Source organism: Paenisporosarcina macmurdoensis, from assembly GCF_042658845.1.
Taxonomy (GTDB): Bacteria; Bacillota; Bacilli; order Bacillales_A; family Planococcaceae; genus Paenisporosarcina; species Paenisporosarcina macmurdoensis.
On the sequence record NZ_JBHSRI010000038.1, the window covers coordinates 1 to 115343 of the forward strand.

Here is a 115343-nt window from a genome sequence, read left to right on the forward strand (position 1 = left end):
TTGAATGGCTTTCAATGGCCCGTTTATCCAGTTTTGAGTGAACAAACACTCAATAAGTCTAGTGATAATGGCAAAGAGGTCACACCCGTTCCCATACCGAACACGGAAGTTAAGCTCTTTAGCGCCGATGGTAGTTGGGGGTCTCCCCCTGCGAGAGTAGGACGTCGCTAGGCTTTTTTTATTTTATTCCGAAGTAGCTCAGTGGTAGAGCAATCGACTGTTAATCGATTGGTCGTAGGTTCGAGTCCTACCTTCGGAGCCACTTTCTTGCTTCCATAGCTCAGCAGGTAGAGTGCTTCCATGGTAAGGAAGAGGTCACCGGTTCGAGCCCGGTTGGAAGCTTTTTTCCAAGAATACATACTCGTTAAACTTTATTAGGCCCCTTGGTCAAGCGGTTAAGACACCGCCCTTTCACGGCGGTAACACGGGTTCGAATCCCGTAGGGGTCACCAATTTCTTTTTACGTAATTAAAACCAGTACGTAAAAAGAATCAAAAGCAAGTGTTTCTAGAAAACAATCGACTGAATGGTGGAACGTACAAAAGTACGTGACTGACATGAATGAGTGAGTTGACAACGAAATGCGCAGGTTTTCATTCTTACATTTCTTTTTACATAACTATAACCAGTATGTAAAAAGAATCAAAAGCAAGTAGTTCTAGGAAACGATCGAATGAATGAAGGAGCGTACTCAAGTACGTGACTGAAGGAATGAGTGAGTTGACAACGAAATACGAAGCTTTTCATTCTTTTTAACGGAGGATTAGCTCAGCTGGGAGAGCATCTGCCTTACAAGCAGAGGGTCGGCGGTTCGAGCCCGTCATCCTCCACCATAATTTTTTACCCTTGGAGGGGTAGTGAAGTGGCTAAACACGACGGACTGTAAATCCGTTCCTTCGGGTTCGGCGGTTCGAATCCGCCCCCCTCCACCATTTTTTTATTTATGTTCGTTGGGGTATAGCCAAGCGGTAAGGCAACGGATTTTGATTCCGTCACGCCCTGGTTCGAATCCAGGTTCCCCAGCCATACATTTTCATAATTTTACGAGCCATTAGCTCAGTTGGTAGAGCATCTGACTTTTAATCAGAGGGTCGTAGGTTCGAATCCTACATGGCTCACTTTCTTTTCAAAACTTCTTGGGGCCTTAGCTCAGCTGGGAGAGCGCCTGCCTTGCACGCAGGAGGTCAGCGGTTCGATCCCGCTAGGCTCCATCCTATTTAAACAAAAGACACATGGAATGTAACACATTCCATGTGTCTTTTTTGTGATATCAGAAAGTATTAGGTAATTTCGAACTTGGAAATTGGTTTCGTCTGTTCAACTTGGATTGTCATCCACTCGCTTGGAGAAGAACACCATTCCTACGGAGAAAGACACCAGTTCATACAGCCAAGTTTGATTTAAGTGGCATGCTCTTACTGTTTGGAGTCGAGCTAGAATGTGCGTAGCGCTTTTTGTATTCATCCAAAATAATGACTTGATAACAAATGGATGAATTCTTTTTCCAAATCACCTTGTTTCTTTACTAACACATAGGTAGTGACTTTCGGTAATTCAAATAAATCAAAAGGAACGTTCATTAATCTCCCTTCGAGTAATTCTCTTCTAACAATCGAATGTGGCAAAAAGGATATACCCAGCCCATCTTGAATAAAGCGCTTGGTGATATGAGCTTGTGATACTTTCATAGTACGTATACCAGGAAAATGTTTTCTGAGTAGTGCCAGGACGTCATCCCAGAATACTGGGTGATGGTGGGTAAATAATGTGTAAGTCGCTAAGCAATCCATTATATCGATAGGTGGTCCTGTTTCATCATCATAACTGTCTACGGGAACGATAAACAAAAGGGGTTCTTCGAAAATTGGAATCGATTGAAGATTTTTAGAGTGCGCATCTACTGCTGAAATCCCAAGATGAACAACTCCAGAATTGACGAGTGTTTCAATGATATTTGATTCCTCTACACGAATTGTGATTTCAAGGTCAGGATGTTGCCTCATAAAAGTTCGTAAGATATAGGGCAAGATGGTTTCTGCAAGTAATGGAGAGATGGCAATCGTCCAGTTTCTTCTGAATCCTTGCTTATAAGATTGAATGCTTTGAACACTTTCTTCGAATTGGACAAGGAGATTGTCGGCTTTTTCTATGAATAACTTACCTGCATCAGTTAACGTTACACGGTTTTTGTTGCGATCAAATAAAGGAATTCCTAAAAATTCTTCCAATAATTTAATATGAACAGTTACGCTGGGTTGAGACATCAACAGTTGTTCGGAAGTTTTACGGAAATTTAATGTTTTTGCAGCTACGCTAAACGTTTTAAGCCATTGAAGTTCGATATAAATTCTCCTCTTTATTAAATAAATTAATTGATTTAATTATAACTATTTAATTTTTATAATCAATATTAAAACATATACTGCATATATAGGAGGCGATAGTATGTTTAAAAGAGGATTAAAAGATGTGGTGGCGGTTCATACAAAGATTGCGTCTGTGGATGGAGAAAAAGGAGAATTGCGTTACCGTGGAGAACTTGTGGATAAGGTCATTCCAAATACGAGCTTTGAAGAGTTGTCCACATACTTATGGACAGGAAGCAAGGAAGTGATTTCTCCGTTGTTTATAAAAGGGCGAATTCTTCCACAACATGTGCATAACTTGCTTCAAACGTTGCCAAATGATCTACAAGTTATGGATGCCATGAAAGCCGCTATTGCTGTTTTTGGGACAAAATCATTTCTGAGTAAATCAAATGATGAACAATCAATCCTACTAACAGCAGCATTACCGGTTATCATAGCGACGTTTTATAGAAAACAACAAGGACTTCACCCCATAGAGTCTCGAGATGATCTTGGGCACACGGAAAACTTTTTATACTTACTAACAGGGATATCCCCAACCCCTGCACAAGTTGAAGCGCTAGAGACATATTTGTTAGTAACAATGGAGCACGGTTTAAATGCATCAACTTTTGCTGCACGTGTGACCATCTCAACTGAGTCGGATATTCCATCCGCAATTGTGTCCGCACTTGGAACGATGAAAGGTCCGTTACACGGAGGAGCACCTTCAGGAGTTCTCAATTTATTAGATGATATGAAGTCACCTGAACATGTACGGTCTGTCATAGAAGGAAGACTTGCAAAAGGTGAACGTATTATGGGATTTGGTCATCGCATTTATAAAACGGAAGACCCTCGCTCGATTTTACTACGCGAAAAATGTTTAGCTCTACAAGGTGAAGATGCGTGGTTGGATCTAGCGACATATGCAGAAAAAGAAATAATTCAACTGTTAAATGAACATAAGCCTGGGCGCAAGTTATACACAAATGTAGAGTTCTATGCTGCAGCAATTATGCGAGCAATAAATCTTGATCCAGCATTATTCACACCTACATTTAGTGTGGCAAGAATTGTTGGATGGACAGCCCATGCTATGGAACAAGTTGAAGATAATACAATTTTTAGACCACAATCTGTTTATATTGGGAAAAATTAAGTATGATAGAAAGAAAAGCAGCATAAATAGCTAATTTAAGGAGTTGCCAACTATGAGTGTGATTTTAATGCATGATGACGTGACGTTGCGACCTATGAAAGAATCTGATATCACACGTTTGTGGAAAATAACCACACCAGACATATTTACGTATATGGTTAATCAAATTCAAACACCTGAAGAATTTGAAAAATGGATGGAAATAAGTTACGAGCAAATGAAAAATTCGAACACGTCCATGGTTTTTGTAATTGCTGATATAGAAACGGATGAATTTTTTGGCTCCACACGACTTTACAACATTGATCACGCGAATAAATCATGTGAAATAGGTGCAACTTACTACGGAAAAGCATTTCAACGAACTCATGTTAATACAATCTCAAAGTGGTTACTCCTTAGTTATGCTTTTGAAACACTTGGAATGATACGTGTTCAATTTAAAACAGATGAAGAAAATTTATTTTCTCAAAAAGCAATTGAACGAATAGGAGCAACAAAAGAAGGCATATTACGAAATGAACGTATACGCTCGACTGGAAAACCGCGGAATGCAGTGGTGTACTCCATTATTGAAAGTGAATGGGAATTTGTTAAAAAGAGACTGGAAGAGAGAATGAATATTTATACGAAATAATGTCGGGTTGAGCCAACACCCCTTCCCGTTTTACAATAGACTTAAGGAAATGGGGAGGTATAAAATGATGAATAAATTAAATATATCTTTAATAGGTGTACCAATGGATTTGGGTCAAAATCGTCGCGGAGTAGATATGGGGCCAAGCGCAATCCGTTACGCGGGGGTAGTAGAGCGTTTAGAGGAAATTGGACACACGGTAACTGATGAAGGTAATATTCAAATTGCAGCTGCTGAAAAAACGGCATCACCAGATACAAACCTTAAAAACTTAATAGAAGTAACAGATGCAAGCACGGCTTTAGCCAATAAAATTCATGATGTGATGGAAAACGGTCAATTCCCACTAATTTTAGGTGGCGACCATAGTATTGCGATTGGAACTTTAGCTGGTTTAGGCGATCGTTATGACAACTTAGGTGTGATTTGGTATGATGCACATGCAGATTTAAATACAGGAGAAACGTCTCCTTCTGGAAATATTCACGGTATGCCACTTGCGGTGAGCATTGGATTGGGTCACGAGAAATTAGTGAACATCCGAGGATTTGCACCAAAAATCAAACCTGAAAATGTAGTCATTATTGGTGCTCGTTCAATCGATCCGGGAGAACGTGAATTAATTAAAGAAAAAGGGATTAAAGTATTTACGATGCATGACATTGATAAGCTTGGGATGACGGCAGTTATGAACAATGCGATGTCATACTTAAAAGACCGCAATGTCGATGGTCTTCATTTATCTCTAGATTTAGATGGAATTGATCCAATTTACACACCAGGTGTTGGTACGCCTGTACCGGGTGGTATTAGCTACCGAGAAAGTCATTTAGCAATGGAAATGTTGTTTACATCGGATATGGTTACGTCTACTGAATTTGTGGAAGTAAATCCAATCTTGGATGAAAAAAATAAAACCGCTGATGTGGCTGTAGCTCTTATCGGTTCACTATTCGGAGAAAAATTATTATAAGTTTCAACCAAACTGTTCGACCTAGCGTTAACTGCTAAGGTCGAACAGTTTTTTTATGCGGTGAGAATCTTGGCTATTTACCATTTTTTAGCACAGGTTATTTCACGAGAGAAAGGATAATAAGCCTTTGCGGCGGCTGCTTATCGTTCGGGAGACCGGTTACAAGATTTTGCTCAAATTATTTTCTAGTAATGTTGATAACAACCAAATGGGATACTATTCCTCGGACAGGAAAAGCGAAATCGCCAAAAACCCATCAACTCAACAATGTATAGTTCTTGAATACGAGATGGATCGGTGAAAAGAGGAAGAAGTGAGCGTTGATATAGGTTGGTTCGTAGGGGATAACTTCCTAGGCGTAGTGTTATGTCAACCTGTTGTGTATGTTCCATACGCTCATGTTGGGCGATTCTATCGAGGATTTGCAGATAGATTATCCAGTTTTTATATTAAACTAACGAGAGAGGTTAGGTAATACTATTATATTTCGTGATACACTAATAGGAAAAGTATGACAAAATGGGAAGTTGAAATATGTCTGATAATAAGAATGAAATTCTCAAGTGTTACTCGTCCAAGATGGGGATCAAACGGGGATATAATCAACTTAAAGTAACGGTCAGGATGGTTTAATAATGGCCGTTCTTGAAGAGAAATCTATAAAAAATTATTTTATCACTTCAAAAAATTAGCATGGAGGTACTTATGAAATATTTCAGCGAAAAGGAAGATAACGGAAGTATATTTGCAGTTTTTACGCATCAGAAATATGAAATACCATTACAGGAAATAATGCTCTATAAGAAGCATAAAACGGAAGGGGTAACCTATGCCTTATATAATGAAGAAGGGATCGTCTATTTACTAACACTGGTTTCGGTTATGAATAATTGTATATGTGGTTATGGCACCTATGGTAGACCATATTGTAAAATTGAAGAGATTAATAATTACTCTTTGGATACATTAGATAAGTCTGCTTACAACTGGTATATGACAATAGCGAAATAATTGAAATGTGTATTATTGATGTATTAAAGCTAACTGGTGTTTAGTTGAACAATCGACTGCCTTTACAAGGCGGCTTTTCTTATGACCTAGATTTAATCGTGTACCTATACTTAGGGTCGAATGGTTACTGAACTTAGATTGTTGAACGAGTTCTTGAACATTAATGAAAGAGTTAATCCTCATAAAAAATTGTAAACATGGAGTGTTCAGTAACTCCTGGTTTTCTCAACAGAACCTTAACGGATGTTTTTCTGGGAAATATAACTAGTTTACGTTAGTTATTGACTGCCTTTTACATGACAGTCTTCTCATGAACCTAGGAGAATACATCTTTTCGATCAGGAAGTATGTTATCTCTATATGCCTATCCTAAATAAACAATATTTAAGTGCTGCAATTGAGAAGGTAAAAAAATTAAAAATTTTTAAACTCAATAAGCATCACACTTGTATTCGGTATACATAAATGAGTGAAATAATTCACCAATATAAAGTTTTGAAATGGGTAAACTTTCTATAAAATTGTAAGTATTTTGAAATAATTTCTGATATAATAGAACTAATTTAAAAAATGATGAAACCTGTCTAACCTTTAATCCGTATAAGTAAGACAGCCGCATGAGCGGAGGGGAACTCACGATGGATGCGTTGATTAATAAAAGAATAAAAGAAGTGTTAAAAGGCGATCAAAACGCATTCGCGGAGATTGTCGAGTTGTATCAAGATAAATTGTATCGAATATGTTATCGTATGCTTGGCAACAAACACGAGGCGGAGGATATTGCCCAAGAAGCGTTTGTTCGGGCCTTTATTAACATACATACATTTGATACAAATCGAAAATTTTCAACATGGTTGTACCGAATTGGAACCAATTTGTGTATCGATCGTATAAGAAAGAAGAAACCGGATTATTACTTAGATGCAGAAGTTGCGGGCACTGAAGGATTAAATATGTATTCGCAAATCGCTTCGAAAGAAGAATTACCGGAACAAGAAGTGTTGAAAATGGAAATGCAAGATCGTGTTCAATATGAAATTAGTCGACTGCCGGATAAGTATCGGGCAGTAATTGTGCTTAAATATATGGAGGATTTACCACTCCAAGAAATAAGTGATATTTTAGAAATGCCACTTGGTACTGTGAAAACACGTATTCACAGAGGGCGTGAAGCTCTTAGAAAGCAATTGAGTAACATGTAGGAGGGATTAACAATGAATAACTGCCCAGATCATATCGTTCACTATATGCATGAACATTTAGATGGTGACATTAGCCGTGAACATGAGCTGGAGCTTCAGGCACATTTGACGAGTTGTCCATCTTGTCAACAACATATGCACGAGTTAGGTAAAGTCGCTGTGTTTGTTCAGAGCGCTTCACATATAACAGCACCGAGCGGTTTTGTGGAGAACGTCATTGCACGTATGCCAAAAGAGACATCAAAAGTTGGAATGAAGCGTTGGTTCCATAGCCATCCAATGCTTTCAGCAGCAGCCTTGTTTTTGATTTTAATGAGTGCATCGTTGTTTAGCAGCTTTAATGATGATCAACAGTTCTCGTTTACAAAACAGCCGAATATCGTGGTTGAAGGAGAAAAAGTAATTGTTCCAGCTGGCGAAATCGTGAATGGAGACATTGTCGTTAAAAATGGCGATCTTCAAATTGAAGGTGAAGTTGAAGGGGATGTAACGGTTATTAATGGAAAGCTAATGGCGTCAACGGCGAATGTGACTGGTGAAATAGAAGAAATCAATCAATTGTTTGATTGGCTTTGGTACAAAATGAAAGCAGGCGCGAAGGATGTCACTTCGTTATTTGACCGTAAAGAAGAACAGTAAGCCTACCCTTAATGGATAGGCTTATTTTTTATGACTATCCTCTTTTCCTTCTTGGACAAAGCAGAGTACTAGACCTTTATGTTATAATAATTTCATATGAATATGTGTAGAAAAGTGGGGGATGCCACATGCCGTTTATTGACCAATTCACAGATTTGACGCCGGTAAACGCGCTCGTTAATATGCTTGATGTGTTACTCGTGTGGTTTGTCATTTATAAAATTTTCACTTTAATAAAAGGAACCAAAGCGGTTCAGTTATTAAAAGGAATCTTTGTAATTGTAATTGTTAGGGTGCTAACGCAAACATTTGGCTTGGATACACTTGGTTGGATGATGCAAAAAATTATTGACTGGGGTTTTCTGGCGGTTATTATTATTTTCCAGCCCGAGTTAAGACGCGCCCTCGAACAAATTGGACGCGGCAAGTTATTTGCCCGCACGAGCCTTCAAGAAGCGGAAGAGCAAAATCGTTTAATAGAAGCCGTATCGAAATCAGTAAGTTATATGGCGAAACGCCGTATTGGTGCGTTGATTTCCATTGAACGCGAAACAGGTTTGAGTGATTATATTGAAACTGGTATTCAAATGAATTCTGAAATTACTTCGGAATTATTGATTAATATTTTCATACCGAACACTCCACTTCATGATGGAGCGGTTATTATGCAAAAAAATAAGATAGCGGCGGCTGCGTGTTATTTGCCGTTATCTGAAAGTCCATTTATTTCAAAAGAGCTAGGAACTCGTCATCGTGCAGCACTTGGTATAAGTGAAGTAACCGATGCGATTACGATTATCGTTTCTGAAGAAACCGGTGCAGTGAGTTTAACGTCAAACGGAGACCTTCACCGAAATCTTTCCATTGAAGAATTTGAAAGACGCTTACGTAAAGTGTGGTTCGGTCCAGAACCTGAGCTTGTAAGCACTTCTAAATGGACGTGGAGGGGGAAAAAGAATGGATAAAATGATGGATAGCCCTTGGTTTTTGAGAATCACTGCGCTTCTACTTGCCATGCTTTTGTTCTTGACGATTAAATCCGGTGAGGAAAACTTAGACGTAGCCGCCAATGGCAATTCGACGGATGTAGTTCGTGATGTACCGGTTGAAGTTTACTATGATGACGAAAATTTGGTCGTGACGGGTGTTCCCGAAACTGTTGATATGACAATTAAGGGGCCAACATCACTAGTGCAATCGGCGAAACAATTGCAAGATTTTACAGTCTTTGTGGATTTGCGTAATTTGAATATGGGAGAACATGATGTCATGCTTCAAGTTGAAAATGTATCAGACAAGCTGCAAGTTACTTTGGACCCTGCATACATTGAAGTCAATATTGAAGAAAAAATAACCCGTGAATTACGTGTCGATCCTGAATTTAATGATCGTTTACTAGAAGAAAATTTTGTTGTAACAAATATGAAGTCGGATCCACAACGTATTCTAATAACGGGTGCGAAAAGTGTTATTGAAAGTATTAGCTTTGTAAAAGCAACAGTAGCAGGAGAGCAAGGAATCAATAAGACGTTTACACAAGAAGCAAGTGTAAAAGTATTGGATAAGGATCTTTCAAAATTAAATGTCACCATCGAACCAGAACAAGTAAATGTGACAGTTGAAATTGAAGAATATAGCAAGGAAATACCAATCACTCTTCGGCAAATTGGGATACCAAAAGAAGGCGTAACGATTAATGACTTAACGCCTTCGTTTGGCAATGTGCGTGCATTTGGGAATCGAACAGCCATTGATGCTTTAGAAGATATAGTCGTAGATGTTGATATCAGCAAATTAGACGATTCTGAAGAGCTTAAGGTGAAAATACCGGTACCTAAAGGTGTTTCTCGAATTTCTGAGACTCAAATAGACGTAGAAGTGGATGTTACTCCAGCACCTATTGAAGATCCTTTGATAGATGATTCCGCTCAAACTGAACCGGAAGTTGAAATTCAACCTGATGTAGAAGATACACAAGAAGATAAAACCAGAGAGTTTGCAGATTTAAATGTGGAAGTAAGAGGTTTAGATGAAGCGGATGAATTTTCGTTCATTCAACCTGAAGATGGACAACTTATTTTAACAGTTCAAGGTGAAAACCCGTTGCTAGACACATTGAATGTAGAGGATTTTCAAATTTATGTAGATGCAAGTGAAGCTGAGAACGGTAAAAATCAATTTGATATTACTGTAGAAGGTCCTGAAAATGTGACATGGAAGGTATCGATACCTTCCGTCACAGTGGATATAGTTAGAGCTTAAGTTGGACTTGAAGGAGAGAGTATATATATGGGTAAATATTTTGGAACTGACGGTGTAAGAGGCGTTGCGAATAGCGAACTAACACCAGAATTAGCATTTAAACTAGGTCGTATCGGCGGATACGTATTAACAAAAGGCGCAACAAATCGTCCGAAAGTATTAATCGGTCGAGATACACGAATTTCAGGACATATGTTAGAAGGTGCACTTGTAGCAGGTCTTTTATCTGTGGGTACTGAAGTTATGCGTTTAGGTGTCATTAGTACACCTGGTGTGTCTTACTTAACACGTGTGATGAGTGCAGAAGCGGGCGTTATGATTTCAGCTTCTCACAATCCAGTCGCTGATAACGGAATTAAATTCTTTGGTTCAGATGGCTTCAAACTTTCAGATGAACAAGAAGCTGAAATTGAAGCGCTTCTTGATGCGGAAAAAGATGAACTGCCAAGACCAGTTGGAGGCAATTTGGGCTCTGTAACTGATTATTTTGAAGGCGGTCAAAAATATATTAGTTATTTAAAACAAACATTAGATGAAGATTTTGTTGGCATTCATGTTGCATTAGACTGTGCACATGGAGCGACCTCTTCATTAGCAACTCACGTATTTGCTGATTTGGATGCAGACCTTTCAACAATGGGAGCATCACCAAACGGTTTAAATATTAATGAAGGTGTCGGATCTACTCATCCTGAAGTTTTAGCTAAATTTGTAGTGGATAAAGGAGCTCATGTGGGGCTTGCGTTTGATGGCGATGGAGATCGCTTGATTGCGGTAGACGAAAAAGGTCAAATTGTAGATGGCGATCAGATTATGTATATTTGCGCGAAGCATTGGCACAGCGAGGGTCGTTTGAAAAAAGATACAGTGGTTTCAACGGTTATGAGTAACATGGGCTTCTATAAAGCACTTGAATCTCATGGAATGACGAGCGTAAAAACAGCTGTTGGCGATCGTTATGTGGTCGAAGAAATGAAGAAAAACGGCTACAACTTAGGTGGAGAGCAGTCTGGCCACATCGTGTTCTTAGATTACAATACAACTGGTGACGGTTTATTATCGGGTCTGCAACTCGTTAACATTATGAAAGTTACAGGCAAAAAGTTATCTGAGCTTGCAGCTGAAATGACGATTTTTCCGCAGAGACTTGTAAATGTTCGTGTGACAGATAAACATGGTGTAACGGACAATGCAAAAGTTGCAGTTGTCATTGAAGAAGTAGAAAAAGAAATGGCTGGAAATGGTCGTATTCTTGTACGTCCATCGGGTACAGAACCATTAGTGCGTGTAATGGTCGAAGCATCAAATAAAGAAGATTGCGATCGTTATGTAGAGCGCATCGCTGCAGTTGTGCGTACTGAAATGGGATTAGCTGAATAATTTTAATGGAACCAGCTTCTTTTAGAGGCTGGTTCTTTTTTTAAAGATAAGAAAGTATATAATCTTAATTCCATAAACCCATTGTTTTAAGTGCTTTGGACAAAAAGATGATTCATTAATAGTGTTGATTTCCGTTTCAGGCGGACGCTTTCCACGGGGCGGACGGTGAGCCTCCTCGGTCGCTTCGCGATCTGCGGGGTCTCACCTGTCCCGCTAATCCCGCTGGAGTCGCCGCCTTCCACTACAATCCATGAAGTGATTAGTAACCAACAAGAAAATCTTTCAACTGCTTATTGCGAAGACACGAATATGTGATTTTAAGTTATCTAGAGATAGAACCAACCTATAATCTTAGTTGCCATCTATATTAGTTGATTGAAGCGCAGGTGGCGACTTCTGCGGGAATAGCAAATGTTTTCTGCACCGAAAGCGAAGCGGCAGGTGCATGAGCTGAAGACCCCGCAGGAAAGATACTGGTCAAAGCCAGTATCTTTGCGACGAGTAACCGCAGGAGCATATGTTTTTGCAGTGACGAGGAGACTGAAGCCGTGCCCGCGAAAAGCGTCCACCGTAGCGAAAATCAACAGGTTACTATGATTACCCTTCTTAAAAGGACCGGGCGCACTTTGCTCGGTTTTTCTTAATTTTTCAAGAGTTTCAAGCAACACCCCTGAACTTGGAGGAGCCATGTCTAACTCTAAGCACCAGCTCGCGTGTCATTTTATGGGAAAAGAAAGACAATTAGCCTTTCATCCTTCCAGCACTCGATTCAGTTGCTCCAGCGCAAGAGTCGGATTAGATTGGCCTGATCTACTTTTCATTGTGTCGAGCTAGAAGACGCTTTACGCTTTTCTTAAATTGCCTTGAAAATGATGTCGTTGTGTTTTAATATCAAGTTAATTGAATACAAGTTGTAAGAATATTGTATATTTAACTTCCTTTTTGAAAAATGTTTTCGTATAATACCTATATAATGGTAGAAAGTGGGTGTCGTATGCGTGTAGATGATACAGACAAACGTATTTTAGAGTTATTAATAGCCAATGGACGTTTATCGTATGTCGATATAGGAAAAGAACTTAATTTATCAAGAGTAGCTGTTCGAGAACGAGTGCATCAATTGCAAGAAGCAGGAGTAATCGAACGTTTTACAGTGGTCATCAATTCTGAAAAAGTGGGGAAGAGTGTCTCGGGATTTTTTGAAGTAGACTGTGAACCCTCATCACTAGTGGAAGTAGCTGAAAAACTTGCAGATAATCCGAGTGTGGCGAGTTGTTATCAAATGACGGGTCCATCTACCTTACATATGCATGTACTGGTCGATGATTTCTCCAATTTAGAGAAATTTATTAACGAAGAATTGTATGCTTTAGGTGGCATCACGCGTGTTGAGAGTCACATATTATTAAGGCGATTCAAAAGTAGAAGTGGCTTAAAATTATAATTACATGAAGACCCTTACATTTCTCCTGAAATGTAAGGGTCTTTTTATGTGGGAATTTCTGTATCCTAAATGGTTGGAAACGTTTTCATGCATATACATACAATTTACACCATAGTGTTTAGTATTCTTATCGTTACATTACGATGTGTATAGGTATATGGAATTAATAAAAACGAAATGACTTAAAAAAACAATAAATTATAAGTTTTTTGAATATTCCTATAGATTTATATTATTTTATAGTCTATAATCACAATTAACAAATAACAACCATTTGTTAATGAAAACAATAAAATTGGTTAACAAATGTAAGAAGGTGGGGAGTAAATGATAGCTTTGATTGTTCGAAGGGGAGTACAACTTGTATTTTTATTACTAGGTATTTCATTTCTTGTATTTTCATCCATGTATATCGCACCTGGAGATCCAGCCACTATGGTAGGTGGACCAACCGCTACAGATTCAGATTTAGAAGCGATTCGCGATAATCTTGGTTTGAATGATCCATTTGTCGTTCAGTATGGCAGGTATGTGAAAAATGCAGTTCAAGGTGATTTTGGTTATTCCTATCAAACAAAACAAGCAGTTTCCGAGGCTATATCCATACGCTTTCCCAATACATTTAAACTCGCAATTGCCAGTATGATTGTTGCGGTAGTTATTGGTATCTTTGCCGGTTTAATATCCGCATTAAAACATAACTCTTGGCTAGATGTAACGTCAACAACGTTTGCTCTTGCAGGGATTTCTATTCCAAACTTTTGGTTAGGGGCACTATTAATTTTAGTGTTTGCAGTGAATTTAGGCTGGCTTCCAGTTGGTGGGTTATCCGCACCATTCTATACGGTTGAAGGAATTAAACAATTGATACTGCCAGCAATAACACTTGGCACCGGTTCAGCAGCCATGATTGCTCGGATGGCTAGGTCTTCAATGCTCGAAGTGATCAAAGCTGATTATGTAAGAACAGCAAGGGCAAAAGGCGTGAAAGAACGAAATGTTATTTGGATTCACACATTGAAAAATGCCATGATTCCTGTTATTACCGTTATTGGTCTAAACTTTGGTTTCCTCCTTGGTGGAACAATCATTACTGAAAAAGTTTTCGCTATAAATGGTGTGGGGAGATTAATGATTGACGCCATTGCAATGAGAGACTTCCCGATGGTTCAAGGTTCGGTGTTGTTAGTTGCCACCTTATTTGTAGTCGTGAATTTAATAGTAGATATCGTTTATACCTTTATTGATCCACGTATCAGCTACGACTGATGAAAGGAGACACTATATGACAAACGCGGTACTGACAACAGATGAACGAGCACCGGTTGTTAAAAAGAAAGAAAAAGTATATGTTACAACGCTAAAACGACTGCTGAAAAATAAATTAGCGGCTATAGGGATAATTATTATTCTTTTACAAATCGGAATGGCTATTTTTGCACCGATTATTGCTACACATGATCCTATTAAACAAGATTTAATTAGCAGCGAGCTTCCTATGTTTTCTGAAGGTCACTGGCTAGGTACTGATAATTATGGACGAGATGTCTGGTCACGTATTGTCCATGGAGCACGAATTTCATTGTTAGTGGGTATTACAGCCGTTTCTCTTGGCTTGATTGGAGGGGTTACGTTAGGTCTGCTTGGTGGGTACTACAAAAAATTAGATGGAATCATCATGCGGGTTGTAGATTTGCTATTCTCGTTCCCAGGTATTTTGTTAGCCATGTTAATTATTGCGGTATTAGGGACGAGCTTAGTCAATGTGGCCATCGCCATTAGTATTTGGTCCATTCCGACATGCGCTCGAATCGTGCGGGGTTCCGTACTCTCCATTAAACAAAAGGAATATATCATGGCGATGAAGTCTCTAGGAGCCTCAGATCTACGTATAATGATTCGTCATATTTTACCGAATGCATTTGCACCGATTATTGTTTTTGCAACAATGCGAATGGGCACAGCCATATTATCGACAGCATCACTCAGTTATTTAGGGTTAGGTGCTCAACCGCCAACACCTGAATGGGGTGCCATGATCGCACAAGGTCAAGACTATATGTGGACATCACCACATTTAACGATCGTGCCAGGTATTGCCATCATGTTAACGGTTTTTGCTTTTAATGTAGTAGGGGACGGATTACGAGATGCACTAGATCCAAACATGGATATTCAATGAAAAGCGAAAAGCGCCACTCTAGCTCGACGCTGGCGCTTGCAGCCAGACACAATGAAAAGCACAACGAGATCTTGGAGTTAACGGGAGACACTATTAAAAATGGAGCAGGGGGAAGATTAATGAAGAAAATTGTATGGTTATCACTAGTGGTAATGATGTTACTTGTTTTAGCAGCTTGTGGTGGTGGAGAATCAGCATCAGCTCCTAAAGAATCTGACGGGTCAGCAAGCGGAGATAAGGCGAGTACTGAGACATTTACGTACGCATCTACTTCGGATGTTGTAGGGATGTCGCCAATTTTAACGAATGATTCAGTATCAGCTAATATTACGGAACATGTTTATGAAAAATTATTTGAACGTAATATCGAAACGATGGAATTTGATCCTCAATTAGCAGAGTCATATGAAATGAAAGATGACAACACATGGGTAATTAAACTTAAAGAAGGCATTAAATTCCACGATGGAACGCCTTTTAATGCAGAAGCAGTAAAATACACATTTGATAAATTACGTGATCCGGCAACAGCTGCACCACGTGCATCATTATTAGAGCCAGTTGATACGATTACAGTAATTGATGAAAATACAGTGGAAATTAAAACAAAATATCCATACGGTGCATTTTTAGCTGCATTATCACATTCTAATGCAGCAATTGTGAGCCCAACAGCTGACCAAGCACAAGATTTAATGAAAGAGCCAGTTGGAACAGGTCCATTCAAATTTGTTAGCTGGACATCTGGTGATCAAGTGGAGTTAGAAGCAAATGAAGAGTATTGGGATGGTGCACCTGATCTCAAGAAGGTTGTATTAAAAGTTGTACCTGAAATTTCAACCGCTATCTCTATGCTACAAGCAGGAGAGATTCAATTTATTGACAACTTACCAACAGAACAAATCAAACGTCTTGAAGCAATGGAAAATATTAATATCGAGAAAAAAGAAGGAACACCTGTTTACTATTTAACATTTAACCATTCACGAGAAATGAATCAAGATCCTGAATTCCGTGAAGCGGTGGCAGCAGCTATTGATCGCGATGCATTCGTTACAAAATTAAATGGTTTAGGCGTTCGTAGTGATAGTGTCGTTGGACCGCAAGTATTCGGTTACGATGAATCTGCTGACGAAGCGGGAACTGCTTATGATGTAGAAGCAGCAAAAGCATTAGTAGAGAAAAATGGATACGGTGACAAGCCAATTAAATTATTGACAGCTAACCGTGACAACTTTATTTTAATGGCTGAAATTGTACAAGCTCAATTAACAGAAGCTGGATTCAAAGTTGAAATCGAGTCCATGGAGTGGGCTACATTCTTAGATACAGCACGTGGTGGAGAGTATGACATCACATTCCTAAGTTGGTCAAACGTAACGGGTGATGGTTCAGAATTGTTATATCCAAACTTCCATAGTGATAATGTTGGATCTTCAAACCGTGCTCAATACAGCAACCCAGAATTTGATGAGTTAGTTGTACAATCAAGAACAACGATTGATCAAGAGGAACGTAAAGCGATTCTAGATAAAGCAAATAAAGTGATGATTGAAGATAATGCAGTAGTTGTTATGTATCACGGAATCGTGACGGCGGCAATGGACAAAGCATACTCTGGCCTTGAATTAGATCCAAACGGTAAATGGACTTTGAAAAACGTTACTGGAGAGTAGGGTGAACCATGCAGGAGACATTATTAGAAGTGAACAATTTAGTAACTGAATTCCGTACAGCTGACGGCAACGTCCAAGCTGTGCGGGATGTCTCCTTTTCCATCGCAAAAGGGGAGACATTATGCATCGTAGGGGAATCGGGCTGTGGGAAAAGCATTACGTCTCTATCTGTGATTGGTTTGCTCCCAAGCAACGGTAGAATTGCAAATGGAGAAGTGAAGTATGAAGGAAAGCCCATTCATAACTTACCTTATGAACAGATGAGACAAATGCGCGGCACAAAAATTTCGATGATTTTCCAAGAACCCATGACAGCTTTAAATCCAGTACTAACCGTGGGTTACCAGTTGCGCGAACCGCTAATTCTTCATCATAAAATCAAGAAAAGTGAAGCAACGAAACAAGGAATAGAATTATTAAAACAAGTTGGAATCCCGTATCCTGAAAAAAGAATGAATCAATATCCACATGAACTAAGTGGAGGGATGAGACAACGTGTCATGATTGCGATGGCACTTGCTTGTCATCCTGGATTGCTCATTGCGGATGAACCGACAACTGCTTTAGATGTAACGATCCAAGCACAGATTTTGGATTTAATTAATGAATTGAAGGAAAAATTAAATATGGGTGTCATGATGGTTACGCATGATATGGGCGTTGTAGCTGAAGTCGCTGACCGAGTTATGGTCATGTATGCTGGCAAAAAAGTAGAAGAAGGTCCTGTAGCAGCTATATTTGATAACCCAAAACATCCTTATACAATCGGGTTATTAAATTCAGTACCAAATATTGATGATCCGGATTTCGAACTAGAACCTATACCCGGTTCGCTGCCGAGTTTACACGAACAGATTCAAGGATGTCGTTTCCACCCGCGGTGTAAATTCGCGACTGACAAATGTCGTGAAATTGCTCCTCCAGAATTTACAACAAAAGAACAAGGACATGTCGTGAGTTGTTGGTTACATGAAGAAGTAGAGGAGGAGGTTAAACATGGTCACCTTGTCGCCCAAATCTGAACCAAAGATACTCCTCGAATTAAAAGGTGTGAAAAAATATTTTCCTATCAAAGGCGGCATCTTAAAACGTGTTCAAGGACATGTCAAAGCTGTCGAAGATGTGTCACTGCAATTATATGAAGGAGAAAGTTTAGGGGTAGTAGGGGAATCTGGTTGTGGGAAATCCACATTAGGTCGTGCTATTTTAGGTCTTGAAGAATTAACGGAAGGCAAAATTCGCTTTCGTGATGAAGAAATTCAAGATTTAAAACGTAAAGAGAAATTGAAATTTGTTAAAGAGATGCAAATGATTTTCCAAGACCCTTATGCTTCTTTAAACCCTCGACAACGCATTGGACATGCACTCGAAGAAGTCTTTACGATGCATACCAATATGTCAGCAAAAGAAAAACGTACAAGTGTCATAGATTTGCTAAATGAAGTTGGGTTAAAAGAAGAACATTTTGATCGCTATCCACATGAATTCAGCGGTGGCCAAAGACAACGTATAGGTATTGCCCGTGCAATTGCCTTAAATCCTTCGTTTGTTATTTGTGACGAAGCGGTATCAGCTTTGGATGTATCGGTGCAAGCACAAGTGTTAAAATTATTAAAGACCTTGCAAGAAAAGTATCAGTTATCCTATTTATTTATATCGCATGATTTAGGGGTGGTTCGTTATTTCTGTGATCGCGTGCTTGTGATGTATCTTGGAACCACGGTGGAGTTAGGAACAGTAAAGGGATTATTTGCAAATCCATTGCATCCTTATACCCAAGCGCTTTTATCGGCTATTCCGCGACCATCCGTTCACGTAAATACAAAACGAATTCGATTACAAGGAGATTTACCTAATCCAGCAAATCCGCCTAGTGGATGTCCATTCCACACACGTTGTCCAATTGCACAAGATGTGTGTAAGGTTGATAAACCCGCTTGGCAAGAATATGAAATAGGTCATTTTGCTGCTTGTCATTTTGCAGGTACTAAAATTTAGAAACGAACAAATTTGAGGGGGATCATCATGGATTACTTACACCACCCATTTGCAGCGAAGCGTCATACCGTATTCGCGAAGAAAGGCATGGTCGCAACATCACAACCACTTGCAGCACAAGCAGGTCTTGAAATTTTGCAGAAAGGTGGTAATGCGATTGACGCTGCGATCGCGACAGCGGCAGCATTGACAGTTGTTGAACCAACTTCGAACGGAATTGGCGGCGATGCATTCGCACTTGTATGGACAAAAGATAAGCTACATGGTCTCAACGCCTCTGGTCCTGCACCACAATCGATTTCTGCTGAAGCTATACGACAAAAAGGACATGAAAAAATGCCTGTGTTTGGCGTGATTCCTGTCACTGTACCTGGTGTACCGGCAGCTTGGGCAGAGCTTTCACAGAAATTCGGCAAACTTCCGTTAAAAGACGTACTTATTCCAGCTATTCGTTATGCAGAAGAAGGCTACCCATTAACACCGATTCTCGGTAAGTACTGGAAAGCTGCCTATAAAAAATTCAAGGAAACCTTTACAACAGAAGAATTTGCCTCTTGGTTTGAAACATTTGCACCAAACGGACGAGCGCCTGAAGTAGGAGAAGTTTGGTCATCTCCTGGGCACGCAAAAACGTTACGTGCAATCGGTGAAACAAATGCTAGAGATTTCTATGAAGGCGAAATTGCTGATAAAATCGATGCCTACTTTAAGAAACACGATGGCTACTTAACAAAAGAAGATTTAGCTACATACAAACCACAATGGGTTGAGCCAGTTTCTGCGAATTATCGCGGATACGACGTATGGGAAATCCCGCCGAATGGACAAGGTATGGTTGCGCTCATGGCGTTAAACGTCTTTAAGCAATTAGACAAACCAGCTTGGCAAGATGCAGACACATTCCATCAACAGATCGAAGCCATGAAATTGGCATTCACAGACGGCCAAGCGTTTATTACAGAACCTGAAGCGATGCCAGTGAGCGTTGAACATTTACTATCAGAAGAATACGCAGAAAAGCGTGCGGGTGTTATCGAAGATACTGCAAGCAACCCACAACCATATGAACTTCCAAAGGGTGGCACGGTCTATTTAGCTGTTGCGGATGATGAAGGAAATATGGTTTCTTATATCCAAAGTAATTATATGGGCTTTGGCTCAGGTATCGTGGTGCCAGGCACTGGAATTGGGATGCAAAACCGTGGTCATGATTTTTCACTTGATGAAACAAATCCGAACGTCTTGAAACCAGGGAAGAGAACGTATCATACTATCATTCCAGGATTCCTAACGAAAGATGGGCAAGCAGTTGGACCATTTGGTGTAATGGGGGGATATATGCAACCTCAAGGACACTTCCAAGTTGTAACCAATACAGTAGATTTCTTATTGAATCCACAAGCTACCTTGGATATGCCTCGTTGGCAATGGATTAAAGGGAAGACGGTCCATGTCGAACCCGAGTTTCCAAATTACTTAGTGCAGAACTTGGTTAGAAAAGGACATGACATACATGTAACATCGGACGGTGGTAGTTTTGGACGTGGACAAATCATTTGGAGAAATCCCGAAACGGGCGTACTGCAAGGCGGTACAGAATCCCGAACTGACGGAACCATCGCTGCTTGGTAGAACGTCCGATATCGAAGAACACCTCCGCGCGTCCAGGACGTGTTCTTCACCGTAACCTTGGACTAGCTTTTTTTAGAATTGGTATGCTTGGATTTGGTGGAGGACCTTCCTCGATTCCATTAGTTCATCAAGAAGTTGTGAAAAAATATGAATGGATGACTGACGATGAATTTGGAGACACCCTAGCACTTGCGAATACATTACCAGGGCCTATCGCTACAAAAATGGCTGGATACGTAGGTTATCGAGTAGCGGGGGTATGGGGGCTTCTGAATGCACTCTTGGCGTCTGTCATTCCAACTGTTGTGTTGATGATTGCCTTTCTTGGCTTGCTTCAAACGTATAAAGACATTCCATGGGTACAACATATGTCCGCTTCTGTCGTGCCCGTAGTTGCTGTGATGCTTGCTGTGTTAACATGGGATTTTATTAAGAAATCCGGTGAAACGCTCGGTTGGATGCGTGCCATTATGCTATTGGCGCTATCCGCAATTCTAATAGAAGCTTTGCATATCCATCCGGCTATTGTTATTTTAGGTTGTATTGTAGCCGTCTTTTCCCCTCTCTTGAAAAGGAGGAAGAAAGCATGATTTATTGGCATCTATTTTTAGCTTTCTTTATTCCCGGTATCCTAGGATACGGCGGAGGCCCAGCTTCCATTCCGCTAGTTGAACATGAAGTGGTAGGGACTTATGAATGGTTGTCTACTCAAGAATTTAGTGAAGTAGTAGCCATTGGCAATTCATTACCTGGTCCAATAGCAACGAAGATGGCTGGATACATCGGCTATGCGGAAGGCGGTATACTAGGATCCATAGTTGCGATGCTTGCGACGGTTGCTCCGTCTTTAATCCTAATGATTTTCATGATGGCCATCTTGATGAAATATAAAGATGAGCCAGAAGTAAAAAACTTAACGAAAGTCATTAGACCGGTGATTGCGATTCTACTCGGCTTTATGACGATACAATTTGCACAACAATCCGTTGATGGCCTCGGTATTGGCTATACATTAATCATAATGGCTACGAGTTTTGTGTTATTGGAAAAAGTGAAATTACATCCAGCATTTGTCATTGCGTTGGCATTAGTCTTTGGCGCTATTACAGGTTTATGAAGAGTCGCAGCGATGCGGCTCTTTGTTTTGGTTTAGGGATATTAGAAATTTGAACACCGATTATATTTCCTTTTTATGGGTGAAGCGGAATAAAACTAGTGTGAAGCCGAATAAAAGGCGTATGTAGCCGATAAAACCCACGACGAAGCCGAATAAAATCACTTTCATAGGTGAAATGGACCGAATCATCCTCATACTAAAGGGGCAATGAGTAGATTTCCTAACCGATTAGGTTTCCACTGAATACAATGGGGTAAAGTACTTTTATTGACGTTTGTACGCGAAATCAGTATGATAGGAATGTTGGCGTAAACTGTAAGTCATTGACAACTGACTACGTCACCGTGCTAAAGGAGAGAATGTTTGCACGATAAATGAGGAAAAAAATGATAGCGCCAGAGCTGAAGAAATTGGACGAAACAGATCTTCAGCAGACGAGGTGGAGGAGTATCGAAGATTCGGCGGATACCTCCCGGCCGCGATGCCCGGTCGTAATTCTTGTTCTTAACCCGTGAAAGTGATTTTGCGAACAAAGGAAGAAGAGGGCACACGACAGCGTCTGTACGTATTGCAGAACGCTTATTTTGATTTTACTAAATGGAGGATTTAAATTATGTGTGGAATTGTAGGATACATCGGAGAGTTAGATTCAAAAGAGATTTTATTAAAAGGGTTAGAGAAATTAGAATACCGTGGGTACGATTCAGCAGGTATTGCTGTTCGTAATGCTGACGGCGTAACGATTTTTAAAGAAAAAGGTCGCATTGCAGACTTACGTAAAGCAGTGGAAGATGATGTACATTCAAAAACAGGGATTGGACATACTCGTTGGGCAACTCACGGCGTGCCAAACCAATTAAATGCACATCCACATCAAAGTGAATCAGGTCGTTATACACTGGTTCATAACGGTGTTATTGAAAACTATCATTTACTACAAAAAGAATATTTACCAGGCGTTGAAATGAAATCTGATACAGACACAGAAGTTATCGTGCAATTGCTTGAGAAATTCTCACAAGATGGCAAGACAACGAGTGAAGCTTTCCGTCACACTTTGTCTTTGTTACACGGTTCATATGCAATCGCGTTACTAGACTCAGAGGAAGCACAAACGATCTATGTAGCTAAAAATAAAAGCCCATTATTAGTAGGTCTTGGAGACGACTTTAATGTAGTGGCATCTGACGCGATGGCAATGATTCAAGTTACTAACGAATATGTAGAACTTCACGATCAAGAAATGGTGATTGTGAAAAAAGAGTCTGTTGAAATTCAAAAACTAGACGGAACTGTTGTAGAACGTGAATCATATACAGCAGAACTTGATATGAGCGATATTGAAAAAGGGATGTACCCTCATTACATGTTAAAAGAAATCGACGAGCAACCTGCTGTTATGCGTAAAATTATCCAAGCCTATCAGAATGAACAAGGGAAGCTTGAAATTGAAGAAGGCATTTTAACAGCATTGAACAATGCAGATCGCCTTTATATTATTGCAGCAGGTACGAGTTACCACGCAGGATTAGTTGGTAAAGAATACTTCGAGAAAATCGCAGGAATTCCAGTTGAAGTTCACATCTCAAGTGAATTTGGCTACAACATGCCGTTATTATCTGAAAAACCATTATTCATGTTCATCACTCAATCAGGGGAAACGGCAGATAGCCGCCAAGTATTAGTGAAAATTAAAAAATTAGGTCATCCTACGTTGACTGTAACGAATGTAAAAGGTTCTACGCTTTCACGTGAAGCGGATTACACATTGTTACTACATGCAGGACCTGAAATTGCGGTTGCTTCTACAAAAGCGTATACAGCACAAATTGCAGTTCTTGCACTTACAGCTGCGGTTGCTGCTGAAAAAGCAGGACACCCAATAGATTTTGATATCGTTCAAGAACTTGGAATCGTGGCAAATGCAGTGCAAGCGATGGTTGATTCAAAAGAAGAAATGGAGAAAATCGCTCGTGACTTCCTTTCAACAACACGCAATGCATTCTTCATTGGCCGTAACCTAGACTTCTGTGTCAGCATGGAAGGCGCATTAAAACTGAAAGAAATTTCGTACATTCAAGCAGAAGGCTTTGCCGGTGGCGAATTGAAACATGGAACGATCGCATTAATTGAAGACGGTACGCCAATCTTCGCATTAGCGACACAAAAAGCAGTAAGCTTGAACATCCGTGGAAACGTTAAAGAAGTAGTGGCACGTGGCGCAAACCCATGTATCATTGCAATGGAAGGCATGGAAGAAGAAGGCGATACACTCGTCTTACCAAAAGTGCATCCATTATTAACACCACTTGTTTCAGTTATTCCATTACAATTAATCAGCTATTACGCAGCATTGCACCGCGATTGCGACGTGGATAAACCACGTAACTTGGCAAAATCGGTTACAGTTGAGTAAGAAAATATAGGAAAGCCGAACAGAAGATGTGGCTTTGAAATTAAGTATTTGATAATCTATAACGAAGTGTGATCATTTCTAAAATAGATTGATCATTTATAATAAAGTTTGATTAAAATTATCTCACCTCTATCTTCCCTTAGAGTTGAGATAATTTTTTTATTGGATATTTGAGTCAATTTCATAATTCATAAAACCGGATGTAAACACGAACATTATAAAAACAGAGATTCTTTCGATTTCCGTTACGGGCGGACGCTTTCCGCGGGTGGTCCGTGTGCCTCCTCGTTCGCTACGCTCTCTGTGGGGTCACACCTGGACACACTTTTCCCGCCGGAGTCGCCGCCCTTCACTCCAATCAAATTAGAGAAATTCTTAACAAATTCAAAGGGATACACTTCAAATGTTCGTGTATCATTCATCAAAAGATATTTATGAAATTGACTCATTTATGTGCTTTAAAGATTGTGAAATATTTAATTCAACACGGCAGGTTAGTTCAATAAGGGTATTATTTTATTTAAGGTAATAAATAAAGTAGGAGGTGCGGACATTGCAAAGGAATTATTACAATGGTCATGGATTTTGGCAGGTAGAACCAAAATATAAACGTGTTGAATATCTTATAAACGATAAAATAATAAAAAAAGCTGAAAACGAATTAAACATTAAATTTCCTCAATCGTTTATAGATTTAATGAAAATCAATAATGGAGGAGAACTTAATTATCCTTATTTCGTTTTACCTGCAGGCGATACTGAATGCATTCCTGATGAAGAACGAGTAAAACTTCCATCAATAGAACCAATTCATTTTGAGAATGATGATATAAGCATTTTGTCCTCTGAAAAACTTTTAAATGAAGTTAACCTCCCTAAAGGGTTTATTGTGTTGTGGACGGATTTCCATTATTGGGTTGTACTAGATTATCGAAGTAACAAAGATAATCCATCTGTAATGTATATAGCAGAAAACTTTTCAGCTTCAACTTTTGACACTACAGAATGGGAATATATCAAAATTACTGATACCTTTGATGAATTTTCTAAACAATTATTCTGTTGAAACAAAGTCACGACGTTTAAAAAACATTACTCTGCTTCACCCCATTGGATATTCATGTCCAATGGGGTGTTTTTTGATGGTGAAAGAGAAAGTTTGACTCATTTATTCATGCAATACTAGTGTCATATAAGTGTTAAGAATATAGATCAGTTTGGCTAGTAACACCCGCTATAAAGAAATGTCCTTTAAGAATAAAACCTTCTAAACGGAGCACATTAGACTTTAGGAGGTGAATATCCATGAGTAAAAACAATAATAAGACAATGAATGAAAGAAATCATAACAGCTTTGGAATTTACAAAAGTCCCAACGATCCAAACGAAGAATTTGCTAAAGACTTTAATCCTGAATCTAAACCAGAAGAATATGAAACCAACAAAGACAAGAATCAACAAACTAAAAGAAATAAATAACTTCTAGAACAGTTTGATGACAATAACCTCTGAGGATAATAAATTCTTGAGAGGTTATTTTTCATTATGTAGTAAGCAGAAAAAATCAAAATCATGCATGCAGAATACAAGCCTGAACGCTTTAATGTGGTGATAGTGAATTTGCTATCCGAAGGGACAAAGCTACAAAATCACATCTTGAGATTGAGTTATCTTAAGATGTGATTTTTATATTAAATTTATGTATTGAATAGTATTCCAATAAAATGCGTAGGAAATACTATTCCTTAAAGGGAATAATTTACATCTAATCACTTTTCTTTTACAATGAAATCAGATACTTACAAACTTTTACTGTAAAGAGTAGACTAAGAAAATTTGAAATCATTTGAAAGAGGAGAAATTTCATGAATTACACGGATCGGAAAAGTAAGTTTTGGGTTTTTGCCCTACTTTTATTTATCATAGCCCCATTTGTTATTATGCTAACACCCATGATTGTGGCGGTGACAATTTCGGATACTCCTGATAAAATCGTCTTTATTCCAAAAGGCACGAGTATGATGATGTATGGCTTAGCTTTTTTGGTTGTGATTGTGGTGTTTTGTGCCATGTATTTTTCAAAGTCTAAACTGTTTACTATTTTAACAGGGATCATGGCAGTAGTTGGATTCCTCCTTTTTTTCAGCATAGGTGTTCAAAACTACGTGTATCTCCATGAGGACTTTATCAAAAATAATCCAATATGGGGTTCAAAAGTCGAATACCAATGGACTGATCTGGCGAAAGTGACACACGAGTTATACAACGAAGAAACAGCCCGTGATGAAAAGTATATTTTCGAATTTGACGATGGCTATACATTTGAATTTATAGGGTCGGGAATAGTCGATGCAAAAGCGAAAAGTAAGATTTACCAAAAGGCAATTAATCTTGATGTGCCTTATGATGAGTATTAATTGAGAGACATTTAAATTAAAGTTTCGTTCGTGTGAAACAGATGAAAGATCAATATTCATTCTCAATTGAAGTGGTTAATTCTCAATAGGATTGTTTTAATTAAACAACTATGTTATCATTAAATAATAATAATTACTGATAACTAATTAATTAATTGGAGGAATTTATCATGTTGCCAACAAAAATGACTGAAGCTTTAAATAAACAATTTAATAATGAACTGCAAGCAGCGCATGCTTATAAAGCGATGGCGACCTATTTCTCAGATAAAGGATATCAAGGTTTTGCTAATTTTTATTTAATCCAATCTAAAGAAGAAGATTCTCATGCCATGAAGTTTTATCATTTTTTAGTGACAATGGGTGAAAAGCCAGTACTTCATAAATTGGAAGAGCCAAAGAATCACTTTGAGAATGCATTAGATGTAGTCCAACAATCTCTAGAACAAGAAAGAGAAGTGACACGAGATATCTATTCCTTAGTTTCTCTTGCGGCAGAATTAAAGCAACATTCCACTAGCTCGTTTTTAGACTGGTTTATTAAAGAACAAATGGAGGAAGAAGAGTCTTTCCGAATTATCCTTGTGAAATTGAAAGGAATCCAAGAGGGGGGCGAGTTCTTCCTTAAGATGGATGAAGAATTTGCTCAACGTAAATTGGAATAAAAATCAAAAACCCGCACATGGACGACATGTGCGGGTTTTTTTATTGGAAAAATATAGTCTTTCATAAATTCACCCCAACACCCATATAAACATAGAGACAAACATCATAAGGGTGATAAAAGTGTCTTCTATATGGGTCGTTGGCTATTTATGTACTGCATTAGGCTTTGGTATTGGAGGTGTGATTGCTTGGATCTTAAAGGGATTTCAGAAGCGAATGGACACCGTTTACAGTATTTGTGCTGGTTTAATTCTTGGTTTAATAAGTTTTGAGATTGCCCCTGAAGCAATAGAGCTAGGTAATTGGAGTGCTTTTATTGCGGGATTTCTAATAGGAATTATGTTATTCAAGTTTATACATAAATCGTTTAAGAACCAAATGGCCCTTAGAAAAAGTAAAGAAAAGTTGGATCCCTTATACACTGGCGTGATGTTAATGATTAGCATCTCACTTCATAACCTGCCAATAGGCATTACTTTAGGTTCGAATCAAGACGCCACTTTAAACTTTTCCATACTTCAAACCATACTCCTTCACAACATTCCAGAAGGAATCATCGTTTTTAGCCCTTTGTTTATGGCTGGTCTTGGAGGCTGGACGTTGATATCATTTTCTCTTATGGTTGCATTACCAGTAGGTGTTGGTGCTTATTTTGCAAGCATAATAGGAATTGAAAATCCGGTTTTTTGGTCATTCTTCATTAGTTTATCTATTGGGATGATTTATATGGTGACGATTAAAGAAATCATAACTGATTCAATAAAAGAGTCTTCTTCAACTCGCGTTTTCATCCTTGCTCTCATTGGTTTTAGTGTAATAGGAGCATTTTTCTATTTTATATAAATATCATCAGAATAGCCCGCTGAAGTATGAATACAGTGGGCTATTCTAAAGTGAAGCTTTATATGCCGGTTTAACCTAATGCTATTTTAGAAGTGGTAAGACGGCTCACTGTCACACTGAGAAAGATTGCAACAATCAACATTACAACAGAACCACTAATCACAACTTCTTGCACCGAAAAAACTTGTGCGGCTAGCCCCATAAACAAAACCACCATCAGTTGAATCGTATTAGCCACCATCCCATACAAACTCGAGATTCTCCCCATCATGTCGATTGGAATATTCTCTTGAATAAATGTCATGAAACCTGTGTTTGCCAGTGGAAGAAAAAAGGCGAGGATGAAAAATCCGATACTCGCCATCATATAAGTTGTTGAGAAACTATAAAAAACATAGCCACATGCGACCAATGTAGTTCCACTGACCATCATTTGTTTAGCTGAAGCATTTCTAACGACACCATTTGTGAAAATAGCCCCCACCAAGAATCCGATTCCTGCAATACTAACGAGAGAGCCATATGCAGCATCTGAAAGATGAAGAACCTCCTTCGAAAAGGCTACTTCCATTGAATCAAGTGCAGCTGTCAACAACATTGCGCCTTGAAAAATCATATAGACAATTACAAAAGGGAAAGCAATTTTGCTGAAACTCCAAACTAAATGCCAATCTGATCGAATGTCATTAAAAGTTATTTTGATTGTTACTGTAGCTGAGGAAGGGACTAAATTTGGTAGTAAATAGGTCAAACCCGCTGATAATAAGAAGGTTCCAACATTCACAAACAACGCCATTTCGAGAGTACCCACCATAAATAAGATCCCCGCTAGTGCCGGTCCCATGATAAAAGCTCCAGAATGCACAAAACTGAGCAGTGCATTGAATCGTTTACGATTATGTTCAGGCAACAGTAACGTCATGTACGTAAAAGATGCAGGCTCAAACACGGCACCAGCCATTTGAATGAACAACACAAGTGTATAGATTACCCATATGGAATCTAAAAAAGGAATGCTTACAATTAATAGCGCTCTAATCACATCTAAAAAAATCATCAAATACTTTGTGGAAGAACGATCGATTACACTGCCAGCCCATAACCCAACAAACATTCGAGCGAACGGTTTAATCATATACAGACCTGCAACAGCAAATGCAGAACCTGTCATTTCAAAAACCATTAAGTTAATGGCCAACAAATAAATCCATTGACCCATATTAGCAATTCCTACGGCGCTTAAATAATAAACTGGAAACTTCCATTTTGATAAGATCATACGAATCCCTCCGACATGTTTTTTGGCAAAATAAAAAACCTCACCCCCAAGACGATTTGTCTTGGGGACGAGATTAACATGTCGTGGTACCACCCCAGTTTGTTCTGATGTCACCATCAAAACCTTTTCAAGTACGGCATGAATCATGCTTATACTTTAGCTTGGTAACGGGAGCATCCGTCACACCATCACCGATAAAAGGGTCCGATGTGAAGCTCAGAGTCTTGTTTCAATCCGTGAATGCTTACCCTTTTTCAGCAACCAGGGCTCTCTGTTTTAAGAATTCAAGTGATTTACTGTTCTCTTCATTGCTTATTATTTTGGATATCATAACATAAAATGTATCTTATTGGGTGAGATAATTTATTCATACTAACCAAAGAAATCTATTGTAAAGAAATGTAAGTGTATGTAACAATCTACATATGGATATTTTTAGCGGAGGGATAGTATGGAATTATTACTCATAAGACATGGAGAATCAGAAGCGGATGTATTAGGCGTACATGAAGGTAGGGCGGACTTTCCTTTAACAGAGCTAGGGGAGAAGCAAGCGAGAAGCATGTCAACATACATAGAACAACATTACCCACCAACTATTATCCTATCAAGTCCTTTAATCAGAGCCAAAAGGACAGCCAACATATTACAAGAATCTATTGGCTGCGAATTAATAGTAGGTAAAGAGTTAATGGAATTTAACAATGGGGTTCTTGCTGGATTATCAAGAAAAGAAGCAGCCATAAAACATCCTTTTCCTAAAGGTGGAAGACCAGCTCACATACCTATTCAAGATGGTGAATCAGATTTGGAGTTTCGTTTTAGAGTAGATAGCATTTTTCACAAAGTGTTAGTAGACTATCAAGACTATGAGCGTGTAGCCATTGTATCTCACGGAGGGACTATTTCGAATTTGCTTAAAGCATTTCTCAAACAACCGATGAACAATGAATTTATTTTTACGACAGGTGATACAGGCATTCATTTACTTGAAATAAAAGACAACTATCGAATTATCAAGTTCCTGAATAAACAAGAACATCTTCACATGATAGAAGAAGGCTGAGCATTCGGTTTCTGAAAAAGCAACTAGTCTTCAGTTTTTCTAAAGTCATACGTATCCTTGCGAACATCAAGTTCCATACCATTGATAGATACGACATGATCATTGATCCACTCGATTTCGCCTTTTTCCATCCTGTAAGCCCAGTAGAAATTCCGTTTTTTATCATGTTTATCATGGTAAATTACTTCGCCTCTAACAGCAGGAGCAACCGTGGAATGTGTATTAATTACATAAGTCACAACCGTATAATCCCCTCTTAGGGAGGTTTTTTCAGCTAATGCTTCTCCTTCAGGCAGACGATCTATATTGAAAAACAAATAATTGATCAACATGAAAAGACCGAATAGAAGGATGCCGATAAGCAAAACAAAATATCCAAACCCTTTCAAAAAAGTCTTCGACCGCATGAACCTCACTCCTCTACCCTTACTAAACGATGGAAAAAGGAAATGGTTGCAGTAGTATGTGGGGGAATTTCTAATGATATGGTCACAAACAACTTGTTTGATAGCATATGGCAAAGATTTTCTATCCAGTTGCGTTAAACAGACAGGAGTGAATTAAAATGACAAAAGGTGTGTACTGTGAAAAATGCGATAGAGAAATCAAGTTCACTGGTGATTTAGTCACAACGATTTTTATGTTTCAAGTCGTACCGTATCACGAGAATTGTTATGCAAAAGATTTAAAAGGCATGCGCAGTTTCTTTGTATCTAATACTCCGATTAACGGAATTTCTGGCAACATTTCAGCAGTACTTTCAATCTTCATCGGGATATTCGCTGTACTCTTTTTAGATGGATTCACCAAGTTCTTAGGCTTGTTAGCATTGGTCTCCGTAGGTTACCGACTCTATTCATATATGCGATTTGAAAAAAGGCTGCCTGATTGAAAGATTGATGGTTTATAACCTGTTACATAGAAGTAAGAAGAATTACGTCCGTCATTCTTCAAAATTCAACAAAAAGTATCTTCAATCTAGTTGACAAGTTTTTAACATATTACTGGGCATATTGACTGTATTTACTAAATAGGCCAATTAAGACAGCATTATCTGACAATTTAATGCTAAACTAGTAATATCTTATTAAAAACTTGGAGGTACACGTGAAAATTCAACGTAAACTATTAATTGGTCTAGCTACTATTGTCATGTTTAGTGGAACAACCTTAACTACGATCTCTGAAACGTCAACCGTCCAAGCCGCCTCTCCTTACACTAGCTTACAAAATTCGATAAATAACGTCATGACTGACAGCAGAATGACTAGTGCATCTACTAGTGTAACCATACGAAAAGCCTCTACTGGTGAAATTATCTATCAAAAAAATGGAGATAAAGGTATTACACCTGCTTCTTCTTTGAAAATTCTGACTGCCTCTGCAGCATTAGAAACTTTAGGGGAAAATCATCGTTTTTCTACTGATTTGTTAACTAACGGAACTGTAGCGAAGGGAACATTGTACGGCAATCTCTATCTTCGCGGAAAAGGTGATCCTACTTTAATGAAAAAAGATTTCGATCATTTCGCTTCAATGTTAGCTAATAGAGGAGTGAAACGACTTTCTGGACACATTATTGGGGACGATACTTGGTTTGACGCGGATCGTTTATCACCGGGAATTGCAAAAGCAGATGAATCCTATTATTATGCAGCCCGTATTTCTGCATTAAGTCTTTCACCGAACACGGATTACGATGCAGGATCTGTAATTGTAGATGCTAAACCTTCAGTAAACGGGCGAGTTGCAAAAATCACGTTAACGCCAGCAACAGGTGTAGTTCGCATCGTCAATCAATCAAGAACTGTACCAAAAGGATATTCAAATACGTTAAAGATTAAACGTGAATACGGAACGAATAAAGTGATCATCTCAGGTAATGTACCACTTGGTTCTGCTGGAAAGAAAGAGTGGATTACCGTATCTAACCCTACTGCTTATGCATTAGATGTCTTTAAAAGATCATTAGCTTCAAAAGGAATTACCTTTGTCTCTACATCTAAAGTAGTTTCAGGAACAACACCAAAAAATGCACGTGTGTTACTGTCTAAAAAATCAATGCCTTTAAAAGATTTAATGATTCCATTTTTGAAACTCAGCAACAATACGCATGCTGAAGTTTTAGCGAAAGAAATGGGTAAAGTAAAATATGGAGTAGGTAGTTGGGATGCGGGGCTTAAAGTAATGAGAGAGTACGCAGATTCCGTAGGTTTGGATGTCAACCAATGGGTGTTCGAGGATGCCTCTGGTATGTCGCATGCTAATAAAATTCCTTCTAGTCAATTGACTCAATTACTCCATCATGTAAGATCTGAACCTTGGTATGGTGTGTTCTTAAAAGGACTTCCAATTTCGGGTGGATATGAACGCTTCGTGGGTGGCACATTACGCCTAAGAATGAAAACTGCTCCAGCAAAAGGGAATGTAATGGCAAAAACGGGTAGTTTAGACAATGTTAGTGCGCTAGCCGGATATGCAAAAACAAGAGATGGAGAGTTGTTAATTTTCACTGTCCAAACACAAAATACCAAGTCTAGTACAGTTCCGGTCATTGATCGACTAGCAACATCCATTGCGAATTCGAAAAAAACGCCTTAATGATCATAGACGTGAGATGGCAACAGATGACTAAAAAGAAAATATAGAAAAACCGGTACGGGAGAAAACCCCGTACCGGTTTTGTTTTTAAGAAAAGGTAACTTGAACTAGAATAATCCGACCGCGTTGCCATCTTGATCAACATCCATATTTAAAGCGGCTGGTTGTTTTGGTAATCCTGGCATGGTCATGATATCACCGGTTAGGCAGACCAAGAAGCCTGCACCGAGTTTCGGGATAATGTCACGAATGGTAATGGTAAATCCTTCAGGACGTCCATGAAGGGAAGGTTGATCAGAAAGAGAGTATTGTGTTTTAGCCATACAAATAGGCAATGCATCCCAGCCGTATTTTTTTAAATCTACTAGCTTTTTCTTAGCACTATCTGTTAATTGAATGTCAGCTCCACCATACACTTGTTGAACAATAATTCGTAGCTTTTCTTCGACAGAATCAGTTTCCTCATATAGCATGGTAAAGTTTTTCGGTTTAGCCAATTCTTCTTTTACAAGCTTAGCTAGCTCAAGTCCACCTTTACCACCTTGCTCCCATACGTTGGTTAATGCAATTTGAACACCTTGTGCTTTAGCCCAATCCATGACTTCTTGTAACTCATCCTGTGCATCTGCGGTAAAACGGTTTAATGCAACGACCGGTTCAATGCCAAATTGACGAATCGTATCTACATGTTTCGCCAAATTCGCCATCCCGCGTTTCACGGCATCAGTATTTGGTTGTGTAAGTTGATTTTTCTCAACTCCACCATGCATCTTGAGAGCACGAACTGTTGCTACAATGACCACGGCATCTGGATGGAAGTTACCTTTTCTTGATTTGATGTGCATGAATTTCTCAGCGCCTAAATCTGCTCCAAAGCCGGCCTCGGTTACGACGATATCTGCAAGTCTTCTTGCTGTATTTGTTGCCATTAAAGAATTACACCCATGAGCAATATTGGCAAAAGGACCACCGTGAATGATTGCAGGCGTTCCTTCAATGGTTTGTACCAAATTCGGTTTGAATGCATCTTTTAATAACAATGTAAGAGCACCTTCAACACCCAATTGTCTTACAGTTACAGGCTCTTTATCGTATGTGTAAGCAATGACCATTTGAGCAAGTCGTTCTTTCAAATCTTCCAGACTTGTTGCGAGGCATAACACGGCCATGATTTCAGAGGCGACGGTGATATCAAATCCATCTTGTCTAGGAACTCCTTGTAGTGGACCGCCTAATCCTATAGTCACTTGTCGTAATGCACGGTCATTTATATCAAGAACTCGTTTCCATGCAACTCTTCGTGGATCTAGATTTAGTAAATTACCTTGATGTAAATGATTATCGATAAGTGCAGATAAGGCATTATTTGCAGAGGTGATGGCATGTATATCTCCTGTAAAATGAAGATTGATGTCTTCCATCGGCAATACTTGGGCGAAACCACCGCCTGTTGCTCCACCTTTCATGCCCATAACAGGACCAAGTGAAGGCTCGCGTAATGCGACGATGACCGACTCATTAAGTTGATTGAATGCATCTGCTAATCCTACAGTAACCGTCGATTTCCCTTCACCTGCAGGGGTTGGACTGATGGCTGTGACTAATACGATTTGACCTTGGGTGGTAATAGGCGGCAGGGAATTGACGTCAATCTTAGCTTTATAGTTGCCATATAATTCAAGTGCCTTTTGTGGAATTCCTGCTTTAGTAGCAATTTCCTGAATCGGTAACATGGTTGCATTTGTTGCAATGGATAAGTCTGTAAACGACATGAATTCCCCAACTTTCCCGAATTGTTTTATGTAGAAAAATCTCTAATTGGTTTGCTTTGTTGTTGTCATACAAATAAGAAATATCATATCATATTGACGCTGGATTAACCGCTGCTTACTCTTTTTATTAAAAGGAGACGTGTTGTGAATGGGATTTTCGGGTATAGCTAAACCAAACAAAATTCTATAAATGATGCGAAGGAGGAACATCCATGCCAGACCATAAAAACAAAGACAAACAAGACGATAAAACCATGACACGTAAGGATAATGACAAGAAGAATGTGAAGCTTTCATCAAATGATGTGTCAGAAGAAAATAGCGAAAATACAGAGGCTGTAGTGACACAACCACGTATTAATACAGACGGTCTCTAATTATCAAAAGACTAGCTCAATGGAGTTAGTCTTTTTTATACATATTTCATATAGCAAGGGTTAATGAAAGAGATACCTATTTTCGTATTTCACTCGAAAATTATCAAGCTCTTGGTGTATAATGCAACAGTGAGCAAGCGTATGATATACAGTATGAAAATATCAATATTTAGAGAGACACACTGGAAAGAGAGTGAATCGAAATGGGACGTAAGTGGAATAATATTAAAGAAAAGAAGGCTTCAAAAGATTCAAATACGAGTCGGATTTATGCCAAGTTTGGACGCGAAATATATGTAGCGGCAAAACAAGGTGAACCAGATCCGGAATCAAACCGAGCATTAAAAGTTGTGCTAGAACGCGCAAAAACATATAGTGTGCCAAAAGCGATTGTTGATCGTGCCATTGAAAAAGCAAAGGGCGGATCAGAAGAAAGTTTTGATGAATTGCGTTATGAGGGCTTCGGACCAAACGGCTCAATGGTCATCGTGGATGCGCTGACAAATAACGTGAATCGTACAGCTTCAGATGTACGTGCTGCATTTGGTAAAAACGGTGGCAACATGGGTGTTAGTGGATCTGTGGCTTATATGTTTGATGCAACAGCTGTTATTGGGATTGAAGGAAAAACAGCAGATGAAGTATTTGAACTTTTAGTTGAAGAGGAAATTGATGTACGTGACGTATTAGAAGAAGATGAGTCAGTCATCGTCTATGCTGAACCAGATCAATTCCATGCGGTACAGGAAGCATTTAAAAATGTGGGAATTACAGACTATACAGTTGCTGAATTAACTATGCTTGCACAAAATGATATTCCACTCGATGCAGATGCTCAAATTCAATTTGAAAAAATGATTGATGCTTTAGAAGATTTAGAAGATGTTCAACAAGTTTATCATAATGTTGATTTAGGCGAATAAAGAGAAAAATCCAACACCGTAACTGGTAGTTGGATTTTTTTGTTCATTGAAAAAGGGACATGCCCGATTGGACATGCCCCTTTGATAGACAAGATAATATTAAAGCTTTGAATGATATTTTTCATCCCGATTACTCGGGGAATAATTTCCTAAGAAAGTGTTCCGTTCTTTCCGTGCCGCGGTCATTTGTCCACTGGTTGTCTTACTTAAGCAACGTAAACCCTACCTTCTTTTACGTCCTTGCGACCCTTTAGTCGCGCCAGTGTGAATAAGTTTAATCAAATACATCGAGTAGATGCCAGAATTTCAAATCTTAATTATTATATTTCTTGTTAACTAGATTATTATCGCATGAATAATGGGCTATGTCAATATTAAATTTGATTTTGATTCATGAATAAAATAAGTCACCTGATAAACATACGCAAATAACCACTTACGAAGTATCTTTACTTCCGTTCCGTTTCGCACATTAAAAACTCCGCTAAATCCCTAGGTCCCATTTAATTATTGACATAAGCTAATAATAATCATTGAAGGAAAGGGGGACTTAATCATGGATAACTATGGCGCTTACGGTGGCCACGCTTATGGGGGTTATTCACCGTGTGGTCAGTACGAGGATACCTCTCGTAGAGGCAGCACATTTGCATTAATTGTGGTTCTATTTATCTTATTAATCATTATCGGAGCAACATTTCACCAAAAAAAATGTTAAGTAGTTGCTAAATTTTTAGCAGGTACAGATGATGAATATTCTTAAACTTCCCCTAAACATTCTCCAATTGCGAAAAGAGTGCTTGAAAAGCACTCTTTTTTTCGTACAAAGCATTTCCCCATTTTATGTAGGAATTAGAGTTATTAAAAGTTAAGTTCAGAAAAATTATTTTAGAAACGTAAAACTACCTCCTTCATTTTTAATAATGAAGGAGGTAGTTTTATTATTAATAATTTGAAGTTGTTTTTACATACATAAGAGTACGCATGGTGAATGTCGCGGCCAGCGCAAATGTACAATAAAAAACAGTATAAATGCGTAATGGAGTGTTAAAATCTACAATCATATAAATAAAATAAAGTGTTTTCCTTGAAGAAGCATTTGACTTTGACGTAACGTAAAGGTGTACGATTAACTTGTCAGGAGGTGAAGGAATGGAATATACGGTGCAAAAGCTCGGGGAGATGGCAGGGGTTAGTACACGGACATTGCGTTATTATGATGAAATTGGCATCCTCAAGCCGGCGAGAATCAATTCATCAGGCTATCGGATCTATGGGCAACAAGAAGTTGATCGACTGCAACAAATCTTGTTTTATAAAGAACTGGGAATCAAATTAGAAACAATTAATAAAATTGTGACTTCCCCAACATTCGACGGAGCAAAGGCCTTAACAGAACACCGTTCACAACTCCTCGACAAGCGAACACAGTTAGATATATTAATTGCCAATGTGGAAAAAACAATTTCTTCAAAGGAAGGGAATATGACGATGACAAACAATGAAAAGTTTGAAGGATTTAAACAAAAATTGATTGATCAAAATGAAAAAAATTTCGGGGAAGAAATTCGCGAGAAGTATGGTGATGATACCGTAAATAAATCAAATGTAAAAGTGAAAAATATGACACAAGGACAACATGAAGAAGTGAAACGTCTTTCTGAAGAAGTGAAGACGACATTAGCTGAAGCTTTCCAAACAGGAGACCCGTCAAGTGATCTTGCACAAAAAGCAGCTAATCTGCATAAACAGTGGCTCATGTGTTATTGGAGTGAATATAGCAAAGAAGCGCATGAGAGTCTTGCCCAAATGTACGTGGATGACGAACGATTTACCATGTATTACGATAAAGAAGTTCCAGGAACAGCTGAATTTCTTAGAGATGCCATCTACGTTTTCACTGGTAAATAAATAAAAAATGAGTATCGATGCATAGGACATCGATACTCATTTTTAAATTTGACGTCTGAAAAATCGCTGTTGACGTCTGACTTTTTGGACTTGACGTCTGAAAAAAAGCACTTCACGTCTGAAAAACATAAAATCATAGATCCGTCTCTAATATGATTTATTCGTTTGAATATCTCGCCTCTAGGAAACAATAAGCATGAGCGCCTTACAGAGAGGATCGATTTTATGTTAAAAAGACCGTGGTTAATGACGCAACAATGGCATGACGTATTATTTCTTCATTGGCCAGTTTCTCCAGAATTGGTGAGACAGCATATACCTGCTGAAATGGAACTCGATTTATATAACAACATGGCATGGATCGGTTTTGTCTATTTCAAAGTGAAGGGGAATCGGCCTAGGTTTATTCCGCCTATACCTGGTGTGCAAGCGTATTTAGAATTAAACGTTCGAACTTATGTTACATATAAGGGGAGACAAGGAATTCACGCCTTTAGCTTAGACGTCAATAATTCATTAATTGTAAAATTGACGACATTCGGTGATTTTTTGCCTTATCGTCATGCGAAATTAGCTTTAAAACGACAAAAGAAAAAGTTCACATATAGCAGACTTGGAGAAGGGAATTCAGCCCCTGAAACATTTTCTACAACATTTGAAGTGGTTTCCAAAACGATTGAGAGCAATCAATTTGAACAGTGGTTGACGGAACGTTATCACTTATGGACCCAAACGAAAGATCATTTATTTAGATTAGATACTTGTCATTCACCTTGGATGTTGCAACAAGTGACCGGAACCATTCATGAAAATACGATGGCGCCTTTTTTGCAGAGTAATTTTCAAACAGAGAGTCCAGTCGCTCACTATTCCAAAATGAAAAAAGCCCGATTTTACACGCCTGTGAAGGAATATTAAAGACGGCTCCATTTAATGTCCTCAAACTACCCATAATGATTTTTCTAGTTTCCAGATTCATAAAATGCCATGCTTACCAAAACGTTTGTAGGATAATAGCCTTCGTTCGTTATCGATAAAACATAGTTTGTATCGTATTGCAGGATGCGTTCAAATAAGGCAGACTCAACGGGAGATCCCCCCTGAGTGAATGCAAATCTTGGTATCATGCTTTCTTCCATCACAGTCCCACCGTGAACACTAGAAGCGTCCGAATAAAAAGAAGTAGCTGCTTGAATTTTTGACCGATCATCTAGATTGATTACTTCAATACGTTTGTTCCCGGGAACAAAATGAGGATTTTTAATCAACTTGATTCCAAGCTGTTCACCTTGACTTACAATGGTCCGGTTAGGGACATGTGTAATGGTTTCTTTGCCCGTTGATATTTGAATGTTAAGGCTTTCCCCAGGGGGAATAACCTCCCTGTAAGAAAGAGTAAATGCCTGACCGGCAAAAACAAAACCGAGCCAGTAGGGCTGATTTCTGAATTGATAACTGGTAAGTGCCATATTATACCACCTCGAAGACTCTAATTGTTACAGGATACTCTCTGGTTCTTGCGTAAATGGTCAAATTCTCATCAGGATTAAGATCATAGACTATGACTTCCGCTGGAACATTGAAAATGTAATTTCCACTCTCAAATGTAAAGTTTGGATCGGTAGAATGATAAATATAAGTAGCTGCATCATTAACTACCCAAAGCTGTCTTCTTCTGGCAAGATTTTGTGCACCAACCCTTAATGGAGTTGGCTCAGTAGTCACTCTTACTTTTCCAACCAAAGTGTCTTTCGTCCAAAAAAGTCCGGGTATTTCACGACAATCATCGCTCAACTTCCTCACTCCTATTTGACCAAGTCATTTCTTTTAGCCTTTACGTGTAATAAGTACATCTTATGTTCACTCACAAAGATTATGTAGATATTAACCAGTCGACTTTCTATATTGAATCAATGACAAAAGCCGCTCTAGATTTCTAGAGCGGCTTTACTAGTTGGCACTTTTTCATGAAACGCGAATAGGCGATGTGTAACCGCGCAATGATACAGGAAACCCCCAGGAAATTCTATTCAAGAGGAGAAAGTGCTTTCGTTTGATCGATGTAAATAAACGCATCGTAGCGGTTACCTATTTTTGAAGGAACGTAGTTGCCGTAAGATTCATATTCCGGATTGTAGACGACTCCAATTGCTCTGTGACCAATCCACTCAACAAACAAATGGCGGTTTTGTTTATTGAAGAGTAACAGTTTATTGAACGCACCACTGGTGTGCATCACGTCTTCCCAAGAATCTTTAATTGCTGGAGGTACTTCAATTTGTTGAAAGGGAACTCCCCATTCTTCAGCTGCAATGACAGTTCCTCTATGAGTGCCAAATCCCACGGTGTAAACATTTTCCGGACTATTCTGCTGACGAAGAATCTGACCAACATTAATCATGTCGGATGCTGCCATGTCTGTAGCAGAGGCATCTCCAATATGACTATTGTGCTCCCAAATGATGATTTTTGCTTCTTTTCCGTGGTAATCCATGATCTCGTTAATTGCTTCAACCATATGCTCGTCTCGTAAATTCCAAGACAATTCATGACTGCGAACCATTGCACGGTAGTATTCTTCCGCATTTTTGGCAACCAAGGCATTCACTTTCAAATTCAAATCAGCTTCTTGATCATTTTTATAGTTGTTTTCATTCGCTCGAATGGAAGTTAATAGTGCTGAAACTTCATCGACACATGCTTGCGAAAGGTTAACGGAGGACATTGCATAATTTTCAGGGTGTCGGTTAAATGTTTCAAAGCAAGACAACGCATTTCTCGCTAGTTCCAACTCCATGCTATCTGGTTGTGTTTTACTTAAGAATGAAATCACTTCATCTAAAGATTCCCATAAGCTGTAGACGTCAATGCCATAGAAACCTACTTTATTCGACTTTTCTTTTAGTGTATTATGTACCCTCAACCATGAGACGAACTCCGCAATTTCTTCATTTGCCCACATCCAGGCTGGCCATCTGTTAAATGACTTTAAAACGTCTGATATATGTGGTTCGGTCTCGCCATAGCCTTTTATATACTTGTTAATGTGCTGAGTCGACGGCCAATCTCCTTCAACCGCAATAAGCGTAAAGCCTTTTTCTTCGACAAGCCTTTTTGACAGTTCAGCTCGTACTGTATAAAACTCAGAAGTGCCATGACTCGATTCTCCTAAGAGAACGATTTTTGCATCACCGATAGCATCTATGAGCGGAGATAAATCTTCAGTCTTTTCAAAAGGAATAGCATGTCTCTTTATGGATTCTTCAAGTGGATTCAATGAAAACACTCCTTTACATGTCTTTTCTCCATGCGCCAACTCGGACTTGGAGCTTTCGTACAAGTCTGAGTTAAGCCGTGCTTTTTCATTCATCTCAAGTTTACACTGTTTCGAATGAATGAAAGAAGGGTCTGTTTATTAAGCTCCAAATATAAAATAAGTGGAGAAAAATGGGTCTGCTTTCTGCACCTATATTTGAACAATGTAAACAATTTATTATTGTCTGTTTTGCACATGATGAACTTATGGTTGATTGGAGTGGAAGACGGCGACTCCGGCGGGAATAGCATGAGCTGAAGACCCCGCAGGCGAGCTTGCTCGTCGAGGAGGCTGAGGCCATGCCCGCGGAAAGCGTCCGTCTGAAGTGGAAATCAACCTCTACTAAATAAAGAAAGGAACTGTCCTTAGCCATATTTTATGACGTTTAGGACAGTTCCTTCTTTTTTCAATCAATTATTTGAATATGAGAGTCTTCAAACCACACATGCATTTGTGCTAAATGGGCGAGTAACTGTGGACCAGACATTAATTGACCAAACCAAGGAACCTTAAACGCCGTTCCTTTAGATTCAACGAGTTCGTTTAGTCGCTTTGGATCAAATAGTTCATGAAGAATAGAGTTTTTATCTTTCAGAATTTCTTTCAACCATAATTGCACACGGTCTGTGTAATAAGGATTATGCGTTTTTGGATACGGACTCTTTTTTCGGTAAAGAACGTCGTTAGGTAACATGCCTTCTAACGCTTTACGTAAAATGCCTTTTTCTCGATTGCCGGCCATTTTTATTTCCCAAGGAATATTCCATGCGTATTCAACGAGGCGGTGATCAGCAAACGGTACCCGTACTTCTAAGCTAGCCCCCATGCTCATGCGATCTTTTCGATCGAGTAAAGTGGTCATAAACCACACCATATTTAAATAAAACATTTCTCTTCGTTTGGCTTCTATCGCCGTTTCTCCATCAAGTCTTGGAGTTTCAGCAATGGTCTCTTCATATGCTTGTCGCGTATAGTCTTCGAGTTTAAGTTTTTGACGCCAACCATCTTTTAATAGGGAGGCACGTTCGGATGTTGAACGCATCCAAGGAAAACCAGAGCCATTTAAATCATGGGTGTTGTGGAACCAAGGGTAGCCTCCAAATATCTCATCTGCACATTCTCCAGATAACCCGACTGTGAAATCTTGTTTTATTTCACGGCAAAACCATAGCAAGGAAGAGTCGACATCTGCCATTCCAGGTAAATCTCGTACATGAACGGCTTCTGTTAAATAATTGATGAGTTCATCCTGCGTAATGATGGAAGAATGATGAACGGTTTTAAAAGTATCTACTACTTTTCCAATCCAGGGTCCATCAGCATTTGGTTGGAATTCATTTGCTTTAAAAAACTTGTCATTGTCTTCGTAATCAATGGAATACGTATGAAGGGGACCTTTTCCTTCTTGCTTATAACGGTTAGCAGCGATGGCGGTAATGGCGCTTGAGTCGACACCACCGGATAAAAACGTACATAGAGGAACGTCTGAAACGAGTTGACGTTCAACGGCATCGGTTACGAGGAATCGAACTTTCTCAGCCGTTTCATCAACAGAATCCGTATGAACTTCACTTTTAACGTTCCAATAGCGCCAAATTCGTAGACCTTGACGTGAAACAGTCAGTGCATGTGCTGGTCGTAATTCATTGACTCCATGGAAGACCCCTGAACCTGGTTTTCTAGACGGACCAACTGCTAATACTTCAGCCAATCCTTCCCGAGACAATTGTGGTTTTAAATCGGGATGTTCAAGTAATGCTTTTATTTCTGAACCGAAAATCAAGCTACCATTATTTTCACTATAGAATAATGGCTTAACCCCTAAACGGTCGCGCGCAATGAAGACTTTTTGTTCTTTTTCATCCCAAATAGCAAAAGCGAAAATCCCATTGAAATACTCCACACATTGCTCTTTCCATTCGATATAAGAAGTCAGTAATACTTCTGTATCGGAGTGTCCAGAAAAGGTATAGCCTTTTCTCAATAACTCTTTCCGAAGATCTTCCGTATTATATAACTCGCCGTTGTAACAAAGGGTATAGCTATTGTCTTCATGTGTTTTTGTCATGGGCTGTTTTCCACCTATAGGATCAACAACTGTTAATCGACGATGACCAAAAACCGCATGTGTTTCTGTCCACACATTGTCATCATCAGGTCCTCGCTTAGACAGTGTCTTCGTCATTTTTTCAACAACGGGTACTTGTGTTCGTAAATCGCGATTAAAATGAACCCATCCTGTAATACCGCACATTGTTCATCATCCCTTCTACCTTGAAACATCAGCTATTTGCATCTTTCTAGCCTATGCAAAAAAATCAATAATGCTCATTCGATAGGAATTCAACACAAGTCTGTCGAATATGAAACGGAGTGAAGGGGGAGTAAGGGTGAAAACTTTATTTACATATAATTGGACTGTAAGAGAAGAATGGTATAGGTGGTGTGAAGACGTTCCATTGGAGGAACTTTTAAAGGTTCGGACAGGAGGCGTAGGTGGGATTTTACATACGCTGTTTCACATTATTGACGTGGAGTGGAGTTGGATTCGTGTGTTAAAAGGTGAAGCGGATTTTCAAGAGAGTTTTGAAGGTTACCAAAGTTTAGAAAAGGTAAAAGAATTAGATGAACTCTTTAAAAAAGAAGTAAAGGAATTTGTACTAGAGTGGGGAAGTGGATTTGAAAATAAGATTTTGCAAGAGACTAGACAAGACGGAAGCATGGAGACTCTCCTGTGGGGAGAAGTGATGAGACACGTCATTGCTCATGAAATCCATCATATCGGCCAGTTGTCCGTGTGGTCTAGGGAGATTGGAAAACAACCTGTATCCGCAAATCTAATTGGTAAAGGACTCACAACTATAGAAACTTAAAAAAGAGAAATGAAAAAAACAATAAAGGCATGGCTACATGGATGTCCAAGTAACTATGCCTTCGTGTTTATTGATTTATTTAAATTTCATTGAGTGCCTGAGCAAATGACTGATTGGATACAGGACCAAAATGGTGCGGATTTCCTTTAAAGAATTTCTCTAGCATGTCTTCTTTTGCACAGACAACAGAGCATTGCTTCGCTTTCATGACTAAATTCATATAGGCGATAAAATAATCCGTTGATAAATTCCCTCCATTATTTACGACCATAGCCATCCCTCTCTTATTTTTAACAACAGCTACTTTTCCCACCAATGGTAGAACTACAAACGCCTGTTTCAGGTAAATCTAATTCAACCCGTTTGGCAGCTTCTTGATCACCAATTAAATGAGCAACAATTGATCGAACTTGTTCATAGCCTGTTGCCATTAAAAAGGTAGGTGCACGTCCATAACTCTTCATGCACACAACATAAAAATTCTTTTCAGGTTGTCGAAGTTCAGCTTCGCCATGAGGTCGGACAGTGCCACAGCTATGGATGTTCGGATCAATGAGTGGTGCTAAAGCTGAAACACTTTCTGTAGCAGGATCTAGATCCAGACGAATTTCTCGTAAAAAACTGAAATCAGGACGAGATCCAGTGTTCGCAATAATTTGATCGATATGGTGAATCGTTGCTTCTTCATGTTTTGAAGTACCTTGTATGGTTAAGGTGCCATCTTCTTCGATTACTTGATGTATGAGGAAGGGGGTATGGACTTGGATTACCCCACTATCCACTAATTGGTGAATGCGCGATCCTAGTTGACCTCTTGCTGGAAGAGCGTCTAAAGCTTCGCCACCATATACTTCTTCCACTCTCTTTTTGCGAAGAACCCAGACGATTTCGGTTCCTTCCAGGTTGGCTAATTCTAAAATAGTATTAATAGCAGAATGACCACCACCAACCACAGCCACGCGTTTATGTTCAAATGTTGAACGATCTTTGCCTTTAATGTCTGGAATACCATACGTTATACGAGATGATAATGATTTTTCTTGCTGTGTCCAAACATTGTCCGCGTTCACAGGATTCGGTTGTCCCCAAGTTCCCGTTGCATCTATAACTGCTTTAGCTTGAATACGTTCGGTTGAACCATCTGTTTCAACGTAGAGAATAAATGATTGTTCATCGCGGTTGGCATCCTTCATTTTATCTAAGCCTTGTTTACTAACCGCCACAACTTTAGCATTCAACTTGATGAATGGTTTGATTTGAGGCAAATCGGCTAATGGCATTAAGTAATCTTCAACTAGCTCTTTTCCGAAGGGCAATCGTTTCATGACGGGAGCTTTCCAGCCATTGTCTTCTAGAAGTTTTACTGCAACTTTATCGACATTGTAGTTCCAAGTGGAAAATAACCGAACGTGGCCCCATTGCAAAATATTCATGCCAACAGAATGGCCAGATTCGATAATGACGAACTTTTCATTAGTAGCTGATAAATGTGCAGCCGCTGCCAAACCAATGGGTCCTGCTCCAATAATTGCGATTGGTAAGGTAGATGACTCTTGTTTTAAAGATGGTTCACAACAATTCGTTGTTAAAATAGTAAAAGTCATTTTATTAGTGGTCATTTGACATCCTCATTCCTTTTATTTGTAAAATGCAAGTACATATTGATGAAATAAGCAAGATTTCTCTTGCTTATAGATAAGGTGTACAGCATACGCTTGATTTCGCCATAGCATTATTTAATAATTTAATGGAGCGCAATACAGTCTCTTGTTCAAATTCATTCATATGTGAAAATATTTCATCTAAGTATGTGTTCATAGATGTTTCTATTGTGTGCGCTAGTTTTTGTCCTTCTTCAGTTAACGATAGGTTGTAAAAACGCTTATCGTCGAGAGAAGGGGACTTTGACACTAACTGCATCTTAATTAAAGTTTGTATTTGGCGACTAAATGTCGTAACATCAATCGCTAAAGTTTCCGCAATTTGTTGCATCGTAGGGCTGTGTTGTTTGCCAATTTCATATAAAATATGGCTATGCACGGTTGAAATTTCTATACCATCAGCAGTACAACAGTTTTTATTCAATAGACCGAAGCGGCGAGTTAAAGTTTGAAAAAGATCACGTTTGTTTTCCATGTTTCACCTCTTTAATCTATTTATACGCTTGTTGATTGCAAAATGCAACTACTTTGATAAAAAATTATAAAAGAACGGAGCTTGAACATGGAAATAAATATTCGACGCATGACAAAGTCAGATTGGTCTCAAGTGAAAGCCATTTATGAAGAAGGCATTACATCAAAAAATGCTACATTTGAAACACATGCACCAACATATGAGAAATGGATGGATGCAGCTCATCCAAATTGTCATTTGGTTGCAGAAGAAGATAATCAAGTGTTGGCATGGGCGAAAGTGCTCTTTACATCTGCACGCCCTGTCTATGCTGGCGTAGGAGAAGTCAGCATCTATGTGCATCCAAGTGCGAAAGGCAAAGGAGTTGGTAGTAAATTGCTTCAAGAACTCATTGCTGTATCTGAGCACCAAGGATTTTGGACATTAAAAGCAGTTATTTTTCCTGAAAATGTAGCGAGTATTAATTTACATAAGAAATGTGGATTTCGCATCGTTGGTACGCATGAGAAGATGGGGAAAATGGATGGGATCTGGCGAGACAATGTCGTAATGGAAAGACGTAGTGATACTGTCGGTGTTGATGAAAATTCCAGAACGAAGCGGAAGTCGAGGTTCCTGTCCTTATTTTTCGAGTGAATTTTTTGTTTATCATACATTTGCGCTAGCCGAACGTGCCCCAATAGCCTGAAACTATGAAACCCAATAAATTGTTGGCTAATAAGCATGCTAAACGCAAATGTACTCTTTCGTTTGCTCTTCAATATCAACGCATTCTTTAATATAGCTTATTTATTAATCCATTCTAAAAATTCTAGTCGATTACCAAAAGGGTCGTTCACATAAAAACGTTTAGCACCCGGTAATCGATCATCTGGCTGAATGGATACACCTTTTTCAGTTAGTTGGGAGCCGAGTGCGTCGATATCAGAAACTTCAAAAGCAGGATGAGCCTTTTTAGCCGGGGTGAAGGGTTCTTCGATGCCTACATGAATGTGAATATGTCCATTTGAAAACCATACGCCACCATTTTTCTTTAGTTCATGTGGTTTTTCGACTTCTTCCAAAGAAAGGACGTCTTGAAAAAATGCTCGAGCTTTATCTTCGCCACCAATTGGTGCTGCTAGTTGAATATGATCAATTCGTTTAATTACCATCATGGTCAGTTTCCAGCCTCTCTTGTTTAACTAAGGGTAGTAAAAATAGAGCACCGACAAATACTAGGAAACCTGCACCTGAAAGTGCCCACGTATAACTTTCTGTTTCTGCAGTTAAAACTCCTGCAATGGAAGGTCCAATCATTTGTCCAAGTGCATAGATGGTGGTCATAATCGCGATCACTCGTGCACTACCAAGCGGATTTTTATTGCGGGCGAATGCAGTAGCAAGTGTGGTAACGCCCATAAAGGTAGCGCCAAACAACATGGCACTTACATAAAAACTGGTAGAAGAAGTTGAAATGGCAGGCAATGCAATACCGACTGCTTGAATCATTAGTAAAACCATGAGTGACAACATGTACCCATATTTATTCCCAAAGTATGCCCATAGGACACATGAAGGGATGGCTGTTAATCCAACTAATACCCAAACACTTGTGGCATTTCCGCTAAAAGCTGGTGTCTGTTCTGCGATTGCGACAATAAATGTACCGGTAACGATGTAACCTAAACCCTCTAGTCCATAGGATGCGAGTAACCAAGGAAGCCATTTGGGATTTTTCGTTGTTTTTATATGTAGTGGTGATGGCGTGACTATTTGTGAAGAATCATCTTCTTTAACGGTTAAAAACACAATGATACTTAATAAACCTGCTAAACAGGCAAGTCCAATCCAAGCACCTTCATAGTGAAAGTTCTCTATTAATAGAGGAACGAGTAACCCCGATATAAAAATTCCAAGACCAACTCCACCATACATAACACCTACCCACCCGAGTTTCCGTTGCTTTGCCAGTTGATCGAGAATTAAACTCGAAGCTAACACGAAAACGAAAGCACTAGTTATACCCGACAAGAAGCGCCACACCATCCAGGATGTATGGCTATATGTAAGACCCATCAATAACGTTAATACAATACTACTGATTATACTAATGCGTAAGAAAATAGCACGATTCCTTTTTAAAGGAACAATACTTGCGATAATCGCACCAACCAAGTAACCTGCATAATTACTAGAGGCCAAGAACCCGGCAAAGCGTGTTGAAAATCCAGCTTCTTGCTGCATAAAAGGTAAGATAGGCGTGTAAGCAAAACGCCCAATACTCATGGCGATAAAAAGAGCGAAAACGCCACCGATGACGAGTGTATATGGATTTTTAGACAAGGCGATTCCCCCTATAATTCTCTTTCTCTATCATACGCCTTTGACATGAAATTTGAAAAGAAGGTTTGATTTTCGTGATAAAGGAAATAGATAGGAAAGCGAAAAGAACATTGGAGGAACTACAAATGAATGAGAAACAAATTAAACAATTAAAAGATCAACTCACTCAAGACTTAAAAGATGTAAAAGGTCGACTTCATGTCGACACCCATTTAGAAACAACGGAGCTATCTAATTACGATAATCATCCAGCTGATAATGCCACGGACTTAACAGATCAAAACACAGAAATGGCTATCGAACATCATAAAGAAGAAGAAGTTGAACAAATTGAAGACGCCTTACTAGCGATTGAAAATGGAACTTACGGAGTTTGTGCAATTTGCGGTGAAGACATTCCGTTCGAACGCTTGGAAGCTTTACCTTTTGCGCAAACATGTATTGAACATGCTAATCATGATGTAGACTCAGATAGTCGACCTACTGAGGAAGCCATTCTTGGCTCTTCTACTGAACATCCACTTAAAGATGAAGGTGGAGTTCGAGATTTCAATGATAGTTTTGAAGAAGTTGAAGATTTTGGTTCGTCTGACTCTCCTCAAGATGCGGATAGAGGCGACCAAAAAAACTTTTATAAAAAATGAACTTGTAAACGGTGATTCCCATGTGGAGTCTCCGTTTTTTTATTTATTGTTAAACGATACTTTTGTTTATCCTAGATTTGCGCTAGCCGCAAGTTCCACACGAGACTACAAGTATGGAAACCAAATAAATGTGGTTCTCATGCTTCAAAGATCTGCTCCTGCGGTTACTCGTCGCAAAGAATACGACCAAACTACCTTTGGTCGTATTCTTTCTTGCGGCATGATAGGCGCATTAATTTTGACCAATAACCAATAACCAATAACAAGTCTTCAGTTTGTAAGTATAGTTATATACACTTAAATTAAATTTTGCTCAGCGTCTGCCATTTTTATCTTGAAAATTAAAGGAGCAGGAAGAGGCAGAAATAGTATCTTCTGCCGAACATCTACTTAAAGAGACCTTCAATTCTGTAGTAAACCAAACCCGAATTTTTGGATTCCAGGTTGCAAGGGAGCGAAGGACGCAAACCCGCCGCAGGATAATCTAAAAAAAGAGGTGGGCGAGTGACGCAGTCACAAGCCCGTTCTCTTTATTCTTTTGATTATTGTGCAGCAGGAAAAGCGTCCAAAGCGAACTTGAAATATTTCACCCTCAGTTTATGGAATCAAAGTTTTGGGTGTTAAACTATAACAGTTGTATATCGTGACTATGCACTATACATGTATTGGGGCTTACCTAAATGGTGATAACCAGTCCTCACTTTTTAATTAAATGCAGACAAATTTTGTGTTTTAGAAAAGATTAATCATTGGGAGGATTTTAGATGAAACTAGTGAAGCCGTCACTTGAGTGGAAGGAACAACATGAAAATTATATGGAGGAGTGGGGACTTGATCGAATGGTCCCTAGCAGCATGGATTTATCAGGATTTCATACATATGAAGAATTTTTAGTTGCCTTGGAGGATCGGGCGACAGGAAAAGAACCGTGGGTGCCAAGTTCACATTATTTTCTTGTGAATAATGTGAATCAAATAGTGGGCATGATTGATATACGTCATGAATTAAATGAATATTTGCGGACAATTGGGGGGCATATCGGATATGGAATTAGACCTTCTGACCGTCACAAAGGCTATGCGAGCAATTTATTAAAAGAAGCTCTTACCAAATGTAAAGAACTTCAGATTAGTCAAGTGCTAATAACATGTGACGAAGATAATATCGGTTCTACTAAAGTCATCCTAAATAACGGGGGCATAGAAGACGATGTATTTATTACGGAAGAGGGACAAATGAAAAGAAGGTTTTGGATAACTTTACAATAAAGTGATACATATTTTGAACGTGAATAACAAAATACTTTTTGAAGACTTAACCGATAATTTATATTTATCTATTATAGGGAAATTACTTTCCTTGTGATACAATTAGCCTATATGGTAGTTATAGATACCCCGTAAAATGGCTTTTTATTACTATAAATGCAGTTTTTATAAATAACGGCAACATAATAAGCAGAAAAACATCAAAAAAGCTGTTGGAAATGGTAAAAAAATGTTTTCAATCTAGAATTTATCAGTTACACTATTAATTATAAGAAAATTCGGATTAGTTAATTATTTTACCGCGATAATAATCGGTTATATACGATTTTTAAGAGATCCCTCACATACTTGTCCAATTCGATAGAGAGGAGCGGATTCATGAATCAATTAATAGAATCTATTGGGTCGAAAGAAATGCTTAATAAAGAAACAAGTGAAACAATGTATAAGCAAATAATCGAATATTCCGTTGAAACTATTATCATTCATTTAGACCATGAAATCCTCTATATTAACCAAGCGGGTGCGGACTTTTTAAAAGGGCTAAAAGAAGAAATAATTGGCGGCGACATATTATCTGTCTTTCATGAAGATGAAAAAGACTTGATTCTTGAACGAATTATGCAAGGAATGAATGGGAAAACAGCAACTCAATCACTAGAACAAACCATCACACGGTTTGACGGCAGTCATGTAAATGTCGAACTATATTGTCACCCTGTTCAATTTGGAAATAAAAAAGCCATTCAAACTGTTTTACGTGATATTACGATACGAAAAGAAACGGAGAAAATGTTGCAAGATCGCCAAAAGTTAGCGTCTATTGGACAAATTGCTGCAGGCATTGCTCATGAAGTGAAAAATCCACTTACGTCTGTAAAAGGATTTTTACAATTATTAAAGGAAACGAATGCACATCCGTATTTATTTACGATGGAAAGTGAATTAGAGAAAGCAATTGACACATTGCAAAACTTGCTTCAAGTATCTAAACCGAATCTTCACGATGAACCCATTATCGAAATTGATGTATGCAAAGAACTGAACTCTCTCATGTTATTATTCCAGGACAAGTTATACAACATAAAGATAATAATGGATATTCGAGATTGTGATAAACATATTTTTGGTAAAAAGAATTTATATTTGAAAGCGTTTTTCAACTTAATGAAAAATGCGATAGAAGCAATGCCATCCCAAGGAATACTCAGGATTGAACATTACTTTCAAGATGAATATGTGCATGTGAAAATCAGCGATACCGGGGTAGGCATTCCTAAAGAGAAAATGAATTTACTTGGAACACCGTTTTTTTCTAGTAAAACTGATGGAACAGGATTGGGCTTAACTCAAGTTTTCACAACCATTAATGATCATAATGGCCAAATTTCTGTACACAGTGTAGTTAACCAAGGCACAACATTCCACTTGAAATTACCTCAACTTCCTAGTAGATGTAAAGCAACAAGTAGATGCGTCGATTAGCTTGTTTGAGTGAGGTAGCAATAGTGAAGGTATCCACGAGCTAGCTATTTTGCTTTTATCAAAAAGGCCATCAATATTTCCTTTCCTAGGCATGATGTGATTGAAACAATGCCCCTCGGGTTGCTTTAATAGTATTCCAAATGCCGTTCTAGGGTAGAACGGTTTTTTACTACTTCCTTCAATAGAAAGGAGACGAATTATGAATCAAGTGTTAGAGTCTTTGAAATCCAAAGATATGATTCAAAATGAAATGATGTATAGAGAAATAGTAGAGTATTCTGTTGAGACGATTTTTATCCATGTTGATCATGAAATTTTATATATTAATCAAGCGGGTTCAGATTTTCTAAAAGGATCTAAAAAAGACATTATTGGTGCAGATCCGTTGTGTATTATTCAAGATGTTTTTAAACCAATGATTGTAGAACGTTTTAGAAAAGCAATGTTAGCTTCAGGTCCAATTGAGGTGATTGAACAAACGATAGCGCGGTTAGATGGATCCTATGTAGATGTAGAATTTTATTGCCATCCTGTTCAATTCGGAGGGCGGAAAGCTATTCAAACGGGTCTGCGAGATATTACTGAACGTAAAAATACGGAGAGACAATTAAATGAACGAGAAAAATTAGCTTCTATTGGACAAATGGCAGTTGGGATTGCTCATGAAGTCAAAAACCCATTAACTTCTGTGAAGGGATTTTTACAACTAGTTAAAGAGACGAATACGCACCCCTATTTACAAGCAATGGAATCAGAACTTGAAAAAGCTATTGATACATTACAAAATTTATTGCAAGTTTCTAAGCCGAATTTGTACGAAGAGCCAATGATTGAAATCGACCTGTGCAAAGAACTGTCATCCCTTATATTTTTATTTCAAGATAAATTATACAACACTGAAATTGAAATGGATTTACGTAATTCAGATCAAATGATCGTAGGAAAGAAAAATTTGTTTTTAAAAGCGTTTTTTAATTTGATTAAGAATGCTTTAGAAGCTATGCCTGAGAAAGGCAAGATTAGAATCGAACATTATTTTCAGAATGACTGTATTCATGTGAAAATAAGTGATAATGGCATTGGGATTCCAAAAGATAAAATCGATTGTTTAGGTACCCCTTTTTACTCAAGTAAAGGTGAAGGAACGGGTCTTGGTCTTACTCAAGTATTCACGACTGTACGTGAGTATGGTGGAACCGTACAAGTTCAAAGTGAGTTGGGAATCGGCACAACTTTTCTAGTTCAATTACCTCTCCACCCAACTATTGGTTAAATGTGCATCCAGTTGCCAAACTTAATTATTGAAAATGTCCATTCAGAGTTTGTGAAGAGGGCATTTTTTATTGAATAAAAAAGCACCAATCTATAAAAGACTGGTGCGAATAGAGTAGATTATAGAGCTTTTAGCATTCCACCATCGATGATGAGCGATTGTCCGGTCATATACGTATTTGCAGGAGATGCTAGGAATAACACGACTTTGGCAAATTCTTCAGGCTGCCCGTAGCGTCCGATTGGAATCAGACTTTTGCTAGTCTTTACAATGTCTTCAATAGAGACACTTTGTCGGTCAGCTGCTATTTGATCGAGTTCTGCAACACGGTCAGTTGCAATGCGGCCGGCACCAATCGTGTTCACTAAAATATTATGCTGGGCATATTCACGTGCTAAGCTTTTTGTCAAACCCACTATCCCAGCTCTGAACGTATTCGAAAGAATTAACCCATCAATTACTTCTTTTGTTGAAGATGAAGCTATATTAATGATGCGACCAAAATCGTTTGTTTGCATGTGAGACAATACTGCGCGAGTCGTCCGGATATAGCTGAGTAAATTTTTCTCGAAAGCTGCCATCCAGTCTTCATCTTCTAAATCTTTAAAGCCACCCGCAGTCGGTCCTCCAGTATTGTTAATTAAAATGTCAACTCCACTAAATTGTTCGTTTACCCATTTGAAAAGAGCATCTAAATCTTCAACTGAAGACATGTCGCATGTTTTAAAATGGACATTCGGATTATTTGTCAGTTGCTTAATTTCCTCCACCGTTTTAGCCAATGTTTCTTCAGTACGACTAGATAAAAGCACGGTAGCCCCTTCTTTTGCGAATTCAAGAGCTGTTGCTTTTCCTAAACCTTTACTTGATGCAGTAACTAACACTACTTTATCTTTTAATTGTAAATCCATTTAATCCCTCTTCTCTATAAAGTTACTTCACTTCTACATTTGCTTCCAATTCAATTTCCACATTGCCTTTTAATGCCCGACTGATCATACAAGAACTTTCTGCTTTCTTCGCAAGTTTGTGCGCTAACTCCAAATCTTTCTCAGTTTGTAAGATGAGGTGGGGACGGTGAATGATTTTTTTATAGATGATGACGCCCTTACTAATATCAACTATCCCTTCAGACGTCATGGTTAAGCTAATCTTGTCAATTTTGCTACGCTCTAGCATCGCTGCAAGTGTAATAATATAACAGGTAGCTGCTGCCCCAAGTAACATTTCATCAGGATTTGTGCCAATCCCAGGTCCATTCATTTCAGGAGGGATTGAAATATTAGTATGTAAGTTTGCCGTTTCAATAGTTCCCACGTCGTTACGAAGACCAGGCCAATTTGCGGTTAAATGAAATGAATGAAGTGTCATCTAACTCCTCCTTTTAGTTCTATTTCTAGTGTAAATGATTATACAGAATAATATAGTAATGAAGGTATAGAATTTGGGGTTTTTCTGAAATTCATAGTAAGTTAAGAGGTTAATTAGAACGAATCAAAGTTTGTGATTTCAGTGAAGAGGGAATAGAGAAGGATGGTCTTTATTAAAGAAGTCGTTTTGATTGGTAGCTGGTGTGAAGGGATTTCCCAAGAACTTTCATAGAGGCAAACGAGATAAAATGACAACTCGATGTTCATATGTGGGGAAAGCTGGTGTTAATCGCTACAGCTTAAATATATTATTTAATTCCACTAGTTTGATTATTACTTCAGATTTCGAGAAAAGTGGTAAACTTAGAATACATAGTACTGTTTTAAAGGAGTGTAGACACATGGATGAGCGAATGCTCGATTTAAAAAGCAAGAAGTTTCAAAACTTTGAAGAAGCAGCTGAAAGTATCTTACACATGATGAGTAAAATTGTGGAAATGAATACGTTATTCATTGCAAGGAACGATAAGACGACCAATCGGATTGTTAAAGCGGTGAATTCAAAAGATGCACTTGTAAAAGAAGGAGAAGAACTGCCGTTTAAAGAAACCTTTTGCAAATTGAGTGTCGACCATGGGCGAGAAATATTAGTTATTGAAGATATAGCGCAATATGAACAATCTCAATCTCTTCAAGTCACCGCAAATATAGGTGGTGGATCGTTCATAGGCATTCCTATTTATTATGAAAATGGAGAAAACTATGGAACGATTTGCGGGTTAGATACGAGCAATCTTAAGTTTTCTGCTCAACATATAGAAATATTCGAAACGATGTCTTCTATACTTACATATGTACTCGAACTGGATAAAGCAAATCAACAAATTCACACATTAACTGCCCCATTAGTGCCAATAACTAAAGGTGTAGCTATTTTACCGATAATAGGTGATGTTTCAGCAAAGCGCGCTGAAAGTATCATTCAAATTGCTTTAGAGAAGAGTCAACATTATGATTTGGATTATTTAATCGTGGATTTGTCTGGGGTTACTCAAATAAATGCCACAGTTAGTGGTGCCCTTTTAAAACTTGTTAAGATTTTAGAAATTATTGGAGTAAAGCCAATTCTGACAGGCTTTCAACCTCACATGGCAATGAATGCACTTCAAGTTCATGCCGATTTACAGGACATCACCATTGAGTCTAACTTAGAAAGAGCGCTGCATCGAATTGGTTTTGTATTAGAGAGAGAAAAAGAAAAGTAGAAGAAAGACCTTTCGCATGTGAAAGGTCTTTTTTTTGTGTTCGGTATCTACTGACTTAGCGATATATTAATGAATTTAATTAGTAGTGTATATTATTATCTGAATATGGCTATTAATGTATATATTACGTGTGTGACAGAACGTCGACTTCTGTCATGTAATTGATAAGTTCTACACACGTTTTTGCAATAGGTCTGACATGTCAGGGTGTTATGATGATGTTCGTTAGTGAAAAGGAGGAAATTCATTTATGAAAAAGAAAATCGTTGCACTAACTGCAATTGCAGTATTATCAGTAGGGGCGGCAGGTCAAGCATCTGCATCTAACGTTCATACGGTACAATCAGGAGATACATTATGGTCTATATCCCAAGACAATAATGTTAGCGTAGAAGATTTACAAAGTTGGAACGAGCTTAATTCTACTCTTATATATCCATCTCAAGACCTTAAGGTTGAAGACAAGGTAGAAACTTATGTTGTTGTAAAAGGTGATTCACTTTACAAAATCGCAAAGAAACACAACATATCAGTGGAAAACTTAATGACTATGAATGATATTTCAAGTGAATTAATTTTCCCAGGTGACCAGTTAGTATTGCAAGGAACGAAAGTTGCTTCAGCACATAAAACTGCACCACAAGCAGCATCAAATACAGCAACAGCACCAACTTCTGCACCGGTTCAAAAAGCAGCATCTGCTCCAGTAGCAGTTAAAGCTCCTGCTTCTTCAACTCAAGGAAAAGAAATGACTGTGACAGCAACAGCGTACACTGCATATTGTACAGGTTGTTCTGGAACAACAGCAACAGGAATTGACTTACGTGCAAATCCGAATCTAAAAGTAATCGCAGTTGATCCTAAAGTGATTCCACTTGGTTCACGTGTATGGGTTGAAGGTTACGGAGAAGCAATCGCCGGAGATACTGGCGGAGCGATTAAAGGTAATATTATTGATTTATTCATGAAAGACAGACAAGACGCATTAAACTGGGGTCGTCAAACAGTTACAATTAAAGTTTTAGATTAATATAAGGAAAAAGGAGGAGCAACCGGCTCCTCCTTTTTTGTTGTTTAGAAAATCAGAACTAGCGCATAAAAAAACGAAGCTTGAGCAACTGGCTCAAGCTTCGTTTTTTTTATAGAGGGCACGTTTTACACGGCTTAACGGCACCACTTGTTTGATAATATAAGCAACAGGTCTTACGTAGATCAGTGTGTCCTGTCTCATAAATAGCGAGTGGATGTTGTTTTTTTACTCCGTACTTTTCAGCAGGTATGTTCATTAACTGTTGAAAAGTATGTATATCTTGAAGTTTAGTAATGAACATCCACTTTATATAAGTAAATATATTTTCAAACAGAACAACACGGGATATGCCCTTTTCCTGGGCAAGTAATTCAACTAGAGGTACTAGTGTTTTGGCATAGATATCTTTTGTTATCCATTCAACTGTGTCCTGAAAAATTTCTGCAGTTTTGAGTGGGAACGAATAAACAGGTAACCAACTGGCATTAGTTGATTCCTCCGTAATCGTTAGAAATAAACATTCACTAGGATTTATACATACACGATGTTTAATACGAGCATAGATCATTAAAGCCGCAGCATATCCGAGTCGTTTAGCTGTGATTGAAGCCGCATGTGCTCTTGTCGGACTTCCGAATTCACTCATTAATCTAGATAAATGTTGGTCGAGGGCGGTTTCATCAAACAAATCGTTCAGTGTGAAAGAGTCCACAATCGGTTGGTCAGACAACCAACGGAAATTTACCTCCATGTCTTTCGTCAAAACATTTTGCATTAAGATCCACCCTTTTTCCGCTCTGTCATTAATAAGAAAATGAAATACGGTGCGCCAACCGCTGCGGTCCATACACCTGCAGGAACTTCAACGGGAGCAAATGCAACACGTGCAATCCAGTCGGCAATGAGTACTAGAAGAGCACCGATTCCTGCTGAAAACAACACCATTGATTGAAACTTCGGTCCTACAATTCTTCTGGCAATATGAGGTGCAAGTAATCCAACAAATCCGATTCCTCCAGCGAAAGCAACAGCCACCCCTGTTAACCCTGTACTTACTAATAGTAATAGAAGACGATTTCTTTGAACGCGAGAGCCAACTCCAGTTGCAATATCGTCACCAAGTTCTAAAATATTCATTTGTCTACGCATTAAGAGAGAAATCACGATTAACAGCAAAGCCCATGGCATTATGACGTAAACTTGAGACCAATTCGCGCCGTAAATGCTGCCGGTCGTCCAAATGGTTGCTTGGCTTGCTTGATAAATAGGTCCCATCAATATCCAAACGGTCGTACCTGCTTGCATAAAAGCCGCGACCGCAATCCCAATTAACAAAAGTCGGAATGGTGCAATGCCATTTTTCCATGACAATGTAAAAACGATTAGTGCCGTCAATGTGGCGCCTAAAAATGCAAATAACGGTAACCATTGTATGCTCACCGTTAGTGAGTTATTTTCATCAGAGAATAATGTTAGAAATAAGACAACAGCAAATGAAGCACCAGCCGTGACACCTATTAAATCAGGAGAAGCCAGTGGATTTTTTGTGATGCCTTGTAAAATTGCTCCTGATACAGCGAGTGCCATACCAACAAAGAGAGCCATCATGATCCTAGGTAGTCTAAAATCAACTAAAATGGTTCGATCAAATTCGTCACCGTAACCGAATAATGCAGCCACTATTTTTGTTGGAGATAAAGGGAATTCGCCAGAACCAGCTGATAACAGCATCACCATGGCAACGGCAAGAAAAACGATAGCGGTTGCAATGAAGGGATGACGAGTAAAATCGAATCGATTGAAAATCTTCATTTATTATATCCCCAGCTTTCTGCGTGCCACAAAAATAAAGAAAGGCACACCAATCAGTGCCGTCATAACCCCAACAGGTAATTCTTGAGGCATAAGCACATACCGGCTTCCTATATCTGCAAGTAAGACAAGAGCGGCACCGCCCAAGGCTGAATAAGGTAAAATCCAACGGTGATCTAATCCAACTAATGAACGAATTAAATGTGGAATAATGATACCAACGAACCCAATAGGTCCAGCAACTGCTACAGCAGACCCGGCCAAAACAACCGCGCAAGCTCCGAAGAAAAACTTTATCCAAACGGTTCGTTGACCTAGTCCAACTGCGACGTCGTCACCAATACTTAATACATTTAGTTCTTTCGCGCGTATGAATGAAAGCAACAAAGCCACTCCCATATAAGGTAAAGCAGTAACTAGTAAATCGAGAGGTCGATTAGCTACAGAACCTGCTAACCAGAATAAAACTTGATCCAGGGCAGTTTCATTTAAAACGAGCAATCCTTGTGTAAAAGATGAAAATAACGCAGTAATAGCTGCTCCTGCCAACGTTAATTTAAGGGGAGTCAGCCCTTCTCGACCTGTACTACTTAATATAAATACCAGGATAAAAGCAAATGAGGCTCCTGCAAAACTAAGCCACATATAGGATTGCAAGCTTTGAACAGATAAAAAAACCACGCCTACAACAACAAAGAAACTAGCTCCGGCATTCACACCAAGAATACTTGGTGAAGATAGGGGGTTTCTTGTGATGGACTGCAGTATGGCACCAGAAACGCCAAGACATGCACCAATGAAAGTTGCTATCAATGCTCGGGGAAGCCGAACATCACGAATAATCAAATGTACATTAGAAGTAGTTGGATGAAAAAAAGTTAAGTAGGCATCAGTCCAAGTTGTATTTGTGTACCCATAAACCAGACTTGAACCCATAAGAAAAAGAATGGAAATAATGCCAATAGCAATTCCCCATCCTCGGGTGGTATTTGTATGTAACATATAAGACCTCTGAATTTTTTATTTTATATACGCTTGTTGACAAATAAAATCGTAGCATATAAAGTACTAATTGTAAATGATTTTCATTCTCAATTGAATAGCGAAAAGGGGAAAGAATATGAAGAAGCTTAGTCTTTTATTAATAACTTTCATGCTAGTTTTAGCTGCATGTGGCAAGACAGAAGAAAAATCTACGACAAGTAGTGAAGATAAAACAAAAGAGGAAAGCTACACGGTTACACATGCAATGGGCGAAACGACTATTACTGGAGAACCGAAGCGCATCGTTGTTTTAACGAACGAAGGTGTTGAAGCTGTTCTAGCGATGGGAATTACACCAGTTGGAGCGGTTGAAGCATTTACTGGAGATACTTGGTACGATCATACAGCGGACCAATTAAAAGATACAAAAGCGGTGGGTACTGAATCAGAACCTTCACTGGAAGCAATTGCAGCACTTAAACCAGATTTAATTATTGGTAATAAAATGCGTCAAGAAAAAGTCTATGATCAGTTAAGCAAAATTGCTCCAACAGTATTTGCTGAAACTTTACGTGGAGATTGGCAAGAAAACTTTAAACTGTACTCGAAAGCAATTAATAAAGAAGAAGTAGGCCAAGAAAAATTAGATGCGTATAACAATCGTATTGAAGAATTAAAAACATCTTTAGGAGATAAAACACAACAAAAAGTATCTATGGTTCGATTTATGGCTGGCGATGTACGTATATACCATAAAGACTCATTCTCAGGTGTGATTTTAGAGCAACTTGGATTTGCTCGTCCAGCTGATCAAGACTTACCTGATTTCGCAGAAAAAGGTGTTACAAAAGAGCGAATTCCTGCAATGGATGGAGACATTTTGTTCTACTTCACTTATGAAACTGGTGATAAAGAAGCATCGAAATTAGAAGAAGAGTGGATTAATGATCCATTATTCCAAAACCTTGAGGTAGCAAAAGCGGAAAAAGTATTTAAAGTAGATGACACGATTTGGAACACAGCTGGAGGATATTTAGCAGCGGAATTGATGTTGGATGACTTGGAAACATACTTCAAATAGATAAAAGTGCGAGACACGGTTGATTAGTGGGATATAAACGTCCTACAAAGAAAAGGTGACTGGCGGCAATTTACTATTCTTCTAACATATAAAAAGACTGCAGATCAACAATGAAGATTGTTGATCTGCAGTTTTTTAATTTTATAGAATAATAAATAGTAATATTTCCACTATCTGTATATCGTTTAGTGTGATTAGATAGGTAGTGAACAAGTATTAGGAGGATTCGAATGAAAGTATCATACAGTACTAAAGTCACGATGAATGTTTTTATTTTCTTTGTCATGGCCATTTTCACATTTGGTTTTTCTCTGATAACCGCTCTAAATGGAGATGGACATTACGTTCCACTTATATTGCTAACTAGTCTTACCATATATGTATTTATTGTGTTTTTGGTTTTTGGATTATTTAAGATAGTCAAAACCAGGAATATGTATATGATTGGTTTGGCAGTTTTATGGATTTTAGTTGGAGCGAGGTTGGCTTTTTATACCTATCATGAAAACGTTGATAACGTTAGTGCAGAAGTGGATTTATTCCAATACGAACCGAATAGTGAAGGAACAAAAGCAGTAACATTAGATAAGGAAGCATCGCTACAATTACCAAAAGACAATTTGATTCGACTGGATGGGGCAACAGCCTTGTATCCTCTGTACTCATCTTTTGTACAAGCAACCTACCCTAAACAAGTGTACAAACATTTTGATCCGACGGTAAGGTCCACTAAATCAGATGCAGCATACAGGAATCTAGTAAAGGGCAATGCAGACATTATTTTTGTTGCATCCTTATCTGAAGCTCAACTGAGGCATGCAAAAACGAATAATATTAAATTAAACATGACCCCAATAGGCCGTGAAGCGTTTGTTTTCTTTGTGCATTCTAACAATTCAATAGATGGACTTACAAGTAATCAAATTCGAGATATCTATTCTGGCAAAGTCACGAACTGGAAAGATGTTGGTGGGGAAAATGATAAGATTCGTGCTTTCCAACGTCCAGCTGATAGCGGGAGTCAAACTGCTATCGAAAGATTTATGGGGACTCAAAAGTTAATGAAAGCACCCACTCAAGATATTGCTTCAGGAATGGGTGGCGTAATTAACCAAGTGGCAGAATATAAAAATTACCGCAATGCAATTGGTTATACATTCCGTTTTTATTCCACAGAAATGGTGAAAAATGATAGCATTCGATTACTAAAGGTTGATGGAGTCTATCCGGATAAAGAATCCATACGTTCTGAAACGTATCCCATAACAGCCGAGTTTTACGCAATTACAGCAGGGACAACCAATCCACATGCACAAGCATTGATTGATTGGATCTTGTCTGAAGAAGGACAAGCGTTGGTAGAAAAAACGGGATATGTACCTATCGATTAACATTCTAGTATATGTAATCTTTGAGGCAAGTAGCGTATTAAAAATAGGTAGAAAGCCAGTGCGTTGACAATGCGGAATTGTCAAAGTACTGGCTCTTTTTATGATAAAATAGAACAAATAGAAAGGGTGAAATATTCATGGCAAATGGTCAAATTCGCGCAGATGTAAAACCAGGATTAGAAGTAAATGTAATATTGAAGAAAGACCAACGTTCAGGTGTTAAAACAACAGGAATCGTCAAGGATTTACTAACGAATTCTCCTCGTCATCCTCACGGTATTAAAGTTCGACTGGAAGATGGACAAGTAGGTCGTGTGTGTGAAATTTTACCTTCATAACGTAAGGATGGGTAGGACATGAATTTTTACGTAGCATCTAGTTTTCAAAACAAAGTAATAGTAAGAACGGTGTCACAACAACTCAAACAACTTGGGTGGCACCTTACATATGATTGGACACAAACCGAACGAGCTAATTCCCATGAAGACTTACGCAAAATAGGAACTCTTGAAAAGAAAGCTATTGCCGATTCTGATGTCGTTGTTGTGCTATTACCCGGTGGAAAGGGAAGTCACATTGAACTTGGGCTAGCAATCGCCTGGCAAAAAAGAACGTTTCTCTATTCTCCGAACAAAGAGGCGATGGATATGCAGACGACCAGCACATTCTATCATTTACCTGAAGTTCAGATATGTGAAGGGTCAATTGAAGAATTAATTTCAACAATTCATAAGAATTAGGCTTTGTTATAGATGCGTTGATATTGAATTCCCATCGAAAAAGTGCTTAGTGCAAATGTAAGATAAATGACAGGATCAATTAATAGAGCGCATAAAAAGCTATGTAAGTTTATCCTGTTGATGTTGAAAATAATTAACAATATTCTTTGAAAAATGACCAGGGGAGATGACGATATGAGACAAGTAATTGCTTTAGGTGGTGGAGGCTTTTCTATGGAGCCAGAAAATCCATTATTAGACAGATATATTCTACAACAATGTAAGAAAGAGAACCCAAAGATTTGTTTTATTGGCACAGCTAGTGGGGATGCAGAAGGATATATAGAGCGCTTTTATAACTTCTTCAGACTGGAAAACTGTGAACCAACACATCTTTCATTGTTTAAACCACATACAAGTGATATCAAGAAGTTTATTATGGATCAAGATATTATCTACGTTGGTGGTGGGAATACCAAAAATCTGATGGTGCTTTGGCGTGAATGGGAACTCGATGTGATTCTTCGACATGCTTACGATAATGGTACAATCCTAGCCGGTTTGAGTGCAGGTGCGCTTTGTTGGTTTGAAGATGGACTAACAGATTCTTACGGCACAGGGTACGAACCCATTGCTGGTCTTGGTATATTACGTGGCAGTCATTGTCCTCACTATGATGGTGCAGAAGATCGAGGATCTACCTATCAAAAGGCCATTCAAGATGGAGAGATTGGAAGTGGCTTTGCTGCAGACGATGGAGTTGCTCTTCACTTTATTGATGAAGAAATGCATCGAGTAGTCAGTTCTCGTCCGAATGCACAAGGTTATCGAGTAGATAAAGATAAAGAAACGAAGTTATCTTCTCATTATTTAGGCTCTTAGTTCAATAGTAGAAAAGGGAGGTGCTGACGATTTACATTCCATCTTATTTTGAACTAAAAAGTGAGCGAGAAATGCATGAAGTAATAAGAGACCATGGATTTGCAACCATTACATCGCTCCATAATGGGTCGTTGACCGCTACACATCTCCCCTTACTGTTGAGTAAGGACAAGAAGGAACTAGTTGGTCATTTTTCAAAGGGAAATCAACAATGGAAAGACATATCAGGTCAGGAAGTATTGGTCGTGTTTCAAGGACCTCATTGTTATATTTCTCCTTCTTGGTATGAAAACCAAGACACGGTTCCTACGTGGAATTATGTCACGGTTCATGTGAATGGCAAGGTTCAATTACTGGACGATGAAGATCCACGTCTTTGGCAGTCCATGGTGAATTTAACAACAAAATATGAACAGCCAAATAGTCAATACGATTTACATATTGTAGACCCAACGTATATTAAAGCATTATCAAAAGGTGTAATTGGTTTTACTATTTCTATCGATAATATCGAAGGGAAGGCAAAGCTTAGTCAAAATCATTCGAAGGAGCGAGTAGAACGAGTGATTGCAGAACTTTCGAAAAAGAGTAACTCAAATGAACAAGAGATTGCGAAATGGATGAGTAAAAAATCACTACCAATTACTCTTGAGGTGCAGAAAAATGGAGATTAGAAAATTAACCAGTGAAGATGCTAAAGCATATTGGGACTTGAGACTCGAAGCATTGCAACAAGATCCGGAAGCTTTTGCCACTACTTATAAAGATGCGATATCAAGAGTGGACCCATTGATACGAGTAGCAAGGAACTTGGATTCTGAGGTTTCTGCAACGTTGGGTGCATTTATCGATAACGAATTAGTAGGTGTGATGACAATTGCAGAAGAAGGAGCTCCAAAACTTCGTCACCGAGTGAACTTGTTTGCTGTATATGTAACTCCTAGAGTACGTGGTAAACGAATCGGAATGGCCCTTTTACAAGCAGTTATAGAGCATTCAAAACAGTTGCCGGATGTTGAAAAAATTAATTTAACGGTGGTATCAACAAATGATCGAGCGATAAAATTATATGAAAAAGTTGGTTTCAAATCATTCGGTCTTGAACACCATGCGATGAAAATAGATGATACATATGTAGATGAAATTTATATGAGTCTAGCTTGGTAGGTGAGTATCTTGGAAGAGGAAATGTTAGCTGTATTTGATGAGAATCACTTGAAAATCGGTGAACAATCTAGAGACATAATTCATAGACAAGGTCTTTGGCATGAGACATTTCATTGCTGGATCGTCCATCTAGAAGAAGGGATACCGTATCTTTATTTCCAGCAAAGAAGCAACGTGAAAAAGGATTTCCCGAATTTATTCGATATTACGGCTGCAGGACATTTACTTGCTCATGAATCGGTAAATGATGGTATCCGAGAAGTAGAAGAAGAGCTTGGTCTCACTATAAGTATGGAGGAACTCCAGCCCATTGGGATGATTAAAGACACTATTTTGCAAGGGGAATTTATTGATAATGAATTCGCTCACACACTTTTATTGATTGCGGAAAAGTTCAATATAGCCTTTCATTTACAGAAAGACGAAGTTAGCGGCATCTTCACTTCTCCCTTATCGGAAGTGGTACGTTTATACGACAAAAAGGTTGACCGTATATCTTTGCAGTGCATCACTTCTTATAATAAAGAAGTTTCTCAAATAGGTGTTACACTTAAAGATTTCGTTCCACACGGAATACGATATATGAAAGAAGTGTTGAATAGCATTCAAGAAAAAGGAGAGGAGATATGAAAGTAATCGATTTACATTGTGATGTTTTATATAAATTATCGATAATGAGTGAACCGTTTTCCTTTGGAGATGCAGATGTAATCCAAGCAAACAAAATGAGACTTATTAAAGGAGAAATACAAGTACAATTCTTTGCGATTTTCATTTCCCCGGAAATACCTCAAAGTGAGAAGTTTACAGCTGCTATGCGTCAAATTGAACTATTTCATTCGAAGGTGATAACACCCAATCCCGAGATTATTCATATTACAGATTGGACGCAATTAGATTTACTCAAAGAAGGAGAAATCGGTGCTGTTCTAACTCTAGAAGGAGCGGATGCAATCGGAGAAGACCTAGGCAAGCTGAATGCTTTACTCGATGCAGGTGTGAAACTGGTTGGGTTGACATGGAATCCGGCCAATGCAGTAGCTCATGGAGCGGATGAACCTTCTCATTTAGGTCTTAAACCTTTTGGTGAAACCGTTCTAGAGGTTTTAAATGAACGAAATATTATCGTCGACGTGTCTCATTTAAATGAACAGTCCTTTTGGGATGTACTTCCTAAGGTTAAACATGTACTTGCAAGTCATTCAAATGCTCGAAGTCTATGTGACCACCCGCGTAATTTAACGGACCTTCAAGCGAAAGCGTTGGTAGAGAAAGGCGGACACATACATATTGTCTATTACCCACCTTTTATCAAACTGGATTTTGAAGACCTCACGCTTGTAGATTTAATGAATCACTTTACTCACTTTGCTAATTTGGTAGGTGAACAACATTTAGGGTTAGGTTCTGACTTTGATGGAATTGCCGTGTTTATTGAAGGGTTACAAGATGCAAGTGATACACAGCAAGTAGTTCAAAATTTAAGAAAGCATTTTACCGAAGATGAAGTTAGAGGAATCACCGCAAATAACTTTAAAAATTACATTATAAAAGTGATTGCTACTAGCTAGCAGTCACTTTTCTTTTGGTAAAACTTTGCTAAAGAATGTTTTTGATATTAAAGAACAGCCAAAAGAGTTCATTTTCGATTAACATGCGATCGGCCAGCTCGAATGAACGATTATAAGAGTACCGTTTAACAGAAAACACTTTAGTGGAAGGTAAGTGAGTATCACTACAATGACAAACCTAAACTTAGATTACATATATGGTGGATGATAGGTTTACAGTCCGCTTCGAAGGCTTTAGCTACTCACAAAATGAGAATCACGAGTATGTGGTTTTCTTAATTGTTAGCTCAAGTTGACATCACAAATAGACGATAAACAACAGGGAATACTAATGGAACCATTGTAAATGATGTGTTCATTGAAACTTATTACTAGTTCAACCGTATTATTAAAGACAACATCTAAGAAAAGAGGGACACATATGGGACTAACTTTCCTTTATAGCATAGTAATAGCAATCATTGCAGCACTAATAATTGTGCCGCTTACATTGCCAAAAGAAAAACGAAAAGGGATTATAGCTGGAGTCATTGGTACAGCGGTTGTTTTAGCGATCATCGTCTTTGTCATCTATTATGTAACGAATATAGATCGTAATCTGTCGGCATTATGGCCGCTAGCTATTTTAGCGACGGGGCTTGGTGCATTTTCAGCAAAAGGCAAGGAACAACTTGTGAAAGGTGTGCTGTTTTTAGCGGCCATTGTCTTTGGTGGATATATGTTAAGTGCAGTATTATTTAACGCAGATGAAAAATTTGAATCCGCAGAAATGAAACAAGAAGTTGAAATCGAAGCATTCGATGAAACAGAAACACCAGCAAGTGTGCCTCCAAGATTCGCGCGAAATAAAATGAAAAAAGCTTTTGGTCAAGTACCTAACACGAGCTATTACGAATTAGGTAATTTACAAATTCAAAAAGTAAATGATGCATTTGTATATATTGCACCAGTTGAATTTTCTGGGTTTTTCAAATGGATGAATGGTGATACAACACCAGGTTATTTCACGATGAGTGCAACTGACTCTTCAGACAACCCTAAGTTTATTGATGCAGAAATGGGCTATACACCATCTTCATTTCTCCAGAAAAATGTGGCCCGTCATTTACGTTTAGACATGCCGGAAGCGATTTTCTACGGAGACATGCAGCTAGAAATTGATGATGAAGGTGTACCACATTATGTCCGCTCATTCGGGAAATTTGTGTCAGCTCGAAATGGCTTTGAAGTAACTGGAGTAGCAGTAGTAAATCCACTATCTGGTGACATTAAAACGTATGCACTTAATGAGGTACCAGCTTTTATTGACGGAGCGGTATCACCAGAAGTCGTAAGTTTGCAAAATAGTTACTTTGGGAACTACGTACATGGTTTCTGGAATAGTAAATTTGGCAAGAAGGACGTGAAATTGCCTTCTGGATATGGAACGGAAGCGAATGTCAGTCCAATCTTTAATGAAGACGGGGACATGTATTACTTCACCGATTTTACAAGTCCAAAAGAAGGTGTCGATTCGATGCTCGGGTATGCACTGACAGATGCTCGAACGGGCAAAGCGTCATATTTCACTGGGAATATGGAAGAATCTTATATGGATTCACAAGCTACACTTCAAATAATTGAAAAGAGATTTATTGAGAAAAAATGGTCAGGTGAAATGCCGATCCTGTATAACTTCTACGGGGAAGCAAGTTGGTTAACACCGGTATTAGATGCCAATGGATTCTTGCAAAATTACTTTATTGTTTCTGCAGCGAACCCTGAAATATCAACTTTTGCTAACACACCTAACGAAGCCTTAAAACTTTATAAAACAGCGTTGCAACGCGGTGGAAGTACGGTTGATGGAAGTTCGAATGCAGAGGAAGCGAAAGTAACTGGAAAAGTACAACGTGTGTATAAAGAACGTGTGGGTGACTTTACTCTCGTGTCGTTCATGTTAGCAGATGGAACCAACTATTTGGTCTCCACTGAAGTGACGCCACTGGCGATTTACTTAGAAGTAGATGACAGCGTAAATGTTTCCTATTTAAACACAGGAGAATTATTCTTACCTGTAAAAGAATTAACAATCACTGGATTAGAATAAGAAATAGGCTGCCTTTTAAAGGTAGCCTATTTTTTTAAAAACACCGTTAGTTGAACATCACTTCAGTAACAAAAATCAGGAGTTAATGAACATCCCATATTTACAGTGTTTACAGAGGTTTGACACTTTCCACGGGTTGACATAACACTACGATGAGGAAGTATTCAACTTCATTACTCAAGAAGAGCCAGCTGCCCTGTACAGGGCAGCTGGCTCTTCTAAAAAATTCACTATATTTACTGCTTATTACCGATAATAAACACTTCTTTTTCAAGTTGAATCACTTTGTGTGTTAGAAACTTCATTTCTGATTTTCCAGCATCTTCTGAGGCTATAAGTTGTTTTGTGGTTTCTTCAAATTACCCATTTTTACAATTCTTTTTTCGCTTTTCTTCCACTATGCCATAAAGTAATTTCAAGTATTGCGATACAGCTGACAAGCCATGTCAGACCAAGTGCTAGCCCACCGATTACGTCTGTAAAGTAATGAACGCCGAGGGGAAGGCGACTGAAGGCAATTAATAAAATCAGGATTCCAAGGAAGATGTTGATCAGCCATTTTGCTAAGGCATTCAGTTTACTTCTGATGACCAAGTACATAATAAATCCGTAAAAAACGATCGGGGCGGTTGAATGACCGCTTGGAAAACTGTAGCCAGTTCCATCGTACTCCTCTAATATGTTCGGGCGATCTCTTAAAAATGCAGCTTTAAGACCACTAATCAAGATTGTAACTCCACCCATTGCAATAACAAAATAAACAATTCTCCACTTTTTCCGCTGATAAAAATACCACAGCACGCCAAACATGATAAGAGATCCTACAGTCAGCGCCCAGACCGATCCGAGTTCTGTAATCCATGCGAAAAAGGTCGTAACTCCAGGTGTTGCAAGGTTTTCAGCAAAGTTCGCGGCATGCTGGTCAATCATGAATTTTTCATTCTCCAGCACCTCTTCACCAAGCTCTATAAATATGTAAAAACCTCCGCCTATTATTAAAAGTGCAGTAACAATTAAAATATATGTTCTGGAAGGTATTCCCTTTAATGTATTTAGCATAGTACACTCCTATAATTCAGTCGTAATAATACGCTTTCCCTGTTTTGAGACATGGGAAACGTGTTAACTGTAATGAACATCCCCAGGTCCTACACTTTCAAATTATTTAAATTAAGAAAATCCGGACGATAAACCCGTCCGGACCTTTTTTGTATGTTCTTAAAGTTGTTCTCGTCTGGAATCATTTAAAAACGCTTATATCTCTTCATGTTTTTGGTTATTACTATTTTTTTGCTGTCACGCATTTAATTTGAAAATCATGTTTACTACTAACTTTTACGTTTGTATGTTCTGTGCACAATAGGTTGACATAACACATCGACTGAGAAGTTCTCTCCACGAACAACCCCTACCACCTGGGCTCTATTTTATTCAATTATTTTGTTATGATTCGGATGCGCTCTAACCGTCCGTTATGATTATTTCATATGAAATCCCTTTATGAAGCCGTCACAAAAACCGCGATTACTGAACTGATTGATACGAAAAAGGCTGTCTCGATATTAATTCGAGATAGCCTTTTGATTTATTTAGTACGTGTTTTCAAAATCGCCATTTGTTTCTGATCTCGTGTTTGAGCAAGTTCATTAATCGTAAGGTCCCCGTAAGAATCACGCGATTTTTCAGCTAACCGCAAAATCGTTTCTTCATCCATCATGAGATTGCCTTGTGCTACCCAGCTTTTTTCCATCGTGGGTCCTAAATGACGCATAAAAGCTTCCATGCCTCCTTGTCCGCCACCTAAATGCATGCCAAGCATCGGTCCAGCAGCAGCCCAGCGTAAGCCAATGGAATCTTTGACGATTTCATCGACATCTTCCATGTTAACAACGCCTTCATCCACTAAATACATAGCTTCACGTAACATCGCAAACTGCAGCCGGTTGGCTACAAAGCCGAATACCTCTTTTTGAATATGTTGCGGAGCTTTGCCAAGTGCTTTGTAAAATACCAGCGCATCTTCAACAGCTTTAGCTGAAGTAAAAGTACCTGGCACCACTTCTACTAATGGCATAACTAGTGGTGGATTAAACGGATGACCAATCAGCATACGACTCTTATCTTTCATTGAGGCTGAAATATCACTTGCTGGTATTGTCGATGAAGATGACAGTAATAATGTATGAGGTTCAATGTAAGGTTCAATTTCAGCAAACAATTGTTGTTTTAGTAGTAGTTTTTCTGGTCCGTTTTCTTGAATAACGGCTGCTCCAGTTACAGCATGTTGTAAGTCGGAGCCTATTGATAAACGAGATTCAAAGCCGCTTGAAGGCAGTCCAAGTAGCGATAAAGTAGGGGCAATAGAGTTGAAATGTTGATCAACGACTTCTTGCAAATCAGTTCTTGGATCGAATAATCGCACGCTTAATCCATGAGCCAAAAACAAAGTTGCCCATGAAAGTCCGATAGTCCCTGCACCAATTACAGTAACAGGATTAAAACGCTGCAAATCACTATGTATCAGTGTCATGGTTCATCCTCCTTCTTTTAACTAAAACCATGTTATCATATTTAGACAAGCTCATTGCGTGAATTTTATGAATCAGAAGAGGATGTGCTGAGATGTTTAGTGGAGTACCTGATTGGTTTTATCTATTGGCATTCGTAGTGGTTATTGCCATAGTGGTCGTTAACGAATGGTGGACACGTTAATATTAATTTGAAAGGTGGGATTTACTATGAATCAGGCACAAGTCGTTATCGTAACAGGTGCTTCGCAAGGTATTGGGCGGGGCATTGCAGAAGCTTATGTAGCAAAAGGGGCACAAGTAATCCTTGCCGATATGAATGAGGAATTAGGAAAAGAAGTAAGCGAACAACTGATACGTAGTGTCTTTATCAAAACGGATGTTCGAAAAGAAGAAGACGTTAAAAATTTGATGGAGCAAACCATTAACAAATTTGGGCGTATTGATATAATAATTAATAATGCAGGAAAGAGCGATTTTAAGCCTTTATTCGAATTGTCGATTACTGAATGGGACGATGTCATAAACACTAATTTAAGAAGTGTTTTCTTGTGTTCTCGTGAAGCGGCTTTACATATGCGTAAACAAGATGGAGGAGGCTCTATCGTCAATATGGCTTCTACACGAGCCACCATGTCTGAACCGAATTCAGAAGCTTATGCTGCCACAAAAGGTGGAATTGTAGCCTTAACACATGCACTAGCTGCCTCACTTGCAGAACATCATATTACAGTAAATGCTGTCTCACCTGGTTGGATAGAAACGGGCGATTATAGTGAGCTTCGAGATATTGACCATCAGCAACATTTATCAGGTCGGGTAGGGAAACCTTCGGACATTGCCAAAGCCTGCCTTTATTTAACGGATCCACAAAACGATTTTGTCACAGGCACAAATATGGTTGTGGATGGTGGCATGACACGCAAGATGATTTACGAACACTAAGTTGAATTTAAATGAGTAAGGTGGGGTTTCGATGTTCAAATGGAGTGGTGCCTCAGGTGTGTGCATCAACGAAGACAATCTACTGCTAATGGTATTGCAAGCAGCCCCTGACGAAGAACCCAAATGGACGGTTCCTTCAGGTGGCCTGGAAGACAACGAGACGTTTGAACAATGTTGTGTTCGTGAATTTGAGGAAGAGACAGGATTGAAAGTAGAAGTCATATCTAAACTTCAAGATAAGAGTGGTTCCAATAAAGAATATAAAATCGAATATGAGCTGCAGTATTTTCAAGTAAAAGTAGTGAGCGGGGAATTGACGATACAAGATCCGGATGAGTTCATACTGGATATCGGTTGGAAATCGATTGCTGAATTAGAGCAACTCGACATGTGTTATCCAGAAGATGTGGAATTTTTAACAGGTTTATTGAAAGATGGAACTGAGATTAATTAGCTGTGTATGTATGGAGTGGAATCGTGTCCTCTGGGAGGCGAATGGTCGGAAACCTTTAATAGTTGGTCGGAAAACATCATTAAGTGGTCGGAAACTCATTTCATAGTCGGTCGGAAATAAAATAGTGATGCCAGAAAGTCATTCCGCAACTCGGGATGGCTTTTATTTACTTACAAAAATTTATTCTTAAAGCAAGCGTTTACATACAGAAATGCGTATTGACAATAATTTTAACTTTGTTATTATTAACAAAATTCAATATTTTACAAATATGTTGATGAAGAAAGGCTTTATGGAATGAAATCTTAAGAGAGCTGATGGTTGGTGAGAATCAGCGATTTCTACGTAAAGTAGCACTTCTGAATAGATGAGTTGAATCGTTTTGTAGGCTCATTCGCTTCATGCGCGTTAAGCATGTTAACCAATGAGGCTATACTCTTTTAATACAAAGAGGTAGCAAAAAAAGGGTGGTACCGCGATAGTTACAAGCTTTTCGCCCCTTACACTAGTAAGGGGAGGAAGGGCTTTTTTTGTTGGCAAAATAGAGAGGAGAATGAACATGTTAGCTGATCAACAAATCTTACGAATTCCTGGGCCAAGCCCAATCCCGCCAAGTGTTCAACGGGCTATGAGTCAACCTATGATCGGTCACCGAGGTCAAAATACATCTGATATGTTAAGAAGAATTACCCCTAAATTGAAGAGGATTTTCGGTACATCTCAAGAAGTAGCCATTATTACCGCAAGTGGTACCGCGGGTTTAGAAGCGGCTGTAGTGAATGTAGTAAAACCAGGAGATGTAGTGTTAGTCATTGTAACCGGGGCATTTGGTGATCGTTTCACTGCGATTTGCAAAGCTTACAACATTAGTTATCAAAGGATAGATGTTGAATGGGGCAAGGCATTAAACCCTGATGCAATTAAATCTTATGTACAAGAGCATCCAGAGATTAAGGCTATTTTCTCTACATATTGTGAAACTTCGACGGGGGTCTTAAATCCGATTAAAGATTTAAGTGAAGCTGTTCAACAAGTCAGTGAAGCATTAATTGTTGTCGACGGAGTTTCATGTGTTGGTGGTGTTGAAACGAAGATGGATGAGTGGGGAATTGATGTGATGGTTACGGGTTCTCAAAAAGCACTTATGCTTCCTGCGGGATTAACTTTTGTAGCAGCAAGTGCTCGAGCATGGGACGTAATCGAACAAAATGAACAACCTCGTTTTTACTTGGACTTGAAAAGATATCGCGATAATTTACTAAAAGATACTACGCCATTTACACCTGCATTGTCTTTATTATTCGGGCTGGAGCAAGCACTGAATTTAATGGACGAAGAAGATTTGGATGAAGTTTATAAGAGACATACATTGATGATGGAAATGACACGTGGAGCTTTTCAAGCTTTAGAAATTCCTTTATTGACGAGTGATGCTGATGGTTCTCCTACTGTTACAGCAGTGAAACCTGATGATTTTGATGCTGAAGAATTCCGGAAAATATTGAAAAAGGAATTTGGATTGTCAATTGCTGGAGGTCAGGGTCATCTAACAGGAAAAATCGTTCGAATCGGTCATATGGGCTACTGCTCACCAGCTGATGTACTTCAAATTATCGGAATGGTTGAAATCGGGTTAGTGCTAATTGGAAAAGACATTGTTTTAGGTAAGGGAACGGCTGCGGCTCAAAAAATTTACTTAAACCAAGGAGTGGTAAATAAATGACTTTTAATATCTTAATCAGTGATCCACTAAGCGAAGACGGGATTTATCCACTAAGACAGGCTGAGGGAATGAATATTGTTATCGAAACTGGGTGGTCTCCTGAAGATTTGGCAAATCGCATTAGTGAGTTTGATGCCTTGCTGGTTCGAAGCCAAACCCAAGTGACAGCTGAAATTATCGCCAAAGCAACTAATTTGAAAATCATTGGTCGTGCAGGAGTTGGTGTTGATAATATTGATTTAACTGCAGCTACCGAGCATGGAATAATTGTCGTCAATGCACCTGATGGTAATACAAACTCAGCTGCTGAACATACGATGGCTATGCTAATGTCACTCGCAAGGAAAATCCCACAAGCATTTCATGCATTGAAAAATAATGAATGGGACCGTAAGAAATATGTGGGCGTCGAATTGAAAAATAAAACGCTCGGTGTTATAGGCCTCGGTAGGATTGGTGCAGAGGTTGCTGCAAGAGCTCAAGGGCAAAGAATGAATGTCATTGCCTATGATCCTTTCCTGACTGCTGAAAAGGCTCTGAAGATGGGGATCGACTTTGGTTCAGTAGAAGATGTACTTCGAAAAGCTGATTTTATTACAGTGCATACGCCTCTAATGAAAGAAACGAAGCATTTAATTAATGCGGAGGCATTTAGGTTGATGAAAGATGGCGTTCAAATTATCAACTGCGCTAGAGGCGGCATCATTGATGAAGAGGCACTATATGATGCCATCGTTTCTAAAAAGGTGGATGGAGCGGCTTTAGATGTTTTTGAACAAGAACCAGCTGTGAATCACAAATTGCTTACACTAGCTGAAGTGATCGCAACTCCTCATTTAGGTGCCAGTACAATTGAGGCACAGGAAAGTGTAGCGATAGATGTAAGCCAAGATGTCGTTAATTTTTTAAATGGCGGAGTGGTTCGTAATCCTGTCAATCTACCATCTGTATCAAAAGAAGTTATGCTGAAAATTGAACCTTACTTCAACTTATCAGAGAAATTAGGCGCATTTCTAATGGGGCTAACAGATGAGGTAATCCGAGAAGTAAATATTTACTACTCAGGTGATTTGGCAGGGTTTGAAGTGAGTCCATTGACACGCAATACGTTAAAAGGCATGTTAAAGCGTCATTTAGGAGAACATGTGAATGAAGTGAATGCTAAGTTTTTCGCAGATCGTATTGGCATTCAAGTGAATGAACATAAATCAACAGCTTCAAAAGGATTTACCAATTTATTGACCGTAGAAGTCACAACAGAAAGCGGAACGCGAAGAGTAGCAGGCACACTGTTGAATGGCTTGGGAGCTCGTATTGTTAAAGTAGATAACTATATTGTCGATGTTGTTCCTGAGGGGCATATCGTATTTATCAAGCATAAAGACCAACCAGGTGCAATTGGTCGAGTAGGAACTTTGTTGGCAAAAGAAAATATCAATATCGCCACCATGCAAGTAGGAAGATCTACGCTAGGTGGAGATGCGATCATGATGTTAACAATCGACAAACACATCGAACCAAATGAAATCGAACGCTTGAAAGAGTTAGAAGATATTTATGATGTAACAGCGATTGGTCTATAGAAAATGAATAAAAGCAGGGAAAATCATCGCTGATTTTCCCTGCTTTTTTATGTTTCGCTCATAGAACTGTGGTATCCGCCCATAGTCGACAAAGAAACGCTGATAGTCGACAAAAAACCGCCGATAGAATGTTAAGTTTCGCTGATAGGCGGAAGAAAACCGCTGATAGAGGAAAAACTGGTAGACTTTGCGTCAGCCGAATGCCATCTTTTTAATGAACCAGTCTACAAATCCTCCAAAATAGGAAATAGTTCTTCTAAGTTGGTGATTTCATAGGTAGGTTTTATGTCTTTATCAGGCAGCTTCTGCTCTCTATTTATCCAAACGGAGCGGATACCTGTTCGGGATGCTCCTAAAATATCGGTCATCAAATTATCGCCAACCATAATGACTTCATCTGCTTGTAAGTTACATTGAGAGAGTGCGAACTGGAAAATGCCAGGATCAGGTTTTCCTTTTCCAAATGTACCTGAAATAACAATGTGAGTGAAATAAGGAGCGAGTTCTGCTGTTATTTCAAGTTTGGTCTTTTGCAATGAAGGGGATCCGTTTGTTAAGAGCACAAGTTGATAAAGACCTTTTAGTCGATCAAGAACTTGAATCGTTTCTTTGTACAGGAATGGATGGGCTTTCCGAGCTAGTGGGAAATGGTCAGCTAACTGCTTGCCAAGTTCTATATCGTCAATTCCTACCCTTAGCAATCCTTTAGTCCAAGCTTCTCGTCGATAAGCGGGAACTATGGTTTTCATTTTTTGAAAAAGCTCTCCTTCATCATCAAAGGTGCCCCACAATCCCTCGAAAGGATTAATACCAATCATTTTAGTAAACGGGTATGTTTCGAAGGATGCATAGAGTTCACTGGCTTCTGTTCTGACAGCTTCTTCTAACTGGATAGGGTCGATAGAGACTTTTTTTGCAGCCAATTGGCATGTCACCTGAAACGCAGTTTCTACACTTTTTTTGTCCCATAATAATGTATCATCTAAATCAAAAATAATGGCTTTTACCATATGTGCAGCTCCTTAGTGAATAGTAATCGGACAAGTTCAATGACAATGAATGACGCCAACTTGCAAAAAAGGGCAGTTCATCCGTCTATTTTTTAATACGCTTTTGCCCAATATACCATACTAGTAGCTGGACTTTCACAGCACACACAAGTATCGCTTAACTGCTCTTGTTCAAATGGAATGCAACGTGAGCTTGCAGTCGTTTCTTCTTTTATAAACTCTTCGCAGGCTAAATCTCCACACCACATCGCCTTAACAAAGCCTGGATTATCGACGAGTTTATTCTTAAATTCATCAAATGTAACGGCAATGGATGTATGTTGTTCACGGTGTTTTAGAGCTTTATTATATAAATCCCTCTGAATTTCTTTAAGTAATGCAGGAAGTTTTGATTCTAGTTCATCGACAGGCACAATCAATTTTTCTCCAGTATCCCGACGTACCAACACGACTTGTTCGTGCTCGATATCTTTTGGGCCAACTTCTAAACGAACTGGTATACCTTTCATCTCGTATTCGTTAAATTTCCATCCTGGCTTTTTATCAGTAGCATCTATACTAATGCGCGTAACACTTGCCAAGCGTTCTTTTAACTCATACGCATAATCTAACACGCCTTCTTTATGTTGTGCGATTGGCACAATCATCACTTGAGTTGGAGCGATTTTAGGTGGCATGACGAGTCCTCGGTCGTCACCGTGCACCATAATTATGGCGCCGATAATACGTGTCGTGAAGCCCCAAGATGTTTGATGTACATATTGTTGTTTGCCTTCTTTGTCTAAATATTTAATGTCAAAAGCACGAGCAAACCCATCACCAAAATGATGAGATGTACCGGATTGCAATGCTTTTCCATCATGCATTAATGTCTCAATTGTATAAGTTGATTTGGCACCAGAAAACTTCTCTTTATCTGTCTTCTGTCCCTTGACGACAGGAATCGCTAACCACTCTTCACAAAGCTGCGCATATTCATCTAACATTCGCAGAGTTTCAACTTGTGCATCCTCCTCCGTTGCATGGGCTGTATGACCTTCTTGCCATAAAAATTCAAGCGTACGTAAGAAAGGACGAGTCGTCTTTTCCCATCGAACGACATTTGACCATTGATTATAAAGCTTAGGTAAATCTCGGTAGGAATGAATAATATTACTGAAATGCTCACAAAATAAAACTTCTGATGTTGGACGAACACATAAACGTTCGGCCAATTTTTCGTCTCCACCATGTGTCACCCATGCGACTTCAGGTGCAAAGCCTGCGATATGATCTTTTTCTTTTTGGAGTAAAGATTCTGGAATAAAGAGTGGCATATAGACGTTTTCATGCCCAGTTGCTTTTATGCGTGCATCGAGTGCTTCTTTCACATTGTCCCAAATCGCATAACCATAAGGACGCAGTATCATCGACCCGCGCACGCTGGTATAATCGGCTAATTCTGCTTTAGTCACGACATCAGTAAACCATTGAGCGAAATCATCATCCATAGCTGTAATGCTTTGCACAAACTCTTTTTTCATCAGAAACACTCCTTCTTATAATGGCTAAGTTAGATTTAACTTTTGTTTATCGTGCTTCACGCTCTTGCGTCTACCTAGGCGCAAATGCCCTCTTTTGTCTGTACTTCAATATCATCAACATTCTTTAACAAAGCTACCTAAGTCAATTTCATAAATGCCTTTTTGATGATTAATTCACGAATACTTAATGTGTCTTTGCTTGAAATAGTTAAGAATTCCGATCATTTGATTTGGAGTGAAGGGCGGCGACTCCAGCGGGAAAAGCATGAGCTGAAGACCCCGCAGACGAGCTTGCTCGTCGAGGAGGCTGAGGGCATGCCCCGCGGAAAGCGTCCGCCCGTAACGGAAATCGACAGAATCTCTGTTTTTAGAAACCAGTTTTATGAATTTTGAAATTGACTCATCTAAAGGAACAATTAAATTGTTTTTCGATAGTAAGGGAACCGACTTCCTTTCGTTTTAATTAGCAGAGATTGCTAAACAAAAAAGCTTTGCTACAAACGAGGGACCATATCATGGCGGTACCACCCTCATTTGAAGCAAAGCTTCACACTCTTACATGTTAACGACTGTCGCCGCGATCATCTTTCGACATCGAACTCAAAGGTAGGTTCAAGAAGCTGTCTTTAGGAGTCTTTCACCACACAACTCCCTCTCTACAAAAACACGCGTTTCTTTACTAGTCCTTCTCAACGTACTTTTTATATTTCTGTGATTATAGCGGTTATTGTTTTAGACTGTCAACTAATATTTGAGGGCTCATGTGATATAATAAGCCAAAGAACTACTATGAAAAGAGGCGCATTATGCTAACATTTGAACAAAAAACTACGATTATTGAATCTTTCCCCGAATTAACAAAAAAGGACGTTTCGTTAAAACGTGTGAACTATCACTTTGAAGGTAGTTTGTATGACAAAAAAACAGTCGTTTATCACTTGCATCCAAACGGTAACGGTTTTGTATTTGTTGGGGATTTAAAGAAATATGAAGCGGATAGTAAAGGTATGGTAAATATTCGTGAAGCATCGGAAGAAGAGTTACACGAAATGATTGCGGACTCCATTGGTATTTTGTCTGAAGAAGAGCAGTTTGAGGAAGAAGTTATCGAAGAACAAGTGTGGAAAAACAACGAGGGCCAAGAATTAAAACTTATACATGAAGATACCCTTTGGAATGTGTATCATTCACACAACTTAGAGGAAAGCTACGAGTCATTTGGCGAAGCTGAAGAGTATCTATTGAGTGAAGGATTCGAACTCACTTCAAAATAATGATGCTGATTCGCAAATTAAGTCCAGATGAAACTCCCCCGTGGGAATTATTAGTGCTTGCTGATCCTTCACGTATGATTGTTGAAGGCTACATAAAGAGTAGCTGCATCTATGTAGGAGAAATATCTGGTGTAATAATGGCTGTATATGTTGTAAAAGAAACGTCGAAAATTGTCGTGGAAATTATGAATGTGGCTGTCCATGAAGATTATCAAGGCAAAGGATTAGGCAAACAATTAATTTCTCACGCGATTAATGAAGCTTCTAACCAAGGATATGCACAACTAGAAATAGGGACAGGCAATTCAAGTATCCATCAACTAAAACTGTATCAACAATGTGGATTTCGTATTGTGGGTGTTGACTTCGATTATTTTACACGAAGTTACGATGAACCCATCTATGAAAATGGGTTGTTGTGTCAAGATATGATTCGTTTATGTTATACATTTGAGAACTAGTGAACTTTACTAGTTCTTTTTGCTTTGGAAATTTAATGAATTATCGATATACTAAAATTAATAATTATCGATAGGTGGTGGACGGGTTGAATATTGAATACAAAGATAAAGTGACGAACAAACTGTATCGAGAAGTAATCGCTTTTGCTAATGGAAGTGGTGGCACGCTAAAAATTGGAATGTCTGATGAGCAAAGTATTATAGGGTTAGAGAATCCGTTAGCAGACGAGAATGCCTTATATGAACAGTTAAGTAAAATGGTTGAGCCTACGCCGTTAATTGAAGTTAGTCAGGAACATTTTGATGGTCAAGTAATTTTAGAAGTGAAAGTGAAAGCAACTGAACATGTGTATCGGAAACGCGGGACTTTGTTTGAAGAAATCTATATTCGATATGGTTCGAAGAAACGATTATTAAAAACGCCAGAAGAAGTTCATCGTTTTATTCGTATGCGACATGTAGACGAAACTGAGAATGCGCAAACCAATACCACTTTCCGTGCAGAAGATTTCACGGAATTTGTCGACTTTGTTCAATCACAAGCAAATGTAAAGCCTAGTTTTGCAACTATAGGTGAAAATCTCGAAGGTGTGCTCGCTTCTTACAATGCGATTCGTTGGAATAACGGCGAATTTGTATTAACACAACTAGGTACGTGGCTTGCGAACTCTTCTCAAACAAGAGCAGTATTATTGCAATACAGTGGAGATCGATCAACCTCTTTTTGCCAACAAGCAAGCGATTTTTCCGGATCGATTGTGACGCAATTTAGTCGGATAATGGCGATAATGATGACGGTTCAACCGTTGTATCCGAACGATTTAATTCAGCAGTGTGTTGTAAATGCTTTTACTCATCGAGATTACTCTTTACAAGGTGATCTTTCAATTGTTATTTTTGCTACTCGAGTGGAAGTATCCTCACCAGGAACTTTAGTAGAAGGATTATCGATTGAGTCCGTAAAAAAAGGAGCTCGAATCGTTCGTAGAAATCCACTTTTACATGCACTCTTTGTCGATCTGGGTTTAACAGATGGACATGGGGATGGAATCCGTCGTGTCTTAGATTCGTATAATGACGGGGATGATAAACCTAAAATTTCGATCCAAAAAGATAGTGTCATTGTGAAGCTTCCTCGCTTCGAGAAAGTGGAAAAAATAACGAATGAAACTAAGGTTCTTCGGAAAGAAATGACACATGAAGAGGCGATAAAGCTGCATTTGCTTGAGCATAAGCAAGCGAAAAATATAGACTTCCAACAAATATTAGGTGTGTCTCCATCTCGAGTGACACAAATTGTACGTGAAATGGTAACGAAAAAGTTACTAGTAGCAACAGGAGAACGCAAAGGACGTATGTATACATTATCAGTTACAAACCAGGAGGAATAAGTCATGAAAGGCAATAAAGCTGTATTACTAATTGTTGTTATTGTACTTGTTGCTGTTGCAACTATCGTTTATACGATTACTTCTTTTTATCAAAATAATGAAACTCAAAATGGCTATTCACAATCGATTGAAGGAACAGTCGCAAAAATCGATGATGCACGAATTTTAGTCATAAAGGGTAAAAGTGCTAGTGAATTAGAAGGGCAAACGGAAGAAGAGATGCTAGAAGGTGTCAGTGAAGCGATTTGGTTTTCATTATCGATTGACCAAGTTAAAACAGTCGATGAATGGGACACCGTGCGTATTACGTATAGTGCCGTTTCTGAATCATTCCCAGGACAAGCTAGTGCTAATGGTGTAAAGAATTTGAGTGACGAGACTGAGTAGTCTTGAGAAGAGAAACGTTGATATTTTATTATGGAAGAGTTGAAGAACTGTGAAAATAGACAAACCTAAGTTTCCAAAGCACCTTGAAGAATTGAACGTTTCTAGATTAATTGAAGTGGATGAAGAAAGATTTATTTCCCGGGGAATGGTATTGAAGTGGGATGTCACTGAATTACCAGAGAATAAAATAAGTTTTGATCAAGTACATTTCCTAGACGTTGATTTTAATAGGGTTCGTTTTGATCAAGTGGAATTTATTGATTGCAAGTTCGAGCGTTGTGATTTATCTAACGTAGACTTTGGTCATTCTATCTTCCATCGAGTAGAATTTCATCAGTCAAAACTAGTGGGAGTGCAGTGTACACAAAGCCGATTTGGACATGTATTGATGAATAGTTGTGTAGCAAATTATGCTGCGTTTAGTTTTAGCAAAATGAAACAAGTGATGTTTCAGCAAACTGCGTTTAATAATACGGATTTCTTTGAGTGTCTATTTGATAAAGTTGAACTCACTGAATGTGAATTAGACAGCTCAAATTTCAGTGAAACTAGTTTAGATAAAATAGATTTAAGTACGTGTACGTATGAACAAATTACAGTAAGTGTTGAAAAACTTTCAGGATGTACCGTTTCAACAGAACAAGCAATGGGCTTTGCTAAATTACTTGGATTGCTCATAAAAGAATAAAAAGCTGTCATGCTCAAAATTGAGCTTGACAGCTTTTTCATTAGGTATTGATCCACGTTAAACCGAATTTTTTCTTCCTATTTAATATAACATGCATTGAAAAGCACATGAGCCAACTCAGAGTGAGTGGTCCATGTGTTTTTCTTTTACCTATCTTGCAAAATACAATCCGTTAGAAAATAAAAAATTTAGAAAAATGAAACTTTTTAATGAGAGTTTCGTAAGTATTAGTAATCACTAAAGAATTGCTGAAATGGGAGTGTCTAGGATGGTGATTGAACAAGTTTACTTTTATACGTTACTCATTATGGGAGCTGCGACAATTCTGTATGTATTTTTCGGAGATGTGGTAGAAGGGATTGGAGAAGGAATTCCTTTTTTAAATCCTGCGGTTATTATGGCGTTGGTCACGTTTGTTTCAGCAACTGGCTATGTTCTGGAAGTCTCTACTTCATGGAATAGTTGGATTGTTTTATTTTCCAGTGTGGTAGTCGGGGTGATTCTAGATACGTTACTTTACTTTTTAATCTTACTCCCGATGGCATCAACAGAGGTTTCAATAGCATATACTGACGAGTCTTTAGCTGGGCTTGTAGGCAAAGTCATTACACCCATACCTATAGATGGCTATGGAGAAATTGTTATTGAGACCGTAAGTGGATTATTGAACAAACGAGCAACTGGTTATGATAACGAAAAAATTGATTATGGTAAAGAAGTGTTAGTGATTGAAGTGGAAGAAGGTACGTTTCTTGTTCGAGAATACGAAGCCATTGATTTCACAAAAATTGATCAAACTTAAATGGGGGAATTGAGCATGACTTTAGAAGTGATGGTTGTTATCGGTATCGTTGCATTTGTATTACTAGCAATTATTGGGGTATACGTAACGAAGTACAAAACAGTGGGACCAGATGAAGCACTTATTGTGACAGGAAGTTACTTAGGGTCGAAAACAGTGCATACAGATGATTCAGGAAATAAAATTAAAATCATCCGTGGTGGTGGTACATTCGTATTCCCAGTGTTCCAACAAGCTAAGCCACTTAGTTTACTATCAAGCAAATTAGAAGTAATGACACCTGAAGTATATACAGAACAAGGTGTACCCGTAATGGCAGATGGAACAGCCATAATTAAAATAGGTGGGTCCATTTCTGAAATCGCAACTGCGGCCGAGCAATTTTTAGGGAAATCTAAAGAAGATCGTGAAAATGAAGCAAAAGAAGTTTTAGAAGGTCATTTACGGTCGATATTAGGTTCGATGACAGTTGAAGAAATATATAAAAACCGTGATAAATTCTCACAAGAAGTTCAGCGTGTCGCTTCACAAGATTTAGCGAAAATGGGACTTATCATCGTGTCATTTACCATCAAAGATGTGCGTGATAAAAACGGCTACTTGGATTCCCTTGGTAAACCTCGTATTGCACAAGTGAAAAGAGACGCTGATATTGCAACAGCGGAAGCAGACAAAGAAACGCGCATTAAGCGGTCTGAAGCAGCAAAAGAAGCACAGCAATATGAAATCGAACGTGCAACTGAAATTGCTTTAGCAGAAAAAGAGAATCAATTAAAAGTAGCTGAATATCGTCGTGAGCAAGACATTGCAAAAGCTCGTGCTGACCAAGCCTACGAACTTCAAACAGCTCGCTCTAAACAAGAAGTAATGGAACAAGAAATGCAAATTCAAATTATTGAGCGTCAAAAACAAATTGAACTGGAAGAGAAAGAAATTTTGCGTCGAGAAAAACAATACGATTCAGAAGTGAAAAAGAAAGCAGATGCAGATCGTTATGCAGTTGAACAAAATGCTGCAGCTTCTAAATCACGTGTAATGGCTGAAGCGGATGCAGAAAAATATAGAATCGAAGCAAAAGCGAAAGCAGAAGCAGATAAAGTTCGACTAGACGGTATAGCAAAAGCAGACTCTGAACGTGCACAAGGTGAAACTGAAGCAGATATTATTCGTCTTAAAGGTCTTGCTGAAGCGGAAGCGAAACAAAAACTGGCAGATGCATTTGATCACTATGGCCAAGCTGCGGTTCTTGATATGATCGTTCGTATGATGCCAGAGTATGCTAAACAAATCGCAAGTCCTTTAGCGAATATCGACAAGATTACGGTAGTTGATACTGGAAGCGGCGAAGGCGGTGGGGCCAATAGAGTGACGTCTTATGCAACCAACTTAATGTCGACTCTACAAGAAACATTAAAAGCCACTTCTGGTATTGATGTAAAAGAAATGTTAGAAAACTATTCAGGAAAAGGTACTCTTCGCCCAAGCTTAGACCGTATTTCATATGAAATGCAAGATAAGAAAAAAGAAGAAAAAGTGGAAGATCACGTATCTATATAGTCTATCAAGCTCTCCAGTTACTGGAGGGTTTTTTGGTAAAATAAGTATATAAAAGTAAAAAAATATGCAATTTAGCAGATTTTTAATGACAAATTAAGTTGAAAAAGATACAGTTAATGAAAGTATTTACATAAATGATGCTTGGTACGGAGGAACATATGGCGTTATCCCGAAAGCAAATCATAGACATCAAAGAAAAAGCTTCTTTGAATCGCTTGGTTATTGGAAATTCTAACGCTACGTATATCGGGAAATCAGATGAACTTTCTTATGGGCTCCTATCTGTTCGTCCAGAACGCTCGGTTTGGGTAAGGCATACATCAGTTGAAGGAATAGAAGAAGTGGTCGAAAAATATACGGTAGTTCTTGGAGAACTTGAAGTAGAGTATGAGGACACAAAGTTTATGTTACAAGAAGGCGACACATTAGATGCGTCAAAGTATCCTGAATTGCTAACGTTTTATAGTCAAGCTGGGACTGATATTTTACTTGAAATGACAGTAAGTATATATGAATCAGAATTTAGAGATGCAGAAATTGTCCAACGTGATGCAGCGGCTATTGAAAAAGTAGATGGCTATACGTTCCAACATTGTGCTAGAATCAAGGATTATTCCATTGAGGTTTGGAAGAAGCTTGATCAACCAGTCGAACGTTCCAGAAGGTTGATATGGGGGGCGTATTTTCACGATATTGGAAAACTTGCAGTGCCACTAGAAATTTTAAATAAGAAAGATAAACTTACACCAATAGAATGGGAATTAATGAAAGCTCATACGACAAAAGGTGCAGAAATGATACGTAACCACGAACTTACATGGTTGCGCGATTCTGCTTTTATCGTTGAAGAACATCATGAACGTTACGATGGAAAGGGCTATCCATTTGGACTAAAAGGTGAAGCAATTTCATTAGAAGCCGCCATCGTTTCAGTAGTAGATTCTTTTGATGCCATGACAACCGACCGTGTTTATCGAAAAGCCTTGTCAATTAACGGAGCAATACAAGAAATTGTTAACGGTAGAGGTACTCAATTTCATCCGGATGTAGTCGATGCTTTCCTAAACTTATTACACGATCAACAATTTAAGTGGAGATAGCAAAGTAGAACCTATAAGAGCAGCTTGCACTTTACAGGTGCAAGCTGCTTTTAATATGTAGATGTCGATGTTGAATTGTGTTCAGCAAATACTGGGAAAGTTATATTGAAAGGGTGAAGTAAAAATGAATTATTTACAAACGATGCGCGAGATGATAGGTAATAAACCACTATTAACGGTAGGATGTGGCGTAATTATTGAAAAAGGAAATCAAATATTATTACAACATCGAACGGATGCAGATGTATGGGGTATTCCTGGAGGGGTTCTTGAATTAGGGGAACAAGTTAGTGAAGCAGCACGAAGAGAAGCTCAAGAAGAAACCGGTTTAATCATTGGAGACATGGATTTCTTTGGCGTGTACTCAGGTCAAGAAGGGTTTGCACAATATGCGAACGGTGATCAAGTATTTAGCATTCAAATGATTTTCAAAACTTCAAATGTAACAGGAGAATTAATACAAAAAAATGATGAATCAAGAGCACATGTCTTTTTTGATAAGCATGATTTACCGCCTAATTTAAATTCACATCAAAAACGATTTATCATGGACTGGGTTCATCAAGTTCCAACACCTGTCATTAAATAATTTTACCGAATTACAAACAAAAAATCCGAGATGAAAAATTCTTCTCGGATTTTTTGTCATATTTAATTTGTTGGCGGGAACATATTGGTGCACCAACACTTACCTATGAAGATTATTTTGTATCTTTTTTAGCTGATTTTTCTTTTGCAGCAGCTTTTTTCTCTGCTACTTTCACTTGTGTAGCTTCTTTTTTTGCAGCATTCTTTTCAATGTTTTTTTCAGCAACCGCTAAACCGGCAGCTTTTTTCTCAGCAGCTTTAGCTTGTGTAGCTTCTTTTTTTGCAGCATTCTTTTCAATATTTTTTGCAGCAACCGCTAAACCAGCAGCTTTTTTCTCAGCAGCTTTAGCTAAGGCTACTGTTTTTTGAGTATTTTCGACTTTAACTTCAGGAACTTCAGTTGCTGGAGCCTCTACTTCAGGAGCTTCAGTTGCCGGAGTATTAACTTCTTTATCATCATCTTCAGGAGTTACAGGAACAGCTGCTTCAGGAGATTCTTCTTCAGGAGCAACAGGAACATCATCTTCAGTAGCATCATCTTCTGGAGTTTCATCTTCAGGAATTTCTACTTCAGGAAGTTCAGTTTCTGCTTGTTTTGCTTCCCACTTCGCTAACGCTTTATCAATATTCTTTTGTAATGCTGTTTTTGCTTTTGGATTACTAATCTTTTCTAGATTGCTAGATAGGGCGAAAATGTTGTTGGCAGTATAACCAGTTGGAACAATTGAAGCAATTTCTTGCAATTTTTCAGCTGATACTTGTTCCACTGCTTCTTTATCTTCTGTTCCAGTTTCATTAGCCCAAACTTGACCTGCAGAAGTAGTGATAAGTCCTGCTGCTACGATTGCTGCGCTTACTTTTTTCCAATTTTTCATTTAAGTCACCTCTTAATAAATTTGCATCTTTTTGATGCTTATAACAATATTCGATATGTACTTAGTAATTTGTGGGGGTATTCATAAGATTATGTCTTATTTAGAAGATTAGAGATTTGAATTTGTAGATTATAATTAAAAAAGCCAAAACACATGATTAGTGTTTTGGCTTTTTCTTTTTGAACACCCAATCGCGTTGAATAATAAATCCTACAAGAAACAGAACACTATCGACTAGTGCTTTGATGACTAGTTCGCCTCTACCTGTTATGAAAAACAGTCCATACACAAGGCCAGCGGATAATCCCATAATGACCGTTGCAAGAATCATGTATTTAACAAAAGAACTTTCGTCGCCTTTTTTGAACACCTTCTGGCGATTAATTAAATAATTGAAACTTGCTGAAATTACTCGTGCTAAAACCGTTGCAAAGACAATATACATCTCAGGAGCATCGTCTCTCCATAACCAAATGAACAAGGCAAATAACGCCATGTCCAGCCCGAATGAAGCTAATCCTGAAACAGCAAATTTACTAAATACTTTATAGATTTGTAGAGAAGATTTTATCGGTTGAAAATGAGATGACTTATTATCATTCTCATAAACTGTATCGATTTCATATTCGTAAATGGCTATGTCTGCTTCTTTAGATTGAGCAAGCATATTTAATTCAAAATCGAATGCTTCTCCCTTTATCGATAATAGCCACTTGAGATGTTTTCTGAAAAAGAGACGTAGCCCGGTTTGAGTGTCAGTTATACCAATTCCGGTAGTGTAGCGGAATAAATTTCGAGTTAGCTTGTTTCCAAAGCGGCTTCTAAAGGGAATATCAGCTTGGTCAAAATTTCTTACGCCTAATAAGATGCCATGTTGTTCAAAGGATGCTTGATACAACACACAAATATCTTTTATCCGATGTTGACCATCGGCATCTGCCGTAATAATTTTATTGATATCAGGACGTTCATTTAAAATATAATGGAAAGCTGTTTTCAGTGCTCTCCCTTTTCCTTGATTTGTTGCGTGATGAAGCACTTTCACTTCTGGAATTTTATCGATAGATTCGAAAAAAGGAGTGAATTGCTGTCCGGAGCCATCATTGACAACGATTATATGTAAAAAGCCAGTATTGATTAGCTGCTTAATGGTTTGAAGGCAAGTGTCTTCAGGTTTGTAAGCTGCTATAAGAATGCAAGTATGGTCCACACAAATTCCCCCTCCCCAAACAGTACCCATTTTTCCTGAAAATAAGCTTAATTTAAAGGAAACTTTATAATTGTGTCGAATCTTGTACTTAACATCATTTGAGTAGGAGAGTGACGCAATGACTAAGTTACAACCTATTTAGAAGTTGGGAAAAGTGAAAAACCCGTTTTCCTATATCCTCAAATGGCCAATCGCCACGGTTTAATTGCAGGAGCTACAGGTACTGGAAAAACCATTACGTTAAAAGTACTAGCTGAATCATTTAGTCGCATGGGTGTTCCTGTCTTTTTAGCTGATATTAAAGGAGATTTAGGAAGCACGGCTATTCCGGTTATTATGAATCCCAAAATACAACAACGAGTATCTAGTATGGAACTCACAAATTTTGATTTTCAGGAATTTCCAACACGTTTCTGGGATGTATTTGGGGAACATGGCCACCCAGTCCGGACAACCATTTCGGAGATGGGTCCACTATTAATTTCTCGTTTATTAAATCTTAACGACACGCAAACAGGTGTTATCAATATAGTGTTCAAAATTGCGGATGATACAGGATTATTGTTAATTGACTTAAAAGATCTGCGAACTATGTTGAAATATGTAGGAGACAATTCGCAAGACTATACAACGGATTACGAAAATATGTCAAAACAATCCATTGGGGCTATCCAAAGAGGATTGCTGACATTAGAAGAACAAGGTGCGGATCAGTTTTTTGGTGAGCCAGCTTTAGACATAGTAGATTTGATGAAAGTAGATGAACACGAACAAGGGTTTATTAATGTGTTGTCGGCAACCAAGCTTTTTCAATCGCCTGCATTGCCTCTACGTTTTTATTATGGCTACTATCGGAGCTATTCGAAGAATTAACTGAAATTGGTGATGTCGATAAACCGAAAATCGTGTTTTTCTTTGACGAAGCCCATCTCCTGTTCGACGATGCACCCAAAGCATTATTAGACCAAATTGAACAAGTTGTGCGTCTTATTCGATCAAAAGGAGTAGGGATTTATTTTGTTACACAAAACCCAATTGATATACCAGACAAAGTACTAGGTCAATTAGGTAATCGTATACAACACGCATTGAGAGCGTTCACACCAAGGAGCAGAAAGCAGTCAACTCCGCTGCTGAAACATTTAGAGCAAACCCTGCGTTCGAAGTGAAAGACGCCATCACTGACTTAAAAGTTGGCGAAGCGCTGATCTTCTTGTTTAGACGAAGAAGGACGTCCGTCAATGGTTGAGCGAGCTCTTGTACTCCCTCCGCGGAGCTTAATTGGAATCGTCACAAATGAAAAGCGTCAAGAGCTCATTCACCAATCAGAGATGAAGGATAAATATCAGGATAGGGTGGATAAGGAATCTGCCTATGAACTGCTCAAAATAAAGACAGAAAAAATTGAAATAACCCTAGAAAAAGAAACTTATGACTACGGAAAAACCAAATCAAAGGTTCGTCCAAAGAAATCTGAGTTTCAAAAAGTAGCTCAATCTCTAATTAATACAGTGGGCAGACAAATAGGACGTGAATTGATTCGAGGGATTTTTGGAGCATTAAAGCGCAAATAGCATACTTTATTAAAAAAACCATGCAAGAGAGATTAACTCCCTGCATGGTTCTAAGATTCAATCGCATAAAAAGCCAATATTAGTAACGTAATAATGAGTGTATTCATTATGTAATACGTGTTCCTAGTAATTTGTTTGTCGAAAAAAGGTGAACGATCAACTAGTTTATAACTTACCACCATAATTAAAATAAGGACAATTATCGATAAAAAAGTGGGCATATTATAAACATGAATATCAATAAAGCGAACAAATATGAGTGTTGCCGCCATAATTACGCCATAAGCAACTCGTTTTAATTCCATCATTTATCCCCTCTCCTATTTTATAATTATAGCAAGTTGGGCTTAGGATAGGAAGGGAACTCATGGAGATTAGCAGCAGCATAAGAAAACGTGAGGGGGAATTCATATGATTCAATTTGTTGGGTTTGATAAGCAATATTTATCGTCTATGGCAACTTTGTTAGCTAAAAGACATGAAGTGGAACGAAGCCGTTATTCATTCCTACCACAACAGTTTGAAGACCCACAAGTAACGGAAGCTCTTCTTCAAAAAGAAGTAGAAAAACCATTTGTTAATGGTATCGTGGCGCTGAGGGAAGACGAAGTAATTGGCTATATGTTGTATGAGTACAAAGAAGACGCAAAAAAGGGACGTCATATCACAATCGATTATCCGTATATAGCGATTGCTGAAGATGCTCATCCTAGACTTGTCCGTTTATTGTACGCTGAGGCAGGTGCAGAATGGATAGCTGGTGGCTATTTCCAACATATAATATACGTTCCAATTGGCTATGATCGTTTAGTCTACGAATGGTTAGATCAAGGATTCAGGTTTGAGCAAAAATATGCAATACTTGATATTCAAAATTACAAACCCAAAGCAACAGATGCAGAAAACAAAGCTTTAAGCGTTCGGCGATTAGCAGAAAGTGATTCGGACACGCTAAAACGGATGTCACGTTGGAACAGTATTCACCAAGCGGCTGCGCCGTCCTGGAACCCAATTACGAAAGAGTCTCTGGAAGATGTGAAAAGTGGCTATGCTGCACTTGCAAAAGATGCGGAGGCTATTGTCATGATTGGAGAACAGGATGAGATTCCAGTTGGTTTCCATGTATATTATGAAGCGGACTCTTCAGCCAATATGTTTACCCCTGATCGGACAGTGGAGCTACCGGCCGCGTCTACTAATCCACAATATCGGGGACGTGGAGTAGGGAAAGCACTTGCAGATGCAAGTTATTCTCAGTTGAAAGAGTTGGGGTACGATTATTCTTTAGCAGATTGGCATACCCCGAACCATTTAGCATCCTATTTTTGGCCAAAACTAGGCTATCAACCGTTTATGATTCGCATGGTACGAAAAGTCGATAACCGAATTGCTTGGGCACATGGCCAATAAAATTCGAATTGTAGGCTCAGTCGGTAGTGGGAAAACCACTCTTGCTCGAAAACTGGCTCTTCAAAAAGGAATCGACATGTATTCATTAGATGACGTGGTTTGGTCAAGAAGTTCTAATGGGGACATAAGGAATTCAGATGAACAGCGTGATGCGATTTTGGATGATATTCTCCTTCAATCAACATGGATTATCGAAGGTAGCCATCTCGGGTGGTCGAACAAAACATTTGAAGAGGCAGATCAAATTCTCTTTTTGCATCCCAGTCTACCGGTGCGGATGTACAGGATTTCACGTAGGTTTTTACGTCAAAAAAGAGGCGTGGAACAGGCAAGTTATGTTCCGACATGGCGGATGTATGGACAAATGTTTAAGTGGACCTATCAATACGAAACAAAATACAAAAAACAAGTTCGTGAAATAATAAATACCTCACAGAAAAATGCGATTGAAATTCGCGATGGCAAAAATTTAGGAGTTTAACAATGACAAACAAACCGTTTGTAGCATCATGGAGTGGCGGCAAAGATTCAGCTATGGCATTCTACCGCGCAGTCCAATCGGGCATGACCCCGAAACGATTGCTCACTATGTTTCAAGAAGATGAAGAAGTGTCAAAATCACATGCTTTGCCATTTAAAGTGGTTCAAGCACAAGCGGAGCGAATGAATGTCCCGTTAATGATTCGTGGAGCCGGTTGGGACGATTACGAAGCAAAGTTTATTCATGCGATGGATGAGTGTCGAGCAGATGGAATTACTCACGGGGTATTTGGTGACATTGATTTGGAAGGACATCTAGAATGGGTTCAAAAAACGTGTGCAAAATCCGATATTATACCGATACATCCACTATGGCAGGAACCACGTCAATCAATTTTAGAAGAACTGTTAGCAGTAGGTTTTGAAGCGGTGATTGTTGTGGTCAATACCAGCATGATGCCGGCAGAATATGTAGGTCGAACATTTACACAACCCTTGATGGAAGAGTTAGAAGCTCTCGGCATTGATTCGTGTGGTGAAAATGGTGAGTTTCATACGATCGTTTTAGATGGTCCTATTTTCTCATCTCGTGTACCCGTACTATTTGGGGAAGTGCGAGAAAATGATGGCTATGTGTTTTTAGATGTTTCTCTAGATGTTTAAGTTAATTAAAGAAAAAGGCAATCCTATGGTTAGGATTGCCTTTTTACGTGGGAATTTATTATGAAAGATAGTCTTTTAACTCGTTTTCTAAAAATGGTTTTGCTTGTAAGAAATCAACAAACGCGCGGTATTTCTTTATGTCATCTGTAGTGGGTTTCTTCCCAGTAAAATAGGCACGAATCAATATGTTTTTTGGCGTATGTTCCATATCGATGAATTCGAGTAATTGCGCATCGTATCCTACAAGTTTCAATAACTCTGCACGAATAGAATCTGTTGCGAGAGCAGCAAAGCGTTCTTTTACTAGACCATGCTGGAGCATAACATCCAAAGCAGGACTGTTCAGTTGCGTGTTTAACTCATGTTGACAACAAGGCACACTTAAAATCACTTTTGCTCCCCATTTAACAGCACGAGCGAGAGCCATGTCGGTTGCAACATCACATGCATGAAGGGTTACAACCATATCCACAGACGTTTCTTCATTGTAATCATTAATATCCCCGACTAAAAATTCAAGATGCTCATAGTTCAAGTCATCAGCAATTTGTTGGCATTCTTCAATCACTTCTTTTTTCAAATCAAGTCCAGTGACGCGAATATCTAGCCCTTTTTCAATGTGTAGGTAATGATATAGTGCGAATGTTAAATAGGATTTACCAGAACCAAAATCCAAAATACGTACGGGGCGATCTTTCGGAAGATAGTCGAGAGCATCATCAATAAACTCAACAAAACGGTTAATTTGTCGGAACTTATCATGCTTTTGCTTTTTAACTTTGCCATCGGGTGTTTGAACACCAAGACGCACCAAAAACGGATAGGAAGTATCTTCATCCAGCAAATAGTTTTTCTTTCGATTGTGGGAAAGATTCACTACTTTTTTGGAATTGACACGCTCTGATTTCCAAAGAACTTTAAATTTCTTAGAAAGTTGAATTTGGATTTTTTCTTCTTCAAATTCTGATTGAACTTGACGGAATTGTTGAAGTAGAAGATTAAGTTTTTCAGGGACATCGGACAAATTGAGATTTTCATGCTTTAACACGCGTTCATGCTGATATTCAAACTGAATCATGTATATACCTTTTAATTCAATAGGCTTTAATCGCACACGTTTTACTTCATCAGACTTGGCACGAGGTTGACTAATTGTTGCAGAGATTAACTGTTTGTTGTTAATTAAGTCCGTTATTTGTTCGAGCATTTCTTGGAATTCCATATAGTCCGCCTTCTTTACAAGTTTCTTAACGATAGTTTATCACATTCACCAAGATTCCATTTCTAATGGCTGTGTCGAAGCTGGAATTGCTAAGTGGACGGAAAACTATGTTTGGTCGGAAAGTTGATTTAGTTGGTCGTAAACTCAAATAGTTGGTCGATAACGCATCATATTTGGTCGAAAACCAACTCAAACCAACTCAACTTCACTTCAACTCATCCTCAACCCTAATCGCTATAATACCTCATCCGAGAAGCTTAATCAGTTTTTCCAGAGATGTTCGATGGTGCTTTCATGATTAACGATGGTCAGCGTAAAAACATCTGGATTGCTTAGTGATTGCCAATCGTGAAAATCAATGGAATTATCGAAGTGTTTTAGAATCAAACTCAAAAGGTTACCATGTGTGACGAGTACACCATTGTTTGGTGATTCGTTAACAACTTTAATGGCACGATCAGTAGCTTCACGACTAGATTCTCCACCATCAAGTTTCAAGTCCAAATCAGTAAATGTTTGTTCCAGAAGTTCAAGCCAATTTGGTAAGTTGCTCGAACTTAATACTCGTTCAGTTAAACGCTCATCAATCATGATGGGGATGTTTTTGGATTGAGCTGTTGGTTGTATGGAATCTACCGCACGTATATATGGGCTTGAAATGATGTGATGGATGATTTTTTCACTAAAAAAAGAGGCTAACTCTTTAGCTTGTTGATGTCCTGCTTGTGAGAGTTCAGCTTCAGGTAATTGTCCAGTTGCGGAACAGTGACGAACGAGATATACCGTTTTCATCTATGTATCCCTCCTTTACTAGTAGTTTATAACTTTAAAAGAAATATGTAAAAAACCCTGAAGCTAAATGCTTCAGGGTCCCGATATTTCAATTATGCAAATTTCTTCATTAAATTAGCCATTTCTATTGCGTTAGTTGCAGCTTCCCAACCTTTATTGCCAGCTTTCGTTCCTGCACGTTCGATTGCCTGTTCAATCGTGTCGGTTGTTAACACGCCGAAAATTACGGGAATATCATGTTGATATCCTGCATTTGCAACACCTTTAGCAGCTTCATTACACACAAAATCAAAGTGTGGAGTAGAACCGCGAATAACGGTACCAAGTGTAATAACGGCATCATATTTTTTTGAAGCAGCCATTTGTTTTGCTACAAGTGGAATTTCAAACGCTCCTGGTACCCAAGCGATTGTTACATTTGCGTCATCTACGCCATGTCTTTTAAGAGCATCTTCAGCCCCGCCTAATAGTTTACTCGTAATAAATTCATTGAAACGTCCAACGACAATTCCAATTTTCAGTTCGGATCCAATTAAATAGCCTTCTAAATGTGTTGTCATGTATAAGCTCCTCTATAAACTTAGGAAATGCCCAAGTTTCGTTTTTTTGGTTTTCATATAAATTTCATTGTCTGTATGTGTCGGTATTTCAATTGCTACGCGCTCAGTTACTTCTAAACCATAACCATCTATTCCAGCGATTTTTCTAGGGTTATTAGTCAAGAGCTTCATTTTGCCTACCCCTAAATCTCGTAAGATTTGTGCTCCGATTCCGTACTCTCGTAGGTCATCTGCAAAGCCTAGTTGTTGATTGGCTTCGACGGTATCCATACCTTGATCTTGAAGCGCATAGGCTTTTAGTTTGTTCATTAAGCCAATGCCACGACCTTCTTGGCGCAAATAAACTAGGACACCTGAGCCTGCTTCTTCAATTTGTTTTAATGATGAATGCAGTTGTGCACCACAATCACATTTGCGAGATGCAAAAACATCGCCAGTCAAACATTCTGAATGAACACGAGTAAGAGTAGGAGTATCGGTTGTAATCTGACCTTTAATGAGGGCAATATGTTCTTTGCCTGTCAAAGTTTCAGTGTAACCAACTACTTGGAAATCACCATATTCAGTTGGTAAAAGAATTTCAACTTCACGTGTAATTAATTTTTCATTCTTTTGCTTGTAAGCAATTAATTCAGCGATGGTTAGGATGCCGATATTTAATCGTTCGGCAATAATGACGAGGTCATCGAGTCTTGCCATGGAACCGTCTTCCTTCATAATCTCACAAATGACGCCAGCTGGAGCAGATCCTGCAAGCAAGGCTAAATCAACAGCAGCTTCTGTATGTCCTGCACGCTTCAATACGCCGCCTTTTTTTGCAATCAAAGGGAAGACATGACCAGGTCGTTTGAAATCAGTCGCTTTCGATTCACTGTTAATCATTTGGAGAATCGTATGAGAACGTTCAAATGCACTAATACCAGTCGTTGTATCTTTATGATCCACACTGATAGTGAAAGCTGTCCCATAAGGATCTGTGTTTTGGTCTGTCATTAAACCAAATTGGAGTTGTTGCGCAATTTCCTCAGCTACCGGCACACAAATTAAGCCTTTACCTTCAGTGGCCATTAAATTAATGATTTCTGGAGTGGCAAATTCTGCAAGAGCAATAAAGTCACCCTCATTTTCACGATCTTCATCATCAACAACAATGATGGCTTGTCCTTTTGCTAATGCCTCAACTGCTTTTTCTACCGTATAAAACATATAGAAACCTCCTATTTAATATCCGTGTTCTGATAGCCATTCTTTCGACATGTTGGATTTTGATAAATGAATGCGCTCTGTATATTTAGCGAGCATGTCACACTCAATATTTACTTTATCTCCAATACCTTTGTCTCCAAGTAGTGAATCGCTTTGTGTTGTAGGAATCAAGGAAATAGAAATCGATGATTGATCAACATGAAAAATAGTAAGAGATGTCCCATCGACTGCAACAGAGCCTTTTAACATCATGTATTTCATTAGACTAGGTTCTATTTCAATCTTTTTGGTGATGGCATTGGTTTCTTTTCTGATAGAGCGGATAACACCGATTCCATCGATGTGCCCACTAACAAAGTGACCACCAAATCGTCCATTTGCAGCCATTGCACGCTCCAAATTGACACGAGAGTTGGATGATAATTTTGCTAATGTGGTCGATTTAAACGTTTCCGGTATAACGTCGACAACAAACAAATCTTTCGTGAACGAAGAGACCGTTAAACAAACGCCATTAACCGATATGCTATCGCCTCTTTTGACATCCTCTAAAACCGTTTTTGCTCGAATGGTTAATTCGAGTGCGTGTGGCTTTCGTTGAATGGATGTAACAGAGCCAATTTCTTCAATGATACCCGTGAACAAATTCTTTATCCTCCTGACTGAAAAGAACATTAAAGGCTTACTTTTGATAGAGATAGAATTTTTTTGCGGAATAATACAATCGGCAAAAAAAACCGTCTTTACGATATGGGTGAAACGACTTAAGTTGAAAAGGTAGAGCAATTGAAAATAGGTTTTGGTTTTTTTCCACCATGGGGCAAACGGGTGGTAAGGAAAGGGAAGTATAGAAGTACCTCGTTCTCGTTAATGAAATGACTCTAAACCATGACAAAAAATCTCCTCACGACAGTGAGAAAGCCAGAATTTAAGGTATTTATTAAGAAGACTGAAGTAATTGATGTGTAATGGAATGTGAAAATGCTCAATTAAGTGTTTTGTGAGCATAACAAATAAACCTCTTTTTATTCTTCTCCCATCCAGACTATACTGTCGGTGTTGGATTTGCACCAACTCCACCGCTACTTTTTCAAGCACCGGGTCACGGACTTACAAACTTTCATTTGCTCACCGCCGGTAAGGAATTTCACCTTGCCCCGAAGAATATAAAGTGACTATTTGTCTTTTTAATAGTAGCACAATTGTATGTAAATGATAAATTCATTTGCATAATACTACTCGCTGCGATTTTGTAGATGTTTTTCAGTCATATAAAGATGTACAAGTCAATATAATTCGTCTGAATTTTGTGATAACATGAACTTGTTCATTAATTTTGCAAAGGGGGAGCTTACATGTTAAAGCAGCAAACAGTAGGAGTTGTAGTTCGAGAAATAGCAAAAAGCTATCCGGATACTGAAGCATACGTATATCCAGAACATAAAATACGTAAAACATATGAGCAATTTAATCAAGAAACGGATGACTTAGCAAAGGCCTTCATGGGGATGGGGATTGCAAAAGGTGAGCACGTTGCTATTTGGTCAGACAATAAACGCGAATGGCTATTGAGTCAATTTGCTACTGGTAAAATGGGTGCCGTGCTCGTTACCGTGAATACCAATTACCAAGAAAAAGAACTTGGCTACTTGTTGAATCAATCCGATGCAACAACGCTGATTTTGGGTGAAGAATTTAAGGGTACTTCATACATAGATGTAATTAATGCGGTGTGTCCAGAAGTGAAGAATTCAGAAAAAGGAAATATACAATCTGAACATTTACCATTTTTTAAGCGCGTCATTGTCATGAGCGAAAATAAGTATCCGGGCATTTATACATGGAGCGAGTTTGAAGCACATGCATCTAAGATTACGGATCAAGAGCTTGATGAAAGACTAAATATGTTGCACGTTGATGATGTCATTAACATTCAATACACTTCGGGAACAACTGGTTTTCCAAAAGGTGTCATGCTTACACATATGAACATCGTCAACAATGCGCAAATAATCGGTGACTTTATGAAGTTAACACCATTAGACCGATTATGTATTCCTGTTCCATTTTTCCATTGCTTCGGTTGTGTATTAGGGACGTTAGCTGCAGTAACACATGGGACTACGATGGTATTACTTGAACAATTCGACCCAAAAAGAGTGTTACAAGCTGTGCAAGATGAAAAATGTACGGGCCTTCACGGGGTACCAACCATGTTTATTGCCGAACTAAATTATCCAGATTATAAACAATTTGATACATCTTCACTACGCACAGGAATTATGGCTGGTTCGCCTTGTCCAATAGAAGTAATGAAAAAAGTCATCGAAGACATGGGAGCAAAGGAAATAACCATTTGTTATGGACAAACCGAATCTTCGCCAGTTATTACACAAACGCAATCAGATGATGCTATCGAAAAACGAGTAGCTACTGTTGGAAAACCACATCCACACGTAGAAGTGAAAATTATTGATCCTGCTACTAATGAAGATGCGCCAATTGGAACTCCTGGTGAATTGTGTACTCGTGGCTATCACATTATGAAAGGTTACTACAAGAATGAAGAAGGCACTCATGCTGCAATTGACAGTGAAGGTTGGCTTCATACAGGGGATATCGCGATTATAGATAGCGAAGGATATATCGAAATTACTGGAAGAATAAAAGATATGGTCATTCGTGGTGGAGAAAATGTCTATCCCCGTGAACTTGAAGAATTCTTATATCAACATCCAAGTATTCAAGACGTTCAAGTAGTTGGCGTTCCAGATCCTAAATATGGTGAAGAATTAATGGCTTGGATAATTGCAAAAGAAGGGGTAACAATAAGTGCAGAAGAAATTCGTTCATATTGCAAAGGGAAAATTTCACATCACAAAATTCCGCGCTATATCGAATTTACCGAATCGTATCCGATGACAGCATCAGGTAAAATCCAAAAGTATCTTTTGCGTGAAATGTCTAAAGAAAAAATTCCGACAGCATAATCCGACATATTTCCCGGGAAATAGGAAATAGCTGTTAAACGTTGGTAATTCAGTGTTTCACTAAAAAAGATATGCTCGTTCTTCTTCTAATGGCGTGTTATGATGAGTTTGAATTACTCACAATATTCTCAAAGGAGGAATAAATATGTCCGATACTGGATATCAATTGATTGCTATTATTATTTATATGGCTGCCATGCTTATCATCGGTTACTATTCTTTCAGACGTACGTCAAACTTAACCGATTACATGTTAGGTGGTCGTTCACTAGGGCCTGCCGTTACAGCACTTAGTGCAGGTGCCGCAGATATGTCTGGTTGGTTGCTGATGGGACTACCGGGAGCTATTTATGTATCTGGTTTAGTAGAGGCTTGGATTGCAGTTGGTTTAACTGCAGGAGCTTACTTAAACTGGTTGTTAGTAGCACCACGTTTACGCGCGTATTCTCAAGTGTCTAATGATTCCATTACGATTCCTAGTTATTTAGAAAATCGTTTGAAAGACACATCTAGATCCTTACGAATCGTGTCTGGAATCATCATTCTAATCTTCTTTACGTTTTATGTATCATCAGGAATGGTTGCAGGTGGAATATTCTTCAAAAGTTCATTTGGACTTGATTACCACACTGGCTTACTTATCGTTTCTGCAGTCGTAATTGCCTATACCTTGTTCGGTGGTTTCCTAGCCGTAAGTTATACAGACTTCGTTCAAGGCATAATCATGTTCTTAGCTTTAATTTTAGTGCCGGTTATTGGTATTTTTTATGTAGGCGGTTTCGGAGGTGCGGCAGAAAGTATTCGCGCTGTAGACCCTTCACACTTAAGTATGCTTGAAGGTGCATCTGTATTAGGCGTACTTTCAGCTGTAGCATGGGGCCTTGGCTACTTTGGTCAACCACATATCATTGTACGCTTTATGGCTATTAACTCAGTAAAAGAAACAAAACAAGCAAGACGTATCGGTATGGGTTGGATGATATTAAGTATTCTTGGAGCACTTGCTACAGGCTTAATTGGTATCGCTTATTACCAACAAAATGCTACTGCATCGTTAACGGATCCAGAAGCTGTGTTTATTGATTTGGGACAAATTATTTTCCATCCTTTCATCGCAGGGATTATGTTAGCTGCTGTGTTAGCCGCGATTATGAGTACAATATCTTCTCAATTAATCGTTACTTCATCTGCATTGATTGAAGATTTATATAAAATTGTATCGAAAAAGGAATCATCAGACAAAAAGTATGTCACATTGGGACGTATGGCTGTTTTAGTTGTTTCTTTAATAGCTATGTTCCTAGCATGGGAGCAAAGTAAATCGATCTTAGATTTAGTTGCATATGCATATGCATGGGCAGGATTTGGTGCTGCGTTTGGTCCTATTATTTTGCTATCTCTTTTCTGGAGAAAGCTAACAACATGGGGCGCACTATCTGGTATGGTCGTTGGTGCGATTACCGTTGTGATATGGGGCAACAATGAATATCTAACAGGCTTAATGTATGAAATAGTTCCAGGCTTTATTCTGTGCTTAATATTGGCTGTAGTCGTTAGTCTTATGACTTATCGCAAAAACACAGAAATCGAACGTGAATTTGATGCAACAATAGAACTTCTAAACGAAGAAAAGTAACTTTCAACCCACAACTTTCACTAGTTGTGGGTTTTTTTGAATTTCGATTGACCGATTGGTCAGTTAAGCATATAGTGAAGAATAATAGGTATATAGTTTCTTATAAGAGGGAGGTTTTTGATATGAATGTCATTGAAATAAACAATTTAACAAAACGTTATGGGAAATCACGTGGAATCGAAGACATCTCGTTTCAAGTAGCCGAAGGTGAGATATTTGGTTTCATTGGACCAAATGGATCAGGTAAAAGTACAACAATACGTACATTATTAAACTTTTTGTACCCGACGAGTGGAACTGCAAAAATTCTTGGAAAAGACATGGTGAAGGATTCAACATACATTCGGCAACATATTGGCTACTTGCCTTCCGAAGTTCACTACTATGATGATATGAAAGTAAATGAGTTGTTTAAATTTTCTTCTGGCTTCTATCCTGGAGATACATCACAGCATGCAATGCAATTGGCTACACGTTTGCAATTAGATACGACTCGAAAAATTGAAGATTTATCTTTTGGTAATAAGAAAAAGGTCGGAATTATTCAAGCACTTATGCATGAACCAAAATTATTAATATTAGATGAACCCACCGCAGGTCTTGACCCGCTAATGCAATCTATCTTTTTTGACCTGTTAAAAGAGCTACAACAAAAAGGAACGACGATTTTCTTCTCTTCTCATTATCTAAGTGAAGTTCAAAAGTTATGTAATCGAGTAGGCATTATCAAAGAAGGTCGAATGATTAAAATTGAGAATATGGAAGATATGCGGGCTAAGCAATTTAAAAAAGTGCATCTGCATTTTCATGAGAAATTTGAAAATACGTTTCGAATTGAAGGAGTTTTACAAGAACATATAACTGATACGAGTTACGAATTTATTTATAACGGCCATACACGAGATTTATTAGAACAATTACGATCTGTACCTTTTTATGACATAACCATTGAAGAACCATCTCTTGAAGAAGTGTTCATGCACTATTACGAAAAAGAAGAGGGGGATCAACATGGTCTTTAAAAAAGAATGGAAAAGAGCGCAAAAAGCATTGTGGATATGGGTTATAGCACTCGGAGGTATGTCTTTTCTAATCATGAGTATTTATCCTCAATTTGCTGAAAATAAAGATCAACTGCAGGAATTAATGAAACTTTACCCAGAAGCGATGCTCAAAGCGTTTAACATTGATCAACTGGGTTTCGATAGTGCATTAGGCTTTTATGCAATAGAAGGCTATTTATTCGTAACACTTTTCGGCAGTATTTATGCAGCCCTATTAGCAGGTGGGATATTAGTAAAAGAAGAGAGCGATCGGACGATTGAATTTTTATTAGCAAAACCCATTTCAAGAACACAAGTGGTCATACAAAAAGCTGCTGCGGTTGCCTTGGTTTTATTCGTATTCAACGTCGTTTTGACAATTATCAACTATATCGGATTCGGAATTGCGGATGATAATCAAGTAGATTTGAAAACATTCTTCATGATATCCTTAGCACCATTCTTGTTGCATTTGACATTTGCTGCCCTTTCTTTTGGTATTTCTGCATTTTTCCGCAAGCAAAGACTTGTAACATCCATGTCGTTGGCGATTGTACTATTTAGTTACTTTATGAGCATTGTTTCAAGTATTTCTGACAAACTAGCTGGTTTAAAGTGGATTACACCGTTTGAATATGTCAGTTCAGGTTATATCATTGAGCATGTAGCAATCAAACCAGCTTATTTAATTATCATGGTTTTGGTGATAGGCATTTCAGTAGCTATCGCTATTTGGAAGTACCATAAAAAGGATTTGATCGTGTAATGAACCTAGAAGTTGATGAGAAAAATGAAAGAATATTTCAAGCAGCTAAAGAACAATTCGCATTACATGGCTATCATCAAACTTCAACTAATTTAATCGCAGAGCATGCGGATGTCTCCAAAGCGCTTATTTTTCATCATTTTAAATCGAAAAAGAAGCTGTATTTGTTCATTATTGAGCGCTCAATTGATGTAATGCAGAGTTCTTTTGAAAAGGAATGGTACACAGATAAAACCAAAGATTTTTTTGAAATGATGAAAAAACTTGTAAGTATTAAAATGACAATTGCAATCAAGTATCCTATGGACAATAAATTGCTTATGCAGGCTTTTCACTCTCCACCAAAAGAAATTGCACAAGAGCTGCAGCTGTTAGTAATTGAAAAATCACAGGCTATGCAAACGCTAAGTGACGATACTATTTTTAGCTTACTCACACCTCTTTCTATTCGTGAAGGTGTAGAACTTGAGCACGCGAAAAATTTAATTCGCATAGTATTTGATTCTTTCGCTCAGCGAATAGTTGGTGAATACGATGGAAGATATGAAGAAATGGTCTATAACACCGAAGTGATTCTTGCTGATATGGATGCAATCATTGATTTATTGAAATATGGTGTTTACAAAAAGTAGGAGCTGCGGAGGTGAATGTCTTGCAAATTAAAGATAGCATTCGGAAGAAGTATTTAATTATTGTTTTAACAATTGGTTTACTTTTACTGATTTTAGGATCCCTTTCCCTGTATGGGCTCGAAAAAAACCAGCAAGAACTTACACAACAAAGAGAAGTGTTGAAAGAAAAAGACCGCTTAATTAGTGAACTAAAAGGCTCGTTAAATAACGCATTTTTTCGGGCACGTGGGTATTACGCGTTTCAAAACGAAGTGGAATTAAGTCTTGTCTATGGTGAATTGAATAAAGTTGAAGATACTATTTCTCAATTAAATCGATATGAATTAACGGAAGAAGAAGTCGACTTACTAAAAGGGATTAGTGATTTTTTAATAACATTTAGAAATTCAGCACTTCCAAAGGCAATTGCTTTAGTTCAAGCAAATGACTATGAGGGATTACGAATGCTTTCTAATAGTGGAGTAAATAATTCAGTAAATGAATTCATTGCATATACAGATGACTATCATGAAAAAGCGACACAAACTCGAGAAATGATGTCTAAACATATAATAAGCGAGTCTAAGGCGTTTCTAACGATTATGATTCTTGTATCGTTATTCCTGTTTTTAATTTTATTGTTCACATTCTTCCAGACATTGAGGCGAATTGTAAATCCTCTAGAAGACATGAAAAAAGGTGCAGATTACTTCTCTAAAACTGGAGAAGATAGTTTACCAAGTACTTCTAGGACAGATGAATTAGGAGCATTAAATCTATCGTTAAAATCATTAATGAAGAAAATTAGCGAAAATGAATCAGCTATGCTGGCACAAAATGAAGAATTGTTAATGCAACAAGATGAGTTGCAGACGAGACAAGAATTACTCGAAAAGTTATTGAAAGAAAACGAAATCGCAAAAAATCGTTTAGAAGTCATGAATCAACTAAATCACAGCCTAACATTTTCTCTAGATCGACAAGAATTAGTACAGATTGTACGTGAATATTTACATGACAAGTTCACTTTAGATATTAGCTTTTTGTGGCTTGTGGAAACACTTGAAAGTTCTTCTAAGGGGATTACGGAAGAGTTTGATCGTAGATTTATGGAAGAGCGATATGGCTATGTCATGGAAAGATTACATAATGAAGGTTCGTTTTCAATTGTTAGAGAAGGTGACATCGAGCTAGGGCTAGCACCAAAAGACACTTTGGTTAATGATTTTTTTGTGGCAATTACTGAAGAAAATGGAGAAATGGTAGCGGGCTTCTCATGTTCTCGCATTGGAAACCTATTTACGAAGGAAGAAATGATAGATATGAAAGGCTTACTTAATCGCGTGAGTTTGTCACTCGAACGCATTAGATTATATGAAATTAATCGATACGAACGCACATTAAATGAGGGGATTGTTAAAACGATTCAAGAAGGGATTTTCTTAGTGGGACCACAAGGAGAATTACTTCAATACAATCAATCTTTATACGATTTACTATCTGGGGAATCACATTATGCAAAAGGAACCCCATACTCTACTTGGATTTTACTTTACCAAAAATTTGCGGAGAATCCAGATGAAATTATCGCTTTTTATGAACAAGCAGTAAAAGACAGTTTTACAGATATCAGAAGAATTCAATATACATTTAAACGCAAAGGAACAAAAGTCATTTATTTATATGCAGCTAGTGTTTTCTCAGAAGGAATAAAAACCAGTACGATTTTTGTGAATCGAGACATTACGAAGGAACATGAAGTTGATCAAATGAAGACAGAACTGATTAGTACAGTGAGCCATGAGCTTCGAACGCCGTTGTCTAGTATTATAGGGTTTGCAGAATTGCTACTGAGCAAGCAAATGACGAATGAAAAGAAAGACAAATATATTGAAACGATATATAAAGAATCAAATCGTTTGTCACATTTAGTAGATGATTTCTTAGATGTCCAGCGAATGGAAAGTGGCAAAGTAGTTTATCATTTCACTGAAGTAGATATGAGTACTTTACTCCCTGAAATCGTTGAAAACTATGCTTATCAAAGCAATTATGAGATTAACATAGACAATGTTGCATCGAACAACATTTTAATAGCCGATGTCCAGCGTATTACTCAAGTATTCGTGAATCTGTTGAGTAACGCAATTAAGTTTTCCCCTGACAAGAAACAAATCAATATTCACTTATCCAATGAGAATAATGGGCTGAAAATTACCGTTCAAGATCATGGGCTAGGCATTAGCGAGGAAGAAATTCCAAAGCTCTTTCAAAAATTCCATCGAGTCGACAGCAGCGAAACACGAAAAATTGGTGGAACAGGGCTTGGTTTATCAATTGTAAAAGAAATTATTGAGCATCATCAAGGTCAAATTTGGATTACCTCTATTGAAGGAGAAGGAACTACTGTTCACTTATTCTTTTCACAGCGAATATAAGAGGGGTTGTCTAATAATTCCCTAATAAGTGGAGAAAAATGAGTCTTTTAGCTACACCTACATTTTACAATTGTAACCAGTTATAATTATTTGTTTCTCTCTCTGCATCGCGTTGGTAGCTTCGAAACATGGAAGTATGTTGCAACGGAAATCAACCTCTACTAACTATAAAAAAGGAACTGCCCTTAGTCATATTTTATGACTTTTAGGACAGTTCCATGTAAAAGGGCCGCATAATGTGGCCCTTTTTACTTTGTGAAAATAGACGTAATGAGTTGATAAAGAGCAGAAGGACTAAAGGGTTTTTGCATAAAATGGGTTACACCGCTAGCGGTTGCGAAATCTTTATCTTCTTTTTGTGATTTTGCAGTGAGCATTATGACCGAGAGATTTTCTTTTATCCGCAACGGAAGTCTTTCGATGACATTAATCCCCGTATAATAAGGCATCATATAATCAATTACGACTAAGTCAAAGTTTTGATTGCTTAGCTTTTCTAAAGCCTCTTGTCCGTCTATGGCTTCTTCAACTACCCACTCTGGATTTTCAAGAGTATCTACTAACAACATGCGAATAATATCGTCATCATCGCAGATAAGTATTCTTTTTCTTCCGTCCATTTATACATACTCCTTCATGCTAAAAATAGCCGTTCTGCTAGACGTTGAATGCGCATGATGACCTCTTTTGGGTAGAAAGGTTTTAATAAATAATCATCAGCACCTTGAATAAGTGCTTGAAGAATATTTTCTTCCTCTTTTTGAGCTGAAATCATCGATATTAAAACATTTTTCGAGGGATATGTACCCCTTACATGTTTAAGTACTTCAATTCCAGACATTTGAGGCATCAAACTATCCAATATCACAATATGATTTTGTCCTTCATGGTACCATTCGGAACCAGTGAATTCCTTGCCATTTTCATAATAGACAACCGTGATTTCAAACATGGGATGTTGCCACTCTAGAAACTGAGAGACTAGCAAATTTCTAACAATAGTATCATCATCAATAATTGCGACATGCAATGGGTGTTTAAGAATAACGGGTAGTTCTTTTTCAATAAACAAGGTTGTGCGATTTCTCCCCATATGTTTGGCTTGATAAAGTGCGTAGTCGGCTTCCTCTATCAATTGTTTAATATGTGTTTGGTTGTTTTTCAGGCTAGAAATACCGGCTGAAAAGGTAATGGAAAAAGATGTTGTAGAAGTGGGATAGTACGTTTGTGCAATTAATGTACGGAATGTTTCAATTCTTGTTTTTGCTTCTTCAGCTGTTTTATTTAAAAACAATAAAGTGAATTCTTCTCCACCATATCTGTATAAAATTTCACTTTTGTCACATTCATTTTGAATTGTTTTTGCGAAAGTCTTAAGCACTTCATCTCCAACCAAATGTCCATGTGAATCATTTACTTTTTTAAAATGATCCAAGTCGAGCATAGCCACTGAAAGTGGTTTTCCAAGCTGTTTGTGTAACTCAATATGATAGGGAGCAATACTTGTTAATTGTTTACGGTTAAATGCACCAGTTAATTCATCTGTTGCAATGGATTGTAGTATTATTTCTTTGTTTTGAATACGGTTTTTCACGAAAGGGACAAAGGTATCAATGTCTAAAGGCTTGCCAATAAAATCTGTTGCCCCTAGTTCATATGCAAGTTTGCGGTTTACTTTTGTGGCCGTAGCTGTGACGATTGCTACAGGGATAAACTGCTGTCTCGCTTCGGGAGAAATTTGTTTTAATATCTGAAAACCGCTATCATCTTCTCCAAGTAGATCAATTAATACAAAGTTCGGCTGCAATGTGAAAAACATTTCCAATCCTTTTTTAGCAGTAGAGGCAATTAATACGGTAATACCTACTTGTTCTAATGTTTCTTTTATGAGATTCACAAAGGCAATATCATCATCGATGATCAGGACAAAATACTTTTTCTCCAAGGTACTGGCGACTTCAGCTTTGACTAGTACTTGTTCATCTTGAATTAATAAGCTCTTTAATCCATCCAATGCAAGTTGTTTTAGTTCGGAAGAAACTGTTTCTTCGTTTGTTTGATCATATAAGTCGACTAATTGTTCAGCTACAATGGACCATTCATGAAGTCCAACGGTTCCAGCAGTTCCTTTTAAGCTATGAAAAAATCGATACATCTCTTTATGGGAAAGTTGTTGACCGTTCTCCCACAAAGAGATTGTATCTTTCACTCGTTGTCTTAACATTTCGCTATACGATGTTTTCAAAGAAGCACCTCGTATTCATTTACTTTATTCTAATTATAGCAAATATTGATCATGGTAAAATTATCAACGATAATTAATTTCGCTATTTATTACATACTGTTATGCAGAAGTTATACCTAAATTAATGTAAAATGAAGTCAATGAAAAGCTGAGAGTTGGTGCGGGTTTGAGATATATAAAATGGTTTGTCATGTTCCTATGCATCCTATTAATGCCACTGGCCATTTGGTTTTGGCAAGATCGAGATGGGAAACAGTTAGAAATTCTTATTGTAAATAAAACTGTTCCAGACGGCGATTTACGAGAACATAAAGGCCTAACTTGGCTTTTGAATCACTTACATATTAAAAAAACGGATGGAACTTCATATAATGAAAAAGAAGATTATGTAGGAGTTGCTTATGAGAATAACAAAGCGGTTGTAAGGGAAATTCCGGACGATATCAGTTCAGCAGATCTAATTTATGTAGCCGATACCTATGGAATATATGAAACACAACAAGAGAAACGAAGTGACAAAATTGAAGGAGGTTTAAGTGCTAAGGAGTGGGCAACTATTCAACACGCTGTTGATATAAAAGATGTCCCGTTAATCATGGAATTTAATTCTATTTCTTCTCCAACCGAACCTGTCGTTCGCCAGGAAGTATCTCGTTATTTAGGATTTAAACAACAAGGATGGACTGGTAGATATTTTAAAGACTTAGCCAATAAAGACAGTGAAATACCACAATGGTTAATTGCTTCCTATGAAGCATTCGGAAATCGCACATGGTCTTTTAAAGGTGAAGGTATTGTTTTTGTTGAAGAAAATTCCGAAGAAGTTCAAGTACTATCAGTTGAAAATGGCGATATCGATCAATCAACCGTTCAATTAACTTTCACGGAAAAGGGAAAAAACAAGTTTAATATAGAGAAAAGTTCACCCTTCCGTTATTGGTTTGATATAACGGAACCTCTTAATGAAGATAGTGTGCTAGCGGATTTTGAACTTCCAGTAAATGATCAAGGGCAAGCGATGCTTGATGAGTGGGGAATCCCGGCACGTTTTCCAGCAGTAATTGAAAAGAAACAAGAATCGGTTAACAGCTACTATTTAGCGGGTGATTTCGTAGACGCACATGAAATTCCTTCATTTTATCAGTATAGTGGATTTACCAAAGTAAAAGAGTGGTTTACAGTGGATTCTGTTTTCCAAGAACAAAGTTTTTTTTGGAAAACATATGTACCGATGATGAAAGTGCTTTTAAAAGAAGTGAAAAATATAGATACAAAGGTAGAAACAACAGCTTATAAACCAACTGTTCTACAAAATGAAGAGGGACTTACTTACGCTTCAAAGGTAAACGGTGACCGTTTCGAAATCTATCAAAATGGTCAGTGGGAGACTTTAACGGTTAAAGGAGTAAACATTGGAATGGGAAAACCAGGTGCTTTTCCAGGTGAAGCAGCCATTTCAAAAGGAGAGTATGCGAGATGGTTTCAGCAAATTGGTGAAATGAACGCCAATACCATTAGGGTATATACACTGCATCCACCTGCTTTTTATGACGCCTTAAAAGAATACAATGAATCACATGAAGAACCACTTTATGTATTCCAAGGGGTATGGGTCGATGAAGCGCCATTAGAAGAAACATTGGATGCGTTCACACCAGAAATTACCGTGAGATTCCAAAAAGAGTTTAAAAAGATCACCGATGCAGTTCATGGAAATGCAATAGTAAAACAGCAACCAGGACATGCTTATGGAACGTATGAAGCGGACATTTCTCCTTATGTGCTGGGATGGATAGTAGGAATTGAATGGTATCCCTTTATGGTAGATGAAATGTCTAAAAAATACGCTAATATGAACCAATATAAAGGCCAATATATCCAAACAACAAATGCAGTTGGTTTTGAATTATGGATAGCTGAACAAATGGATATCTTGACCACCTATGAAGCAACAGAGTATAAGTGGACAAGACCAATGAGTTTCACAAACTGGGTCACCACTGATAATATCAAGCAACCCGCTGAACCAATTGAGCAGGAGGATATGGCATCGGTAGATCCAAACCATATACAATACAACGAAGGTTTATCTATGCCTGGAATGTTTGCTTCTTATCACGTCTACCCGTACTACCCTGATTTTTTATATTTGGATGAACGCTATACAGAGTATATAGACCATAGGGGGAAGAAAAATTATTATGCAGGGTATTTGCATGATTTGAAAGCGGCCCACCAAATGCCGATATTGATAGCTGAGTTTGGCATACCAGCATCTCGTGGATTGACACATGTTAATCCTTTGGGATGGAATCAAGGTTTCCATACTGAACAGGAACAAGGTTTATTGCTATCCAGTCTATATGAAGATATTCTGCAAGAAGGAATGATGGGTGGTCTTATCTTTACTTGGCAAGACGAATGGTTCAAACGTACATGGAACACCTTGGAATTAGATAACTCAGATCGTCGTCCATTTTGGTCAAATGCACAAACGAATGAACAGCATTTTGGTCTTTTGAGCTTTGATCGTCTGCTTATTAAAACAGATGGACAAATTGATGATTGGGATGGCATTACTCCTATGTATGAATCAGATAAAGGTCCAATCAGTGAGCTGTATACAACACATGACGAAAAATACTTGTATCTCAGAATGGACGGAAAAGTTTCAAATAACTGGTTGGAAACGAATAAACCTCAGTTATTATTTGACGTTGCTCCTGAACAAGGAAATGATCGTGTAAATGAAATCGAGACGATACGTTTCAGTAAACCGTTTGTGGATTTTTGGTTGGGTATTCAATCAACGAAAGAAGCAAAGCTGAAAGTAGATGTTTTATATGATGTATTTACTAATCAATATGGATTCGACCTAAAGATGTTGGAGTCTGAGGTTATAAAGCCACAGTCTAACAGTGGAGACTTTAATGACATCAGTTTACCTCTGAGTAGAGAATTGACTAGACCAGACACAGGTGAAGTGCTACCTTTCAACTCATATGAAACAGGGCAAATGCGTTTTGGAAATTCTAATCCCGACTCAGCAGATTATGATTCTCTAGCTGATTATTATATTGACGATACAACGGGTGTAATGGAAATTCGTATTCCATGGCTCTTGCTGAATTTTAAAGATCCGAGCTCCAAAGAAATATTTGGAGATATCTATTCTGATGGAATGACGTCACAACAAATCATTGAAGATATTGGTATTGCGCTTGTCATGACGGACAATAACGGCAAAGTGACACAAACATTCCCTGGAAATGGAAATGATAGACAGGAAATATCTGTTGAAGAAGTATCTCGCTATAAGTGGGAACCATGGGAATTGCCTTTTTCGAGTGAGCGAATAAAGAAATCGTATAACATAATTCAAGAAACATTTAATAATACGCCATAAATAAAAGAGGTTGTGCTGTAATTGCACAACCTCTTTTACTATGAAGATATTCCTTTTCGTTGCATTTGTCCCCATTCTGATTTTTTAGTGAAAAATGCAATCAACCCTTCAAGTCGCCAAATGACCAATATCGGACGATACCAAAAACTTTCAGTCAATGACCAGAAGAACAATTTCATTAAATGGGATACTTTTGGATATTTATGCATCGTCATTTCTTCAAGAAGAACAGCTAGGGAAGAAATAAAAGAGCCGTATATGACGGTTACTAAAAAGATAATAAATACAACAGTTGGATCAAGGAAGTCAAATAATAATCCACCAACTATGAGTAAAAATCCTGTAAATTCAAACACTGCTCCGAGTAATTCAACAAAAAAGAAATAGGGCAGTGTTAGGAGTCCTACCGAGCCATACTTTGGATTGAACAACATTTTTCGATGGTTATAAATAGTTTCAGCTAAACCTCTTTGCCAACGAATACGCTGTAACCTCAATACGTTCAAAGATTCAGGGGCTTCAGTCCAACAGACGGGATCTGGAATATATTCAATACGGTCACTCAGTTTTTCTTCTCGAATCATACGATGAAGTCTCACGATCAACTCCATATCTTCTCCAACAGTGCCTTCATGGTACCCACCGACATGGATAACCTTGTCTTTTCTGAAAACGCCAAAAGCACCTGACACAATCAACAGCTGATTAAATCGACTGAATCCAAGTCGTCCAATCAGAAATGCACGGAAATACTCTACAATTTGCATAATAACCAATGGTTTATTCGGTAATTCAATGACTTCTACTTTACTCCTAGAAATGGTTGTACCGTTCGCAATTCGTATAGATCCACCAACGGCAATTATATTTCCATCAGCAGCTAGAACAGGTTTCATGGCTTTTAATAACGCATCTTGCTCTAATATGGAATCACCGTCAATCGCACAAAAATACGGGAAATTGGATAAGTTAATTCCACTATTTAAGGCATCTGCTTTGCCACCATTTTCTTTTGATACCACCACTAAGTTTGGGAAAATAGTAGACTTATATACCACATGAATTGGCATGGTCTCTACATGTTTCCTAATAGCATAATCAATTACTTCCAAACCATAAGCTTCAATCAATTTGGCAAGTGTTTGATCCTTTGAACCATCATCGACAACAATGATTTCAAATTGGGGGTATTGCAAAGTTAATAATGAGCGAACGGTACTAATAATCCCGATTTCTTCATTGTAAGCGGGTACGATGATAGACACTGGAATGGTAGTTTCACTATTAGCTAAATCTTCCAACATCTCTTTTTTATCAAGCTTTCCTTCTCTTGAAACTTTTCGAAAAGAAAGTAAAAACAAGATGATGTAACTTAAGGCAGTGAACGTCATATAAAAAACAACAAGTATAGATAAAAATCCGAACATCCAATTCCAAATATTAGTCATATGCCACAGAAACCTGCCTTTCAAGACGTAACCATTGAGCTGCCATATTTCGTGCATATTGGTCAGGGTGACTTTGTGAGAGTTCAAAAAGTTTGCTTTCACCATAACAAAGCAATAACGCTTCTGCAGCATAATATCGAACCCACCAAACAGAGTCCCCTAGGAATTCAGTTAGTTCTTTTTCAAATTGAGATAGTGACAATACACCAGTGATTTTTGCTGCAAACATTCGTTCTTCCCAAATTTCTGAATAAAAAAAGGGTTTAATCAAATTGACATTTGATATGTAGTTCATCTGAAATAAAGCTTTTAATGCTTGAATTCGCATTTCAGAATTTGGATGCATCAGATTTTCCTCAACAAAAGACAAATAGGATAATTTTTTTGCGAGTCCAAGGTACATTAATAAAGATATATTAGCTTTTAAACTTCCTTCCTGACGAACATATGAAACTGTTTGTGGGATTACATCTTCGGGAAAACGTTTGAAAACAGAAAGATAGACCGATTCTTTTATGCTTGGCTCATTTTCTAAATACGATAGTACGGATACGTCGCCAAGGGCTGCTAAAGTCCGCAACAACTGCTGTTTTTCTTCATCCTGTTCTTTGACAGCCATTAATCTCTTGGCAAGTACTGGTTGCATAGAAGTCATACGGAAATCTTCTATGTAATACAGTGCATTTACGCGAGCAGACCAATCTGTTGCGTTCATCACTTTTTCATAGTGTGAACTTAAATAGAAAGATGCACTTTCGCGGATTTTGTGTTGCAGATCTTCATCTTTTGTAATCGCCATACTAGAGCTAAATAATTGTTCGGCTACATGATACTCATCAGGAGGTAAGGGGATATAGTCATCTTGCTCATTATAAAGAAAGTGTATGAATGCTGGCATGGCTTCTTTATAAATATTCTGTTCATTTTGGTCTTTTTTGTTCCTTTTCAATTTTTTGCTTGTTAAAAATAACAATAAAATGAGTTGGGCAAAGGCTAGTAGTAAAAAAACAATGATGAAGAAGGTTAATGTCGAATTCATTTAAATAGCCTGTTGACGAGACGTTGAATTCTAACTAACACTTCTTGTGGATGAAAAGGTTTCAACATATAGTCATCTGCACCTGAATTAAGGGCGTGCAAAATATCTTGTTCATTTTTTCGTGCCGTTAGCATGGCAACTAAGACTCTTTGTGACTCGACATTTTTTTTGACAATATGCAATACTTCTAATCCGTCCATTTTCGGCATAACACCATCTAGTAGAAGTACGTGATAATCATGTGGTGTGTACCAATTAGATTGTGTGAATTCAAAGCCATTATTGTAGCCAATTACATGGATATCAAAAGTGTCAGATTTCCAAGTAGAGAACTGTCTCTCAAGCATTGCTCGAACAATCTCATCATCATCGACGATATGAATGTTTAATCGGCTGAAGAGTGGACTTGAAAAGGATTCTTCATCATAGATGAAGGTAGAAGATCTACCGGCTTTCTTGGCCCGCTTTAAGGCGAAATCTGCTTGTTGTAGTAATGTTCCATTATTATAAGTTGAGGTACTCCATTCAGAAATTCCAACAGAAAATGTGATATTCCATTTTTCTAGTATTATTTCAGCAATATCTTTAGTGATTTTTGCGGCTTCGTCAGCTAGTTTATGACGAAATAGCAAAACAAACTCATCACTACCGAATCGGAATACATCCATTTGTGTATGCATAACTTGACGAGCTATTTGAACAAAGTCAATGAGTACTTTATTTCCTTTTATATTGCCAAATTGTTCATTGAAGTCTTTAAACAAATCGAAATCGATAAGGGCGATTGAAAATGAGTCATTAGACGTTTCATAACGATTGAAGAGGGAGCTAGCGCTCATATAAAATTGTTTGCGATTGTATGCCCCGGTCAACTCATCCGCAAGAATAGTATTTGTAATCGACGATTTAAATGCCGCACGATTTAATATGAACGGAATGAAAATATCTGCATCAATGGGTTTTCTAATGAAATCAATTGCTCCTAATTGATAAGAACGTATTCGGTATTCTTTTGGCTGAAAAGATGAAGTGATTGCTATTGGGATAACTCGACTGCGCGCAATATCACTTATTTCTTGTAATAGCTCAAAGCCACTCTG

The 115343-nt window shown here is 38.3% G+C and carries 109 protein-coding genes, 8 tRNA genes, 1 rRNA gene, 1 pseudogene, 1 riboswitch and 3 other annotated features (1 of these 123 running past the window's edge); of the genes and pseudogenes, 84 read left to right on the plus strand and 35 right to left on the minus strand.

Features of this window, described 5'->3' with window-relative positions; all coding sequences use genetic code 11:
* Window positions 1-57: 57 nt before the first annotated feature.
* From rrf to ACFPYN_RS17450, 9 genes are all read left to right on the plus strand, one after another.
* Window positions 58-173 (plus strand): 5S ribosomal RNA (gene rrf / locus ACFPYN_RS17410).
* A 14-nt stretch (window positions 174-187) separates the two neighbouring features.
* Window positions 188-262 (plus strand) — tRNA-Asn (locus ACFPYN_RS17415).
* A gap of 7 nt (window positions 263-269) precedes the next feature.
* A tRNA-Thr gene (locus tag ACFPYN_RS17420) sits at window positions 270-342 on the plus strand.
* Window positions 343-377: 35 nt separating this feature from the next.
* A tRNA-Glu gene (locus tag ACFPYN_RS17425) sits at window positions 378-452 on the plus strand.
* A gap of 305 nt (window positions 453-757) precedes the next feature.
* Window positions 758-833 (plus strand) — tRNA-Val (locus tag ACFPYN_RS17430).
* Between the two features lie 15 nt (window positions 834-848).
* A tRNA-Tyr gene (locus ACFPYN_RS17435) sits at window positions 849-932 on the plus strand.
* A 19-nt stretch (window positions 933-951) separates the two neighbouring features.
* Window positions 952-1026, plus strand: a tRNA-Gln gene (locus ACFPYN_RS17440).
* Window positions 1027-1045: 19 nt separating this feature from the next.
* Window positions 1046-1118: transfer RNA gene (locus ACFPYN_RS17445), tRNA-Lys, on the plus strand.
* Window positions 1119-1138: 20 nt separating this feature from the next.
* Window positions 1139-1211 (plus strand) — tRNA-Ala (locus ACFPYN_RS17450).
* Between the two features lie 249 nt (window positions 1212-1460).
* Here ACFPYN_RS17450 and ACFPYN_RS17455 read toward each other — a convergent pair.
* A complete protein-coding gene (locus tag ACFPYN_RS17455) occupies window positions 1461-2369 on the minus strand; it encodes a LysR family transcriptional regulator (protein WP_377736405.1) in 909 nt (302 codons plus the stop codon).
* Between the two features lie 76 nt (window positions 2370-2445).
* Between ACFPYN_RS17455 and ACFPYN_RS17460 the strand changes: the two genes are divergently transcribed.
* The 24 genes from ACFPYN_RS17460 (at window position 2446) to ACFPYN_RS17575 (ending at window position 28005) form a co-directional block, all read left to right on the plus strand.
* Window positions 2446-3510 carry a citrate/2-methylcitrate synthase gene (locus ACFPYN_RS17460; protein WP_377735909.1) on the plus strand — a complete coding sequence of 355 codons (1065 nt, stop codon included), beginning with the start codon at window positions 2446-2448 and terminating at the stop codon, window positions 3508-3510.
* 52 nt (window positions 3511-3562) lie between these two features.
* Entirely contained in the window at window positions 3563-4147 is a 585-nt protein-coding gene (locus tag ACFPYN_RS17465; RefSeq protein WP_377735910.1) for a GNAT family N-acetyltransferase, read from the plus strand.
* 67 nt (window positions 4148-4214) lie between these two features.
* On the plus strand, window positions 4215-5120 hold the full coding sequence (rocF, locus tag ACFPYN_RS17470) for an arginase (RefSeq protein WP_377735911.1): 906 nt from the start codon (window positions 4215-4217) through the stop codon (window positions 5118-5120).
* Window positions 5121-5825: 705 nt separating this feature from the next.
* On the plus strand, window positions 5826-6131 hold the full coding sequence (locus ACFPYN_RS17475; protein ID WP_377735912.1) for a hypothetical protein: 306 nt from the start codon (window positions 5826-5828) through the stop codon (window positions 6129-6131).
* Window positions 6132-6769: 638 nt separating this feature from the next.
* Window positions 6770-7333, plus strand: a complete 564-nt coding sequence (gene sigW / locus ACFPYN_RS17480) for an RNA polymerase sigma factor SigW (RefSeq protein WP_377735914.1) — start codon at window positions 6770-6772, stop codon at window positions 7331-7333.
* Between the two features lie 12 nt (window positions 7334-7345).
* Window positions 7346-7972 carry a zf-HC2 domain-containing protein gene (locus ACFPYN_RS17485; RefSeq protein WP_377735915.1) on the plus strand — a complete coding sequence of 209 codons (627 nt, stop codon included), beginning with the start codon at window positions 7346-7348 and terminating at the stop codon, window positions 7970-7972.
* A 128-nt stretch (window positions 7973-8100) separates the two neighbouring features.
* Window positions 8101-8937 carry a diadenylate cyclase CdaA gene (gene cdaA, locus ACFPYN_RS17490; RefSeq protein ID WP_377735917.1) on the plus strand — a complete coding sequence of 279 codons (837 nt, stop codon included), beginning with the start codon at window positions 8101-8103 and terminating at the stop codon, window positions 8935-8937.
* Window positions 8930-10234 (plus strand): CdaR family protein, encoded by a 1305-nt coding sequence (locus ACFPYN_RS17495; RefSeq protein ID WP_377735919.1) that lies wholly within the window; start codon window positions 8930-8932, stop codon window positions 10232-10234. The genes cdaA and ACFPYN_RS17495 overlap by 8 nt, the downstream gene beginning before the upstream one ends.
* 27 nt (window positions 10235-10261) lie before the next feature.
* Complete coding sequence (gene glmM, locus ACFPYN_RS17500) at window positions 10262-11614, plus strand: phosphoglucosamine mutase (protein WP_377735920.1); 1353 nt, start codon at window positions 10262-10264, stop codon at window positions 11612-11614.
* A 994-nt stretch (window positions 11615-12608) separates the two neighbouring features.
* The gene (locus ACFPYN_RS17505) at window positions 12609-13058 is read left to right on the plus strand and encodes an Lrp/AsnC family transcriptional regulator (protein ID WP_377735922.1); all 450 of its coding nucleotides are present in this window, start codon (window positions 12609-12611) and stop codon (window positions 13056-13058) included.
* Between the two features lie 327 nt (window positions 13059-13385).
* Window positions 13386-14327: a nickel ABC transporter permease gene (gene nikB, locus ACFPYN_RS17510; RefSeq protein WP_377735925.1), complete on the plus strand. Its 942-nt coding sequence runs from the start codon at window positions 13386-13388 to the stop codon at window positions 14325-14327.
* A gap of 16 nt (window positions 14328-14343) precedes the next feature.
* Window positions 14344-15240 (plus strand): ABC transporter permease, encoded by an 897-nt coding sequence (locus ACFPYN_RS17515; RefSeq protein ID WP_377735927.1) that lies wholly within the window; start codon window positions 14344-14346, stop codon window positions 15238-15240.
* Between the two features lie 119 nt (window positions 15241-15359).
* Window positions 15360-16916: a glutathione ABC transporter substrate-binding protein gene (locus ACFPYN_RS17520; protein WP_377735929.1), complete on the plus strand. Its 1557-nt coding sequence runs from the start codon at window positions 15360-15362 to the stop codon at window positions 16914-16916.
* An 8-nt stretch (window positions 16917-16924) separates the two neighbouring features.
* Window positions 16925-17938 carry an ABC transporter ATP-binding protein gene (locus tag ACFPYN_RS17525; protein ID WP_377735931.1) on the plus strand — a complete coding sequence of 338 codons (1014 nt, stop codon included), beginning with the start codon at window positions 16925-16927 and terminating at the stop codon, window positions 17936-17938.
* Window positions 17913-18914, plus strand: coding sequence for an ABC transporter ATP-binding protein (locus ACFPYN_RS17530; RefSeq protein ID WP_377735933.1), 1002 nt, complete (start codon window positions 17913-17915; stop codon window positions 18912-18914). The genes ACFPYN_RS17525 and ACFPYN_RS17530 overlap by 26 nt, the downstream gene beginning before the upstream one ends.
* Before the next feature lie 27 nt (window positions 18915-18941).
* Complete coding sequence (locus ACFPYN_RS17535; RefSeq protein ID WP_377735935.1) at window positions 18942-20546, plus strand: gamma-glutamyltransferase family protein; 1605 nt, start codon at window positions 18942-18944, stop codon at window positions 20544-20546.
* Entirely contained in the window at window positions 20540-21136 is a 597-nt protein-coding gene (locus ACFPYN_RS17540; RefSeq protein WP_377735937.1) for a chromate transporter, read from the plus strand. The genes ACFPYN_RS17535 and ACFPYN_RS17540 overlap by 7 nt, the downstream gene beginning before the upstream one ends.
* Window positions 21133-21663 (plus strand): chromate transporter, encoded by a 531-nt coding sequence (locus tag ACFPYN_RS17545; RefSeq protein WP_377735939.1) that lies wholly within the window; start codon window positions 21133-21135, stop codon window positions 21661-21663. The genes ACFPYN_RS17540 and ACFPYN_RS17545 overlap by 4 nt, the downstream gene beginning before the upstream one ends.
* Before the next feature lie 613 nt (window positions 21664-22276).
* Window positions 22277-24079 (plus strand): glutamine--fructose-6-phosphate transaminase (isomerizing), encoded by a 1803-nt coding sequence (gene glmS / locus ACFPYN_RS17550; protein WP_377735941.1) that lies wholly within the window; start codon window positions 22277-22279, stop codon window positions 24077-24079.
* A 553-nt stretch (window positions 24080-24632) separates the two neighbouring features.
* Window positions 24633-25145, plus strand: a complete 513-nt coding sequence (locus ACFPYN_RS17555; protein WP_377735943.1) for an SMI1/KNR4 family protein — start codon at window positions 24633-24635, stop codon at window positions 25143-25145.
* A 239-nt stretch (window positions 25146-25384) separates the two neighbouring features.
* A complete protein-coding gene (locus tag ACFPYN_RS17560; RefSeq protein ID WP_377735946.1) occupies window positions 25385-25558 on the plus strand; it encodes a hypothetical protein in 174 nt (57 codons plus the stop codon).
* Window positions 25559-25944: 386 nt separating this feature from the next.
* Window positions 25945-26496 carry a hypothetical protein gene (locus ACFPYN_RS17565; RefSeq protein ID WP_377735947.1) on the plus strand — a complete coding sequence of 184 codons (552 nt, stop codon included), beginning with the start codon at window positions 25945-25947 and terminating at the stop codon, window positions 26494-26496.
* A gap of 170 nt (window positions 26497-26666) precedes the next feature.
* Entirely contained in the window at window positions 26667-27161 is a 495-nt protein-coding gene (locus ACFPYN_RS17570; RefSeq protein ID WP_377735950.1) for a ferritin, read from the plus strand.
* A gap of 121 nt (window positions 27162-27282) precedes the next feature.
* The gene (locus tag ACFPYN_RS17575) at window positions 27283-28005 is read left to right on the plus strand and encodes a ZIP family metal transporter (protein WP_377735952.1); all 723 of its coding nucleotides are present in this window, start codon (window positions 27283-27285) and stop codon (window positions 28003-28005) included.
* 70 nt (window positions 28006-28075) lie between these two features.
* On the opposite strand, the gene ACFPYN_RS17580 is transcribed toward ACFPYN_RS17575, so the two are convergent.
* A complete protein-coding gene (locus tag ACFPYN_RS17580) occupies window positions 28076-29284 on the minus strand; it encodes an MFS transporter (protein ID WP_377735954.1) in 1209 nt (402 codons plus the stop codon).
* A 60-nt stretch (window positions 29285-29344) separates the two neighbouring features.
* Window positions 29345-29602, minus strand: a binding site (T-box leader).
* 133 nt (window positions 29603-29735) lie between these two features.
* Here ACFPYN_RS17580 and ACFPYN_RS17585 point away from each other — a divergent pair.
* Window positions 29736-30350, plus strand: a complete 615-nt coding sequence (locus tag ACFPYN_RS17585; protein WP_377735956.1) for a histidine phosphatase family protein — start codon at window positions 29736-29738, stop codon at window positions 30348-30350.
* Between the two features lie 23 nt (window positions 30351-30373).
* Here the strand turns inward: ACFPYN_RS17585 and ACFPYN_RS17590 are convergent, their stop codons facing one another.
* Complete coding sequence (locus ACFPYN_RS17590) at window positions 30374-30757, minus strand: DUF5412 family protein (RefSeq protein WP_377735959.1); 384 nt, start codon at window positions 30755-30757, stop codon at window positions 30374-30376.
* A gap of 158 nt (window positions 30758-30915) precedes the next feature.
* Between ACFPYN_RS17590 and ACFPYN_RS17595 the strand changes: the two genes are divergently transcribed.
* Window positions 30916-31242, plus strand: a complete 327-nt coding sequence (locus ACFPYN_RS17595) for a hypothetical protein (protein WP_377735961.1) — start codon at window positions 30916-30918, stop codon at window positions 31240-31242.
* A 215-nt stretch (window positions 31243-31457) separates the two neighbouring features.
* Entirely contained in the window at window positions 31458-32951 is a 1494-nt protein-coding gene (gene dacB, locus ACFPYN_RS17600; protein ID WP_377735962.1) for a D-alanyl-D-alanine carboxypeptidase/D-alanyl-D-alanine endopeptidase, read from the plus strand.
* Between the two features lie 107 nt (window positions 32952-33058).
* On the opposite strand, the gene ACFPYN_RS17605 is transcribed toward dacB, so the two are convergent.
* The gene (locus ACFPYN_RS17605; RefSeq protein WP_377735964.1) at window positions 33059-34723 is read right to left on the minus strand and encodes a formate--tetrahydrofolate ligase; all 1665 of its coding nucleotides are present in this window, start codon (window positions 34721-34723) and stop codon (window positions 33059-33061) included.
* Between the two features lie 212 nt (window positions 34724-34935).
* On the opposite strand from ACFPYN_RS17605, the gene ACFPYN_RS17610 reads away from it, so the two are divergent.
* The 5 genes from ACFPYN_RS17610 to ACFPYN_RS17630 all read left to right on the plus strand — a co-directional run bounded on the left by ACFPYN_RS17610 (window position 34936) and on the right by ACFPYN_RS17630 (window position 38852).
* Window positions 34936-35100, plus strand: a complete 165-nt coding sequence (locus ACFPYN_RS17610; protein WP_377735966.1) for a hypothetical protein — start codon at window positions 34936-34938, stop codon at window positions 35098-35100.
* A 203-nt stretch (window positions 35101-35303) separates the two neighbouring features.
* A complete protein-coding gene (locus tag ACFPYN_RS17615; RefSeq protein WP_377735969.1) occupies window positions 35304-36023 on the plus strand; it encodes a YebC/PmpR family DNA-binding transcriptional regulator in 720 nt (239 codons plus the stop codon).
* A 556-nt stretch (window positions 36024-36579) separates the two neighbouring features.
* Window positions 36580-36741: a YjcZ family sporulation protein gene (locus ACFPYN_RS17620; protein ID WP_377735971.1), complete on the plus strand. Its 162-nt coding sequence runs from the start codon at window positions 36580-36582 to the stop codon at window positions 36739-36741.
* Between the two features lie 434 nt (window positions 36742-37175).
* Window positions 37176-37934: a MerR family transcriptional regulator gene (locus ACFPYN_RS17625; protein WP_377735974.1), complete on the plus strand. Its 759-nt coding sequence runs from the start codon at window positions 37176-37178 to the stop codon at window positions 37932-37934.
* A 225-nt stretch (window positions 37935-38159) separates the two neighbouring features.
* Window positions 38160-38852, plus strand: coding sequence for a YqjF family protein (locus ACFPYN_RS17630; protein ID WP_377735976.1), 693 nt, complete (start codon window positions 38160-38162; stop codon window positions 38850-38852).
* 44 nt (window positions 38853-38896) lie between these two features.
* Here the strand turns inward: ACFPYN_RS17630 and ACFPYN_RS17635 are convergent, their stop codons facing one another.
* The 4 genes from ACFPYN_RS17635 to asnB all read right to left on the minus strand — a co-directional run bounded on the left by ACFPYN_RS17635 (window position 38897) and on the right by asnB (window position 43504).
* A complete protein-coding gene (locus ACFPYN_RS17635) occupies window positions 38897-39403 on the minus strand; it encodes a hypothetical protein (protein ID WP_377735978.1) in 507 nt (168 codons plus the stop codon).
* 1 nt (window position 39404) lies between these two features.
* On the minus strand, window positions 39405-39728 hold the full coding sequence (locus ACFPYN_RS17640) for a hypothetical protein (RefSeq protein WP_377735980.1): 324 nt from the start codon (window positions 39726-39728) through the stop codon (window positions 39405-39407).
* A 232-nt stretch (window positions 39729-39960) separates the two neighbouring features.
* Window positions 39961-41211, minus strand: coding sequence for an erythromycin esterase family protein (locus ACFPYN_RS17645; protein ID WP_377735983.1), 1251 nt, complete (start codon window positions 41209-41211; stop codon window positions 39961-39963).
* Window positions 41212-41656: 445 nt separating this feature from the next.
* The gene (gene asnB, locus ACFPYN_RS17650; RefSeq protein ID WP_377735986.1) at window positions 41657-43504 is read right to left on the minus strand and encodes an asparagine synthase (glutamine-hydrolyzing); all 1848 of its coding nucleotides are present in this window, start codon (window positions 43502-43504) and stop codon (window positions 41657-41659) included.
* A 136-nt stretch (window positions 43505-43640) separates the two neighbouring features.
* Here asnB and ACFPYN_RS17655 point away from each other — a divergent pair, with 136 nt between their 5' ends.
* Window positions 43641-44123, plus strand: a complete 483-nt coding sequence (locus ACFPYN_RS17655; protein WP_377735988.1) for a DinB family protein — start codon at window positions 43641-43643, stop codon at window positions 44121-44123.
* A 79-nt stretch (window positions 44124-44202) separates the two neighbouring features.
* Here ACFPYN_RS17655 and ACFPYN_RS17660 read toward each other — a convergent pair whose 3' ends face one another.
* The 3 genes from ACFPYN_RS17660 to ACFPYN_RS17670 all read right to left on the minus strand — a co-directional run bounded on the left by ACFPYN_RS17660 (window position 44203) and on the right by ACFPYN_RS17670 (window position 46259).
* The gene (locus ACFPYN_RS17660; RefSeq protein WP_377735990.1) at window positions 44203-44394 is read right to left on the minus strand and encodes a hypothetical protein; all 192 of its coding nucleotides are present in this window, start codon (window positions 44392-44394) and stop codon (window positions 44203-44205) included.
* A 19-nt stretch (window positions 44395-44413) separates the two neighbouring features.
* Window positions 44414-45742 (minus strand): NAD(P)-binding domain-containing protein, encoded by a 1329-nt coding sequence (locus tag ACFPYN_RS17665; protein ID WP_377735992.1) that lies wholly within the window; start codon window positions 45740-45742, stop codon window positions 44414-44416.
* 70 nt (window positions 45743-45812) lie between these two features.
* Window positions 45813-46259, minus strand: coding sequence for a MarR family winged helix-turn-helix transcriptional regulator (locus ACFPYN_RS17670; RefSeq protein ID WP_377735994.1), 447 nt, complete (start codon window positions 46257-46259; stop codon window positions 45813-45815).
* Between the two features lie 87 nt (window positions 46260-46346).
* Here ACFPYN_RS17670 and ACFPYN_RS17675 point away from each other — a divergent pair, with 87 nt between their 5' ends.
* Window positions 46347-46895, plus strand: coding sequence for a GNAT family N-acetyltransferase (locus ACFPYN_RS17675; RefSeq protein WP_377735996.1), 549 nt, complete (start codon window positions 46347-46349; stop codon window positions 46893-46895).
* A gap of 149 nt (window positions 46896-47044) precedes the next feature.
* Here the strand turns inward: ACFPYN_RS17675 and ACFPYN_RS17680 are convergent, their stop codons facing one another.
* Window positions 47045-47416 (minus strand): VOC family protein, encoded by a 372-nt coding sequence (locus ACFPYN_RS17680; RefSeq protein ID WP_377735998.1) that lies wholly within the window; start codon window positions 47414-47416, stop codon window positions 47045-47047.
* Complete coding sequence (locus ACFPYN_RS17685) at window positions 47403-48584, minus strand: YbfB/YjiJ family MFS transporter (protein WP_377736000.1); 1182 nt, start codon at window positions 48582-48584, stop codon at window positions 47403-47405. Before ACFPYN_RS17685 ends, ACFPYN_RS17680 begins: the two co-directional genes overlap by 14 nt.
* 125 nt (window positions 48585-48709) lie before the next feature.
* Between ACFPYN_RS17685 and ACFPYN_RS17690 the strand changes: the two genes are divergently transcribed.
* The 4 genes from ACFPYN_RS17690 (at window position 48710) to ACFPYN_RS17705 (ending at window position 53254) form a co-directional block, all read left to right on the plus strand.
* Window positions 48710-49228 carry a TraR/DksA C4-type zinc finger protein gene (locus tag ACFPYN_RS17690; protein WP_377736001.1) on the plus strand — a complete coding sequence of 173 codons (519 nt, stop codon included), beginning with the start codon at window positions 48710-48712 and terminating at the stop codon, window positions 49226-49228.
* A gap of 764 nt (window positions 49229-49992) precedes the next feature.
* The gene (locus tag ACFPYN_RS17695; protein ID WP_377736003.1) at window positions 49993-50496 is read left to right on the plus strand and encodes a GNAT family N-acetyltransferase; all 504 of its coding nucleotides are present in this window, start codon (window positions 49993-49995) and stop codon (window positions 50494-50496) included.
* A 378-nt stretch (window positions 50497-50874) separates the two neighbouring features.
* On the plus strand, window positions 50875-51981 hold the full coding sequence (locus ACFPYN_RS17700; RefSeq protein WP_377736006.1) for an ATP-binding protein: 1107 nt from the start codon (window positions 50875-50877) through the stop codon (window positions 51979-51981).
* A 199-nt stretch (window positions 51982-52180) separates the two neighbouring features.
* Entirely contained in the window at window positions 52181-53254 is a 1074-nt protein-coding gene (locus ACFPYN_RS17705; RefSeq protein ID WP_377736008.1) for a two-component system sensor histidine kinase NtrB, read from the plus strand.
* A gap of 119 nt (window positions 53255-53373) precedes the next feature.
* Here ACFPYN_RS17705 and ACFPYN_RS17710 read toward each other — a convergent pair whose 3' ends face one another.
* Both ACFPYN_RS17710 and ACFPYN_RS17715 read right to left on the minus strand, forming a co-directional pair.
* Window positions 53374-54165, minus strand: a complete 792-nt coding sequence (locus ACFPYN_RS17710; protein ID WP_377736011.1) for an SDR family oxidoreductase — start codon at window positions 54163-54165, stop codon at window positions 53374-53376.
* 22 nt (window positions 54166-54187) lie between these two features.
* Window positions 54188-54625, minus strand: coding sequence for an OsmC family protein (locus tag ACFPYN_RS17715; RefSeq protein WP_377736012.1), 438 nt, complete (start codon window positions 54623-54625; stop codon window positions 54188-54190).
* Between the two features lie 400 nt (window positions 54626-55025).
* Here ACFPYN_RS17715 and ACFPYN_RS17720 point away from each other — a divergent pair, with 400 nt between their 5' ends.
* Entirely contained in the window at window positions 55026-55889 is an 864-nt protein-coding gene (locus tag ACFPYN_RS17720) for an STAS domain-containing protein (protein WP_377736014.1), read from the plus strand.
* 250 nt (window positions 55890-56139) lie between these two features.
* Window positions 56140-56919, plus strand: coding sequence for a LysM peptidoglycan-binding and 3D domain-containing protein (locus ACFPYN_RS17725; RefSeq protein WP_377736015.1), 780 nt, complete (start codon window positions 56140-56142; stop codon window positions 56917-56919).
* Window positions 56920-57028: 109 nt separating this feature from the next.
* Here the strand turns inward: ACFPYN_RS17725 and ACFPYN_RS17730 are convergent, their stop codons facing one another.
* From ACFPYN_RS17730 to ACFPYN_RS17740, 3 genes are read right to left on the minus strand one after another with little or no spacing between them, the layout of a single operon-like run.
* Window positions 57029-57694 carry a (2Fe-2S)-binding protein gene (locus ACFPYN_RS17730; RefSeq protein WP_377736017.1) on the minus strand — a complete coding sequence of 222 codons (666 nt, stop codon included), beginning with the start codon at window positions 57692-57694 and terminating at the stop codon, window positions 57029-57031.
* Window positions 57694-58731, minus strand: coding sequence for a FecCD family ABC transporter permease (locus ACFPYN_RS17735; RefSeq protein WP_377736019.1), 1038 nt, complete (start codon window positions 58729-58731; stop codon window positions 57694-57696). Before ACFPYN_RS17735 ends, ACFPYN_RS17730 begins: the two co-directional genes overlap by 1 nt.
* 3 nt (window positions 58732-58734) lie before the next feature.
* Entirely contained in the window at window positions 58735-59733 is a 999-nt protein-coding gene (locus ACFPYN_RS17740) for a FecCD family ABC transporter permease (protein WP_377736021.1), read from the minus strand.
* Window positions 59734-59851: 118 nt separating this feature from the next.
* Here ACFPYN_RS17740 and ACFPYN_RS17745 point away from each other — a divergent pair, with 118 nt between their 5' ends.
* The 10 genes from ACFPYN_RS17745 to ACFPYN_RS17790 all read left to right on the plus strand — a co-directional run bounded on the left by ACFPYN_RS17745 (window position 59852) and on the right by ACFPYN_RS17790 (window position 68615).
* The gene (locus tag ACFPYN_RS17745; RefSeq protein WP_377736023.1) at window positions 59852-60796 is read left to right on the plus strand and encodes an ABC transporter substrate-binding protein; all 945 of its coding nucleotides are present in this window, start codon (window positions 59852-59854) and stop codon (window positions 60794-60796) included.
* Between the two features lie 230 nt (window positions 60797-61026).
* A complete protein-coding gene (locus ACFPYN_RS17750) occupies window positions 61027-62187 on the plus strand; it encodes a PstS family phosphate ABC transporter substrate-binding protein (protein WP_377736025.1) in 1161 nt (386 codons plus the stop codon).
* A gap of 137 nt (window positions 62188-62324) precedes the next feature.
* The gene (locus tag ACFPYN_RS17755; protein ID WP_377736028.1) at window positions 62325-62525 is read left to right on the plus strand and encodes a YwbE family protein; all 201 of its coding nucleotides are present in this window, start codon (window positions 62325-62327) and stop codon (window positions 62523-62525) included.
* Between the two features lie 18 nt (window positions 62526-62543).
* A complete protein-coding gene (locus ACFPYN_RS17760; protein ID WP_377736030.1) occupies window positions 62544-62927 on the plus strand; it encodes a nucleoside 2-deoxyribosyltransferase in 384 nt (127 codons plus the stop codon).
* A 174-nt stretch (window positions 62928-63101) separates the two neighbouring features.
* The gene (locus ACFPYN_RS17765) at window positions 63102-63788 is read left to right on the plus strand and encodes a Type 1 glutamine amidotransferase-like domain-containing protein (protein WP_377736032.1); all 687 of its coding nucleotides are present in this window, start codon (window positions 63102-63104) and stop codon (window positions 63786-63788) included.
* Between the two features lie 29 nt (window positions 63789-63817).
* On the plus strand, window positions 63818-64462 hold the full coding sequence (locus tag ACFPYN_RS17770) for an FMN-binding negative transcriptional regulator (protein ID WP_377736407.1): 645 nt from the start codon (window positions 63818-63820) through the stop codon (window positions 64460-64462).
* The gene (locus tag ACFPYN_RS17775) at window positions 64452-64955 is read left to right on the plus strand and encodes a GNAT family N-acetyltransferase (protein WP_377736034.1); all 504 of its coding nucleotides are present in this window, start codon (window positions 64452-64454) and stop codon (window positions 64953-64955) included. Before ACFPYN_RS17770 ends, ACFPYN_RS17775 begins: the two co-directional genes overlap by 11 nt.
* Complete coding sequence (locus tag ACFPYN_RS17780; protein WP_377736036.1) at window positions 64956-65585, plus strand: NUDIX hydrolase; 630 nt, start codon at window positions 64956-64958, stop codon at window positions 65583-65585.
* Window positions 65582-66526: a dipeptidase gene (locus tag ACFPYN_RS17785; protein ID WP_377736038.1), complete on the plus strand. Its 945-nt coding sequence runs from the start codon at window positions 65582-65584 to the stop codon at window positions 66524-66526. Before ACFPYN_RS17780 ends, ACFPYN_RS17785 begins: the two co-directional genes overlap by 4 nt.
* Window positions 66527-66947: 421 nt before the next feature.
* Complete coding sequence (locus tag ACFPYN_RS17790; RefSeq protein WP_377736039.1) at window positions 66948-68615, plus strand: hypothetical protein; 1668 nt, start codon at window positions 66948-66950, stop codon at window positions 68613-68615.
* Between the two features lie 369 nt (window positions 68616-68984).
* Here the strand turns inward: ACFPYN_RS17790 and ACFPYN_RS17795 are convergent, their stop codons facing one another.
* Both ACFPYN_RS17795 and ACFPYN_RS17800 read right to left on the minus strand, forming a co-directional pair.
* Window positions 68985-69674, minus strand: coding sequence for a phosphatase PAP2 family protein (locus tag ACFPYN_RS17795; protein ID WP_377736041.1), 690 nt, complete (start codon window positions 69672-69674; stop codon window positions 68985-68987).
* Window positions 69675-70200: 526 nt separating this feature from the next.
* The gene (locus ACFPYN_RS17800) at window positions 70201-71145 is read right to left on the minus strand and encodes a 3-hydroxyacyl-CoA dehydrogenase NAD-binding domain-containing protein (protein WP_377736044.1); all 945 of its coding nucleotides are present in this window, start codon (window positions 71143-71145) and stop codon (window positions 70201-70203) included.
* A gap of 208 nt (window positions 71146-71353) precedes the next feature.
* Here ACFPYN_RS17800 and ACFPYN_RS17805 point away from each other — a divergent pair, with 208 nt between their 5' ends.
* The 4 genes from ACFPYN_RS17805 (at window position 71354) to serA (ending at window position 75848) form a co-directional block, all read left to right on the plus strand.
* On the plus strand, window positions 71354-72088 hold the full coding sequence (locus ACFPYN_RS17805; RefSeq protein WP_377736046.1) for a glucose 1-dehydrogenase: 735 nt from the start codon (window positions 71354-71356) through the stop codon (window positions 72086-72088).
* Between the two features lie 31 nt (window positions 72089-72119).
* Complete coding sequence (locus tag ACFPYN_RS17810) at window positions 72120-72542, plus strand: NUDIX hydrolase (protein ID WP_377736048.1); 423 nt, start codon at window positions 72120-72122, stop codon at window positions 72540-72542.
* Window positions 72543-72807: 265 nt separating this feature from the next.
* Window positions 72808-73046, plus strand: a binding site (T-box leader).
* A gap of 55 nt (window positions 73047-73101) precedes the next feature.
* Window positions 73102-74265: a pyridoxal-phosphate-dependent aminotransferase family protein gene (locus ACFPYN_RS17815; protein WP_377736050.1), complete on the plus strand. Its 1164-nt coding sequence runs from the start codon at window positions 73102-73104 to the stop codon at window positions 74263-74265.
* Complete coding sequence (gene serA, locus ACFPYN_RS17820; protein ID WP_377736052.1) at window positions 74262-75848, plus strand: phosphoglycerate dehydrogenase; 1587 nt, start codon at window positions 74262-74264, stop codon at window positions 75846-75848. The genes ACFPYN_RS17815 and serA overlap by 4 nt, the downstream gene beginning before the upstream one ends.
* A 224-nt stretch (window positions 75849-76072) precedes the next feature.
* On the opposite strand, the gene ACFPYN_RS17825 is transcribed toward serA, so the two are convergent.
* A complete protein-coding gene (locus tag ACFPYN_RS17825) occupies window positions 76073-76858 on the minus strand; it encodes an HAD family hydrolase (protein WP_377736055.1) in 786 nt (261 codons plus the stop codon).
* 92 nt (window positions 76859-76950) lie between these two features.
* Complete coding sequence (gene proS, locus ACFPYN_RS17830) at window positions 76951-78381, minus strand: proline--tRNA ligase (protein ID WP_377736056.1); 1431 nt, start codon at window positions 78379-78381, stop codon at window positions 76951-76953.
* 500 nt (window positions 78382-78881) lie between these two features.
* Window positions 78882-79083, minus strand: a binding site (T-box leader).
* Window positions 79084-79187: 104 nt separating this feature from the next.
* Between proS and ACFPYN_RS17835 the strand changes: the two genes are divergently transcribed.
* From ACFPYN_RS17835 to ACFPYN_RS17875, 9 genes are all read left to right on the plus strand, one after another.
* Window positions 79188-79655: a hypothetical protein gene (locus ACFPYN_RS17835; protein ID WP_377736059.1), complete on the plus strand. Its 468-nt coding sequence runs from the start codon at window positions 79188-79190 to the stop codon at window positions 79653-79655.
* A complete protein-coding gene (locus ACFPYN_RS17840; RefSeq protein WP_377736061.1) occupies window positions 79655-80116 on the plus strand; it encodes a GNAT family N-acetyltransferase in 462 nt (153 codons plus the stop codon). Before ACFPYN_RS17835 ends, ACFPYN_RS17840 begins: the two co-directional genes overlap by 1 nt.
* 77 nt (window positions 80117-80193) lie before the next feature.
* Window positions 80194-81507, plus strand: a complete 1314-nt coding sequence (locus ACFPYN_RS17845; RefSeq protein ID WP_377736063.1) for an RNA-binding domain-containing protein — start codon at window positions 80194-80196, stop codon at window positions 81505-81507.
* 3 nt (window positions 81508-81510) lie between these two features.
* On the plus strand, window positions 81511-81894 hold the full coding sequence (locus ACFPYN_RS17850; RefSeq protein WP_377736064.1) for a DUF3221 domain-containing protein: 384 nt from the start codon (window positions 81511-81513) through the stop codon (window positions 81892-81894).
* A gap of 49 nt (window positions 81895-81943) precedes the next feature.
* The gene (locus ACFPYN_RS17855; protein ID WP_377736066.1) at window positions 81944-82582 is read left to right on the plus strand and encodes a pentapeptide repeat-containing protein; all 639 of its coding nucleotides are present in this window, start codon (window positions 81944-81946) and stop codon (window positions 82580-82582) included.
* 268 nt (window positions 82583-82850) lie between these two features.
* Window positions 82851-83384: a hypothetical protein gene (locus ACFPYN_RS17860; RefSeq protein WP_377736067.1), complete on the plus strand. Its 534-nt coding sequence runs from the start codon at window positions 82851-82853 to the stop codon at window positions 83382-83384.
* 15 nt (window positions 83385-83399) lie between these two features.
* Window positions 83400-84941 (plus strand): flotillin family protein, encoded by a 1542-nt coding sequence (locus tag ACFPYN_RS17865; protein ID WP_377736069.1) that lies wholly within the window; start codon window positions 83400-83402, stop codon window positions 84939-84941.
* Window positions 84942-85099: 158 nt separating this feature from the next.
* Entirely contained in the window at window positions 85100-86041 is a 942-nt protein-coding gene (locus ACFPYN_RS17870; RefSeq protein ID WP_377736070.1) for an HD-GYP domain-containing protein, read from the plus strand.
* Between the two features lie 124 nt (window positions 86042-86165).
* A complete protein-coding gene (locus ACFPYN_RS17875) occupies window positions 86166-86630 on the plus strand; it encodes an NUDIX hydrolase (protein ID WP_377736072.1) in 465 nt (154 codons plus the stop codon).
* Window positions 86631-86742: 112 nt separating this feature from the next.
* On the opposite strand, the gene ACFPYN_RS17880 is transcribed toward ACFPYN_RS17875, so the two are convergent.
* On the minus strand, window positions 86743-87504 hold the full coding sequence (locus ACFPYN_RS17880; protein ID WP_377736074.1) for a hypothetical protein: 762 nt from the start codon (window positions 87502-87504) through the stop codon (window positions 86743-86745).
* A 157-nt stretch (window positions 87505-87661) separates the two neighbouring features.
* Window positions 87662-88714, minus strand: a complete 1053-nt coding sequence (locus ACFPYN_RS17885) for a glycosyltransferase (RefSeq protein WP_377736076.1) — start codon at window positions 88712-88714, stop codon at window positions 87662-87664.
* A gap of 183 nt (window positions 88715-88897) precedes the next feature.
* Here ACFPYN_RS17885 and ACFPYN_RS17890 point away from each other — a divergent pair.
* Together ACFPYN_RS17890 and ACFPYN_RS17895 are read left to right on the plus strand one after the other, a co-directional pair.
* Window positions 88898-89963, plus strand: a pseudogene (locus tag ACFPYN_RS17890) (helicase HerA-like domain-containing protein).
* On the plus strand, window positions 89956-90288 hold the full coding sequence (locus ACFPYN_RS17895; protein WP_377736078.1) for a helicase HerA-like domain-containing protein: 333 nt from the start codon (window positions 89956-89958) through the stop codon (window positions 90286-90288). Before ACFPYN_RS17890 ends, ACFPYN_RS17895 begins: the two are co-directional and overlap by 8 nt.
* Window positions 90289-90338: 50 nt before the next feature.
* Here ACFPYN_RS17895 and ACFPYN_RS17900 read toward each other — a convergent pair whose 3' ends face one another.
* Window positions 90339-90596, minus strand: coding sequence for a hypothetical protein (locus tag ACFPYN_RS17900; protein ID WP_377736081.1), 258 nt, complete (start codon window positions 90594-90596; stop codon window positions 90339-90341).
* A 103-nt stretch (window positions 90597-90699) separates the two neighbouring features.
* Here ACFPYN_RS17900 and ACFPYN_RS17905 point away from each other — a divergent pair, with 103 nt between their 5' ends.
* From ACFPYN_RS17905 to ACFPYN_RS17915, 3 genes are read left to right on the plus strand one after another with little or no spacing between them, the layout of a single operon-like run.
* Window positions 90700-91698 carry a GNAT family N-acetyltransferase gene (locus ACFPYN_RS17905; protein WP_377736083.1) on the plus strand — a complete coding sequence of 333 codons (999 nt, stop codon included), beginning with the start codon at window positions 90700-90702 and terminating at the stop codon, window positions 91696-91698.
* On the plus strand, window positions 91688-92179 hold the full coding sequence (locus ACFPYN_RS17910) for a DNA topology modulation protein FlaR (protein WP_377736086.1): 492 nt from the start codon (window positions 91688-91690) through the stop codon (window positions 92177-92179). Before ACFPYN_RS17905 ends, ACFPYN_RS17910 begins: the two co-directional genes overlap by 11 nt.
* A 2-nt stretch (window positions 92180-92181) precedes the next feature.
* Window positions 92182-92841, plus strand: coding sequence for a Dph6-related ATP pyrophosphatase (locus tag ACFPYN_RS17915; RefSeq protein ID WP_377736087.1), 660 nt, complete (start codon window positions 92182-92184; stop codon window positions 92839-92841).
* A 58-nt stretch (window positions 92842-92899) separates the two neighbouring features.
* Here the strand turns inward: ACFPYN_RS17915 and ACFPYN_RS17920 are convergent, their stop codons facing one another.
* The 5 genes from ACFPYN_RS17920 to ribE all read right to left on the minus strand — a co-directional run bounded on the left by ACFPYN_RS17920 (window position 92900) and on the right by ribE (window position 97266).
* Window positions 92900-94063 carry a class I SAM-dependent methyltransferase gene (locus ACFPYN_RS17920; RefSeq protein ID WP_377736090.1) on the minus strand — a complete coding sequence of 388 codons (1164 nt, stop codon included), beginning with the start codon at window positions 94061-94063 and terminating at the stop codon, window positions 92900-92902.
* Window positions 94064-94324: 261 nt separating this feature from the next.
* Window positions 94325-94855 (minus strand): histidine phosphatase family protein, encoded by a 531-nt coding sequence (locus ACFPYN_RS17925; RefSeq protein ID WP_377736092.1) that lies wholly within the window; start codon window positions 94853-94855, stop codon window positions 94325-94327.
* Window positions 94856-94947: 92 nt separating this feature from the next.
* Complete coding sequence (gene ribH, locus ACFPYN_RS17930; protein WP_377736093.1) at window positions 94948-95415, minus strand: 6,7-dimethyl-8-ribityllumazine synthase; 468 nt, start codon at window positions 95413-95415, stop codon at window positions 94948-94950.
* 12 nt (window positions 95416-95427) lie between these two features.
* A complete protein-coding gene (locus tag ACFPYN_RS17935; RefSeq protein WP_377736095.1) occupies window positions 95428-96621 on the minus strand; it encodes a bifunctional 3,4-dihydroxy-2-butanone-4-phosphate synthase/GTP cyclohydrolase II in 1194 nt (397 codons plus the stop codon).
* Window positions 96622-96636: 15 nt separating this feature from the next.
* On the minus strand, window positions 96637-97266 hold the full coding sequence (gene ribE / locus ACFPYN_RS17940; protein ID WP_377736098.1) for a riboflavin synthase: 630 nt from the start codon (window positions 97264-97266) through the stop codon (window positions 96637-96639).
* Between the two features lie 379 nt (window positions 97267-97645).
* Window positions 97646-97790: riboswitch (FMN riboswitch) on the minus strand.
* 186 nt (window positions 97791-97976) lie between these two features.
* On the opposite strand from ribE, the gene ACFPYN_RS17945 reads away from it, so the two are divergent.
* The 6 genes from ACFPYN_RS17945 (at window position 97977) to ACFPYN_RS17970 (ending at window position 106105) form a co-directional block, all read left to right on the plus strand.
* The gene (locus ACFPYN_RS17945) at window positions 97977-99611 is read left to right on the plus strand and encodes an AMP-binding protein (protein WP_377736100.1); all 1635 of its coding nucleotides are present in this window, start codon (window positions 97977-97979) and stop codon (window positions 99609-99611) included.
* A gap of 145 nt (window positions 99612-99756) precedes the next feature.
* The gene (gene putP / locus ACFPYN_RS17950; RefSeq protein WP_377736102.1) at window positions 99757-101247 is read left to right on the plus strand and encodes a sodium/proline symporter PutP; all 1491 of its coding nucleotides are present in this window, start codon (window positions 99757-99759) and stop codon (window positions 101245-101247) included.
* A 122-nt stretch (window positions 101248-101369) separates the two neighbouring features.
* Window positions 101370-102269 carry an ABC transporter ATP-binding protein gene (locus tag ACFPYN_RS17955; RefSeq protein ID WP_377736105.1) on the plus strand — a complete coding sequence of 300 codons (900 nt, stop codon included), beginning with the start codon at window positions 101370-101372 and terminating at the stop codon, window positions 102267-102269.
* The gene (locus ACFPYN_RS17960) at window positions 102259-103056 is read left to right on the plus strand and encodes an ABC transporter permease subunit (RefSeq protein WP_377736107.1); all 798 of its coding nucleotides are present in this window, start codon (window positions 102259-102261) and stop codon (window positions 103054-103056) included. The genes ACFPYN_RS17955 and ACFPYN_RS17960 overlap by 11 nt, the downstream gene beginning before the upstream one ends.
* Window positions 103056-103688 carry a TetR/AcrR family transcriptional regulator gene (locus ACFPYN_RS17965; protein ID WP_377736109.1) on the plus strand — a complete coding sequence of 211 codons (633 nt, stop codon included), beginning with the start codon at window positions 103056-103058 and terminating at the stop codon, window positions 103686-103688. The genes ACFPYN_RS17960 and ACFPYN_RS17965 overlap by 1 nt, the downstream gene beginning before the upstream one ends.
* An 11-nt stretch (window positions 103689-103699) precedes the next feature.
* Window positions 103700-106105 (plus strand): sensor histidine kinase, encoded by a 2406-nt coding sequence (locus tag ACFPYN_RS17970; protein WP_377736111.1) that lies wholly within the window; start codon window positions 103700-103702, stop codon window positions 106103-106105.
* A 248-nt stretch (window positions 106106-106353) separates the two neighbouring features.
* On the opposite strand, the gene ACFPYN_RS17975 is transcribed toward ACFPYN_RS17970, so the two are convergent.
* Together ACFPYN_RS17975 and ACFPYN_RS17980 are read right to left on the minus strand one after the other, a co-directional pair.
* Complete coding sequence (locus tag ACFPYN_RS17975; RefSeq protein WP_377736112.1) at window positions 106354-106725, minus strand: response regulator; 372 nt, start codon at window positions 106723-106725, stop codon at window positions 106354-106356.
* A gap of 14 nt (window positions 106726-106739) precedes the next feature.
* A complete protein-coding gene (locus tag ACFPYN_RS17980; protein WP_377736115.1) occupies window positions 106740-108350 on the minus strand; it encodes a diguanylate cyclase in 1611 nt (536 codons plus the stop codon).
* 166 nt (window positions 108351-108516) lie between these two features.
* Here ACFPYN_RS17980 and ACFPYN_RS17985 point away from each other — a divergent pair, with 166 nt between their 5' ends.
* Complete coding sequence (locus ACFPYN_RS17985) at window positions 108517-111756, plus strand: hypothetical protein (RefSeq protein ID WP_377736117.1); 3240 nt, start codon at window positions 108517-108519, stop codon at window positions 111754-111756.
* 38 nt (window positions 111757-111794) lie between these two features.
* Here the strand turns inward: ACFPYN_RS17985 and ACFPYN_RS17990 are convergent, their stop codons facing one another.
* The 3 genes in view from ACFPYN_RS17990 to ACFPYN_RS18000 are tightly spaced (each overlapping or abutting the next) and all read right to left on the minus strand, a layout consistent with a single transcriptional unit that may run on beyond the window.
* A complete protein-coding gene (locus ACFPYN_RS17990; protein WP_377736119.1) occupies window positions 111795-113204 on the minus strand; it encodes a glycosyltransferase family 2 protein in 1410 nt (469 codons plus the stop codon).
* Window positions 113197-114243 carry a HEAT repeat domain-containing protein gene (locus ACFPYN_RS17995; RefSeq protein WP_377736121.1) on the minus strand — a complete coding sequence of 349 codons (1047 nt, stop codon included), beginning with the start codon at window positions 114241-114243 and terminating at the stop codon, window positions 113197-113199. Before ACFPYN_RS17995 ends, ACFPYN_RS17990 begins: the two co-directional genes overlap by 8 nt.
* A protein-coding gene (locus tag ACFPYN_RS18000) for a GGDEF domain-containing response regulator (RefSeq protein WP_377736123.1) crosses the window boundary here: on the minus strand, window positions 114240-115343 show its 3' portion. The gene runs 222 nt beyond the window's last position; 1104 of the gene's 1326 nt are visible here — the last part of the coding sequence; the start codon falls outside the window, past its right edge; its stop codon occupies window positions 114240-114242. Before ACFPYN_RS18000 ends, ACFPYN_RS17995 begins: the two co-directional genes overlap by 4 nt.

Bases quoted from the DNA above. Each gene is read 5' to 3' on its own strand.
- ACFPYN_RS17860 (WP_377736067.1), top strand. From the start codon at position 82,851: ATGGTGATTGAACAAGTTTACTTTTATACGTTACTCATTATGGGAGCT.
- ACFPYN_RS17915 (WP_377736087.1), top strand. From the start codon at position 92,182: ATGACAAACAAACCGTTTGTAGCATCATGGAGTGGCGGCAAAGATTCA.
- glmS (WP_377735941.1), top strand. From the start codon at position 22,277: ATGTGTGGAATTGTAGGATACATCGGAGAGTTAGATTCAAAAGAGATT.
- ACFPYN_RS17460 (WP_377735909.1), top strand. From the start codon at position 2,446: ATGTTTAAAAGAGGATTAAAAGATGTGGTGGCGGTTCATACAAAGATT.
- ACFPYN_RS17805 (WP_377736046.1), top strand. From the start codon at position 71,354: ATGAATCAGGCACAAGTCGTTATCGTAACAGGTGCTTCGCAAGGTATT.
- ACFPYN_RS17680 (WP_377735998.1), bottom strand. From the start codon at position 47,416: ATGATGGTAATTAAACGAATTGATCATATTCAACTAGCAGCACCAATT.
- ACFPYN_RS17485 (WP_377735915.1), top strand. From the start codon at position 7,346: ATGAATAACTGCCCAGATCATATCGTTCACTATATGCATGAACATTTA.
- ACFPYN_RS17840 (WP_377736061.1), top strand. From the start codon at position 79,655: ATGATGCTGATTCGCAAATTAAGTCCAGATGAAACTCCCCCGTGGGAA.
- ACFPYN_RS17815 (WP_377736050.1), top strand. From the start codon at position 73,102: ATGTTAGCTGATCAACAAATCTTACGAATTCCTGGGCCAAGCCCAATC.
- ACFPYN_RS17705 (WP_377736008.1), top strand. From the start codon at position 52,181: ATGAATCAAGTGTTAGAGTCTTTGAAATCCAAAGATATGATTCAAAAT.
- ACFPYN_RS17710 (WP_377736011.1), bottom strand. From the start codon at position 54,165: ATGGATTTACAATTAAAAGATAAAGTAGTGTTAGTTACTGCATCAAGT.
- rocF (WP_377735911.1), top strand. From the start codon at position 4,215: ATGAATAAATTAAATATATCTTTAATAGGTGTACCAATGGATTTGGGT.
- nikB (WP_377735925.1), top strand. From the start codon at position 13,386: ATGATAGCTTTGATTGTTCGAAGGGGAGTACAACTTGTATTTTTATTA.
- ACFPYN_RS17850 (WP_377736064.1), top strand. From the start codon at position 81,511: ATGAAAGGCAATAAAGCTGTATTACTAATTGTTGTTATTGTACTTGTT.
- ACFPYN_RS17835 (WP_377736059.1), top strand. From the start codon at position 79,188: ATGCTAACATTTGAACAAAAAACTACGATTATTGAATCTTTCCCCGAA.
- ACFPYN_RS17975 (WP_377736112.1), bottom strand. From the start codon at position 106,725: ATGGACGGAAGAAAAAGAATACTTATCTGCGATGATGACGATATTATT.
- ACFPYN_RS17765 (WP_377736032.1), top strand. From the start codon at position 63,102: ATGAGACAAGTAATTGCTTTAGGTGGTGGAGGCTTTTCTATGGAGCCA.
- ACFPYN_RS17825 (WP_377736055.1), bottom strand. From the start codon at position 76,858: ATGGTAAAAGCCATTATTTTTGATTTAGATGATACATTATTATGGGAC.
- ACFPYN_RS17725 (WP_377736015.1), top strand. From the start codon at position 56,140: ATGAAAAAGAAAATCGTTGCACTAACTGCAATTGCAGTATTATCAGTA.
- ACFPYN_RS17875 (WP_377736072.1), top strand. From the start codon at position 86,166: ATGAATTATTTACAAACGATGCGCGAGATGATAGGTAATAAACCACTA.
- ACFPYN_RS17625 (WP_377735974.1), top strand. From the start codon at position 37,176: ATGGAATATACGGTGCAAAAGCTCGGGGAGATGGCAGGGGTTAGTACA.
- ACFPYN_RS17535 (WP_377735935.1), top strand. From the start codon at position 18,942: ATGGATTACTTACACCACCCATTTGCAGCGAAGCGTCATACCGTATTC.
- ACFPYN_RS17945 (WP_377736100.1), top strand. From the start codon at position 97,977: ATGTTAAAGCAGCAAACAGTAGGAGTTGTAGTTCGAGAAATAGCAAAA.
- proS (WP_377736056.1), bottom strand. From the start codon at position 78,381: ATGAAAAAAGAGTTTGTGCAAAGCATTACAGCTATGGATGATGATTTC.
- ACFPYN_RS17920 (WP_377736090.1), bottom strand. From the start codon at position 94,063: ATGGAATTCCAAGAAATGCTCGAACAAATAACGGACTTAATTAACAAC.
- ACFPYN_RS17880 (WP_377736074.1), bottom strand. From the start codon at position 87,504: ATGAAAAATTGGAAAAAAGTAAGCGCAGCAATCGTAGCAGCAGGACTT.
- ACFPYN_RS17580 (WP_377735954.1), bottom strand. From the start codon at position 29,284: ATGATCTTATCAAAATGGAAGTTTCCAGTTTATTATTTAAGCGCCGTA.
- ACFPYN_RS17790 (WP_377736039.1), top strand. From the start codon at position 66,948: ATGGGACTAACTTTCCTTTATAGCATAGTAATAGCAATCATTGCAGCA.
- ACFPYN_RS17665 (WP_377735992.1), bottom strand. From the start codon at position 45,742: ATGACCACTAATAAAATGACTTTTACTATTTTAACAACGAATTGTTGT.
- ACFPYN_RS17630 (WP_377735976.1), top strand. From the start codon at position 38,160: ATGTTAAAAAGACCGTGGTTAATGACGCAACAATGGCATGACGTATTA.
- ACFPYN_RS17545 (WP_377735939.1), top strand. From the start codon at position 21,133: ATGATTTATTGGCATCTATTTTTAGCTTTCTTTATTCCCGGTATCCTA.
- ACFPYN_RS17735 (WP_377736019.1), bottom strand. From the start codon at position 58,731: ATGAAGATTTTCAATCGATTCGATTTTACTCGTCATCCCTTCATTGCA.
- ACFPYN_RS17715 (WP_377736012.1), bottom strand. From the start codon at position 54,625: ATGACACTTCATTCATTTCATTTAACCGCAAATTGGCCTGGTCTTCGT.
- putP (WP_377736102.1), top strand. From the start codon at position 99,757: ATGTCCGATACTGGATATCAATTGATTGCTATTATTATTTATATGGCT.
- ACFPYN_RS17905 (WP_377736083.1), top strand. From the start codon at position 90,700: ATGATTCAATTTGTTGGGTTTGATAAGCAATATTTATCGTCTATGGCA.
- ACFPYN_RS17465 (WP_377735910.1), top strand. From the start codon at position 3,563: ATGAGTGTGATTTTAATGCATGATGACGTGACGTTGCGACCTATGAAA.
- ACFPYN_RS17965 (WP_377736109.1), top strand. From the start codon at position 103,056: ATGAACCTAGAAGTTGATGAGAAAAATGAAAGAATATTTCAAGCAGCT.
- ribH (WP_377736093.1), bottom strand. From the start codon at position 95,415: ATGACAACACATTTAGAAGGCTATTTAATTGGATCCGAACTGAAAATT.
- ACFPYN_RS17570 (WP_377735950.1), top strand. From the start codon at position 26,667: ATGTTGCCAACAAAAATGACTGAAGCTTTAAATAAACAATTTAATAAT.
- ACFPYN_RS17605 (WP_377735964.1), bottom strand. From the start codon at position 34,723: ATGTCGTTTACAGACTTATCCATTGCAACAAATGCAACCATGTTACCG.
- ACFPYN_RS17495 (WP_377735919.1), top strand. From the start codon at position 8,930: ATGGATAAAATGATGGATAGCCCTTGGTTTTTGAGAATCACTGCGCTT.
- ACFPYN_RS17760 (WP_377736030.1), top strand. From the start codon at position 62,544: ATGAATTTTTACGTAGCATCTAGTTTTCAAAACAAAGTAATAGTAAGA.
- ACFPYN_RS17870 (WP_377736070.1), top strand. From the start codon at position 85,100: ATGGCGTTATCCCGAAAGCAAATCATAGACATCAAAGAAAAAGCTTCT.
- ACFPYN_RS17910 (WP_377736086.1), top strand. From the start codon at position 91,688: ATGGCCAATAAAATTCGAATTGTAGGCTCAGTCGGTAGTGGGAAAACC.
- ACFPYN_RS17895 (WP_377736078.1), top strand. From the start codon at position 89,956: ATGGTTGAGCGAGCTCTTGTACTCCCTCCGCGGAGCTTAATTGGAATC.
- ACFPYN_RS17960 (WP_377736107.1), top strand. From the start codon at position 102,259: ATGGTCTTTAAAAAAGAATGGAAAAGAGCGCAAAAAGCATTGTGGATA.
- ACFPYN_RS17530 (WP_377735933.1), top strand. From the start codon at position 17,913: ATGGTCACCTTGTCGCCCAAATCTGAACCAAAGATACTCCTCGAATTA.
- ACFPYN_RS17810 (WP_377736048.1), top strand. From the start codon at position 72,120: ATGTTCAAATGGAGTGGTGCCTCAGGTGTGTGCATCAACGAAGACAAT.
- ACFPYN_RS17620 (WP_377735971.1), top strand. From the start codon at position 36,580: ATGGATAACTATGGCGCTTACGGTGGCCACGCTTATGGGGGTTATTCA.
- ACFPYN_RS17775 (WP_377736034.1), top strand. From the start codon at position 64,452: ATGGAGATTAGAAAATTAACCAGTGAAGATGCTAAAGCATATTGGGAC.
- ACFPYN_RS17675 (WP_377735996.1), top strand. From the start codon at position 46,347: ATGGAAATAAATATTCGACGCATGACAAAGTCAGATTGGTCTCAAGTG.
- ACFPYN_RS17670 (WP_377735994.1), bottom strand. From the start codon at position 46,259: ATGGAAAACAAACGTGATCTTTTTCAAACTTTAACTCGCCGCTTCGGT.
- serA (WP_377736052.1), top strand. From the start codon at position 74,262: ATGACTTTTAATATCTTAATCAGTGATCCACTAAGCGAAGACGGGATT.
- ACFPYN_RS17520 (WP_377735929.1), top strand. From the start codon at position 15,360: ATGAAGAAAATTGTATGGTTATCACTAGTGGTAATGATGTTACTTGTT.
- ACFPYN_RS17560 (WP_377735946.1), top strand. From the start codon at position 25,385: ATGAGTAAAAACAATAATAAGACAATGAATGAAAGAAATCATAACAGC.
- ACFPYN_RS17615 (WP_377735969.1), top strand. From the start codon at position 35,304: ATGGGACGTAAGTGGAATAATATTAAAGAAAAGAAGGCTTCAAAAGAT.
- ACFPYN_RS17475 (WP_377735912.1), top strand. From the start codon at position 5,826: ATGAAATATTTCAGCGAAAAGGAAGATAACGGAAGTATATTTGCAGTT.
- ACFPYN_RS17695 (WP_377736003.1), top strand. From the start codon at position 49,993: ATGAAACTAGTGAAGCCGTCACTTGAGTGGAAGGAACAACATGAAAAT.
- ACFPYN_RS17935 (WP_377736095.1), bottom strand. From the start codon at position 96,621: ATGTTTTATACGGTAGAAAAAGCAGTTGAGGCATTAGCAAAAGGACAA.
- ACFPYN_RS17525 (WP_377735931.1), top strand. From the start codon at position 16,925: ATGCAGGAGACATTATTAGAAGTGAACAATTTAGTAACTGAATTCCGT.
- ACFPYN_RS17750 (WP_377736025.1), top strand. From the start codon at position 61,027: ATGAAAGTATCATACAGTACTAAAGTCACGATGAATGTTTTTATTTTC.
- ACFPYN_RS17720 (WP_377736014.1), top strand. From the start codon at position 55,026: ATGGATGAGCGAATGCTCGATTTAAAAAGCAAGAAGTTTCAAAACTTT.
- ACFPYN_RS17865 (WP_377736069.1), top strand. From the start codon at position 83,400: ATGACTTTAGAAGTGATGGTTGTTATCGGTATCGTTGCATTTGTATTA.
- ACFPYN_RS17585 (WP_377735956.1), top strand. From the start codon at position 29,736: ATGGAATTATTACTCATAAGACATGGAGAATCAGAAGCGGATGTATTA.
- ACFPYN_RS17800 (WP_377736044.1), bottom strand. From the start codon at position 71,145: ATGACACTGATACATAGTGATTTGCAGCGTTTTAATCCTGTTACTGTA.
- ACFPYN_RS17515 (WP_377735927.1), top strand. From the start codon at position 14,344: ATGACAAACGCGGTACTGACAACAGATGAACGAGCACCGGTTGTTAAA.
- ACFPYN_RS17590 (WP_377735959.1), bottom strand. From the start codon at position 30,757: ATGCGGTCGAAGACTTTTTTGAAAGGGTTTGGATATTTTGTTTTGCTT.
- ACFPYN_RS17730 (WP_377736017.1), bottom strand. From the start codon at position 57,694: ATGCAAAATGTTTTGACGAAAGACATGGAGGTAAATTTCCGTTGGTTG.
- glmM (WP_377735920.1), top strand. From the start codon at position 10,262: ATGGGTAAATATTTTGGAACTGACGGTGTAAGAGGCGTTGCGAATAGC.
- ACFPYN_RS17955 (WP_377736105.1), top strand. From the start codon at position 101,370: ATGAATGTCATTGAAATAAACAATTTAACAAAACGTTATGGGAAATCA.
- ACFPYN_RS17700 (WP_377736006.1), top strand. From the start codon at position 50,875: ATGAATCAATTAATAGAATCTATTGGGTCGAAAGAAATGCTTAATAAA.
- ACFPYN_RS17990 (WP_377736119.1), bottom strand. From the start codon at position 113,204: ATGACTAATATTTGGAATTGGATGTTCGGATTTTTATCTATACTTGTT.
- ACFPYN_RS17795 (WP_377736041.1), bottom strand. From the start codon at position 69,674: ATGCTAAATACATTAAAGGGAATACCTTCCAGAACATATATTTTAATT.
- ACFPYN_RS17745 (WP_377736023.1), top strand. From the start codon at position 59,852: ATGAAGAAGCTTAGTCTTTTATTAATAACTTTCATGCTAGTTTTAGCT.
- ACFPYN_RS17925 (WP_377736092.1), bottom strand. From the start codon at position 94,855: ATGAAAACGGTATATCTCGTTCGTCACTGTTCCGCAACTGGACAATTA.
- ACFPYN_RS17565 (WP_377735947.1), top strand. From the start codon at position 25,945: ATGAATTACACGGATCGGAAAAGTAAGTTTTGGGTTTTTGCCCTACTT.
- ACFPYN_RS17755 (WP_377736028.1), top strand. From the start codon at position 62,325: ATGGCAAATGGTCAAATTCGCGCAGATGTAAAACCAGGATTAGAAGTA.
- sigW (WP_377735914.1), top strand. From the start codon at position 6,770: ATGGATGCGTTGATTAATAAAAGAATAAAAGAAGTGTTAAAAGGCGAT.
- ACFPYN_RS17595 (WP_377735961.1), top strand. From the start codon at position 30,916: ATGACAAAAGGTGTGTACTGTGAAAAATGCGATAGAGAAATCAAGTTC.
- ACFPYN_RS17660 (WP_377735990.1), bottom strand. From the start codon at position 44,394: ATGGTCGTAAATAATGGAGGGAATTTATCAACGGATTATTTTATCGCC.
- ACFPYN_RS17740 (WP_377736021.1), bottom strand. From the start codon at position 59,733: ATGTTACATACAAATACCACCCGAGGATGGGGAATTGCTATTGGCATT.
- ACFPYN_RS17785 (WP_377736038.1), top strand. From the start codon at position 65,582: ATGAAAGTAATCGATTTACATTGTGATGTTTTATATAAATTATCGATA.
- cdaA (WP_377735917.1), top strand. From the start codon at position 8,101: ATGCCGTTTATTGACCAATTCACAGATTTGACGCCGGTAAACGCGCTC.
- ACFPYN_RS17635 (WP_377735978.1), bottom strand. From the start codon at position 39,403: ATGGCACTTACCAGTTATCAATTCAGAAATCAGCCCTACTGGCTCGGT.
- ACFPYN_RS17900 (WP_377736081.1), bottom strand. From the start codon at position 90,596: ATGATGGAATTAAAACGAGTTGCTTATGGCGTAATTATGGCGGCAACA.
- ACFPYN_RS17995 (WP_377736121.1), bottom strand. From the start codon at position 114,243: ATGAATTCGACATTAACCTTCTTCATCATTGTTTTTTTACTACTAGCC.
- ACFPYN_RS17690 (WP_377736001.1), top strand. From the start codon at position 48,710: ATGAATGAGAAACAAATTAAACAATTAAAAGATCAACTCACTCAAGAC.
- asnB (WP_377735986.1), bottom strand. From the start codon at position 43,504: ATGTGCGGTATTACAGGATGGGTTCATTTTAATCGCGATTTACGAACA.
- ACFPYN_RS17505 (WP_377735922.1), top strand. From the start codon at position 12,609: ATGCGTGTAGATGATACAGACAAACGTATTTTAGAGTTATTAATAGCC.
- ACFPYN_RS17610 (WP_377735966.1), top strand. From the start codon at position 34,936: ATGCCAGACCATAAAAACAAAGACAAACAAGACGATAAAACCATGACA.